At 69.7% G+C, this 86,507-nt stretch carries 68 protein-coding genes and 1 riboswitch; of the genes, 43 read left to right on the forward strand and 25 right to left on the reverse strand.

All coding sequences use genetic code 11. From position 1 onward, the window contains the following. Nucleotides 1-98: 98 nt before the first annotated feature. From glgB to ABIC63_RS22235, 9 genes are all read left to right on the forward strand, one after another. Nucleotides 99-2,033 carry a 1,4-alpha-glucan branching protein GlgB gene (gene glgB / locus ABIC63_RS22195; protein WP_354321403.1) on the forward strand — a complete coding sequence of 645 codons (1,935 nt, stop codon included), beginning with the start codon at nt 99-101 and terminating at the stop codon, nt 2,031-2,033. Next, entirely contained in the window at nt 2,030-4,099 is a 2,070-nt protein-coding gene (locus tag ABIC63_RS22200; protein ID WP_354321404.1) for an alpha-1,4-glucan--maltose-1-phosphate maltosyltransferase, read from the forward strand. The genes glgB and ABIC63_RS22200 overlap by 4 nt, the downstream gene beginning before the upstream one ends. Nucleotides 4,100-4,132: 33 nt before the next feature. Further along, on the forward strand, nt 4,133-7,486 hold the full coding sequence (gene treS, locus ABIC63_RS22205) for a maltose alpha-D-glucosyltransferase (protein WP_354321405.1): 3,354 nt from the start codon (nt 4,133-4,135) through the stop codon (nt 7,484-7,486). Beyond that, the gene (locus ABIC63_RS22210; protein ID WP_502935902.1) at nt 7,483-8,400 is read left to right on the forward strand and encodes a mechanosensitive ion channel family protein; all 918 of its coding nucleotides are present in this window, start codon (nt 7,483-7,485) and stop codon (nt 8,398-8,400) included. The genes treS and ABIC63_RS22210 overlap by 4 nt, the downstream gene beginning before the upstream one ends. A gap of 22 nt (nt 8,401-8,422) precedes the next feature. Next, nucleotides 8,423-10,333, forward strand: coding sequence for a malto-oligosyltrehalose trehalohydrolase (gene treZ / locus ABIC63_RS22215; RefSeq protein ID WP_354321406.1), 1,911 nt, complete (start codon nt 8,423-8,425; stop codon nt 10,331-10,333). A gap of 189 nt (nt 10,334-10,522) precedes the next feature. Next, a complete protein-coding gene (treY, locus tag ABIC63_RS22220) occupies nt 10,523-15,622 on the forward strand; it encodes a malto-oligosyltrehalose synthase (RefSeq protein ID WP_354321407.1) in 5,100 nt (1,699 codons plus the stop codon). Between the two features lie 95 nt (nt 15,623-15,717). Next, the gene (locus ABIC63_RS22225; RefSeq protein ID WP_234197810.1) at nt 15,718-15,957 is read left to right on the forward strand and encodes a DUF3606 domain-containing protein; all 240 of its coding nucleotides are present in this window, start codon (nt 15,718-15,720) and stop codon (nt 15,955-15,957) included. Nucleotides 15,958-16,027: 70 nt separating this feature from the next. Continuing rightward, nucleotides 16,028-17,194: a DUF3182 family protein gene (locus ABIC63_RS22230; RefSeq protein WP_354321408.1), complete on the forward strand. Its 1,167-nt coding sequence runs from the start codon at nt 16,028-16,030 to the stop codon at nt 17,192-17,194. Beyond that, nucleotides 17,178-17,954: an alpha/beta hydrolase family protein gene (locus ABIC63_RS22235; protein WP_294375160.1), complete on the forward strand. Its 777-nt coding sequence runs from the start codon at nt 17,178-17,180 to the stop codon at nt 17,952-17,954. The genes ABIC63_RS22230 and ABIC63_RS22235 overlap by 17 nt, the downstream gene beginning before the upstream one ends. A 60-nt stretch (nt 17,955-18,014) precedes the next feature. Here ABIC63_RS22235 and ABIC63_RS22240 read toward each other — a convergent pair whose 3' ends face one another. Beyond that, entirely contained in the window at nt 18,015-18,917 is a 903-nt protein-coding gene (locus ABIC63_RS22240; RefSeq protein ID WP_354321409.1) for an IclR family transcriptional regulator, read from the reverse strand. Nucleotides 18,918-19,102: 185 nt separating this feature from the next. On the opposite strand from ABIC63_RS22240, the gene ABIC63_RS22245 reads away from it, so the two are divergent. From ABIC63_RS22245 to ABIC63_RS22275, 7 genes are all read left to right on the forward strand, one after another. Continuing rightward, nucleotides 19,103-20,071, forward strand: a complete 969-nt coding sequence (locus tag ABIC63_RS22245; RefSeq protein ID WP_354321410.1) for a Bug family tripartite tricarboxylate transporter substrate binding protein — start codon at nt 19,103-19,105, stop codon at nt 20,069-20,071. Nucleotides 20,072-20,074: 3 nt separating this feature from the next. Further along, nucleotides 20,075-21,274, forward strand: coding sequence for a CaiB/BaiF CoA transferase family protein (locus ABIC63_RS22250; RefSeq protein ID WP_354321411.1), 1,200 nt, complete (start codon nt 20,075-20,077; stop codon nt 21,272-21,274). After that, complete coding sequence (locus ABIC63_RS22255) at nt 21,271-22,152, forward strand: citryl-CoA lyase (protein ID WP_502935903.1); 882 nt, start codon at nt 21,271-21,273, stop codon at nt 22,150-22,152. Before ABIC63_RS22250 ends, ABIC63_RS22255 begins: the two co-directional genes overlap by 4 nt. A gap of 155 nt (nt 22,153-22,307) precedes the next feature. Then, entirely contained in the window at nt 22,308-23,006 is a 699-nt protein-coding gene (locus tag ABIC63_RS22260; protein ID WP_294375151.1) for an HAD family hydrolase, read from the forward strand. A 60-nt stretch (nt 23,007-23,066) separates the two neighbouring features. Next, nucleotides 23,067-23,399 (forward strand): hypothetical protein, encoded by a 333-nt coding sequence (locus ABIC63_RS22265; protein ID WP_294375149.1) that lies wholly within the window; start codon nt 23,067-23,069, stop codon nt 23,397-23,399. A gap of 106 nt (nt 23,400-23,505) precedes the next feature. Beyond that, a complete protein-coding gene (locus ABIC63_RS22270) occupies nt 23,506-24,126 on the forward strand; it encodes a hypothetical protein (RefSeq protein WP_294375147.1) in 621 nt (206 codons plus the stop codon). Continuing rightward, the gene (locus ABIC63_RS22275; RefSeq protein ID WP_354321412.1) at nt 24,123-25,361 is read left to right on the forward strand and encodes a PrsW family intramembrane metalloprotease; all 1,239 of its coding nucleotides are present in this window, start codon (nt 24,123-24,125) and stop codon (nt 25,359-25,361) included. The genes ABIC63_RS22270 and ABIC63_RS22275 overlap by 4 nt, the downstream gene beginning before the upstream one ends. Nucleotides 25,362-25,413: 52 nt before the next feature. On the opposite strand, the gene ABIC63_RS22280 is transcribed toward ABIC63_RS22275, so the two are convergent. Both ABIC63_RS22280 and ABIC63_RS22285 read right to left on the reverse strand, forming a co-directional pair. After that, entirely contained in the window at nt 25,414-26,826 is a 1,413-nt protein-coding gene (locus ABIC63_RS22280; protein ID WP_354321413.1) for an MFS transporter, read from the reverse strand. Nucleotides 26,827-26,874: 48 nt separating this feature from the next. Beyond that, nucleotides 26,875-27,717, reverse strand: a complete 843-nt coding sequence (locus tag ABIC63_RS22285; RefSeq protein WP_354321414.1) for an oxidoreductase — start codon at nt 27,715-27,717, stop codon at nt 26,875-26,877. A 123-nt stretch (nt 27,718-27,840) separates the two neighbouring features. Here ABIC63_RS22285 and ABIC63_RS22290 point away from each other — a divergent pair, with 123 nt between their 5' ends. Next, nucleotides 27,841-28,701, forward strand: a complete 861-nt coding sequence (locus tag ABIC63_RS22290) for a LysR family transcriptional regulator (protein ID WP_354321415.1) — start codon at nt 27,841-27,843, stop codon at nt 28,699-28,701. A gap of 30 nt (nt 28,702-28,731) precedes the next feature. Here ABIC63_RS22290 and ABIC63_RS22295 read toward each other — a convergent pair whose 3' ends face one another. The 10 genes from ABIC63_RS22295 to ABIC63_RS22340 form a co-directional block, all read right to left on the reverse strand. Continuing rightward, nucleotides 28,732-29,250, reverse strand: a complete 519-nt coding sequence (locus tag ABIC63_RS22295) for a MarR family transcriptional regulator (RefSeq protein ID WP_354321416.1) — start codon at nt 29,248-29,250, stop codon at nt 28,732-28,734. Nucleotides 29,251-29,333: 83 nt separating this feature from the next. Next, nucleotides 29,334-31,085 carry a thiamine pyrophosphate-requiring protein gene (locus tag ABIC63_RS22300; RefSeq protein ID WP_354321417.1) on the reverse strand — a complete coding sequence of 584 codons (1,752 nt, stop codon included), beginning with the start codon at nt 31,083-31,085 and terminating at the stop codon, nt 29,334-29,336. A 10-nt stretch (nt 31,086-31,095) separates the two neighbouring features. Beyond that, nucleotides 31,096-32,073 carry a Bug family tripartite tricarboxylate transporter substrate binding protein gene (locus ABIC63_RS22305; RefSeq protein WP_354321418.1) on the reverse strand — a complete coding sequence of 326 codons (978 nt, stop codon included), beginning with the start codon at nt 32,071-32,073 and terminating at the stop codon, nt 31,096-31,098. Nucleotides 32,074-32,396: 323 nt separating this feature from the next. After that, on the reverse strand, nt 32,397-32,660 hold the full coding sequence (locus ABIC63_RS22310; RefSeq protein WP_294375124.1) for a PAAR domain-containing protein: 264 nt from the start codon (nt 32,658-32,660) through the stop codon (nt 32,397-32,399). Between the two features lie 54 nt (nt 32,661-32,714). Continuing rightward, on the reverse strand, nt 32,715-34,547 hold the full coding sequence (locus tag ABIC63_RS22315; RefSeq protein ID WP_294375121.1) for a T6SS phospholipase effector Tle1-like catalytic domain-containing protein: 1,833 nt from the start codon (nt 34,545-34,547) through the stop codon (nt 32,715-32,717). 22 nt (nt 34,548-34,569) lie between these two features. Next, entirely contained in the window at nt 34,570-35,112 is a 543-nt protein-coding gene (locus ABIC63_RS22320; RefSeq protein WP_294375119.1) for a DUF3304 domain-containing protein, read from the reverse strand. Next, entirely contained in the window at nt 35,109-35,327 is a 219-nt protein-coding gene (locus ABIC63_RS22325) for a hypothetical protein (protein ID WP_294375116.1), read from the reverse strand. Before ABIC63_RS22325 ends, ABIC63_RS22320 begins: the two co-directional genes overlap by 4 nt. Before the next feature lie 23 nt (nt 35,328-35,350). After that, nucleotides 35,351-35,896, reverse strand: coding sequence for a DUF3304 domain-containing protein (locus ABIC63_RS22330; protein ID WP_294375114.1), 546 nt, complete (start codon nt 35,894-35,896; stop codon nt 35,351-35,353). A 49-nt stretch (nt 35,897-35,945) separates the two neighbouring features. After that, nucleotides 35,946-36,731 (reverse strand): DUF4123 domain-containing protein, encoded by a 786-nt coding sequence (locus ABIC63_RS22335; RefSeq protein WP_294375111.1) that lies wholly within the window; start codon nt 36,729-36,731, stop codon nt 35,946-35,948. After that, nucleotides 36,728-39,280, reverse strand: coding sequence for a type VI secretion system Vgr family protein (locus ABIC63_RS22340; protein WP_294375108.1), 2,553 nt, complete (start codon nt 39,278-39,280; stop codon nt 36,728-36,730). Before ABIC63_RS22340 ends, ABIC63_RS22335 begins: the two co-directional genes overlap by 4 nt. Before the next feature lie 221 nt (nt 39,281-39,501). Then, nucleotides 39,502-39,610, forward strand: a riboswitch (TPP riboswitch). 116 nt (nt 39,611-39,726) lie between these two features. Between ABIC63_RS22340 and thiC the strand changes: the two genes are divergently transcribed. Further along, nucleotides 39,727-41,592: a phosphomethylpyrimidine synthase ThiC gene (thiC, locus tag ABIC63_RS22345; protein ID WP_294375105.1), complete on the forward strand. Its 1,866-nt coding sequence runs from the start codon at nt 39,727-39,729 to the stop codon at nt 41,590-41,592. 30 nt (nt 41,593-41,622) lie between these two features. Here thiC and ABIC63_RS22350 read toward each other — a convergent pair whose 3' ends face one another. Together ABIC63_RS22350 and ABIC63_RS22355 are read right to left on the reverse strand one after the other, a co-directional pair. Then, a complete protein-coding gene (locus ABIC63_RS22350; RefSeq protein WP_354321419.1) occupies nt 41,623-43,350 on the reverse strand; it encodes an Aq_1262 family (lipo)protein in 1,728 nt (575 codons plus the stop codon). Continuing rightward, nucleotides 43,350-45,296 (reverse strand): alkaline phosphatase PhoX, encoded by a 1,947-nt coding sequence (locus tag ABIC63_RS22355; RefSeq protein ID WP_294375097.1) that lies wholly within the window; start codon nt 45,294-45,296, stop codon nt 43,350-43,352. Before ABIC63_RS22355 ends, ABIC63_RS22350 begins: the two co-directional genes overlap by 1 nt. 203 nt (nt 45,297-45,499) lie before the next feature. On the opposite strand from ABIC63_RS22355, the gene ABIC63_RS22360 reads away from it, so the two are divergent. The 4 genes from ABIC63_RS22360 to ABIC63_RS22375 all read left to right on the forward strand — a co-directional run bounded on the left by ABIC63_RS22360 (nt 45,500) and on the right by ABIC63_RS22375 (nt 48,832). After that, nucleotides 45,500-45,706 (forward strand): hypothetical protein, encoded by a 207-nt coding sequence (locus tag ABIC63_RS22360; RefSeq protein ID WP_294375095.1) that lies wholly within the window; start codon nt 45,500-45,502, stop codon nt 45,704-45,706. A 335-nt stretch (nt 45,707-46,041) separates the two neighbouring features. Then, a complete protein-coding gene (locus ABIC63_RS22365; protein WP_294375093.1) occupies nt 46,042-46,863 on the forward strand; it encodes a DUF3047 domain-containing protein in 822 nt (273 codons plus the stop codon). 10 nt (nt 46,864-46,873) lie between these two features. Beyond that, complete coding sequence (locus ABIC63_RS22370; protein WP_354321421.1) at nt 46,874-47,860, forward strand: VTT domain-containing protein; 987 nt, start codon at nt 46,874-46,876, stop codon at nt 47,858-47,860. A gap of 45 nt (nt 47,861-47,905) precedes the next feature. After that, nucleotides 47,906-48,832, forward strand: a complete 927-nt coding sequence (locus ABIC63_RS22375; RefSeq protein ID WP_354321422.1) for a class I SAM-dependent methyltransferase — start codon at nt 47,906-47,908, stop codon at nt 48,830-48,832. A gap of 86 nt (nt 48,833-48,918) precedes the next feature. Here ABIC63_RS22375 and ABIC63_RS22380 read toward each other — a convergent pair whose 3' ends face one another. Continuing rightward, a complete protein-coding gene (locus tag ABIC63_RS22380) occupies nt 48,919-49,962 on the reverse strand; it encodes an AraC family transcriptional regulator (protein ID WP_354321423.1) in 1,044 nt (347 codons plus the stop codon). A 117-nt stretch (nt 49,963-50,079) separates the two neighbouring features. On the opposite strand from ABIC63_RS22380, the gene ABIC63_RS22385 reads away from it, so the two are divergent. Together ABIC63_RS22385 and ABIC63_RS22390 are read left to right on the forward strand one after the other, a co-directional pair. Then, nucleotides 50,080-51,261: an isovaleryl-CoA dehydrogenase gene (locus ABIC63_RS22385; RefSeq protein ID WP_354321424.1), complete on the forward strand. Its 1,182-nt coding sequence runs from the start codon at nt 50,080-50,082 to the stop codon at nt 51,259-51,261. A gap of 140 nt (nt 51,262-51,401) precedes the next feature. Then, on the forward strand, nt 51,402-53,072 hold the full coding sequence (locus tag ABIC63_RS22390) for an AMP-binding protein (RefSeq protein WP_502935904.1): 1,671 nt from the start codon (nt 51,402-51,404) through the stop codon (nt 53,070-53,072). 32 nt (nt 53,073-53,104) lie between these two features. Here ABIC63_RS22390 and ABIC63_RS22395 read toward each other — a convergent pair whose 3' ends face one another. After that, nucleotides 53,105-54,835 carry a Na+/H+ antiporter gene (locus tag ABIC63_RS22395; protein WP_354321427.1) on the reverse strand — a complete coding sequence of 577 codons (1,731 nt, stop codon included), beginning with the start codon at nt 54,833-54,835 and terminating at the stop codon, nt 53,105-53,107. Between the two features lie 122 nt (nt 54,836-54,957). Between ABIC63_RS22395 and ABIC63_RS22400 the strand changes: the two genes are divergently transcribed. The 8 genes from ABIC63_RS22400 (at nt 54,958) to ABIC63_RS22435 (ending at nt 62,713) form a co-directional block, all read left to right on the forward strand. Continuing rightward, the gene (locus ABIC63_RS22400; protein WP_354321428.1) at nt 54,958-56,565 is read left to right on the forward strand and encodes a carboxyl transferase domain-containing protein; all 1,608 of its coding nucleotides are present in this window, start codon (nt 54,958-54,960) and stop codon (nt 56,563-56,565) included. A gap of 46 nt (nt 56,566-56,611) precedes the next feature. After that, nucleotides 56,612-56,875, forward strand: coding sequence for a type II toxin-antitoxin system VapB family antitoxin (locus ABIC63_RS22405; protein WP_354321429.1), 264 nt, complete (start codon nt 56,612-56,614; stop codon nt 56,873-56,875). After that, nucleotides 56,872-57,264, forward strand: coding sequence for a type II toxin-antitoxin system VapC family toxin (vapC, locus tag ABIC63_RS22410; RefSeq protein WP_354321430.1), 393 nt, complete (start codon nt 56,872-56,874; stop codon nt 57,262-57,264). The genes ABIC63_RS22405 and vapC overlap by 4 nt, the downstream gene beginning before the upstream one ends. A gap of 160 nt (nt 57,265-57,424) precedes the next feature. Continuing rightward, entirely contained in the window at nt 57,425-58,231 is an 807-nt protein-coding gene (locus tag ABIC63_RS22415; RefSeq protein ID WP_354321431.1) for an alpha/beta hydrolase family protein, read from the forward strand. Between the two features lie 25 nt (nt 58,232-58,256). Beyond that, a complete protein-coding gene (locus ABIC63_RS22420; protein ID WP_354321432.1) occupies nt 58,257-59,051 on the forward strand; it encodes an enoyl-CoA hydratase/isomerase family protein in 795 nt (264 codons plus the stop codon). A 10-nt stretch (nt 59,052-59,061) separates the two neighbouring features. Next, on the forward strand, nt 59,062-59,769 hold the full coding sequence (locus ABIC63_RS22425) for a DUF4126 domain-containing protein (protein WP_354321433.1): 708 nt from the start codon (nt 59,062-59,064) through the stop codon (nt 59,767-59,769). Continuing rightward, nucleotides 59,735-61,753, forward strand: coding sequence for an acetyl/propionyl/methylcrotonyl-CoA carboxylase subunit alpha (locus ABIC63_RS22430; protein ID WP_354321434.1), 2,019 nt, complete (start codon nt 59,735-59,737; stop codon nt 61,751-61,753). Before ABIC63_RS22425 ends, ABIC63_RS22430 begins: the two co-directional genes overlap by 35 nt. Before the next feature lie 39 nt (nt 61,754-61,792). Further along, nucleotides 61,793-62,713, forward strand: coding sequence for a 2-hydroxyacid dehydrogenase (locus ABIC63_RS22435; protein ID WP_354321435.1), 921 nt, complete (start codon nt 61,793-61,795; stop codon nt 62,711-62,713). A gap of 44 nt (nt 62,714-62,757) precedes the next feature. On the opposite strand, the gene ABIC63_RS22440 is transcribed toward ABIC63_RS22435, so the two are convergent. Further along, nucleotides 62,758-65,238 (reverse strand): glycerophosphodiester phosphodiesterase family protein, encoded by a 2,481-nt coding sequence (locus ABIC63_RS22440; RefSeq protein ID WP_354321436.1) that lies wholly within the window; start codon nt 65,236-65,238, stop codon nt 62,758-62,760. 158 nt (nt 65,239-65,396) lie between these two features. Here ABIC63_RS22440 and ABIC63_RS22445 point away from each other — a divergent pair, with 158 nt between their 5' ends. The 10 genes from ABIC63_RS22445 (at nt 65,397) to ABIC63_RS22490 (ending at nt 72,895) form a co-directional block, all read left to right on the forward strand. Next, nucleotides 65,397-66,317, forward strand: coding sequence for a hydroxymethylglutaryl-CoA lyase (locus ABIC63_RS22445; protein WP_354321437.1), 921 nt, complete (start codon nt 65,397-65,399; stop codon nt 66,315-66,317). Next, on the forward strand, nt 66,317-66,556 hold the full coding sequence (locus ABIC63_RS22450) for a DUF1653 domain-containing protein (protein WP_354321438.1): 240 nt from the start codon (nt 66,317-66,319) through the stop codon (nt 66,554-66,556). Before ABIC63_RS22445 ends, ABIC63_RS22450 begins: the two co-directional genes overlap by 1 nt. Before the next feature lie 34 nt (nt 66,557-66,590). Then, nucleotides 66,591-67,097, forward strand: a complete 507-nt coding sequence (locus ABIC63_RS22455; protein ID WP_354321439.1) for a YbaK/EbsC family protein — start codon at nt 66,591-66,593, stop codon at nt 67,095-67,097. A gap of 58 nt (nt 67,098-67,155) precedes the next feature. Beyond that, nucleotides 67,156-67,425 carry a DUF1289 domain-containing protein gene (locus ABIC63_RS22460; protein ID WP_354321440.1) on the forward strand — a complete coding sequence of 90 codons (270 nt, stop codon included), beginning with the start codon at nt 67,156-67,158 and terminating at the stop codon, nt 67,423-67,425. A 41-nt stretch (nt 67,426-67,466) separates the two neighbouring features. Beyond that, on the forward strand, nt 67,467-68,102 hold the full coding sequence (locus ABIC63_RS22465) for a 2-hydroxychromene-2-carboxylate isomerase (RefSeq protein WP_354321441.1): 636 nt from the start codon (nt 67,467-67,469) through the stop codon (nt 68,100-68,102). A gap of 264 nt (nt 68,103-68,366) precedes the next feature. Continuing rightward, the gene (locus ABIC63_RS22470) at nt 68,367-70,058 is read left to right on the forward strand and encodes an MFS transporter (RefSeq protein WP_294375034.1); all 1,692 of its coding nucleotides are present in this window, start codon (nt 68,367-68,369) and stop codon (nt 70,056-70,058) included. Between the two features lie 157 nt (nt 70,059-70,215). After that, on the forward strand, nt 70,216-70,347 hold the full coding sequence (locus ABIC63_RS22475; RefSeq protein WP_354321442.1) for a hypothetical protein: 132 nt from the start codon (nt 70,216-70,218) through the stop codon (nt 70,345-70,347). Nucleotides 70,348-70,887: 540 nt separating this feature from the next. Next, nucleotides 70,888-71,454: a hypothetical protein gene (locus ABIC63_RS22480; RefSeq protein WP_354321443.1), complete on the forward strand. Its 567-nt coding sequence runs from the start codon at nt 70,888-70,890 to the stop codon at nt 71,452-71,454. Nucleotides 71,455-71,550: 96 nt separating this feature from the next. Next, complete coding sequence (locus ABIC63_RS22485) at nt 71,551-72,318, forward strand: hypothetical protein (protein WP_354321444.1); 768 nt, start codon at nt 71,551-71,553, stop codon at nt 72,316-72,318. Between the two features lie 154 nt (nt 72,319-72,472). Next, nucleotides 72,473-72,895 (forward strand): SHOCT domain-containing protein, encoded by a 423-nt coding sequence (locus ABIC63_RS22490; RefSeq protein WP_354321445.1) that lies wholly within the window; start codon nt 72,473-72,475, stop codon nt 72,893-72,895. Between the two features lie 141 nt (nt 72,896-73,036). On the opposite strand, the gene ABIC63_RS22495 is transcribed toward ABIC63_RS22490, so the two are convergent. The 7 genes from ABIC63_RS22495 to ABIC63_RS22525 all read right to left on the reverse strand — a co-directional run bounded on the left by ABIC63_RS22495 (nt 73,037) and on the right by ABIC63_RS22525 (nt 79,789). After that, nucleotides 73,037-74,047: a 2-hydroxyacid dehydrogenase gene (locus ABIC63_RS22495; protein ID WP_354321446.1), complete on the reverse strand. Its 1,011-nt coding sequence runs from the start codon at nt 74,045-74,047 to the stop codon at nt 73,037-73,039. Next, entirely contained in the window at nt 74,044-74,385 is a 342-nt protein-coding gene (locus tag ABIC63_RS22500) for an NIPSNAP family protein (RefSeq protein WP_354321447.1), read from the reverse strand. The genes ABIC63_RS22495 and ABIC63_RS22500 overlap by 4 nt, the downstream gene beginning before the upstream one ends. 21 nt (nt 74,386-74,406) lie before the next feature. Next, nucleotides 74,407-75,363 carry an NAD-dependent epimerase/dehydratase family protein gene (locus tag ABIC63_RS22505; protein WP_354321448.1) on the reverse strand — a complete coding sequence of 319 codons (957 nt, stop codon included), beginning with the start codon at nt 75,361-75,363 and terminating at the stop codon, nt 74,407-74,409. 55 nt (nt 75,364-75,418) lie between these two features. After that, nucleotides 75,419-76,207 (reverse strand): hydroxypyruvate isomerase family protein, encoded by a 789-nt coding sequence (locus ABIC63_RS22510; protein ID WP_354321449.1) that lies wholly within the window; start codon nt 76,205-76,207, stop codon nt 75,419-75,421. A 93-nt stretch (nt 76,208-76,300) separates the two neighbouring features. Then, nucleotides 76,301-77,227, reverse strand: coding sequence for an NAD(P)-dependent oxidoreductase (locus ABIC63_RS22515; protein WP_354321450.1), 927 nt, complete (start codon nt 77,225-77,227; stop codon nt 76,301-76,303). A gap of 46 nt (nt 77,228-77,273) precedes the next feature. After that, entirely contained in the window at nt 77,274-79,046 is a 1,773-nt protein-coding gene (gene ilvD / locus ABIC63_RS22520) for a dihydroxy-acid dehydratase (RefSeq protein WP_354321451.1), read from the reverse strand. Next, nucleotides 79,043-79,789: a GntR family transcriptional regulator gene (locus tag ABIC63_RS22525; protein ID WP_354321452.1), complete on the reverse strand. Its 747-nt coding sequence runs from the start codon at nt 79,787-79,789 to the stop codon at nt 79,043-79,045. Before ABIC63_RS22525 ends, ilvD begins: the two co-directional genes overlap by 4 nt. Before the next feature lie 258 nt (nt 79,790-80,047). Here ABIC63_RS22525 and ABIC63_RS22530 point away from each other — a divergent pair, with 258 nt between their 5' ends. Then, on the forward strand, nt 80,048-85,963 hold the full coding sequence (locus tag ABIC63_RS22530) for an excinuclease ABC subunit UvrA (protein ID WP_354321453.1): 5,916 nt from the start codon (nt 80,048-80,050) through the stop codon (nt 85,961-85,963). The last annotated feature ends 544 nt before the right edge of the window (nt 85,964-86,507 follow it).

Below are 86,507 nucleotides of genomic sequence, written 5' to 3' on the forward strand. Positions count from 1 at the left end.
CGTGGGCATCCGTCCGACAAGGCACCGCGGCTTTGCCGTCCGGGCGCTGCCGGGGCAGCGGGGTACAACATACGCTGCCCATCAAGCCCGCCGGTCCCATGTCCCAACTCCCTGCTCCGTCGTCCCGATTCGGTCCCCTGGATGTGCACCTGCTGCGCGAGGGAAGCCACGCCCGCCTGTATGAACGGCTGGGCGCGCATCTCGACGACGACGGCACCTTCCACTTCGCCGTCTGGGCCCCCAATGCCAGCCGCGTCGCGGTGATCGGCGACTGGAACGGCTGGAACGACGAGGCCGACGCCCTGCAGCCCCGGTCCGACGGCAGCGGCGTGTGGGAGGGCGAGGGCATCCCGGCGCAGCCCGGGCAGGCCTACAAGTACCGCATCTGGGGCCCGGATGGCCGCTACGTGGGCGAGAAGGCCGACCCCTTCGCCTTCAGCGCCGAACTGCCGCCCGCTACGGGCTCGCGCATCTGGGCCGGCACGCACGAATGGGGCGACTCGGCATGGATGGCCAGCCGCGCCGCGCGCAACGCCCTCGACGCCCCCATGAGCACCTACGAGCTGCACATGGGCTCCTGGCGCCGCCGCGACGGGCAATTCATGGGCTACCGCGAACTGGCGCACGCCCTGGCCGAATACATCGGCTGGATGGGCTTCACGCATGTGGAGCTGATGCCGGTCACCGAGCATCCCTTCTACGGCTCCTGGGGTTACCAGACCACCGGCTACTTCGCGCCCACTTCGCGCTACGGCTCGCCGGAAGACTTCATGTACTTCGTCGACCACCTGCACCAGCAGGGCATCGGCGTCATCCTGGACTGGGTTCCCTCGCACTTCCCCACCGACGCGCACGGCCTGGCCGAGTTCGACGGCACGCACCTGTACGAGCACGCGGATGCGCGGCAGGGCTTCCATCCCGAATGGAACTCGGCCATCTTCAACTACGGCCGCAACGAGGTGCGGGCCTTCCTGATCTCGTCGGCGCTCTACTGGCTCGACCGCTTCCACATCGACGGCATCCGCGTCGACGCCGTGGCCTCGATGCTCTACCTGGACTACGCGCGCCAGCCCGGCGAGTGGGTGCCCAACGTGCACGGCGGCCGCGAGAACCTGGAGGCGGTCTCCTTCCTGCAGGACCTCAACCGCGCCGTCTACCGCGAGCATCCCGACACCTTCACGGTGGCCGAGGAATCGACCGCCTGGCCGCGCGTGTCCCGCCCCATCGAGATGGGCGGGCTGGGCTTCGGCATGAAGTGGAACATGGGCTGGATGCACGACACGCTCGACTACGTGCACGACGACCCGATCCACCGCCGCTACCACCACCACCGGCTGACCTTCTCGCTGGTCTATGCCTTCACCGAGAACTTCGTGCTGCCGTTCTCGCACGACGAAGTGGTCTACGGCAAGGGCTCGCTGATCGGCAAGATGCCCGGCGACGAGTGGCAGCAGTTCGCCAATCTGCGCGCGCTGTTCGGCTACATGTGGGCCCATCCGGGCAAGAAGCTGCTCTTCATGGGCGGCGAGTTCGGCCAGCGCCGCGAATGGACGCACGAAGGCGAGCTGGAATGGTGGGTCAGCGACCAGTGGGGCCACCGCGGCGTGCAGCGCTTCGTGCGCCAGCTCAACCGGCTGCTGCGCGAGGAGCCGGCGCTGCACCAGATCGACTTCGACCCGGCCGGCTTCCAGTGGCTGGACGCCGACGATGCCGAGCGCAGTCTCTACATCTTCCTGCGCAAGCCCAAGGAAGGCGGCGCGCCTGTGCTGGTCGTGTGCAACATGACACCGGTGCCGCGCCCCGGCCTGCGCGTGGGCGTTCCGGTGGCCGGCACCTGGACGGAGCTGCTCAACAGCGATGCGCAGGAGTTCGACGGCAGCGGCTGGGGCAACCTGGGCGGCGTGGACACCGTGCCGGTGCCGGCCCACCGCCAGGCGCAGTCGCTGGTGCTGGCGGTGCCGCCGCTGTCCACGCTCTACCTGCGCGCACCGCTTTCGCCCGACACCGAATCCGAGAAAGGTCTCCTCCGATGAGCGCTCCGGCCTCCCTGCTCAGTGCCCAGCCGCTGGTGCGCCCGATCGGCCTGGCCGATGGGCGGCAGCGTGCCGTCATCGATGCCGTGCTGCCCTGCGTGGACAACGGCCGCTTCGCCGCCAAGTGCGTGGCCGGCGAGTCCTTCGCGGTCGAGGCCCATTGCTTCGCCGAGGGCCATGACATGCTGCGCGTCATGCTGCACTGGCAGCACGAGGGCGAGGCCACCTGGACCGAGGTCGAGATGGCGCTGAAGTGGAACGACGAATGGCATGCCCAGTTCGTGCCGCCGGTGCCCGGGCGCTATCGCTACACCGTCGAGGCCTGGGTGGACGCCTTCGAGTCCTGGCACCACGAGCTGGAGCGCCGCGTGGATGCGGCCGACATCCGCATCGCCGCACGTGTGGGCGCGGCCGAGATCCTGGCCGCCGCCGGCCGCGCACGCGATGCCGGCCAGGCCCAGGACGCGACCCGCCTGCAGGGCTGGGCCATTGCGCTGGAGGCCCGCGCCGCCGATGCCGGCGAGGACGCCGCCCTGCTCAAGGCCCAGGCGCTGGACGAGGGCCTGTCGGCCATCGTGCGCCGCTATCCCGACCGGCGCCATGCCACGGCGCTCAAGCCCGGCTTTCCGCTGGTGGTCGACCGGCCGCTGGCGCGCTACTCGACCTGGTACGAACTCTTTCCGCGCTCCGCCTCGCCCGAGCCGGGCCGGCACGGCACCTTCGCCGATGTGCAGGCCCTGCTGCCCGGCATTGCGAAGATGGGCTTCGACGTGCTGTACTTCCCGCCCATCCATCCGGTGGGGCGGATGCAGCGCAAGGGCCGCAACAACGCGCTGGTGACGGAAGACGGTGACGTCGGAAGCCCCTGGGCCATCGGCGCGGAGGAGGGCGGCCATGACGCGATCCTGCCCGCGCTGGGCACGCACGAGGACTTCCGCGCGCTGGTCAAGGCCGCGCGTGGGCATGGTCTGGAGATCGCGCTGGACATCGCCTTCCAGTGCGCCCCGGACCATCCCTGGGTCAAGGAACACCCGGCCTGGTTCAAGTGGCGCCCCGACGGCACCGTGCAGTACGCCGAGAACCCGCCCAAGAAGTACCAGGACATCTATCCCTTCAACTTCGAGAGCGACGACTGGGAAGGCATGTGGTTCGCGCTCAAGGGTGTGCTCGACCACTGGATCGCGCAGGGTGTGACGGTGTTCCGCGTCGACAACCCGCACACCAAGGCCTTCCCGTTCTGGGAGTGGGCCATCAACGAGGTCAAGCGCAGCCATCCGCAGGTGATCTTCCTGGCCGAGGCCTTCACCCGGCCGAAGGTGATGCACCGGCTGGCCAAGCTGGGCTTCTCGCAGTCGTACACCTACTTCACCTGGCGCAACACCAAGGAAGAGCTGGTGGCGTACTTCACCGAGCTGTCCAGCCGGCCGGGGCTGGACTACTTCCGCCCCAATGTCTGGCCCAACACGCCCGACATCCTGCACGCGCAGCTGCAGACCGGCTCGGACGCCATGTTCCGCCTGCGCCTGGTGCTGGCGGCGATGCTCAGCGCCAGCTACGGCATCTATGGCCCGACCTACGAGCTCAAGGAGCACCTGCCGCGGCACGAGGGCAGCGAGGAATACCTCGACTCCGAGAAATACCAGCTGCGCCACTGGGACCGCGACCGCGCCGACAGCCTGGCGCCCTACATCGCGCACCTCAATGCCATCCGCCGCGCCCACCCCGCGCTGCAGCGCAACGATGGCCTGGTCTTCCTGCCCATCGACAACGACCAGCTCATCGCCTGGGCCAAGCAGTCGCCCGATGGTCAGGACGTGATCGTCACCGTGGTCAACCTGGACCCGCACCATGCCCAGTGGGGCTGGCTGCAGTTCGACCCGGCGGCCATGGGCTTCGGTGTGGAGCCCGGCCAGACCTTCCAGATGCACGACCTGCTCGGCGGCGAGCGCTTCATGTGCCAGGGCGCGCGCCACTTCATCCGGCTCGACCCGGCCGTCAGCGTGGCCCATGTCATGCATCTGCTGCGCAAGACGCGCAGCGAGCGCGACTTCGACTACTACCAATAACAGCAACAAGTCACTTCTGAGGAGGCGCGCCGCATGACGCAGACCGCACCCCGCCTGGCCCTGGAGAACGTCGAGATCGACAGCTCCGAGGATCCCACCTGGTACCGCGACGCGGTCATCTACCAGCTCAACGTCAAGGCCTTCAACGACACCAACGGTGACGGCATCGGCGACTTCAAGGGCGTGACCGAACGCCTGGACTATGTGAAGGAGCTGGGCGTCAACACCATCTGGCTGATGCCCTTCTACCCGTCGCCGCTGCGCGACGACGGCTACGACATCAGCGAGTACTGCGCCGTGAATCCGCAGTACGGCACGCTGGAGGACTTCAAGGAAATGCTGGACGCGGCCCATGCCCGCGGCCTGCGCGTGATCACCGAGCTGGTCATCAACCACACCTCCAGCGACCATCCCTGGTTCCAGCGTGCGCGCCAGGCCCCGGCCGGCTCGCCCGAGCGCAACTTCTATGTCTGGAGCGACACCGACCAGATCTACCAGGGCACGCGGATCATCTTCACCGACACCGAGACCAGCAACTGGGCCTGGGACCCGGTGGCCAAGCAGTACTACTGGCACCGCTTCTTCAGCCACCAGCCCGACCTCAATTTCGACAACCCCGACGTGCTGGAGGCGGTGTTCGGCATCATGCGCTTCTGGCTCGACATGGGCGTGGACGGTTTTCGCCTGGACGCCATCCCCTACCTGATCGAGCGCGACGGCACCAGCAACGAGAACCTGCCCGAGACGCACGACGTCATCAAGAAGCTGCGCGCCGCCATCGACGCCAACTACACCAACCGCTTCCTGCTGGCCGAGGCCAACATGTGGCCCGAGGACGTGCGCGAGTACTTCGGCACCGGCGACGAATGCCACATGTGCTATCACTTCCCGCTGATGCCGCGCATGTACATGGCCATCGCGCAGGAAGACCGCGACCCCATCGTCGAGATCCTGCAGCAGACGCCCGACATCCCCGAGGGCTGCCAGTGGGCCATCTTCCTGCGCAACCACGACGAGCTGACGCTGGAGATGGTCACCAACCGCGAACGCGACTACATGTACAGCACATACGCGGCGGACAAGCAGGCGCGCATCAACCTCGGCATCCGCCGCCGGCTGGCGCCGCTGATGGGCAACGACAAGGACCGCATCAAGCTCATGAACGGCATGCTGCTGTCCATGCCCGGCTCGCCCATCATCTACTACGGTGACGAGATCGGCATGGGCGACAACGTGTTCGTCGGCGATCGCAATGGCGTGCGCACCCCCATGCAGTGGAGCAACGAGCGCAACGCCGGCTTCTCGCGCGCCGACCCGCAGCGGCTGTACCTGCAGCCCATCATGGACCCGATCTACGGCTACGAGGCCGTGAACGTCGAGTCGCAGCTGCGCGACCAGAGCTCGCTGCTGCACTGGACGCGCCGCATGCTGGCCGTGCGCAAGACCAGCCGCGCGTTCGGGCGCGGCCGCAAGACCTTCCTCAAGCCCGGCAACCGCAAGGTGCTCGCCTACCTGAGCGAGTACGAGGGCGAGGTCATCCTCACCGTCTTCAACCTCTCGCGCGCGGCCCAGCCGGTGGAGCTGGACCTGGGCGCCTTCAAGGGCCGCGTGCCGGTGGAGATGCTGGGCCGCACCACCTTCCCGCCCATCGGCGAGCTGCCGTACATGCTGACGATGCCCTCGTACGGCTTCTTCTGGTTCCGCCTGGCCACCGACGTGGACGTGCCCAGCTGGCACCAGGAAGGCCTGCAACTGCGCGACCGGCCGGTGCTGGTGCTGTTCGACGGCTGGTCCAGCCTGTTCCGCGAGCGCGTCATGCCCTGGCGCATCGGCATGGCCGACCGGCTGCGCGAGCAGTTCGAGGTCGACGTCATGCCGCGCCACCTGGAGGTGCAGCGCTGGTATGGCGCCAAGGGCGAGCCGATCCAGCGCGTGGGCATCGCCGACCATGCGACCTGGGACCGCGGCGAGCGCGCCTATGTGCTGCCGCTGCTGGATGTGCAGGCGGGCAGCGGCAGCGGCCGCTACTTCATGCCGCTGGGCATCGCCTGGGAAGACCTGGACGAAGAGACCATCAAGCAGTACGCCCCCGCCGTCGTCGCCAAGGTGCGCCAGCAGGCGCAGGTGGGCGTGATGGGTGACGCCATGTACGACCCCGCCTTCGCGCATGCCGTGGCGGTGGCCATGGCGCAGGGCCTGGTGCTGCCCGCCACCGGGGGTGAGATCCGCTTCACCGGCAGCCGCGACCTGACGGGCGTCGATGCCGCCGCCATCCAGGCGCTGCCCGTCAGCCGGCCCAGCGTGGCCAGCAGCAACACGGCGCTGACCTTCGGCGACCAGCTTTTCTTCAAGTGCTACCGCCGCGTGCAGCCGGGCATCAACCCCGAGCTGGAGATCGGCCGCTTCCTCACGGAGACGGTGCGCTTTGCCAACTGCGTGCCGGTGGCCGGTGCCATCGAGTACCACGGCAACGACGGCACCGTCATGACGCTGGGCCTGCTGCAGGCCTTCGTGCCCAACCAGGGCGACGCCTGGGACTACACCCTGGCCTACCTGGAGCGGGCCCTGGCCGAGCACCAGGCCGCGCCCGAGGCCGCGCAGGTGGACCACGGCGCCTTTCTCACACTGATGCGCCTGCTGGGCCAGCGCACGGCCGAGATGCACCTGGCCTTCGCGTCGGCACCGGCCGACGACCCGGCCTTCGCGCCCGAGCCGCTCACGTCGGAAGACCGCGAGGCCCTGCGCCTTCGCGCCCACGACGATGCGCGTGCCACGATGAGCCTGCTGGCCGAGCGCCTGCCCACGCTGGGCGAGGGCGCGCAGGGCGATGCGCGGCAGCTCATTGAACGCCAGGCGCAGCTGCTGGAGCGCATTGCCGCCTTCGACGGCGTGGGCACCGGCGGCATCAAGACGCGCCTGCATGGCGACTACCACCTGGGCCAGGTGCTGGTCTCGCGCAACGACTTCATCCTCATCGACTTCGAGGGCGAGCCGGCGCGCAGCATCGACGAGCGCCGCGCCAAGGGCCCGGCCCTGCGCGACGTGGCGGGCATGCTGCGCTCCTTCAACTACGCGCGCTGGTCGGCCCTCAAGCGGGTGGCGCAGAACGTGGACGAGCTGGCCCGCCTGAACGCCGTGGCCGCCGATTGGGAGGCGGCCGTGCGCGCCGCCTACCTGGGTGGCTACCGCGACACGCTGGCCCATGCCGGCGCCGGGGCACCGGACGAGGCGCTGATGTCGCTCTTCGAGATCGACAAGGCCTTGTACGAGCTGCGCTACGAACTCAACAACCGCATCGACTGGGCCCAGGTGCCGCTTCAGGGGCTGCTGGCCCTGGCACGCGCGCCGGGGGTGTCCGAGGCATCACGAGGAGGTGAGCATCCATGAACGACTTCAGCATGCAGCTGTTGCCCCTGCGGGCCTTCCTGTACCAGATCGCGGCCTTCCTGCCGCGGCTGCTGTTCGCGGCACTGGTGCTGGTGGGCGGCTGGCTCGTCGCCAAAGTGGTGCGCTTCGCCGTCACCAAGGCGCTGCGGGCCGTCAACTTCCCGGTGCTGACCGAAAGGGCGGGGCTGGACGGCTTTTTGCGCCAGGGCGGGGTGCGGGTGGACACCACGGGGCTCGTGGGCCTGCTGGCCTACTGGGCCGTCATCCTGGCGGCGCTGATCATCGCCTTCAACGGCCTGGGGCTGACCTACATCACCGACCTGCTGGGCCGGGTGATCTGGTTCGTGCCCAACGTGTTCGTCGCACTGCTGGTGCTGGCCTTCGGCGCCTACTTCGCCCGCTTCGTGGGCGATGCCGTGCGCACCTACGGCCGCAACGTGGGCATGCCCGACGCGACCTTCTTCTCGCGCATCGCGCAGTACGCCATCCTGGTGTTCGTCATCCTCATCGCGCTGGACCACCTGCGCATCGGCGGCGACATCGTGCGCGAGAGCTTCCTGGTGATCCTGGCCGGCTTCGTCTTTGCGCTGGCACTGGCTTTCGGGCTGGCCGGCAAGGATTGGGCGTCGCGCCACATCCAGCAATGGCTGCCGCCGGAGACCGAGGGTGTGCCCCGCACGGGCAGCGCTGCGGGGCCTGCCGTGGCCTCGCCAGCGGCCGCGGCGGTCCAGGCGACTGCGGCCGATGCCGCTGCACCCACCACGGTGCTCGACCCGCTGCCCGAGGTGCCGGCCACGGCCACGCCGCCCGCGCCCCAGGTCGATGGCGAGACGCTGCCTCGCCCGGCCTCGGCCCGCGGCGCGGACGATCCGCTGATCCCGCGCCGGCCGGTCGATCCGCCGCCCCCTCTTTGACATGGAAAGCTGAAAGCGAACGATGAGACGTGAGCACAAGATGCCCTTCGGCGCCACGGTGCTGGAGGGCGGGGGCGTTCGTTTTCGCCTGTGGGCGCCCGGCGTGGCGGACGTGGTGCTGGAGCGGCGTGCGCGGGGCACCGGCTGGGCCACGCACCCCATGAAGGCGGTCGGCGACGAGGGCTGGTTCGGCTGCGACGTGCCCATGGCCGCCGCCGGCGACGACTACCGGTTCGTGCTGCCCGACGGCCTGAAGGTGCCCGACCCGGCTTCGCGCCACAACCCCGACGATGTGCACGGCCCGAGCCGCGTGGTGGCCCCGGCCGCCTACGAATGGCACGACGATGACTGGCAGGGCCGCCCCTGGCGCGAAGCGGTGGTCTATGAGCTGCACATCGGCAGCTTCACGCCCGAGGGCACCTTCGACGCCGCCCGCAAGAAGCTGCCCGAACTGGCGGCGCTGGGCATCACGGCCATCGAGATGATGCCGGTGGCCGATTTCCCCGGCACCCGCGGCTGGGGCTACGACGGCGTGCTGCAGTTCGCGCCCGAGGCCAGCTACGGCCGGCCCGAGGCGCTCAAGGCCTTCGTCGACACGGCCCACGGCCTGGGCCTGATGGTGCTGCTGGACGTGGTCTACAACCACTTCGGCCCCGAAGGCAACTACCTGCACGCCTACTGCCCGCAGTTCTTCAACCCTGCGCATCAGACGCCCTGGGGCGCGGCCATCAACTACGACGGCGACCACTCGCGGCCGGTGCGCGACTTCTTCGTGCACAACGCGCTCTACTGGATCGAGGAATTCCGCTTCGACGGCCTGCGCATGGACGCGGTGCATGCCATCCGCGATGACTCCGAGCTGCACATCGTGCGCGAGATCACCGAGGCGCTGCGCAAGGGCCCCGGCCGCGAGCGTGCCATCCACGTGGTGCTGGAGAACGAGCACAACCACGTCCACCTGCTCACCCGCGACGCCGAGGGCCGCCCACACGACGCCACGGCGCAGTGGAACGACGACTTCCACCATGCCGCGCATGTGCAGGCCACGGGCGAGATCGACGGCTACTACCTCGATTACGCGAGCGAGCCCAAGGCCCTGGTCGGCCGGGCGCTGGCGGGCGGCTTCATCTACACCGGCCAGCCCTCGGTAATGCGCGACGGCGACCCGCGCGGCGAGCCCACCGACACGCTGCCGCCCACGGCCTTCGTCTCCTTCCTGCAGAACCACGATCAGGTCGGCAACCGCGCCTTCGGCGAGCGCATCGAGGCACTGGCGCCGGCCCACCGGCTGCGGGCGCTGCGCGCGGCGCTGCTGCTGTCGCCCCATGTGCCGCTGATGTTCATGGGGGAGGAATGGGCGGCCACCGCGCCCTTCCTGTACTTCTGCGACTTCGGGCCTGAGCTGGCCCAGGCGGTGACCGATGGCCGCCGGCGCGAGTTCGGCCGTTTCGAAGGCTTCACCAGTGCCGAGGCGCGGGCCCGCATCCCCGACCCGAATGCCGAAAGCACCTTCACCGCCAGCCGGCTCGACTGGGCCGAGCGCGAGCAGCCCGGCCATCGCGAGCGCGTGCACGAGGTGCGCACGCTGCTGGCGGTGCGCAAGCGCCGCGTGGTGCCGCACCTGCCGGCCAGGCCGGGCAGCGGCCGCTGGCAACTGTCTGGCGACCTGCTCTTCCTGCAGTGGGAAATGACGCCGTCGCTGCCGGACGGTCTATGCTGGCTGCAGATGGTCATCAACCTGGGCGATACCGAGCAATTGGGCGCCGCACCCACCGGCCGCGTGTTCCACAGCTGGGGCTGCCACCTGGCAGCCGGGCCGAGCCCGCGCCTGCCCCTGCTGGCGCTGTCGCCGGGCGGCGGATGTGCGGCCCTGCTGCAGTTGCCGGTCTTCGACGAGGACGACGACACCCTGTCCGTGTTCGAGGCGCCCTGACGAGGTGTGACCACCGCCGCCGTGCCCGCCCTGCCGTGCCCCGGCCCATTCCCCGGTACTGCGTGGGCGTGCCCGGCCCCGGGTTGCGCGTTGCGCCGGTGCCGCCCATGCCCAGGCAATCCACCCAGCCACGGCGGATTGGTCCACACTGGGTGAGCCGTTTCCTTTTTCTCCTGCGACTGTCCCGCCATGTCCGAAGCCCTCTATCGCGCCTGCGCCCGCTGCGGCCTGTCCCCCCGTTACCACGATGTCTGGGGCCGCGAGGTGGCGGTGGAGCCGCGGCACCTGGCCAGCCTGTTGCACGAGCTGGGCCTGGGGCGCCATGACCCGCAGGACGAGGCCGCGTGGCAGGCCGAGATCGAACGCATGGACCAGGCCGAATGGCGCACGGCATTGCCGCCGGTGCTGCTGGCCCAGGCCGACAGCCTGCGCGTGCCCCTCAGCCTGCGCTGGCCCGAGGGCGAGTCCGCGCCGCCCTGGACCCTCCAACTGGAGCAGGGCGGCGCCCACGAGGGCCTGATCGACTTCGGCCAGGGCGAGGGCGCGCGCCGGCAGGTCGACGGGCGCATGGTCGTCGAGCGCCATGCCGTGCTGGAGCTGCCCGACGCCCTGCCCATGGGCTACCACCGCCTGCGCGTCGGCACGGCCGAGTTGCTGGTGATCGCCGCGCCGGCCTCGTGCCAGCCGCCACCCGGCGATGCCGAGGGCGTGCGGCACTGGGGTGTGGCCGCGCAGCTCTATGGCCTGCGCTCGGACACGCAATGGGGCATCGGCGACTTCGCCGACCTGGGCCGCCTGGTCGAACAGGCCGCCGGCCTGGGGGCGCAGGCCGTGGGCCTCAATCCCTTGCATGCGCTGTTCCCGGACGATCCCGGCCAGTGCAGCCCGTACAGCCCGTCCTCGCGGCTCTTCCTCAATCCGCTGTACATCGCCGTCGAGGCCCTGCCCGAATATGCCGACTGCCTGGAGGCGCGGCGTCTGGTGGCGTCCGACGAGTTCCAGGCCCGGCTGGGCCACCTGCGCGCCCAGTCGCTGGTGGACCACGAAGGCGTGGCCGCCGCCAAGCTGGAAGTGCTGGCGTTGCTGCACGCGCATGTGCAGGCCCGGCGCCAGGTGCCCGAGCCCGGCCTGGTCGCGCGCCAGCGCGATGACGCCTTCCGGGCCTTCTGCCAGCAGCGTGGCGAGGCGCTGCAGCGCCATGCCACTTTCGAGGCCCTGCGCCGTCACCTGCGTGCCCGCGATCCCGACTGCTGGGGCCCGCCCTGCTGGCCTGCGGCCTACCGCGATCCGGGCTCGGCCGAGGTGAAGGCCTTCGCGCAGCAGCATGCGGCGCAGGTCGAGTTCCAGGCCTGGCTGCAGTGGCTGGCCGCCAGCCAGCTCGAGGCCGCCGCACGCCAGTGCCGCAGCCGCGGCATGGCCATCGGCCTGTACCTGGACCTGGCCGTCTCGGTGGACCGTCACGGCGCCGACGCCTGGGCCGGCGGCGACGTCTTCGCGCCCGGCGCCAGCGTGGGTGCGCCGCCCGATGCACTCAACCTGCTGGGCCAGGACTGGGGCCTGCCGCCCATGCGGCCCGCGGCCCTGCGCGCCAGCGGCTACGGCCTGTTCATCGAGGCGCTGCGCGCCAGCATGCGCAACGCCGGCGCGGTGCGCATCGACCATGTGATGGGACTGACCCGCCTGTTCTGGATTCCGCCCGGCGAGAAGGCCGCCAGCGGCGCCTACGTGGCCTATCCGGCCGAGGAGATGATGGCCATCGTCGCCCTCGAAAGCCGGCGCCAGCGCTGCGTCGTCATCGGCGAGGACCTGGGCACCGTCACCGACGCTACGCGGGCGCTCATGCAGCGCTACGGCCTGCTGTCGTACCGGCTGATGGTGTTCGAGCGCGAAGGCGCCGCCTTCAAGCGCCCCGCGGCCTACCCGGCCCAGGCGCTGGCGGCGGTGAGCACGCACGACCTGGCCACGCTCGAAGGCTGGTGGTCGGGGGCCGACCTGGGCGAGCGCATCCGCCTGCAGCTCTACCCCAGCGACGAGATGGCGCGCCAGCAACTGGCGGAACGCGCGGCCGACCGCGTGCAACTGGCCTTCGCGCTGGAGGATGCCGGCCGGCTCGATGCCGAGGCGGGTGCGCGCCTGCTGGGCAGTGGCGACTTCGGCACCGAGGCCGCGGCCGCCGTGCACGGCTGGCTGGCCCAGGCGCCGTCGCGGCTGCTGATGGTGCAGGCCGAGGATCTGCTGGGCGAGCGCGGCCAGGCCAACCTGCCGGGCACGGTGAACGAGCATCCCAACTGGCGCCGGCGGCTGGCGTTGCCGGTGGAGCAGTGGGCGCAGGCGCCGCGCGTGGCCGCCATCGCCGCCGCCGTGGCCGCCGAACGGCCGGCCGTGGGCGGTGCGGCTGCGGCCGAGGGCCCGGTGCGCCATCCGCTGCGCCTGCCGCGGGCCACCTACCGGCTGCAGTTCCATGCCGGCTTCACCTTCGACGATGCCATCGCCATCCTGCCCTACCTGCAGCGGCTGGGCATCAGCCATGTCTATTGCTCGCCGCTGCAGCGTGCGCGCCCGGGCAGCACCCACGGCTACGACGTGGTGGCGCATGACCAGATCAACCCCGAGCTGGGCGGCGAGGCCGGCTTCATGCGCTTCTGCGCCGCGCTGCAGCGCCACGGCATGGGCCAGATCCTGGACCTGGTGCCCAACCACATGGGCGTGCTCGGCGGCGACAACCCCTGGTGGGAAGACGTGCTGGAAAACGGCCCCGCCTCCCTCTACGCCAGCCACTTCGACATCGAATGGCAGCCCGCCGACCCGGAGCTGGCCGGCAAGGTGCTGCTGGCCGTCCTGGGCGGCGCCTACGGACAGGTGCTGGACGACGGCGAGCTGAAGCTGGGCCTGGACGCCACGGGCGGCCGGCTGGCCATCCACTACCACGACCATTGCTTCCCGGTCGCGCCCGAAAGCTATGCGCCCGTGCTTCGCTCGGCCGAGCCGCTGATGGCCGGTCCCGAGGACGCGGCCGCCCTGGCCGGCGTGGCGCAGGCCTTCGAGTCGCTGCCCGCCGGCGCGGACGACGCCGCGCGGCGCGCCCGCGACAAGACCGCCGCCCAGGCCCGCCTGGCCGCGCTGATCGGCGAATCGGTTGCCTTCGGCAGCGCCGTGCAGGCGGCCGTGGCGCGCTGGAACCATCCGCGCCACCGCGAGGCGCTGCACCAGCTGCTGGAGGCGCAGCACTACCGCCTGGCCTTCTGGCGCGTGGCCTCGGACGAGATCAACTACCGCCGCTTCTTCGACGTCAACGAGCTGGCCGCGCTGCGCATGGAGCGGCCCGAGGTCTTCGAGGCCACGCATGCCCTGCCGCTGGACCTGGCTGCGCGCGGCCTGGTGGACGGCCTGCGCATCGACCATCCCGACGGCCTGCACGACCCGGCCGCGTACTTCGACCGGCTGCAGCAGGGCTTTGCGCGGCGCACCGGCCGGCGCCTGGCGGCCGATGACGGCAGCGGGCGGCCCGAGCGGCCGCTCTACGTGGTCGCCGAGAAGATCGCCGCCGGCCACGAGGAGGTGCCCGAGGCCTGGGCCATCCACGGCACCACCGGCTACCGCTTCGCCAATGTGGCCGCGGGCGTGCTGGTGCAGACCGAATCGGACGCCGCCTTCGACCGCATCTGGCGTGGCTTCACGGGCGAGGACGCGCCCTTCCACGAGGTCGAGTACCTGGGCAAGCGGGCCGTCACCCGCAATGCGCTGGCCTCGGACCTGACCATGATCGCCACGGCCGCGCTGCGCATCGCCCGCGCCGACCGCCGCACGCGCGACTACACGCTCAACAACCTGCGCCGCGCGCTGGCCGAGGTGGCCACCTGCATGCGCGTCTACCGCAGCTACGTGACCGACCGCGGCCTTTCCGCGCAGGACCAGCGCTACATCGACGATGCCATCGCCGCCGCGCGCGAGCGGGGCGAGCTGGCCGACGACAGCATCTACGACTTCGTCGGCCAGGCGCTGCGCGGCGAGCTGCATGCGGGCGACCCGGTGCTGCATCCGCAGGTGCTGCGGCTGGCGGCGCGCTTCCAGCAGTTCAGTGCGCCGGTGGCCGCCAAGGGCGTGGAGGACACGGCCTTCTACCGCTGGTATCCGCTCGCCTCGCTCAACGAGGTGGGGGGCGATCCGGCCACCTTCGGCTTCACGCTGGAGCAGTTCCACGAGGCCAGCGCCGACCGCGCCCGCCGCTGGCCGCACACGCTGCTGGCCAGCTCCACCCACGACAACAAGCGCGCCGAGGACGTGCGCATGCGCCTGCATGTGCTCTCGGAGATGCCGGCCACCTGGCGCCTGGCGTTGCGCCGCTGGCATGCGCTGGCCGAGCCGGAGGCGCAGGTCGCGCTGCTCGACCACGGCGTGACGCCGTCGCGCGCCGACGAATACCTGCTCTACCAGACCATGCTGGGCATCTGGCCCGCCGGAGGCGCCGACGAAGAGGCCCGCGAGGAGCTGGCCGAGCGGCTGGTGCGCTACATGCACAAGGCCGCGCGCGAGGGCAAGCGCCACACCAGCTGGGTGATGCCCGACGAGGCCTACGAAGGCGCGCTGGCGCAGTTCGTGCGCGGCGTGGTGGACAGCGAGGAGTTCCGCGCCGACTTCGAGCCGCTGGCCGCGCGGCTGGCCTGGTGGGGCGGCCTCAATTCGCTGGTGTTCACGGCGCTCAAGTTCTGCTCGGCTGGCGTGCCCGACACCTACCAGGGCACCGAGTGCCTGGACTTCAGCCTGGTCGATCCCGACAACCGCCGCCCGGTCGACTACGCGGCGCGCAGCGAGCTGCTGGCCGGCCTGGAGGCCCTGGCCGCCCGTCCGGAGCGCATGGCCGAGGGCCTGGCCGAGCGCATGACGCCCGCGCGCCTGGGCGAAGCCAAGCTGTGGACGGCCTGGCGCCTGCTGCAAATGCGCCGCGAGCATGCCGCCCTGGTGCGCGACGGCGACCACCAGCCCCTGTACGCCCATGGGCCGGCCGACGAGGCCGTCGTCGCCTTCACCCGGCAGGCCGGGGACGATGCGCTCGTCTTCGTCGCGGGCCGGTTTTTTGCCGAACAGGATGACGACCGGCGCGACGCGCCGCCGCCTGAGGGCTGGGACGCGCAGGCCTGGGCGGCGACCACGCTGGCGCTGCCGCAGCGCCCGGGCGGCTGGCGCGACGTGCTCAGCGGGCGCCATGTCGAGGGCGGTTGGGTGGCCGTCGACGCGCTGCTGCAGACGCTGCCCTGCGCGGTGCTGGTGCCCGCGGAACACGCGGTGTAGGCGGCGTCCTTCATGGCGGCCGGCCGATGCCTGCTGCTTTTGGAGGCGTCGCGCCTCATCATGGTGCTCCACATCCAGGTCCGACGGAGACAGCCATGACTACCCTGCAAAGCGCCGTGTTCCCCGGCAGCGTGCTCCAGCACCCCGAGCGCATCCACCTCGACTGCCGGGACGACGTGAGCTATTGGATGGGCGAATTCGGCGTCACCGAATCGCTGCTGCGCCTGGCCGTGGAGCGCGTGGGCGATTCGCCCGGCGCCGTGCGCCGCCTCATGCGCGACGGCTGGGGCGCCCGGCCGCCCGCCGCCGCGCCGTGGCCGACGCTCACTGCCTGAAAGCACCTACGCGGCCGCCCGGCCGCCTTCGCAGCATCGCTCCATGGCCACCGGACACTGGAGAGCACCGATGCCCCCACTGGATTTCGAGGAGGGCCTGGCCCCTCCGCTGATGCCCGCGCCGGGCACCCCGCCGGGTGAAACCTGGCTCTGGCATGTGGCCGGCCGAGGCTACGACAGCGCCCACGAGCGTGCCGCCCGTACCGACTTCGCCCAGCGGCTGGCGGCCCTCAAGGGCCACCGCTTTGCCGGCGACTTCAATCCGCAGCGGCCCGCCGGTGCACCCCAGTACGTGGTGCCCAACGACACCCTCACCGCTGCTGACGCGCGCGTCGCCGGCATCCAAGGCCCGCACGACCTGTTCGGCGGCGTCGTTCCCCATTCCTTCGTCGCCACCAAGGCCATCACCCATCCGCTGGTCGATGCGGATGCGGCGCGGCCCGAAGGCTGGTCGGCCGACTTTGCCGCGCAATCGGCCGATGCGGTGCTGCACGGCTACACCGCCTTCAGCCTGGCGGAGGCGCAGCGAGCTGGCCGGATGCTGCTGGCCCGCGGACCCGTGCGCGTGAAGGCCGTGCGCGGCACCGCCGGCCGGGGGCAGAGCGTGGCCCACGACACTGAATCGCTGGACCGCCAGCTGGAGGCGCTGGGCGAGCCCGCCATCGCCGCCGATGGCGTGGTGCTGGAAGAGAACCTGCGCCATCCCGACACCGTGAGCGTGGGCCAGGTGATCGTCGGCAGCCTGGTGCTCAGCTACCACGGCCATCAGCGGCTGACCTACGACAACCAGGGCGAGGCGGTGTATGGCGGCTCGCAGCTCACGCTGGTGCGCGGCGGCCTGGACGTGCTGATGGCCGAGCCCTTCCTGCCCGACGCGCTGCGCCTGGCCGTGGCCCAGGCGCGCAGCTACCACGCGGCGGTGGAGCGCAGCTATGCCGGCTTCTTCGCTTCGCGCATCAACTACGACGTGGCGCAGGGCATGGACGTGCACGGCCAGTGGCGATCGGGCGTGCTGGAGCAGTCCTGGCGCCTGGGCGGCGCTACCAGCGCCGAGATCGCCGCGCTGGAGCGCTTCCATGCCGACCCCACCCTGCAGCGGCTGCGCGCCGCCAGCGGCGAGTGCTATGGCGAGGAGCAACCGCCCGAGGGCGCGCAGATCTACTACCGCGATGTGGACCCGAGCGTGGGCCTCATCACCCGCTATGCGCTGATCCTTCCCGATGCAGACCCAGCTTGAGACCCTGCAGATCGCCGTCGACGACCAGAAGATCGACGGCACCCTGGTGGCCGCGGCCAAGGTGCCCGGCGTGCTCCTGGTGCATGGCTGGGACGGCAGCCAGGCGCAGTACCTGGCCCGGGCCCGCGAGATCGCCGCACTCGGCTGCGTGTGCCTGACCTTCGACCTGCGCGGCCACGCGCGCCATGCGGCGCAGCGGCTGGACGTGACGCGCGAGGACAACCTGCGCGACGTGCTGGCCGCCTACGACACGCTGGCCGGCCACCCCGCCGTCGACCCCACCGCCATCGCCATCGTCGGCAGCAGCTACGGCGGCTACCTGGCGGCGCTGGTCACGGGCCTGCGGCCGGTGCGCTGGCTGGCCATGCGCGCGCCCGCGCTCTACCGCGACGAGGACTGGGAAGTGCCCAAGGGCCAACTCAGCCGCAGCGATCTGGCCGCCTATCGCCTGACCTCCATCGCGCCGGAGGCCAACCGCGCGCTGGGCGCCTGCGAGGCCTTCCGTGGCGACGTGCTGGTGGTGGAGTCGGAGCACGACAGCACCGTGCCGCATCCGGTCATCGCCAACTACCTGGGCTCCTTCCGCGCCGTGCGCTCGGTCACCTACCGGGTGCTGTCGGGCGCGGACCATGCGCTGTCGAAGGAAGCCTGGCGCAAGGCCTACGGCGCGCTGCTGGTGACGTGGATGACCGAGATGATGCGCGGGCTGCATGTGGCGCCCGACATGGCGGCCTCGCGGGCGCCGGTCAGCCCGCCCTGAGGCAGGCGCCCGTGCGGCGTTCCGTTCAGTGCCGGACGGCCGTATGGGTCCGGACCCACCTCACTCTTTCGGTGAGAGACGCTTGGCACGTTCGCCGTCGAATTGTTCGATAGCGCCGAGAAGGTGTTGTGCATTGGTTGGGTTGCGCGAAAGGTGGGCGGTGTCTCCAGTCACGGCCAGCGCAGCCAGGCTGGCGGTAAAGCCGCTCACGTTGCCGCCCAGCGCCGCGGTGGCGTTGCGCGCGGCCTCCAGCACCTGGCGGCAGGCGGTGCGCATGGTGTCGCCCTGTTCGAGCCGCTGGCGCGGGCCGGAGATGGCCAGCACGCCCTGCAGCGCGCCGCCCACGCCGAACACCGGCGCGGCGGCGGAGGCCGTCTCGGGGTCGCGCTCGCCCCAGGAGGTGGCCCAGAACTGGGCGCGGATGGCGTCGGCTTCCGGCAGCTCGGGAAGGTCGGGCTCGCCTTGCAGGCCGAAGGCCATCAGCACCTTGCCCGAGGCGCCCTGGCCGATGGCATAGCCCTGGCCGACCTGCACCGAGGCGCGCACCGAGCGCGCGGGCTCCACGCGGAACAGCGCCACCCGCTGCAGGCCATGCCGCACGTAGAAGGAGGCCGTCTCGCCGCTGGCGGCGCTCAGCTGCTCCAGCAGCGGCTCGATCACATGCCCTACCTGGAAGGAGCGCTGGTACACCGCCGCCAGCCGCAGCGGCTGCGGCCCGATGGCGTACTGCCCGTCGGGCAGTCGCCGCACGAAGCCGCCGTGCTCCAGCGCGCCCAGCAGCCGCAGCACCGTGCTCTTGTACAGGCCCGTGCGGCGCGACAGCTCCGACAGCGTGAGCCGCGCGCTGTCGGCGTCGAAGGCGGCCAGCAGCGCGAAGGCCCGGTCGAGCACGGCCACGCCACTGGAGTCGGAGGCAGCGGCGTCGGCGGCGGGATCGGCAGGCGAGGGGGCGGCGTCGGTCATGGCGGCGGCGGGAGGAAGGTCGGTTCGCGGGAGCGGCCGCAGTGTGACATGGCCGAACTGCGCGCCCGACGCGCCGGGAATGCCAGGGTTAACCCGGTGCGCCTTGGCGCTCCGACCGGTCTAAAGTTCTATCCAACAGATTGACGTTCTGTCTAATAGAACTGCATGAAGCAAAGGAGACCCCTGTGAAGACCTTCCACCGTCTGGCGCTGTGCGCCACGCTCGCCCTGCACGGCGCCCTGGCCGCCGCGCAGGCCGGCTTTCCCACCCAGCCCATCAAGATCGTGGTGCCCTTCCCGCCGGCCGGCGGCACGGACGTGCTCACGCGGCTCGTGGTCAACGAGATCACGGCCAAGGACACGCGCTGGAACTTCGTCATCGACAACAAGCCGGGCGCCGGCGGCAACATCGGCCTCGACGCCGTGGCCAAGGCCCGCAAGGACGGCTACACCTTCGGCGCCGGCCAGACGGCCAACCTGGCCATCAACCCCGCGCTCTACAGCCGCATGCCTTTCGATGCGGCCAAGGACTTCGCGCCGGTGGTGCTGTTGGCCTCGCAGCCGGTGGTGCTGGTGGTGCGGGCCGATTCGGCCATCCACACGCTGGCCGACCTCAAGATCCAATCCAAGACCCGCCAGCTGACCATGGCCTCCGCCGGCACCGGCACGGTGGGCCATGTGGCCGGCGAAATGTTCGCGCGCCGCGCCGGCATCCAGGTGATGCATGTGCCGTACAAGGGCGCCGGCCCGGCCATCACCGACATGCTGGGCGGCCAGACCGACATCTACTTCGCCACGCCGCCCAGCGTCATCTCGATGGTCAAGGCCGGCAAGCTGCGCGCCGTGGCCGTGACCTCGGGCCAGCGCATCGAGGTGCTGCCCGACGTGCCGACGGTGGCCGAGTCCGGCTACCCCGGCTTCGTCGCCGAGGACTGGAAGGCCCTGGTGGCGCCCGCCGGCACGCCGGCCGAGGCGGTGGATGCGCTCAATGCCGTGGCCAATGCCGCGCTCAAGCGCCCCGACGTGATCGCCCGCCTGCGCGACGAGGGCAGCGCGGCCCGCGGCGGCACGGCGGCCGAGCTGGGCGCCTTCATGAAGAGCGAGCAGACGCGCTGGGGCACGGCCGTGCGCGAGTCCGGCGCGCGGGTGGATTGAAGGATGGGTGCTTCGTTGCAGGGCATCCGCGTCCTCGATCTCACCAATGTGCTGGCCGGGCCCTTCGCCTGCCACCAGCTGGCCCACATGGGCGCCGACGTCGTCAAGGTGGAGAGCCGCCAGGGCGGCGACCTGGCCCGGCAACTGGGTGCCGATGCCGAGCTCAACCGCCGCCACATGGGCGTGTCCTTCCTGGCGCAGAACGCGGGCAAGCGCTCCATCACCGTCGACCTCAAGAAGCCCGAGGGCAAGGAGGTGCTGCGCCGCCTGGTGCGCACGGCCGACGTGCTGGTGGAGAACTTCCGCCCCGGCGTGATGCAGCGCCTGGGCCTGGGCTACGACGAACTGCTGGCCGAGAACCCGCGGCTCGTCTACTGCGCCATCTCCGGCTTCGGCCAGGACGGGCCGCTGCGCGACCTGCCGGCCTATGACCAGATCATCCAGGGCATGTCTGGCACCATGAGCATCACCGGTGCGCCCGACAACGCGCCCTACCGCGTGGGCTACCCCATGGCCGACACCATCGGCGGCATGACGGCGGCCTTCGCCATCGCCGCGGCACTGGCCGACCGGCAGCGCACCGGCGGCACCTTCATCGACGTCTCCATGCTCGAGGCGGTGATGGCGACCATGGGCTGGGTGGTCTCCAACCACCTGATCGCCGGCCGCGCGCCGCAGCCCATGGGCAACGACAACTTCACGGCCAGCCCCTCGGGCACCTTCCGCACGGCGGACGGGCTGCTCAACATTGCCGCCAACAAGCAGGAGCAGTTCGAGGCCCTGTGCCGCGTGGTGGGGCGGCCCGACCTGCCGCAGGACCCGCGCTTCCGCGAGCGCCAGGGCCGCCTGCAGCACCGCGCCGAACTCAAGGCCCAGCTCGAAGCGGCGCTGGCTGCGCGCACCACCGAGGCCTGGTGGCCGCTGCTCAACCAGGCCGGCGTGCCGGCCGGGCCGGTCTACACCGTGGGCGAGGCGCTGGCGCATCCGCAGGTGGCCGGCCGCGGCATGATCGGCCGCTTCGACGACGTGCCGGGCGTGGGCCGCGACATCCGCGTGGTGCGCACCGGCTTCAAGATCGACGGCCAGGCGCCGCGCGTCGACACGCCGCCGCCCACGCTGGGCCAGCATTCCACGGAGATCCTGGCCAGCCTCGGCTACTCGGCTGAGGAGATCGCACAACTGCAAGACGAACAAGCCATATGACCGATCCCGCATCCCTGCCGGCTGGTGCTTCCGCCGGCGGCGCCAAGCCTGCCCCCGATGCCCGCCGCACCACCGAGGACTGGTGGCGCACCTCGATCATCGACATGTCGCCGGGCGTGATCCGCTACCGCGGCTACCCGATCCAGGACCTGATCCGCGAGCGGGTGAGCCTGGCCCAGATGATCTGGCTGATGACCCGCGGCGACCTGCCCACGCCCGGCCAGGCCGCGCTGCTGGAGGCCGCGCTGATGGCCGCCGTGGACCACGGCCCGCAGGCGCCCAGCATCGCCATCGCGCGCATGGCCGCCACCTGCGGCGTGGGCCTGAACAGCGCCATGGCCTCGGCCGTGAACGTGCTGGGCGACGTGCACGGCGGCGCGGGCGAGCAGGCGGTGGAGCTGTACGAGGACATCGCCGCCCGCATCGACGCCGGTGCCGACGAGGACCGCGCCGTGCAGGAAGGCCTGGACGCCTTCATCGCCGCGCGCGGCAAGGTGGTGGCGGGCTTCGGCCACCGCTTCCATCCGGTGGATCCGCGCTCGGCGCCGCTGCTGGCGCTGGTGGACGAGGCCGCGGCGGCCGGCGAGGTTGATGGGCGTTTCGCCCGCATCGGCCGCGCGGTCGAGGCGCGCCTGGCGGCCGCCAAGGGCAGGCCCATTCCCATGAACATCGACGGCGCCACGGCCGTCATCTATGCCGAGCTGGGCTTTGCGGCGCCGCTGGCGCGCGGGCTGTTCTGCCTGTCGCGCTCGGTGGGCGTGCTGGCGCATGCGTGGGAGCAGACCGCGCAGGACGTGCGCATCAAGGGCCCCATCCCGCGGCAGTACCAGCCCACCTACGACGGGCCGCCGCCGCGCGAGGTGCCGGCGCAGCGCTGAGGCTGGCGCGTCGACGGGCCGGCATGTGCGGCAGTCGGTCCGTCGACGCGCCGTGGTCGCGCCAGCGCCGGGGTCGGCGGCGCGGGGCAGGGCGGTGACGGAGGCCGGCGGCTATGCTCGTCGGCTTTCCGTCGTCTTCCTTTCCCCCAGCCCGCATGTCCTCTGCCGCCTCCCCGTTCCCCTTCGACGCCGTGCTCTTCGACTGCGACGGCGTTCTGGTCGATTCCGAGCCGATCACCCACCGCGTGCTGGTGACGATGCTCCACGAGCTGGGCTGGGCCATCACCGAGGAAGAGGCGATGCAGGTCTTCATCGGCAAGGCCGTGAAGGACGAGGCCGAGCGCATCTTCCAGGAGACCGGCGTGCGCATCGATCGCGCCTGGCTCGACCGCTTCTGGGCCCGTCGCAACGAGGCGCTGGAGCGCGAGCTGGTCGCCATTCCCGGTGCGGTGGAGGCCGTGCGTGACCTGCACCAGCGGCTGGACGGCCGCATCGCCTGCGCCTCGGGCGCCGATCGGCGCAAGGTCGAGCTGCAGCTGGCCAAGGTGGGACTGCTGGAGCTGTTCGAAGGCCGCATCTTCAGCGGCCATGAGACGCCGCGCAGCAAGCCGCATCCCGACGTGTACCTGGCCGCCGCCGCCGCCCTGGGCGTGCCGGCCGGGCGCTGCGCCGTGGTGGAAGACACCGTCACCGGCGCCACGGCCGGCGTGGCCGCGGGCGCGACTGTCTTCGGCTACAGCCCGGGCGGGCCGGGCCACAGCGGCAGCCAGGCCTTGCTGTCGGTCGGCGCGGCGACCACGTTCGAGGACATGGCTCGGCTGCCCGCTCTGCTGGCCGCGTGGACCGGGCGCTGAGCCCGGCCTCTGCCCTGCGTCCGTCGCGCCGCCGCCCTCGCCGCCTTGCCCCCTGCCACCATGGGCGACCCCCGATCCCACCGCGTCATCCACCTGCAGCCCGAGGCGCCGGAGAAGCCGCCCTACGGCGCCCCGTGCAACGGCTGCGGCGTGTGCTGTGCGCATGCGCCCTGTCCGCTGGGCATCGTGGCCAGCCGTCGCACGCAGGGCGCCTGCGCCGCGCTGGTCTGGCAGGCCGAGGCGCAGGTCTACCGCTGCGGGCTGATCGTGCAACCCGAGCGCTGGCTGCCGCGCCCACTGCGGCGCGCCGCCCCGCTGCTGGCGCGCCTGGCCCGGCGCTACATCGCCGCGGGCCAGGGCTGCGACGCGCACCTGGAGACCGAGAAGGAATGAGCGCCCGCACGGCCACTCCGAAGGGCGCTCGCACCGCGGGCGAAGCCGAAGGCGTCCGAATGCTCGCCCGCCCGGCCGCTGGCATGCGCGTTGCACGCTTGCCCCCATGACCTCGCCATCCCGTGTCAGCGCCGTGCAGTCCGGCCATGGCAGCATCGCCGGCATGCCTGCCGCTCCTCGTCCTGGCCAGTCCACCTGGCCCGCCACGCTCGCCCTGGCGGCCGCCATGGTGCTGTACGTGGGCGGGCTGCAGCTGTGGGACCAGCTCACGCCGAGCGCGCGGGCCGTGGCCCAGGGACAGCCGCTCACCATCGGCCCGGCCCGCTTCGTGCCGGCGCCCGGCTGGCAGATGGACGTGGCCCGCTCGCGGCCCGGCCAGTCGCTGGTGCTGGTCAAGAGCGGCCACAGCTTTTCGGTGCAGACCGCTGCCTGGCATGGCGACGCCGACGGCCTGCTGCGGCGCGAACAGCGGCTGCTGGAGCGCGGCTACCGCCTGCGCGTGGAAGGCGAGCCCTCGGACTTCTTCACCGACTGGGGCCTGCAGGGCACCACCTTCGCCTACTACGGGGCGCGCACGAGCGGTCGGCTCTGGCTGGTGATGGACGAGGCGCGCGCCACCGTCGTCACCGTCGACTTCTACGGCCCCAACCAGGACACCGACGCCGGCGCGCAGGCGCTGACCGAGGCGCAGGACATGCTGGCCTCGATGGACCTGGGCGCCGCATGAGACCGCTGGTCGTGCCGGCCGCGCCTTCACCCCCATCCGCCCACGAGCCCAAGGCCCTGGCGCGCCTGCACGCCTTCGAGGCCGAGGAGCCCTTCTTCCAGCCGCGGCGGGCCGCCTTCTGGCTGATGGTGGCGCTGCTGCTGCTCGGGCTCTGGTCCATGGGTCAGCTCTACCTGTCGGGCCTGCGCGTGGTGCCGGTGGCGGCGCTGCTGGCCACGCTGGCGTGGGCGCTGTACGCGCGCCTGTTCATGGCCGCCTTCGGCGCCATGGACCTGCTGGCGCAGCACCGGCCCGCGGCCTACGGCCTCGCCTTTGCCTGGGGCGGCCTGGCCGCGCCCACGCTGGCGGGGCCTGCCAACCGCGCCATCCAGAGCCTGGCGGCCAAGCAGGTCTCGCCCGAATTCGCCGCCACCTGGGGCCCGGCCCTGGCCGGCCCCATCACCGAGGAATTCCTCAAGCTCGCGGGCGTGCTGCTGCTGGTGCAGATGGCGCGCCGGCAGTTCCGCACCGAGCTGTCGGTGCTCATCGTCGGCGCCATGGCCGGGCTGGGTTTCCAGGTGGTGGAGAACCTGGCGTACACCGTGCGCGCGGCCATCAACTTCCCGCTGGAGAACCAGGTCTACCCGGTGCTGTGGAACCTGCTCAGCCGCGGGGTGCTGTCGGGCCCGTGGACCCATGCCGCCTTCAGCGCGGTGGCCGCCTATGGCGTGGCCTGGTACCTGCGGCACACCGAGCGCAGCCGGCCGGTGCGCGTGGGCGTGGCCGTGGCCTGCTTCGGGCTGGCCTGGGCCATGCACTTCGTCTGGAATTCGCCCTGGCTCGAAAGCTGGTTTCCCAACAGCAACCTGGGCGTCAGCTTGCTGATGGTGACCAAGGGCCTGCCCCTGCTGCTGGCCGCGGTCCTGATCTGGCGCGCCGCCACCCGCGAGACCGGTGCCTACCTGCATGCCCAGGCCGAGGCGCTGGTGCCCGAGCGCGACCTGCTGGCCGACGACGAGCGCGAGCGCCTGGGTGATCCGCTGGAACGCCTGCGCGCCCGGCGTGCCATCGGCCGCGACTACGGCCGCCGCGCGCGGCGGCTCAAGCGCCGGTTGCAGCGCGAGCAGCTGCGGCTGGTGCTCAAGGCCTCCATCTATGGGCGGGGGCGCAGGACGCTGAAGAACGAGCGGCGAATCCGGCGCCTGCGCGAGACGCTCGGCGTGCTGATGGAGCCGCGGGTGGGGCGCCTGCCGTGATCCGGGCGACGCCCGGGCCTGTGCCGTTGATGAGCGGGCGCCCGGCCTGACCTCAAGGCATCGCCCGGGTCTTCCGGCTCAAGACCACCGCCAGCGCCAGTCCCGCAGCGATCACCAGCAGCGCCACCGGAAAGGCCGCCTTCACCGCCGCCGGCCCGGCGCCGTGCGAGGACAGCGCAAAGAACAGGCCGCCGATGACGGCGGTCGACACCGCCGCGCTGATCTGCAGCGTGGCATTGACCATGCCGGCCGCCAGCCCGGCCCAGCGTGCATCCACCTGGTCCACGTTCAGCCGCACCAGCGCAGGCAGCGCGATGCCCTGGCCGAGTCCGATAAGGAACAGCGGCCCCGGCAGCCATCCTGGCGCATCGACCCAGGCCAGGCCCGCGGCAGCCAGCACGCCCACCACCTCCAGGCCCATGCCGAATGCCGCGGTGTCAGCGCCCAGCCGTCGCGCCAGGGTCGCGCCGCTGAGTGGTCCGAGCAGGAAGCCGACGCCCAACGGCAGCACGGCCAGCCCCGCGGTCAACGGGTCGTGGCCCAGCCCTCTCTGTTCGTAGACGGCGAACACCAGAAAGAAGGGCGCCAGCGTGTAGAAGAAGAACGCGGCGGCCAGGCTGCGCCGCAGGCCCGGCGAGGCCAGCGCAGCGGGCGGCACCAGCGGCGTGCCGCGGCCCCGCTCCTGCCGCTGTTCCCAACGCCAGAACGCAAGCAGGAGCGGCGGCGCGAGCGCGAGAACGCCGACGCACCACGTGGGCCAGCCTTGCTCGCGCCCTTCGATGAGCGGCACCACCAGCGCCAGCAGGCCGGCAGCCAGCAGCAGCGCGCCCACGATGTCCAGGCGCGCCGCCTGCTCGGAGCGGCTATCGCGCACCCAGGCGATGGCTGCCGGAATGGCCAGCGCGATGATCGGCAGGTTGATCAGGAAGACCGTGCGCCACCCCTGCCCGAAGAGGTCGGCCGACACCAGCAGGCCGCCCAGCAACTGGCCGGCCACCGAGGCCGCGCCGAAGGTGGCGCCGTACATGCCGAGGGCACGCGACTTCTCCCCGGCCGGAAAGATGGCATGGATGGACGCCAGCGACTGCGGCGCCATCACCGCCGCACTGATGCCCTGCAGCAGCCGGCCCCCGACCAGCACGCCCGGCGAGGGCGCGCAGCCGCACAGCGCCGACGCCACGCCGAAGCCCAGCATCCCGGCGATGAACATGCGCTTGCGCCCATACAGGTCGCCCAGCCGCCCGCCGAGGATCAGCGTCACGGCATAGGCCGCCGCATACACCGACACGACCAGCTGGGCCAGCGAAGGCGTCGCCTGCAGGTCGGCCTGGATGGCGGGCAGCGCCACGTTGACGATGAAGAAGTCCAGCGGCGGCAGCAGCGTGCCGGCCAGCAGCACGCACAGGGCCAGCCATCGGCGGGCATCGGCGCCGCTGCCTTGCTGCCCGGATGTCGAAAGGTTCATGGCCACCTTCATGTGGACCGAGCCTTTGTGACTGTCATGACCCGGCCCTCAGTCTTGCGGCGGGAAGTCGGTCGCGATGGACAGGTCGCGCCAGGCAGCGATGTCCGCGCGGAAGGCCTCCAGCTTGCGCGCGGCCGTCCGGTGCGCCGCCGGCCCCAGGGGCAGGTGCAGCGGCGGGTTGTCGGCGTCGACGGCCTGCAGCATGACGGCGACGGCCTTGGCCGGATCGCCGGCCTGCCTGCCATCGTTGCGTTCGCGGTAGTCGCGCCGGGCATGGGCCGTCTGCGCGTAGGCGTCGATCCGGCGGGCCGCCGTGGCCATCGAGCGCCCCAGGAACTCGGTGCGGAAGGGCCCGGGCTCCACGATGATCACCTTCACGCCCAGGGGCGCGAGTTCCTCGGCCAGCGCTTCGGAGAGCCCTTCCACCGCGAACTTGGTCGCGTTGTAGAAGCCCGAGCCGGCCGAGCCCGCGATGCCGGCGCCGGACGACAGGTTGACGATGCGCGCCCCGGGGCGCTGGCGCAGCGCCGGCAGCGCGGCGCGGGTGGTCTCGATCAGGCCGAACACATTGATCTCGAAGACCGGCCGGTACTCGTGCGGCTCGCCTTCCTCGATGGCCCCGATGAAGCCGACGCCCGCGTTGTTGACCAGAACGTCCAGGCCGCCGAAGGTGCGCTCGGCCAGCGCCACGGCCTGCGCGGCATCGCCAGGACGGGTGACGTCGAGCGCGACCACCTGCACGGTCTGCGGGTAGCGCTGGCGCAGGTCTTCCAGCGAAGCGACGGACCGCGCGGTGGCCACCAGCCGGTCGCCGCGTGCGGCCACCGCCTCGGCCAGGGCGCGGCCCAGGCCCGCCGAGCAGCCGGTGATCAACCAGGTCTTCTTCTGCATGCTTTTCCTTTCGATGCGGTGAGCCGGCCGAGGCGCCGGCATGGAAGGAATCTAGCGATCTGAATCTGTTCGACAACTGACAATGCTGTACGCTGCCCGTTCATTTCTGAAAGGGGTCGTGCCGTGGAGTGGAGCGATGTGCGCATCTTCCTGGCCGTGGTGCGCGCGGGCACCCTGGGCGGTGCCGCACGCGCCTTGCAGCTGAGCCATCCGACCATCGGGCGCCGGCTGCGGGCCCTGGAGCAGGCCGTGGGCCACACGCTGTTCCAGCGCACCGCGGACGGCTTCGTGCCCACGGACGAGGGCGCGGGCATCGTGGCGCTGGCCGAGCAGATGGAGGAGGGCGCGCTCGCCATGCAGCGGCGCCTGGCGGGCGGGGAAGAGAAGCTGCAGGGCAGCCTGCGGATCTCGTCGGCCGACTGGTTCGGCGCCTTCGTCCTGCCGCCGATCATTGCGGACTACGCCCGGTCGTACCCGCGCGTCGATCTCGAAGTGCTGACCGGCACGCGCCTGTTCAACCTGGCGCAGCGGGAGGCCGACATCGCGTTCCGGATCGCCCCCTTCAACGCGCCCGACGTGGTGCAACGCAAGCTGGTGCGCCTGCCCTACGGCGTCTACATCGCGACGGCCTCACCCGACCCGGTGTTCGGCGACGGCGCGGGCTTTCGGCTCATCACGCACGACACCTCGACCGGCCAGTTCCCGGACATCGCGTGGCTGAAGACCCGATTTCCCAACGCCCGGCCGCTGCTGGCATCGAACAACCGCAACGTGCAGGCCCGCATGAGCAGCCACGGCATCGGCATCGCCGTGCTGCCCCAGGTGGTGGGCAACCAGGTGGGCGGCCTGCGCCGGCTGCAACTGCCGGAAGAGCCGCCCGCCCGGGAGATCTGGATGGGCTATCACCGCGACCTGCGGCGGCTGAATCGGCTGCGGGCGTTCATTGCGATCGTGAATGAGCATGTGGCCGGGCTGCAGGGCTGAGGCGCAGGGCAGATCGAGCCGACTGCGTCTTCAGGCGTCGTCCTCGGCCGGAGCCTCGCCCTCTGGCGCCTTCAGGACCTCGAGCACCGTGTCGCACATGGCGTACATCTGGTCCACGAAGGCCGGGCCCAGGGCCGCTTCGAGTTCCTGGTAGACGGCCTCCATGTCCTCGCTCACGTCCGCGAACATCTGCTGCGCCCGGCGCGAGAGCGACACATGCTGCCGGCGCTGGTCGTCCGGGTGCCGCTCGCGCTGCACCAGTCCCAGGCCTTCCATGCGCGCGAGCACGCCGCTCAGGCTGGGGCTGGAGATATGGCAGATGGCACAGAGCTCCCGCGGCTCCAGCGTGCCGCGCACATGGAGCGCGCGAAGGATGCGGAACTGCTGCTCCGTCAGGCCCGTCTTCTTGAGCACATGGCGGAAGCGGCCCACGATGGCGGCGCGCACCTGCAGCAGCAGCAAGGGAAGGTTGCGCCGCGGCTGCGCACGGGCTGAAGGGGCGGGGGAGGGTCGACGCTGGCGGCTGCGCGCGGCGGGCTTGTTCGTCAAGATGCGGCTTCGGTCGGGCGGCCTCCCGATGGGGCGGCCTGCGGGTCGCCCGGATGGTAATGGACCCCCTCTTTCCGCGCTCCTCAGAGCGGCGCGATGCGCGCGTGCAGCAAGGCGCTACGCCCTTCGTCCAGCGCGCGGATGCAGCGGGCGACGGCCGCCTCGACATCGGCCGGATCGACCAGCCGCTCGCCATGCGCACCGGCGGCCTCGGCCACGCCGGCGAAGTCCATGCCGGTGGGCAGCACCGATGCGTACTCGTCCGTCGCGAAGGCCCGGCCCTTGGGGTACATGCGCAGGGTGGCTTCCTTCACCGCGGACCAGCCGCCGTTGTCGAGCACGACGGTCAAGATCGGCAGGCCGTACTCCTGCGCCACGGCCAGCGTGGAGGTGGCATTGCTGAAGTAGAAGGTGCCGTCGCCCACGAAATGCACCACGCGGGCGTCGGGCCGCGCCAGCTTCACGCCCAGCGCCGTGCCGGCCGAAAAGCCCAGCCCCCCGCCCGGCAGCCCCAGCAGCGTGCCGGGCTCGTTGCGCGGCACCTGGTCGAACACCGTGAGCGTGTTGCGGATGCCTTCGTTGAGCACGGTGTCGCGGCTGTCCAGCGCCCGGTGGATGGCGGCGCACAGGTAGGCCGGGTTGATGGCACCGCGCTCGCCGGGCGCTTGCGCCGCGGCGTCGATCCTGCGCTGGCGCTCGGCATGTTCGCGTTCGAGCTTCCTCATCCGCTCGGCCGCCCTTGCCTCGAAGGCCGGCGTGGCGAGCGACTTCACGGCGTCGATGAGCTGGGCCAGCAGCAGTTCGCTGTCGCCCTCGATGCGTGCGTGGGTCGCAAAGCCCCACATCGGCATGTCGCGCTTGATGGCGTCGAGGTCCATCTGCGCCCACCAGGCGTTCGGGTTGACGCGGGTGGTCTTCGGCACCCAGGGCACGTCGACGTCCAGCATCAGGCCGACGTCGGCCTTCTCGGCGAAGGGGCCGGGCAGGTAGCCGGCAAAGCAGGGGCTGTCGCGGCGGATGTTCAGGTGCACGCTGTTGAACTCGCACACGCGCATGCCGACGAGTCGCGCCAGCGCGTCCACCAGGGCGGGCGTGCGCGGATGGCGGCCGGCATAGGCGGTGACCAGCAGCGGGTCTTCGCTGGCCACGAGCTTTTCCGCGATCTGCTGGATCGGCGCCGGATGCGCGCCGCCGGCCTTGACGGGCCGGTGGCTGGCCGCCGGAAAGGGATGCAGCTCCTGCGGCGGGCAGGGCGCGGCCAGCATCTCGCGCGGCAGCATCAGGTACACGGGGCCCGGTGGATCGCTCTGCATCACCGAGTGCGCGCGGGCGATGACTTCGGCCGCCATCGACGGCCAGGGCAGCGTGTATTCCCACTTGACGTAGGGACGCACCACGCTGCCTTGGTCGAAGGGCTCCTGCACGAAGTGCACATAGGTGTCGCGCCCGCCCTCCACCTGGTTGAAGGTGGTGGCCGGCGCGCGGCCGGCCATCAGCAGCACCGGCACGCGGGCGCGGAACAGGTTGTGCATGGCCATGGCCGAGTTGGCCGTGCCGGCATCGACATGCACCAGCACCGCCTGGCCGCGGCCGGTGGCGATGGCGTAGCCGCCGGCCATGTGCAGGGCCGTGTTCTCGTGCGGGCAGAGCACCACCTGGGGCAACGCCCGCCCTTGCTCGCGCCACCGCGCCATCTCTTCGATGAGCGGCGCGTGGTCCGTCCCCAGGTTGCAGAACAGGTAGTCGACGCCGTGGTCCAGCAGCGCCTGCAGCAGATGGTGCGAGGCGGTGTGGGGGGTGGTGTCGTCGTCGTCGGGGGAGCGTTGGAGGTCCATGGGGGCGTGGTCAGTTGGTCTGCGCGGCCAGTCCGGCGGCCCGAACGGCCGGCGCGAAGGCGCTCTGCTCGGCCTGGATGCGCTTGCGCACGGCATCGGGTGCGGCGTAGTCGGCCTCGTGGCCCAGGCGCACGAAGGCCTCGCGCGTGGCGGGGTTGGCGAGCGCCTTGTTCAGCTCGGCGGACAGCTTGTCGACCACGGCGCGCGGCGTCTTCGCCGGCGCGTAGAGCGCGAGCCACACCTCGAACTCGGTGCCGGGGAAGCCGGCTTCGGCCAAGGTCGGCACGTCCGGCAGGAAGGGCGAGCGCTTCTCGGACGCGACGGCCAGCGGGCGCAGCTTGCCGTCCTGGATCTGCGCGTTGAGCGGCGCCAGGTCGGCCATCACCATCACGGTCCGCCCGGTCACCAGATCGGCGATGGCGGGCGTGAAGCCGTTGTAGGGCACGTGGATCATCTTGGCGCCGGCACGCTGGATCAGCATCTCGGTGCCGATGTGCGCCATCGAGCCGATGCCGTTGCTCGCATAGGCCAGCGCGCCGTCGCGCGCCTTCGGGTCGGCGAGCAGGTCCTTCGCGCTCCTGTAGGGCTGCGTGGCCGACACCGCGAGGAAGTAGGGCAGGCGCGACACCTGGCCCACCGGCACGAAGTCGTTGAGCGGCACGAAGGGCAGCTTGGCCTGCGTGAGCGGCAGCAGCGTCATGGTGGAGCCGCCCGTCAGCAGCAGCGTGTAGCCATCCGGCGCCGCGCGAGCCACCGCCTCGGCCGCGATCACGGTGTTGCCGCCGGGCTTGGACTCGACGACGAAGCTCTGGCCCATCGCCGTCCCCAGGGACTGGGCCACCAGGCGGGCGGCGGCATCCACGCCGCCGCCGGGGGCGTAGGGAATGAGGATGCGCACGGGCTTGGACGGATAGGCCTCCTGGGCCAGGCTGGCCCCCGCGACCACGGACAGCGCGACCGCGAGGACGCAACGAACTAGCTTCACCATGTCTGTCTCCTGAGTCGTGACTGCCTGGGGCGTCGCTCGGGGGGGCAGATCACTAATATGTGAGCGATTTGGGGATGCTAGGGGGGAAGGGGGGAGACAGGTTCAGCAGTTACCCGCAGAGCGTTCTTTGCTCGGGGCTGAATGGGCGGGGGATGCTCCACAACGAGCGGCGGATCCGCCGCTTGCGGCAGACGCTCCGGGTGGTGGTGGAGCCGAGGGTGGGCGGCCGCCATGAGGCGGGCCGAAACCATGTCGAGGCCGCAGGTGCTATTCGATGGTTGCGACAGCGTCGCAACCATCTGCCTGTCGGTCAGCCCTTCTGGCTAGCTCCCCGGCAAGGTCGACAGCAGCCGGGCCCCGCATTCGGTCAGGTCGCCCTCGAAGGCAACGACGCGCCCGCGGTGGCGCCGCTCGGTGTGCGCCGGCACGATCCGGAAGATGCCACCGCAGCTGGGGCAGCGCGCCACACATCCTTCGCCGGTCACCGGCTTGCCCAGCACCATCATGTCCAGCGCGGTCAGCACTTCCCCGCCGTGGTCGGTGGGGTCGCCCAGGCGGACCACGGGCCGGTTTCGCGAATCACGCATTGGCGCCCCCCGTCTTGACGATCACGACGCTCTCGGAATCTTCCGGTCCGCGCCTCATGCAACCGCCCCCTCCTCGACGCTCATCTGGCGCTGGGCATTGAGCCCCTGGTTGCTGCCCTGGTAGATCTGGCGCCAGCGGATGTAGCGCTGGCCCTCGGCGACGAGGTGAATCATGTTGCTGCCGGTGGCCTGAACCCAGTTGACACCGGGGCTGCGGAACTTGCCGATGAAGCCGGCGTAGGAGTCGTGCACCCATTCGTCGAAGAAGCGCCCCAGGTCGTAGGAGACGGTGCCCGTCTTGATCTCCTTGTAGATCTGCAAGGCCTTGGCGTGGAAGCCGCGGATCACCTCGCGGTTGCCCATGAAGTCGATGGGTCCGGGCGGGCGCTCCAGCAGGTCGACCTGCTGCTCGAAGATCTGCTGGCCGCGCAGGTAGTAGTCCAGGCCCTCGGCGTCGAACCGGCGGGCCTGCTTGACGCTGGCCAGCTCGGCAAAGCCGTTCTTGCGGCGGGTGACGGCATAGCGCCAGGCCAGGTAGCACTGGCCGTGGCGGCGCAGGGCCTCGCGGGTGTCCAGGCCGGTGGGGACGCCGCAGGTGGAGAAGTAGGTTTCTACGGCCTTGCGGATCTGGGGTTGGGAGTCGAGGCCGAACTGCGACGGCAGCATAAGGCGTGCAGCCGCAGAACTGTCGAGCGCGATCCAAGGCACGAAGACATGCCCATCGCAGGCTTGCACGGCCGCGTCGTACATGTGCTTGAGCGTCAGGTTTGACAGGCGCAGGTCGTCGGCCAGCTCCGGCTGCTCGAAGAACTGGCCCAACTGGTCGCGCTGGCGCTTGAAACGAATGCCCTTGCCCTGCTCGCCCGCGGCGTAGCCGCCCCCCACGTCGCTGTGCGCGCCGGGGCAGTGGTGCTCCTGGCAGTTGAGCGGAAGGCCGCCGGCCTGCGCCACGCTGTCCGAAGGGAAGTTGGTCCGCAGCTCATGCAGCGCGACGTGATGCAGGCAATTGCGCACCTCGGGGTGGATGCGCAGGTCCTCGGCGGTGGCCCATGCGTTGTGGCCGTCGGAGCCGATGGCATCGGTCAGGCCGACGGAGGCGACGGTGTCGAAGATGCCGAGCATGCGCACATAGGCGGGCACGCCGAAGAGCTGGCCCTGGAGCATGAGGTACTGGTGCAGCCAGGAGACGAAGACGCGGGCCTGGGCGGCGCCGCGGGAGAAGCCGAAGACGTCCAGGTAGATGGCCTTGGGCCGAGGCCGGGTGGCGCGCTGGGCGATCTGCTGGCGCAACTCGCCGCAGATGCGAGAGAGGAACTTGCGGCGCTCGCCGGCGATGGAGGCGCCCAGGAAGCTGCGGTCGCTGGCGCCGACGAGGCCGCAGGGCAGGCCGAGTTGCTCGAGGATCTTCTGCTCGGGCGTCAGGCGAGGGGGTGCGGTGCTGGCATCGCCGGCGTTGGTATCGGGGAGTCGGGTTTCCGAGCAGAGGGCGGCGAGGGCCTTTCCGTCGAACCTTGGGGCGTCGGCATTGATGACTCGATGAAGCGCGTTGCACACCTGCAGCAGCCCATAGACGATCCGCGCCTCACCTCCTGCGCCAAAGGGACCACCCATTGCGTCGGCCGCCTCCTGTGCGATCTCGGTGAACGGGGTGCCCACGCCGGATACGTAGTAACGGAAGCAACCGTCCTCTGGGGCGTTGCGATAGGCCAGGGAAAGTTTCCAGACGTTCGTGTCGAACTTGGAGGGGTGAAAGCTGTGGTTGTTGTCGGTGCCGTCGAAGAACAGGCCGATGTTGATGATCTGCTCGCAGAAGGCGGCCTGTGGGAACGCCAATGGCTTGGCGTACTGCATCGTGGCGGGTTCGAGGATGGTTTTGTAAGCGCTCATGTTGTTCTCCCTGTGGGTGCTGTCAGTTAGCTTTGATGGGCTGGGGTGAGGGCTTTTCTCCAGGTAGTGGGCTGTAAGAAGGGGCAGGCCCTCTTGGAAAGGCAGGTCCCGGATAGATCGAGCTGTTGGGATATGGGCGGCTAACCCACACCTGGACTTGATGCCCTGGCAGGAAGTGCACGTACATGCCGGAGCTATCGCCAGGCTCAACGGCGAAGTGGATGGGGACGGTGGCTTCGTGTTCGAGGAGTTCGTCGACGTCGTCCCGGTAGGTCTGCCAGCGGACGGTGGCGAGGATGGGCTTGGTGATATGGAGAGGAAGCAGGACGCAGCAATCGCCTGCGCCGCCGCCGCCCCAGCCCAAGATGCCGGGGCCGCGAAATTGGTTGTTGATGGAGAACCGTGGTATGCCGATGCCGTCCCCGTAGTGCCCCACGGCGCCCACGGGCACGCCGATGGTCCGCTTGTCGGGAAAGAGGTCTTCGGAGGAGCCTGCACAGCCGGCGGCGAGCAGGGCCAGGGCAAGGGCTGCCAGTGCGCGGGTCAGGCAGCGTGCGAGGTTCATGCGGCCTCCTGGCAGGGTGTCGAGTGCGGCTGACCTGAGGCGGGTTGCGCAGGCACGCTGTGATGCCGGGCGGCGCGCAGGCGGAGCTTGTTGTCGGTGCCGTCGAAGAACAGGCCGATGTTGATGATCTGCTCGCAGAAGGCGGCCTGTGGGAACGCCAATGGCTTGGCGTACTGCATCGTGGCGGGTTCGAGGATGGTCTTGTAGGTGCTCATGTTGTTCTCCCTGTGGATGCTGATCAGTTGGCTTTGGTGGGCTGGGGTGAGGGCTTTTCTCCGGGTAGTGGGCGGTAGGGCGGGGCGGGGCCGCGAGGGAACGCTGGGCCGGGGTACTCAGAGCTGAGTGGGGTTGGCTCGGCATACCAGACCGCCACCGTGTGCCCCGGCAGAAAGTGGACATAGAGTCCGGAGCCGCCTTCGCCTGGGTCAACGGCGAAGTGGATGGGGACGGTGGCTTCGTGTTCGAGGAGTTCGTCGACGCTGCTGCGGTAGGTCTGCCAGCGGATGGTGACCATCACAGGTCCGGTGATCTTGCGTGGGAGAAGCACGCAGCAATTGCCCGCGCCGCCGCCGCCCCAGGTCGAGACGCCGCCATCCTTGAACCTGTCGTTGATGGTGTAGAGAGGGACGCCGATGCCCTTGCCGTAGTGCCCCACGGCGCCCACGGGCACGCCGATGGTCCGCTTGTCGGGAAAGAGGTCTTCGGAGGAGCCTGCACAGCCGGCGGCGAGCAGGGCCAGGGCAAGGGCGGCCAGTACGTGCGCAAGACGTCGTGCGAGCTTCATGCGGTCTCCTGGCTGGGCGTCGAGCGCGGCGAAGACGCGACACAGGCGCTCATCGCCTGCGCGCCACGACGTTCTGCCATGCCTGTTTCATCCACGCCGCGTTCCTGATGCTCCCCGCGCCGGCCGCGAATGCCAGACGCGCCAGTTCCAGGAGCAGCGCGCGGTCGGTGCTGCCGGATTCGCGCCAATGGCGCACACAGGCCTCGGCGATGGCGAAATCCTCGTGGTGCCGCGGGTCGGCGACTTGGCCGGCCGCGCGGCCCATGCGCAGCAGCAGCGCGTCCGGCTCTCCTGCGTCGATCAACTGGTCGATCTGCGTGGCTGTCAGTCGAAGGCCCTCGAAGGCGTCCGTGTGCTCAGCGTCCAGAGCCAGCGGGCGGCGCTTGCCCTGCCGGTCCCCAATGGACCAACTGGCTATTGGCGCTGTCACGGCACGCCACTGTTCGGGGGTCAGGATGCCGGGCAGGTAGGCCATCACCCGGCAGTCCGCAATGCGCAGGCCGTAGCTTTCGCCGCTGTCGTCGGTGAACCAGACGGCGCGGCGCAGGTGGCTGGCCAGCTCGGGCAGTGCCAAGTGGGACGTGAGCACCGCAACGTGAAGGCCATGCCCGAATCCGCCGAACACGGCACGCACCTGCTTGCCGACGCCCTCGTCGGCGCGGGCTTGGTCCAGCGAGATGAGCAAAGGGCCGGCCAGGTGTTGTTCCGGATGAGGCATCAGCGGCTCGAACAGCGCGCCTGGCTTGGCGAACGCGGCCAATGCCTTGAGCTGCTCGTGCACGAGTGCACCGTCCAGCAGGACGTATCTGTACATGGAGGTCGTCGTCGCGTTCATAGCGTGGAGATGGCGCTGCCGGCGCGCGCCGCGGCCATGAGGCAAGGGATGCATACCCGCTCTGGAAGCTGCGGCAGGAGGGTCTTGGCCGTCTTGGGGCCGAAGTTCTGCACGTCCGCTGCCCACACATGGTGGGCACCGGGGGTGTTGAAGAAGAAGCCGCCGGCCGTGACGTCCAGGCGCGTGCCGCCTACGTCCAGGGAGATGCCCTTGGCGGCCTTGATGCGCACCCAGTCGCTTTCGCTGATCAGTTCCAGGACGCGCTTGGCGATGATTTCGATGCGGTCATCCTGCGCCTGAAGCTCGACAGCACCCTCGCCGGCGATGACGCGCACGCCCTGCTCCTTGGCGAACAGGCGCACCGCCTGCTGTGCGCTCGCCAGCAGGCTGCCGCTGGCCGCCACGCTGGCATGGCCGCCTGCCGTGATGGCCGTATGGCCTTCGGCGGCCAGGTGCAGCGCGCCGTGCGTGGTCGCTTCGATGCCCGCAGGGCTGGAGAGCACCAGATGGGGACTGCTCAGCTCGGGAAACTGCGTGGCGGAGCCTGCACCCGCCAGTGCCTGATGCTGCTGGCCCAGGACCTGTGACACGGTGTGCTGGTCTTCGCCATTGGCCTGCACCCGATGATGGGTGGCAACGCCCGCCAAGGCCTCGTGCCGTCGCTGCGCCGTGGCGAGCCGGGACAGCGCCTCCGCCATGTCCTTGATGTGGCCCTCTGCCCGCTCCCGTCCTTCGGTGCTGATGAGCAGGCCTTGCTGGGCACGGATGGCGCCCGGGCCATCGGTGCGCAGTTCGAAGCCTTCGCCGCGAGGATCCTTGCGCCCTGCGTTGTCTTCGATGCGGGTGATCTTGCCCAGGCTCAGCTGGCTGTGCTGGTGGTCGCTCTTGAGCTGGGCCTGGATGGCACCGTGGGTGTCATCGAGCACCAGATGATTGGAGCGGCCGCTGGCGCTGTTGCCGCCTTCCGGTGCCAGTTCGCGCGAGCGCACGCCGGAAAGCGCTGCCTGATTCGGCAGATGCCAGGGTGGCAGGTTCAGCTGGTTATGCACCCGCCCGGTACAGATGGGCAGGTCCGGATCGCCGCCCAGGAAGTCCACGATCACTTCCTGGCCCACGCGCGGAATGTGGATGGCGCCGAGCTGATTGCCCGCCCAGGGCGAGCTCACTCGCAGCCAGCAACTGCTGTGCTGATTCCTGCGGCCGATGCGGTCCCATGGGAACTGGACCTTGATGCGTCCGAGCTCGTCGGTCCAGATGTTTTCGTTGGCGGGCCCCACCACCAGGGCCGTCGCCGGGCCACGCGTATAAGGCTTTGATCGGGTCAGGGTGGGGCGCAGCGGCTCCTGGATGGGATGGACCGTCAGGTCCACTCGCACGGCCCACTGCTGGCGGCGATGTGCTGCCGCTGGGTGGGGCTGGCTGTCCTGTGCGATCTCTTCGATGCACAGATCGGTATGCAGGATGAGGTACTCCGCGTTTGCGGCAGGCCGGGGATGTTTGGCGAGGATGAAGGTGTGTCCCGGCTGCATTCCCCGCAGATTGCCACTGGCGCGCGCACGTGCACCGTGTGTGCGCAGAGCCTGCATCCTCAGCAGCGACAGCAGTCGCCCTTCCTCGAATGGGTCGGCGTCTGGGGCGGTGCCTGCGCGGGGCTGGGCGAAATGTGTACCCGCCGTGCCCTCATGCCACTGGTAGATCTCACTGTCGGCGTGCCCGGTGGGCCGTGGTTCGCGGCGAGATGCGGTGAGATCGGCCTTGGGGCGCGTGTAGTCGTAGTCGCTGGTGACGTAGCGGCCACTGGTGAGCTGGTGCGAGGGGACGAAGCTGTGGATGTATTCGGCGTCGACCTTCCAGCCCGGTGCGTGGTACTCGACGGTGTGGTACGCCTCGCTGTCGTTGCGGCTGAATGCGGCATTGCCGTCGCTGAGCACCAGGCGGTGCTTGCCTTCGATGTGCTCGAAGTGGAAGTTGATGCCCCATTCCTGGCACAGCCGATCGAAGAAGGCGAAGTCGGTCTCGTTGTACTGGACCTGGAAGTCGCGCAGCGGATAGCGCTCGCAGAGCCGCTTGTGCACGGAATACGGGTAGTCCGCCAGCAGCTCATCCAGGATGTCGACCACGGTCTTGTTCTGGAATACCTTGCAGTCGGTGGTCAACGTGGCCAGATGAAGCCAGGGGCGCAGCGTGAGCCGGTACTGAAGGTGGCGTCCTTCCTCGCCCCAGAAGTCCGCGCCGGTGACCAGCGCGCTGATCTCCCGGTGACCCGCACCGATGGCGTGGCTCGGCGCACCGACCGAACCGGGAATGAATTCGCCGGCGCCGTCCAGGTCGATGAAGCATGTGATCTCCCGGCCGATGAACGCGTCCAGGTCGAAATCGGCCCCGAGGCTGGGGCTGAAGTTGAGGGCGTCGGGTGTCTTGAGAAGGAGTTCGTATTCGAACAGTGTGTTGACGCCTTCGTGGCCGGAAAGCCGCACGGGATGAAGGGCAGGCTCGCCGTTGTGCATGGGCATGGCGGGCCCTTGCACCGCGAGGGTGGTGTGTGGCATGGATCGTTCTCCCTGAATCTGCTTGAGCAATGGCGGCGCGCTGGGGGCGCTGCAACCAGGCGCAAAGAGCTTAGGTGCATCTCCTGGGCCCAACCTCCGGCTTGCGGCATTGCGGCGGAGCTTTGGTTAACTAGTTCTCACCGGCAGCCGCTTCGGCAGGGCGCGGTGCGCATCGGGCTCTGGTGTCTGGGTTGGCTTTGCCGCCAGGCCTGCCTAGAATCGCCCCCGCTCCGGGGTGCACGTATGGCGTGCTGAGACGGCGGACCTGACCGCCGGAACCGCGAACTTGATCTGGTTAGTACCAGCGTAAGAAGAGCTGCAGCGCCAAGGCGCGTGTGTCCGTCCATCCGTCCGTCTATGCATCGGCGGGGCCGGGCTCACCCGCATCCCCCTTGGCGCCGATGGCGGGGCATCCATCCACCCATGTGCTTTGGAGAGTCCGCCCCATGAACGCCCCCGACAAGTTCGCCCATCTGCTCGCGCTGACGCGTGAGCCCTTTCCCGCTTCCACCAAAGGCCGCATCGCCGGCAGCCGGCCCGATCTGCAGGTGCCGGTGCGCGACGTGCGCCTGACCAATGGCGAGACGGTGTCGCTCTACGACACCTCCGGCCCCTACACCGACCCCAACGCCGAGATCGACGTCCGCCGCGGCCTGGCCGGCCTGCGCGCCGCCTGGATCGACGAGCGCGGCGACACCGAAAGCTACGAAGGCCGCATCCGCCAGGCGCTGGATGACGGCGCCAAGCATGCGGAGCAGCAGGCCCCGCAGGAGCACGAGCGCATCACCCAGCTGCGCGCCGAGGCAGCAGCCCTGCAGCGTCAGCCGCGCCGCGCCAAAAGCGGCATGAACGTCACGCAGATGCACTACGCCCGCCGCGGCATCGTCACGCCCGAGATGGAGTACGTGGCCCTGCGCGAGAACGGCCGCCGCGAATGGATGGCCGAGTACCTGGCCGACGAGGAGCGCGCGCGCCGCGTGGCGGGCAATCCGCTGGGTGCGGCCATCCCCAAGATCATCACGCCCGAGTTCGTGCGCGACGAGGTGGCACGCGGGCGCGCCATCATCCCGGCCAACATCAACCACCCCGAGGTCGAGCCGATGGCCATCGGCCGCAACTTCAAGGTCAAGATCAACGCCAACATCGGCAACTCGGCCGTCACCTCCAGCATCGAGGAAGAGGTCGAGAAGCTGGTGTGGGCCATCCGCTGGGGCGCGGACAACGTGATGGACCTGAGCACCGGCAAGAACATCCACACCACGCGCGACTGGATCGTGCGCAACTCGCCGGTGCCCATCGGCACGGTGCCGATCTACCAGGCGCTCGAAAAGGTGGGCGGCGTGGCCGAAGACCTGACCTGGGCCATCTTCCGCGACACGCTGATCGAGCAGGCGGAGCAGGGGGTGGACTACTTCACCATCCACGCCGGGCTGCGGCTGCCCTTCATCCCGATGACGGCCAAGCGCATGACGGGCATCGTCTCGCGCGGCGGCTCGATCATGGCCAAGTGGTGCATCGCGCACCACCGCGAGAGCTTCCTCTACGAGCACTTCGAGGAGATCTGCGAAATCATGAAGGCCTACGACGTGAGCTTCTCGCTCGGCGACGGCCTGCGCCCCGGCTGCGGTGCCGACGCCAACGACGAGGCGCAGTTTGCAGAACTGCGCACGCTGGGCGAGCTGACGCAGATCGCCTGGAAGCACGACGTGCAGACCATGATCGAAGGCCCGGGCCATGTGCCGCTGCACATGATCCAGGCCAACATGGACGAGCAACTCAAGCACTGCCACGAGGCGCCGTTCTACACGCTGGGCCCGCTGACCATCGACATCGCCCCGGGCTACGACCACATCGCCAGTGCCATCGGCGCGGCCATGATCGGCTGGATGGGCACCGCCATGCTGTGCTACGTGACGCCCAAGGAGCACCTGGGCCTGCCCGACCGGGACGACGTCAAGCAGGGAATCATTGCGTACAAGATCGCGGCCCACGCCGCGGACGTGGCCAAGGGCCACCCGGGCGCGCGTGCACGCGACGACGCGCTCTCCAAGGCGCGCTTCGAGTTCCGCTGGGAAGACCAGTTCAACCTGGGCCTGGACCCGGACACGGCCCGCGACTTCCACGACGAGACGCTGCCCAAGGATTCGAGCAAGGTGGCGCACTTCTGCTCGATGTGCGGCCCCAAGTTCTGCTCGATGAAGATCACGCAGGAAGTGCGCGAGTACGCGGCGCAGGGCATGGACCAGAAGTCGCGCGAGTTCCGCGAGGGCGGCGGCGAGTTCTACGTGCCGATCCAGCCGGCCAAGGGCTGAGAAGGCGCACCTGGCCTGCGGGCGGCCCGTTCAGTGCGCCGGGTACGCCACGTCGCGCGCGGCCGCCAGCCGTGGCGCGGGCAGCGGCTCTTCCACGCCGGTGGTCGCATCCTGCGGCACCTCCTGGTAGACATTCGTCGCCGGGGCCACCACCGGGCTGCGGCCGGCCTTGAAGGACTGCTCGCGCACCAGCAGCCAGTAGGCCTTGTTCAGCGCCATGGCGCGCTGCGGGCTGGGCAGCGTCATCGACGAGACGTCGGTGGCGAGCCGCGCGAAGGCCTCGGGCTTCTCGCGGCCGTCGGGGCCGAAGTATTTGGTCAGCAGCTCCAGGTTCTCCCGGAACTCGTCGCCCGCATGGTTGGCGCGCAGGTAGCTCGCGTACTCGGGCTGTCCATCGGTGCGTAGCGGGTCGGGCACGGGCGGCTGGTGCACCATGTCGCTCCAGGCCAGCCAGCCATGCGCCGCGCCGGTGCGCAGCTTGCGCGCGAAGGCGAAGCTGCCGTCCTCGGTGGCCGAGATGCCGCTGTGGCAGCCCATGCAGTAGACGGTTTCCTCGAAGCTCTGCGGCCGTAGCTGGCCTCGGCGGTCCTCGATGAAGCCCTGGTAGACCCAGCCCTGCCGGTTGGACAGCCCCCGCTCCGCATTGCCCGGGAAGACCTCCGGGTTCTCGGGCTTGAGCGCCTGCTCCTTGCCTTCGATGGAGGCGGTGTGGCGCAGCTGCGAATAGGTGCGCCAGCCGTCCTTGCGGGCGTAGCGCAGCTCCTTCATGCGCGGCGATGCGGACACGGTGCCGTCGTTGCCCACCGCCAGGTAGCGCACGCTGTGCAGGAACTCCGTGCCTTCGGGGTACAGCCCCGCCGCCAGGTGCACCTGTCCGGCCGCCTGCTGCGCGCCGGCCTGGCCGGCATAGCGCATGCGCCGCTGCGGCTCGGCGGGCCAGATGTAGGCGATGTGGTCGGCCATGCCCAGGTGGCCGTCGCCGTCCAGGTCCGTGCCCAGGGCGCGCTCGTCCACCGGGTCGATGGGCACGTCCTGCCGTGTGATGAGCGACTCGACGATGGCCAGGTTGACGGTGTAGACCGCCAGGCTTTCGCGGCCCTGCGCGTCGCGGCGGAAGGCCGCAGGCAGGCGGATCGCCACGTCGTCGAAGGAGCCGTTGGTGGGCATGAAGGCGCCGGGGAAGGGGTGGTAGACGAAGCTGCGCCAGCCGGTGGGCGTGCCGTCGGGCGCATGGTCCCAGCCCTGGGCGTCGAAGTTCAGCCAGGCATCTGGGCGGTAGCCGTCCCAGCGGCCGTTGCCGTCGGCGTCCCAGCGGGCGGGCAGCTGCGCCAGGCGCTCGGTCAGCCGCAGCGTGCCGTTGGCGCCGTGGTAGTTGTCCTCGGCCACATAGCGGGCCATGTCGGCGTCGGCGATGGCTGCGACCTCGGCCCGCCGGTCCTTGAACAGATTGGTCCAGGGGTTGCGCGGCACCCGGCCCGCCTGCAATTGCGGGAAGGCGTATTCCTGCTGCAGCTCGGGCTGCCCGTTGGGATTGGGCTCGGGCGCCTCCGCATGGCAGACGTAGCAGGGGTTGTGGCGCAACGCCGCCACCTTGGCGATCGTGTAGCACTGCGGCGGGATGTAGGCGAGCCGGTTCTCCAGCGTGCGGCCCTCCAGGCTCACGCCGCCATCGTCCGGGTCGGCGCAGCCCGCGAGCAGCAATGCCGCGCCGACCAGCAGGGGCGTCAGCGCCGCGCTTGCCCGCCCCTGGCGGCCCATCACTTCTTCAGCACCGGCAGCGGGCCGATGTAGCCGAGGTACGAGCGGCGCTCCGCGCTGGTGGGGCTGACCATGCTCTGGTCGCTCTCGCCATACGGGTGCTGCACCACGTTCAGGATGTAGCTGAAGTTGTTGATGTTGGGGTGGTAGTAGAGGCTGGTAACTTCCGAGCCGTAGGGCGTGGTCATGATGCGGGTGAGCTTCTTCGTCTCGATGTTGTAGGCCCAGGTCATGTCGTTCTGGTGGCCGTCGTCGGAGTCCTCGCCGATCAGCAGGGTCTTCTGGCCCGGCATGAAGGTGATGTTGTCCGGGTTGGCGATGCCGTCGAGCGAGCAGACGTTGCCGGCGCTCGGGCCGCTCGGGTAGGCGTCGACGGTGCGCGGGTTGAGTCGGTTGGGGTCGGCCTTGGTGGTCATGATGCCGGCCAGCACGCCGTGCATGGACTTGGCCACGTAGTCGCTGCCGATGGTGGTATCGCTGCCCATGTCGTAGGCGTAGACGGCGCCGCAGTGGTTGAAGATGGCCTTGATGTCGTTGTTGCCGCCGCGGTCGTACTGGGTGTTGGCCACGCCCAGCTTGCGGTTGTCTTCCATGCCGCGCTCCAGGAAGCTGTACGACACGTACATGCGCTTGCCGTCCGGGTCGAAGGTCATGCCTTCTTCCTTGCGGAACTCCATGGTGGCGCCCAGGTAGGCGGCGTAGCGGCGCGTCTCCAGGAAGGCGGCGGCCTTCTCCTTGCCCGACTTGAGGGCCAGGCACTCCAGGCCGTAGGTCGTGTTCACGGACTTGAAGCCGGTGGCGCATTGCGCATTCGAATCCGGCGTGGCCGTGTCGAAGATGTCCGAGAACTTGGTGCCGGCGTCGATCAGCGTCTTGATCTCGCTGTCGCTGGCGTGGCCCAGCTTGATCCACGACACGTTGGCGTCCACCAGGTCGGTGGTGCCGGCCGGGGTGGTCTGGTTGACCTTGATGGCGTAGAGCGTGCCGGCCGTCAGATCGCCCGCCTTGTCGGCGGTGTACATGTAGTAGCTGGTGTTGGTCTCGTCGTCCGACTGGTAGACGGTGCGGTTGTCGGGCATCACGTACGACAGCTCGTGCGACATGCGGCCCATGCTGTAGTGCTTGGTCACCGTGGCGTTGGCCGATTCGTCCACCGCCACTTCGACCGGGTAGCCCCAGAAGTACAGGTTGCTCTTGGAGGCATCGCCGCCGATGGTGGTGCCGCCGCCGAAGTAGGTCGCCATGTATCCGGCGCGGCCGGTGCGGGCGTCGGGCGCGTCCTCTTCGCTGCCCAGGTGGGTCTGCCAGGGCGTGACGCTGCCGGCACAGGGGCTGACGATGCCGTTGATGCCCGACAGGTCCAGCGCGCGGGTGCTCACGGCGGTGAGGGCGCCGCTTTGCTTGTCCTGCGACAGCTCGGTCAGGTACAGCGCGCCGGGAATGTCTTCCATGTGCGCGACGGAGAACAGCTTGCTGCCGACCTTGAGGATCGAGGTGAAGTCGTTGGCGTCGGAGATGGTGGTCGAGCCGTCCGAGGCCAGGATGGGCTTCATCTGGTTGTCCAGGATGAGGCCGTAGGTGTTGAGGCTGGCGTCGCTGCCGCGGCGGTCGCCCGAGCGCAGGATGGTGTTGAAGCCGGTGGGCACGGTCTGCCCGTTGATGGTGGCCGAGCTGGTGGCGCGCACCTGGCGCTTCTCGCTGTCGGTGAAGGCGGCCGTGATGCTGCCGAAGGCGGCGTCGAAGGCCTGGGCGATGGCGGTGAGCACCGACCCGCCAGTGTTGCTGCTCGAAGACGAGGTGGTCGTACTGCTGGTGCTGCCGCTCTGCGTTGGAGTGGCGACGGGCGTGAAGACGGACGACGAGCCGCCGCCGCAGGCGGCGAGTTGGATGGTCACACCAGCCAGCGCGACCGCGCCGAGGCGGGTGGAAAGTTTCTGGAGGGACATGGTTGGGGTTCTGGTTTTCATGTGGGGTGATTCCTGAGCTCCTCGCTCGCGGCGGAGTCTGGTTCCCGGCCATGAAAGCGGAGTGACCGGAAGCTGACTCGCATGGTCAGCTTGGCGGCAGCCATCGCACCGTTCCCTCTGGATGGCAGCCCGTAGGCCTGCGACTACAGCCGGGGCACAGCAACAGGTCCACCATCGCGGACATGAACCATCCACCTCTTCAACTCATCGTGGAGGAGCCGCAACCCGGCGCCTTCGTGTGGAAGCTCCAGCAGACGGATGCGCAGGGGCAGCCCCGGCGCACCGTGCGCGAGTGCGAGTCGCCCGCGGACAGCTACGAGGCCGCGCTGGCCAGCGGAACGCGGGCGCTGAAGACGGCTCTGCGCGAGGGCGAGCCGTCGCATGCCTGATAGGCATGTCTGAGCCTTCGGCGCGTCGTACGCGCCGCTGAAGGGGGCCTGCCAGTTCCGACACGCCGGGTCCAGCGAGGCGAGTCGGAGGATCGGGCCAGTGTCCAAGCCGCATGGCGCTGGCGAGGACGTCACCTTCGGGTGCGTGCATGTGCCGCGCGCCCCGGCGGTGTGCGCGCCGGCGTTGGATTGTCCCCATGCGGGAGACAAAGTAATTCCTTTTGCGGGATTTATCTGTGGGTGGCCCTGCGGCACACTTTCGGCTGCCCGCGCGCGACCGGTTCCATGCCGTCTCGTTGCCATCCGAGCGCGAGGCGTCACCCCGGGGCCCGTCCATGCACATCGCTTCCGTTTTCGTCTCTGCTCGCCGTGGCGCTGGCCCGCTGGCCGGTGCCGGGCTGGCCCTGGCGCTTGCTGCGCCGCTCGTGCAGGCACAGGAGCCGAATGCGCTGACGCCTTTCTCGGCCGCGGCCGGTGCGGTCCCGCCCGCACCCTGGCACTTCAGCACGCTGCCCAACAAGACGCCCACCCACTTCGACGTCGTCTCGGAAGACGGGCGCCGCGTGCTCAAGGTCGAGGCCAACGATTCCTATGGCCTGCTGTCGCACCGCGTGCAGTTACCGCTGAACGAGTCGACGGTGCTCAGCTGGCGCTGGCGCGTCGACCAGTTCGTCGATGGCGCCGACCTGCGCACCCGCACGGGTGACGATGGCGCGGCCAAGCTCTGCGTCTTCTTCGACTTTCCGACCGACCGGCTGCCGCTGCTGGAGCGCACGCGCCTGGGTGTGGCGCGCAGCGTCTCGGGCGAGGACGTGCCCAGCGAGGCCTTGTGCTACGTCTGGGACGGCAAGGAGGCCAAGGGCCAGATGCTGGTCAACGCCTTCACCAACCGTATGCACATGGTGGTGCTCGAATCCGGCCCCGCCGCGCAGCCCGGCACCTGGGTGAGCGAGCGCCGCAACCTGCTGGCCGACTACCGCCGCGCCTTCGGCACCGAGGCACAGGGCGCCACGCCCGGCGTGGCGGCGGTGGTCGTCTCGGCCGATGCCGACAACACGCACGGCCACGGCCTGGCCTACTTCTCCGACCTGAGCCTCGTGGGCCCCGCCGGCGTGCGCGCCGAAGCGCGGCCCACGGCCAGTGGCATGGCCGAATAGGGGGGCTGCCATGAACGACCTCATCTCGCTGCTCGCCACCCAGGGCCCCGCCGTGGTTCTGGTGGTGACGCTGGCCGCCCGGCTCGGCGCGCCGGTCCCGGCCGTGCCGTTTCTGGTGGTGGCGGGTGGCCTGGCGATGGGCGGCTCGGCGCTGAATGCCGTGGCCATCGTCCTCGCCTCGCTGCTGGGCAACATCCTGGGCGACGGCGCCTGGTTCCTGGCCGGACGGCGCTGGGGCTATGCCGTGATGCGGCTGCTGTGTCGCGTCTCGCTCTCGGCCGACACCTGCGTGTCGCGCAGCGAAGCGATCCTCGGCCGGTGGGGTGGGCTGTCGCTGATCGCGGCCAAGTACGTGCCCGGCGTCTCGGTGGTGGCGCCGCCCATGGCTGGCGCGCTGGGCATGTCGAATGCGCGCTTCCTGGCCTTCGAGACGGCCGGCGCCCTGGTCTGGACGCTGGGCTACCTGTTGCTGGGTGCCGTGTTCCACGCCGCCATCCGCGATGTGCTGGCCGTGCTGGCCAACATCGGGCTGGCCGCCACCGTGGTGGGCGGTGTGCTGCTGGTGGCCTTCGTGCTCTGGCGCTACCACCAGCGCCGGATGGCACGCCGCGCCGACGACATCGTGACGATCAGCGTCGACGCCCTGCGCACGGCGCTGGCGCAGGGGCGCGCGCCGACGGTGCTCGACGTGCGTGGCGATCAGGTGCGGGCGATCGACCCGCGGGCCATCCCGGGCGCGGTGGGCTTTGCGCTGGCCGAGCTTCCGCATGCGCTCGGCCCCTTGGCCGATGGCCGCGACCTGGTGGTGTTCTGCGACTGCCCGGCCGATGCATCGGCCATCGCGGCGGCACGGGTACTGATGGCGGCAGGGCTGCCGCGGGTGCGCGTGCTGGAAGGTGGCCTGTCGGCCTGGGCGGCCGCCGACGTGGGCGATGGCGGGGCGGTCGAGGCGGCGCCGCCCGTTCCCGCATCGCTGGGCGCGACCGGCGGCGCCTGAGGCCTGGGCAAGGCGGCGAGGTTTTCGTGGCAACCTCGCCGGCTCATGCAAGCCCTTCTCGACGCCATCCATTCCCTAGCGCCCGCCCCTGACGCGCGGCGGATCTTCCACGGCCGTGGTGGCCTTCACGCCGGCTGCGAGCACCTGGTGCTCGACGCCTATCCCCCGGTCTTCGTGCTCACCAGCTTCAAGCCGCTGGCCGATGAGGACCTGGCCCGCATCGGTGAGGCCCTGCAGGCGCGATGGGCCGAGGTGGCGCCCGGCGAGCCGCTGAACTGGGTCTACCAGTGCCGGCACGAGGGGCGCAGCGAAACGCGCCTGATGGCCGGCGCAGTGCCCGACCCGCATGTGGTGACCGAGGACGGCGCCCGCTACCGCGTGCATGTGCTGCGCGGCCAGAACCACGGCCTCTTCCTCGACATGGCCGGGGGCCGGCGCTGGGTGCGCGCGCACGTGGCCGCGCGGCCGGGCTCGGCGGTGCTCAACCTCTTCGCCTACACCTGCGCCTTCTCGGTGGTGGCGCTGCAGGCCGGCGCGGGCCGCGTGGTCAATGTGGACATGAGCGCCGGCGCCATCGCCATCGGCCAGCAGAACCACCGGCTCAACGGCGTGGAAGGCGGTGCCAGCTTTCTGCCGCACGACCTGTTCAAGACCTGGGGCAAGGTCACGCGCGGCGGGCCCTACGAGCTGGTGGTGGTCGATCCGCCCAGCTACCAGAAGGGCAGCTTCGTGGCGACCAAGGACTATGCGCGGCTGATGCGCCGTCTGCCCGAGTTGCTGGCGCCGGGCGGCCATGCGCTGCTGTGCCTCAACGCGCCGGAGCTGGGCGTGGCCTTCCTGCATGACCAGATGCGCGAACTGGCGCCTTCGCTGCGCTTCGTCGAGCGGGTGGCCAACCCGGCGGCCTTCGCGGATGTGTCGGCCGACCGGGCGCTGAAGGTGCTGGTGTACGCGGCGCCAGCCGGCGAATAGGGCGCGGGCGTCATTCAGCAATGGGTGGCCCGGTCATGCGCGGGGTGGTCAGGCCAGGGCAGTGATGACAGAGAAGGGGCTGCCCATCAGCCCTGCGGGTTCTGCTGCGCCGCCGCGGCCCGAAAGGCGCCGGGGCTCTGCCCCGTCCATTCGCGGAAGGCGCGCGAAAAGCTCTTCTCGTTGCGAAAGCCCACCGCCAGCGCCACCTGCTTGACCGGCCGCGCGGTGCGCTGCAGCAGCTCGATGGCCTGCTGCTGGCGCACCTCGTCCTTCAGGCCCTGCAGGCTCAGCCCTTCGGCCAGCAGCTGCCGGTGCAGGGTGCGGCTGGAGATGTGCAGCAGCGCCGCCAGCCCCTCCGCGGTCGAGGCCTGGGCGCCATGGGTGCGCAGCGCCTCACGCACGCGCTGGCCCAGCAACCGGTCGCGCCGGTACTGCAGCACCGTCAGCGGCAGGGCGCGGCGCAGCATGGTGCGCAGGGCGGCCTCGTCGCGCAGCAGCGGCAGCGCCAGGTAGCGCGCGTCGAAGCGAAAGCCCGCCTGCGCGGCGCCGAAGTGCAGGCGCCCGCTGAACATCAGCCCGTAGGCATCGGCATGCGGTGGGGCGTCGAAGGGAAAGTGCGCCTCCTGCAGCCACAGCCGCGAGTCGATGGCCCAGCTGGCAAAGCCATGCAGAAAGCGCAGGCTGGAGACCAGGCAGAACTCGCGGAAGCTGCCGAGCGGGCGGCGCTCCTCGATCCACACCGAGGCGACCTCGCCCTCTACCTCCAGCCGCAGCGCGATGTCGTCCACCAGCAGCCGGTGGTGGCGGCACCAGCGCTTGATGGCCACGCCCAGGTCCGGCGCCGTGATCGAGGCGCGGCACAGCATGCCGTGGCTGCCCCAGGGCAGGCGACGGCTGAACCAGCCCAGGGCCTCGTCGTCCAGCTCCTGCATGGCGTGCTCGTTGAGCGCCTCGAACTGCGCCGCGGTGACGCGGGCCTCGGGCCGCCACAGCTCGCGCGGCGTGATCTGTGCCGCGCGCAGGGCCGCGCCGGGGTCTACGCCGTAGCGGGCATAGCCCTGCACGATGGCTCGCACGAAGGCCATGGGCGTGGCCGCACGCTGGGGTTTGAGGAAGCGGGGAGAGGGCATCTAGTGGATAACCCGAGGCGCCGGGCGATGGCGGGATTTGCAACCATTGTGTCGCCAAATGGGAATCCCTCCGGCGTAAGCTGAACCGGCTTTCGCACACTTCCACGGAGACGACGCATGTCCGCACAACGCCTGCCCGGCCTGGACTTCGGCCTGGGCGACACCATCGACGCCCTGCGCGAGGCCATCGCCGATTTCTGCGCCCACGAGATCACGCCGCGTGCCGCGGACATCGACCGCGAGAACCTCTTCCCCCGCGACCTGTGGGCCAAGCTCGGCAGCCTGGGACTGCACGGCATGACGGTGAAGGAGGAGTTCGGCGGCACCGAACTGGGCTACCTGGCCCACATCGTCGCCATGGAAGAGGTGTCGCGCGCCTCCGCCTCGGTAGGCCTGTCGTACGGCGCGCATTCCAACCTGTGCGTCAACCAGATCCACCGCAACGGCAACGAGGCGCAGAAGAAGAAGTACCTGCCCAAGCTCGTCAGTGGCGAGCACGTGGGCGCGCTGGCCATGAGCGAGCCCAACGCCGGCTCGGACGTGGTGAGCATGAAGCTGCGCGCCGACAAGAAGGACGGCTACTACGTCCTCAACGGCAGCAAGATGTGGATCACCAACGGCGGCGATGCCGACACGCTGGTCATCTACGCCAAGACCGAGCCCGAGATGGGCGCACGCGGAATGACCGCCTTCCTGGTCGAGAAGGGCTTCAAGGGCTTTTCTGCCGGCACCAAGCTCGACAAGCTGGGCATGCGCGGCAGCAACACCTACCCGCTGTTCTTCGACAACTGCGAGGTGCCCGAGGAGAACATCCTGGGCGGCGAGGGCAACGGCGCCAAGGTGCTGATGAGCGGCCTGGACTACGAGCGCGCCGTGCTCTCCGGCGGGCCGCTGGGCATCATGGCGGCGTGCATGGATGCGGTGATTCCGTACGTCCACGAGCGCCAGCAATTCGGCCAGGCCATCGGCGAGTTCCAGCTGATGCAGGGCAAGATCGCCGACATGTACAGCACCTGGCAGGCCTGCCGTGCCTACGTGTATGCCGTGGGCCGGGCCTGCGACACGGCCGACCATGCGCGCACCTTCCGCAAGGACGCGGCCGGCGCCATCCTGTACTCCGCCGAGAAGGCCACCTGGATGGCCGGCGAGGCGATCCAGGCCCTGGGCGGCGTGGGCTACACCAAGGACTTCCCGGTCGAGCGCCTGTGGCGCGACGCCAAGCTCTACGAGATCGGCGCCGGCACCAGCGAGGTCCGCCGCATGCTCATCGGCCGCGAGCTGTTCGCAGAGACAGCATGACCACACCCCCAGGCTTCGCGCTGCGCGCTACGCCAACCCCCTGAAGGGGACGCACCCGGCGGCCTGGCAAAGCCAGTTCCGCGGGTGCCACTGGCATGGCCTGCTCCGCGGCCTCCGGATCGATCAACAAGGAGACGCACATGACCGACAGCTACGCCCGCGGCGCCACCGAGCCCGCCCTGATCGAGCAGACCATCGGCGACTTCTTCGACGCCATGGCCGCGCGCCAGCCCGACGCGCTGGCGCTGGTGAGCCGCCACGAGGGCGTGCGCCTGTCGTACGGCGAGCTGCAGACGCAGGCGTCGCGCCTGGCCAGCGCCCTGCTGCGCGCCGGCCTGCAGCCGGGCGAGCGCATCGGCATCTGGTCGCACAACAACCTGGCCTGGGTGTTGATGCAGCTCGCCACGGCGAAGGCGGGCCTGGTGCTGGTCAACATCAACCCGGCCTACCGCACGTCGGAAGTCGAGTACGCGCTGAACAAGGTGGGCTGCAAGGCGCTGGTGACCATGCCGCGCTTCAAGACCAGCGAGTACCTGGCCATGCTGCGCGAGCTGGGCTCGGCGCGCCTGCCGGACCTGAAGAACATCTGGTGGATCGACGCCCCCGGCGCTGCCGACGAAGCCGGGCCGGACATTGCCACCGCACGCTTTTCGCAGCTGCTGGCCAGCGGCGATGCGGCCGACCCGCGCGTGGCCCAGGTGCAGGCCACGCTGAAAGCCACCGACCCCATCAACATCCAGTTCACCAGCGGCACCACCGGCTTTCCCAAGGGCGCCACGCTCACGCACCGCAACATCCTCAACAACGGCTACTTCATCGGCGAATGCATGAAGCTGGGCCCCGAGGACCGGCTGTGCATCCCGGTGCCGATGTACCACTGCTTCGGCATGGTGCTGGGCAACCTGGCGTGCCTGACGCACGGCAGCGCCATCGTGTATCCCAACGACGGCTTCGACCCGCTGCTCACGCTCGAAGCGGTGCAGGCCGAGCGATGCACCGGTCTGCATGGCGTGCCCACCATGTTCATCGCCGAGCTGGACCATCCGCGTTTCGACGAGTTCGACCTGTCGAGCCTGCGCACCGGCATCATGGCCGGCACCGCCTGCCCCATCGAGGTGATGAAGCGCGTGGTGGACCGCATGCACCTGGGCGAAATCACCATTGCCTACGGCATGACCGAGACCAGCCCGGTGAGCTGCCAGAGCAGCACCGACACGCCGCTGGAGCGGCGCGTTTCCACCGTCGGCACGGTGCAGCCGCACCTGGAAGTGAAGATCGTCGACCCCGAATCGGGCGCCACCGTGCCGCGCGGCCAGCCCGGCGAGCTGTGCACCCGCGGCTATTCGGTGATGCACGGCTACTGGGGCGACGAGGCCAAGACCCGCGAGGCCATCGACGCCGAAGGCTGGATGCACACCGGCGACCTGGCCACCATGGACGACGAGGGCTACGTCAACATCGTCGGCCGCATCAAGGACATGGTGATCCGCGGCGGCGAGAACATCTACCCGCGCGAGATCGAGGAGTTCCTGTACCGCCATCCGCAGGTGCAGGACGTGCAGGTGGTGGGCCTGCCCGACCGCAAGTACGGCGAGGAGCTGTGCGCCTGGATCATTCCCAAGCCCGGCCAGCAGCCGACCGAGGCCGACATCCGCGCCTTCTGCCAGGGCCAGATCGCGCACTACAAAGTGCCCAAGTACATCCGCTTCGTCGAGGCCTTCCCGATGACGGTGACGGGCAAGATCCAGAAGTACCGCATCCGCGACCAGATGGCCGACGAGCTGGGCCTTCAGGCCGAGAAGACGGCATGAGGCTGTTGGCGAGCGGGATGTTCAAGGGTGCGTCAGTCGCGCGAGGCCGGGCCATGCGGCGCCAGCCCCGCGGCCTGGCGTGCGGCGCGCAGGCGCTTGCGCAGCGCCACCTCGGCCATGTCCAGCTCGCCCACCAGTTCGCGCAGCGAGGCGTCGTTGATGCGATGCGACTGGCGCTCGCCATACAGCGCATGCCGCTCGGCCTGCAGGCAGGCCAGGCGCAGCTCCAGCTCGTGCACGAAGCCCTGCTTGCGGGCGCGCACGGCTTCGGCTTCCTCGGCCCGCGTCTCGGGCGTGGAGGCGGCGGCGCTGTCGTCGTCCAGCAGTTCCAGGCGCACCCGGTACTGCTGGGTGATGCGGCCGACCATCTCCTGCCGCTGGGCGGCGGTGTCGGCATCGACGTCGTTCACCTCCTTCTGGCTGCGCACCAGGCTGGAAATGGCCGCATGGCAGGCGGCGATGCGGGCCTCGCGCTCCTCGCGCACCTCGGCCGCTTCGGCCGGTTGGGGAAGGCGGCGCAGCACCAGTGGCAGGCCGATGCTGCCGACCAGCAGCGTGACGAGGATGGTGCCGGTGGCCAAAAAGACCAGCAGGTCGCGCGAGGGAAAGGGCGTGTCGGCATCGACCATCAGCGGAATCGACAGGGCGCCGGCCAGCGTCACCGCGCCGCGGATGCCCGCCAGCGTGGTGGCGAGCGTCAGGCGCCAGGACGGCTGCTCGGCCATGCGCCCGTCCCGGTGCGCCCGCCGCAGGCTGCCGCGCACGGCCAGCTGCAGCCACACCCAGCGCAGCAGCAGCAGCGCGGCCGAAATGACCAGCACATAGCCCACCAGCGTCCAGGCGCCGTGGTGCTTGCTTTCGTCCACGGTGCGCAGGATGGAGGGCAGCTGCAGCCCCAGCAGCAGGAAGATGGCGCCGTTGAAGGCCGACTCGATCATGGTCCAGGTGCCTTCGGCCTGCATGCGCTCGGCGATGAACTCGCTGCGCTCCAGGTCGGCGAAGTTGGTGGCGATGCCGGCCGCCACCGCGGCCAGGATGCCCGAGACGCCGATGCGTTCGCCCACGATGTAGGCGGCAAAGGGCAGCAGCACGAGCAGCAGCACCATCTGCGTGGCCGCCACGTCGCCCAGCCGGCGGGTGACGGCGGCGCGGGCATGGGCGAAGCCCCAGCCCATCAGCGTGCCGGTGCCCACGCCGCCCAGGGCGATCCACAGGAACTCGCGCGTCACCTGCGCCCACGAGAACAGGCCGGTGAGCGTGGCCGCGACGGCGAACTTGAGCGCCACCAGGCCCGAGGCATCGTTCAGCAGCGATTCGCCCTCCAGCACATGCATGGTCTTGGCCGGCATGCCCAGGCGCCGTGTGATGGCCGAGACGGCCACCGCGTCGGTGGGCGAGACCACCGCGGCCAGCGCGAAGGCCACCGGCAGCGGCATCTCCGGAATCATCCAGTGCACCAGCCAGCCCAGGCCGAACACGGTGAAGGCCACCAGGCCGAAGGCCAGCTTGAGGATCGGCCGATGCAGCGCGAAGAACTCCCGCTTCGGAATGCGCCAGCCGTCCGCGAACAGCAGCGGCGGAATGAACAGCAGCAGGAACAGCTCCGGATCGAAGGCGATGTGCAACCCCTGCTGCGGCCAGGACAGGGCAGCGCCCAGGGCGATCTGGATCAATGGCAGCGGAATGGCCCGCAGGTAGCGGGCGGCGATGCCGGTGAGTGCGCCGAGCATCAGCACCAGCAGGACGGTTTCGACGGTGTGCACGGGTTCTTCTTGTTGGATTTCGTGAAGGGGCGGGCAGGACGGGCTTGGAGTGCCCGGCGCCGCCGAGGGTTCGCATCATCTTCGCGCGGCACGCGGCTGCGCGTCAGGCTCCAAGGACATTCATGAGCAAACTGGTCTCCCAACTCAATCCCAGATCCGAGGCCTTCCAGGCCAACGCCGCGGCCATGCGCGCGCTGGTGGACGACCTGCGCGCCCAGTTCGCGCGGGTGGAGCAGGGCGGCGGCGAGGCCGCGCGCGCCAAGCACACGGCCCGCGGCAAGCTGCTGCCGCGCGACCGGGTGCAGCAATTGCTGGACCCGGGCTCGCCCTTCCTGGAGATCGCGCCGCTGGCCGCCCACGCCATGTACAACGGCGATGCGCCGGGCGCGGGCCTGATCGCCGGCATCGGTCGCGTGAGCGGCGTGGAATGCATGGTGGTGTGCAACGACGCCACGGTGAAGGGCGGCACCTACTACCCGATGACGGTCAAGAAGCACCTGCGCGCGCAGGAGATCGCGGCGCAGAACCGGCTGCCCTGCATCTACCTGGTCGACTCGGGCGGCGCCAACCTGCCGAACCAGGACGAGGTCTTTCCGGACCGCGACCACTTCGGCCGCATCTTCTTCAACCAGGCCAACATGAGCGCGGACGGCATCGCGCAGATCGCGGTGGTCATGGGCTCGTGCACCGCGGGCGGCGCATACGTGCCGGCCATGAGCGACGAATCGATCATCGTCAAGGAGCAGGGCACCATCTTCCTGGGCGGCCCGCCGCTGGTGAAGGCCGCCACCGGCGAGGTGGTGTCGGCCGAGGACCTGGGCGGCGGCGACGTGCACACCCGGCTGTCGGGCGTGGCCGACCACCTGGCGCAGAACGACCTGCATGCGCTGGCGCTGGCGCGGGAGGCGGTCGCCAACCTCAATGCCCAAGCGCCGGCTTCCGAGGAGGCGGACAGGGCGCTGCCGCCGGCCTACTCGGCGGATGAACTCTACGGCGTCATCCCCACCGACACCCGCAAGCCCTTCGACGTGCGCGAGATCATTGCCCGCATCGTCGACGGCAGCGAGTTCCACGAATTCAAGGCCCGTTTCGGCACCACCCTGGTCTGTGGCTTCGCGGCCATCGAGGGCATGCCGGTCGGCATCGTGGCCAACAACGGCATCCTGTTCTCGGAGTCGGCGCAGAAGGGCGCGCACTTCATCGAGCTGTGCGGCCAGCGCAAGATCCCGCTCGTCTTCCTGCAGAACATCACCGGCTTCATGGTGGGCCGCAAGTACGAGAACGAGGGCATCGCCCGCCATGGTGCCAAGATGGTGACGGCGGTGGCCACCGTCAACGTGCCCAAGTTCACCATCATCATCGGCGGCAGCTTCGGCGCCGGCAATTACGGCATGTGCGGCCGGGCGTACTCGCCGCGCTTCCTCTGGATGTGGCCCAACGCCCGCATCAGCGTGATGGGCGGCGAGCAGGCCGCCAGCGTGCTGGCCACCGTCAAGCGCGACGGCATCGAGGCCCGCGGCGGCCAGTGGACCAAGGACGAGGAAGAGGCCTTCAAGGCGCCCATCCGCCAGCAGTACGAGGACCAGGGCCATCCCTACTACGCCACGGCGCGCCTGTGGGACGACGGGATCATCGACCCCGCCGACACCCGCCGCGTGCTGGCGCTCGGCCTGGCCGCCGCGCGGCATGCGCCCATTCCGGAGCCCAAGTTCGGTGTGTTCCGCATGTGATGAGTGATGTGTATGATTTTCCGTTTTCATACACATAGGGGGTGCCATGCGGACCAACATCGTGATCGACGACGCGCTCATGGAGGCCGCCATGCGCGCAGGTGGCTTCAAGACCAAGAAGGAAGCGGTCGAAGAGGGCCTTCGGTTGCTGGCCCGGCGCGAGGCCTACCAGAAGCTGCTGGCATTGCGAGGCAAGCTGCAATGGATGGGCGACGAGAGCATCGACTGGACGCGCCTGCCGGCCGAGCCGCAGGCCGTCCAGGAGCCGGCGCCTGCGCCGTACGTGTCGAAGAGGCACTCGCGGCCATGATGACGGTCGATTCCAGTGTCTGGATTGACTTCTTCCGCAATCGGGAGACGTCTCAGACCTCGGCCCTGCGGCAGTTGATGGAGGGCAACGAAGACCAATTGGTCTTGCTGGATCTGGTTCTCATGGAGGTGCTGCGCGGCTTTGCGCACGACCGGGAGTGGCGCCTTGCACGCGAAGCCTTGGCGGCCTTGCCTGTCGCCACGGCCGGCGGCGAAGCCGTCGCCCTGCGCGCCGCCGACATCTACCGCCAGCAGCGTCGGCGCGGCGTCACCGTCCGCAGCCCCATCGACCTGATGGTCGCCGCCTGGTGCGTGGAGCATGGCTGTGCGCTCCTGCACGGCGACCGCGATTTCGACGGCATCAACGGCCTGAACGGCTGGAAGGACTGAGGTCATGCATCCACGTCACCGCCATCCGTCTCGCACCAGCCGCCCGCCGGTTGGGCGCGGCCCTGTATGGCGGGCGTTGTTGCGGACGATTGCCAGTGCTCTCCGGCGCGCATGGCTGGCCCTGCCGCTGGCGGCTTTCCTCATTCCTGCGCATGCGACGTTGCGCGAGACCCAGCTCGATGTGCCTGTCTCGGTGCAGGACATGCAGGGCCGACGCGTCGCCCAGACCATCCGCGTCACCGTGTTCGACGACGACGCCAATCCGCATCCCGCCCCGGTGCTGGTGCTCAACCACGGCCGGGCGGTCGACGCGGCCGGCCGCGCGGCGCTGGGCCGCGCGCGCTACCACGAGGCCTCCCGCTTCTTCGTGCGCCACGGCTTCATCGTGACCGTGCCCACGCGGGTGGGCTACGGCGTGAGCGGCGGGCCGGACGTGGAGGACAGCGGTGCCTGCCAGCGGCGCGACTATCCCGCCGGCTACGGCGCTGCGGCCGACCAGGCGCTCGCGGCCTTGGCCGCCGTGCGCGCCATGCGGGGCGCGGACCCGGTGCGCGCCGTCATCGTGGGCCAGTCCTATGGCGGGGCCACGGCCATCGCCGCCGCGGCACGTGCCACGCCCGGCGTGGTGGCCGCCATCAACTTTGCTGGCGGGGGCGGCGGCAATCCGCGTACCCATGCTGGCCAGCCCTGTTCGCCGCAGCAGATGGGCGAACTCTTCGCCAGCTACGGCCGCAGCGTGCGCATCCCCACGCTGTGGCTGTATGCCGAGAACGACCAGTACTTCGGCGCCGACTGGCCGCGCCAGTGGTTCTCGGCCTTCCGCGCCGCGGGCGGCAATGGCGAGCTCGTGCAGTTCCCGCCGCAGGGCGAGGACGGTCACAGCACCTTCACCCGAGCACCGCAGGCCTGGCAGCCGGTGGTGTCCGGCTTTCTGCAGCGGTTGGGTTTTCCGGCACTGCGCGACTGAACCCTTCGACCAACCGAGACACGCCATGACCGACTTCACCACGCTCGAACTGCACATCGACGGCCCGGTGGCCCGCATCTGGCTCAACCGGCCCGAGATGCGCAACGCCATCGACGACGTGTTCATCCGCGAGCTGGCCGAGGCCTTCACGCAGGCCCAGGCCGCCGATGGCGTGCGGGCCGTGGTGCTGGGCGGGCGCGGCCCGGCCTTCTGCGCCGGCGCCAACCTCAACTGGATGAAGCGCGCCGCCAGCTTCACGCCCGAGCAGAACCTGCAGGACGCCGCCGGCCTGCCGCGCATGCTGCGCACGCTGGCCGACAGCCGCCTGCCGGTGATCGCGCGCATCCAGGGCGACGTGTACGCGGGCGGCATGGGCCTGGTGTCGGTGTGCGACGTGGCCATCAGCGCCGACAGCGCCAATTACTGCCTCAGCGAGGTCAAGATCGGCCTCATCCCCGCCACCATCAGTCCGTACGTGATCCGGGCGATGGGCGCGCGCGCGGCGCAGCGCTACTTCCTCACGGCCGAGCGCTTCACCGCGGCCGAGGCCCATCGCGTCGGCCTCGTGCACGAGGTGGTGCCCGCCGATGCGCTGGACGCCAAGGTGGACGAGGTGCTGAAGAACATCCTGGCCGCTGCACCCGGCGCGGTGGCCGAATCCAAGCGCCTGCTGCGCGACGTGACCGGCCAGCCCATCGACGACGAACTGGCCGCCGAGACGGTGCGCCGCATCGCCGCCCTGCGTGCCAGCGAAGAAGGCCAGGAAGGCCTGCGCGCCTTCCTGGAGAAGCGCAAGCCGGCCTGGGCGCAGGCACGCTGATCGGCCGCCGATGGACGGTCTGGACTTTCCCCAACTGCTCGCCCTGGCCGCCGCCCTCGGCTGGGCCAGCGGCGTGCGCCTGTACCTGGCGGTGCTGCTGGTGGGCCTGGCCGGCTGGCTGGGCTGGGTGCCGTTGCCCACGGGGCTGCAGGCGCTGTCGCATCCAGTGGTGCTGATCGTCAGTGGCTTTCTGGTCTTCGTCGAATTCTTCGCCGACAAGATTCCGGGCCTGGATTCGCTCTGGGACATGGTTCACACGGTGATCCGAATCCCGGCCGGCGCGGCGCTCGCGGCCTCGGTGTTCGGTGCCGACCATGCGGCCATGGCCGTGGTGGCGGCGCTGGTGGGCGGCGGCTTCGCGGCCACGGCCCATGCGGCCAAGGCCACCACGCGCGCGGCCATCAATACCTCGCCCGAGCCCTTCACCAACGTGGGCGCCTCGCTGGCCGAGGACTCGCTGGTGCCGGCCGGCCTGTGGCTGGCGCTGGCGCATCCGCTGGTCTTCCTGGTGGCGCTGGTGTTGGTGCTCGTCCTCAGCGTGTGGCTGATCCGCAAGAGCTGGCGCTTCCTGCGGGCGCTCGTCGGCCGCCTCACGCGCATCTTCAGCGGCCGACCCGACCCGGGTGTCGCGCCTGCCTTTTCCCGCGCTGGCCGCGGCAACAAATCGTCCGGAGACCTGCCTCATGTTCAAGAAGATCCTGATCGCCAACCGCGGTGAGATCGCCTGCCGGGTGGCCGCCACTGCCCGCCGCCTGGGCGTGCGCACCGTGGCCGTTTTTTCCGACGCCGACGCGCAGGCCAACCATGTGCGCGCCTGCGACGAGGCCGTGGCCCTGGGTGGCAACGCCCCCAAGGAAAGCTACCTGCGCTGGGAGCGCATCCTGGAGGCCGCCCGCGCCACGGGCGCCGAGGCCATCCATCCCGGCTACGGTTTCCTGTCCGAGAACGAGGACTTCGCCCGCGCCTGCGCCGAGGCGGGCCTGGTCTTCATCGGCCCGCCGCCCTCGGCCATCCAGGCCATGGGCCTGAAGGCCGAGTCCAAGCGGCTGATGGAGAAGGCCGGCGTGCCGTTGGTGCCCGGCTACCACGGCGCCGACCAGGACCCGGCCCTGCTGCAGCGCGAGGCCGACCGCATCGGCTACCCGGTGCTCATCAAGGCCAGCGCCGGTGGCGGCGGCAAGGGCATGCGCATCGTCGAGAAGAGCGAGGACTTCGCCGCCGCGCTGGCCAGCTGCCAGCGCGAGGCGATCAACAGCTTCGGCGACGACGCGGTGCTGATCGAGAAGTACGTGCAGCGCCCGCGGCACATCGAGATCCAGGTCTTCGGCGACACGCAGGGCCACTATGTGCACCTGTTCGAACGCGACTGCTCGGTGCAGCGCCGCCACCAGAAGGTGCTGGAAGAAGCGCCCGCGCCCGGCATGCCGCCCGCGCTGCGCCAGCGCATGGGCCAGGCCGCCGTCGATGCCGCGCGCGCCGTGGACTACGTGGGCGCCGGCACCGTCGAGTTCATCGTCGAGCAGACCGGCGGCTACGACGCGCCCGAGACCATGACCTTCTACTTCATGGAGATGAACACGCGGCTGCAGGTGGAGCATCCCGTCACCGAGGCCATCACCGGCCTGGACCTCGTGGAATGGCAACTGCGCGTGGCCAGTGGCGAGCCGCTGCCCCTGGCCCAGGGCGACCTGCGCATCCACGGCCACGCCATCGAGGCGCGTATCTGCGCCGAGAACCCGGACAAGGGCTTCCTGCCCGCGACCGGCCCGCTGACGGTCTACCGCAAGCCCGCCGCCGCGGCCTTCGCGCGGGCCGATGTGCGCATCGACGACGGCGTGCGCGAGGGCGGCGAAATCTCGCCGTACTACGACTCGATGATCGCCAAGCTGATCGTGCATGGCGACACGCGCGAGCAGGCCCTGGCCCGGCTCGACGCCGCGTTGGCGCAGGTGCAGATCGTGGGTGTGGCGACCAATGTGCAGTTCCTGCGCGGCGTGCTGGCCACCGAATCCTTCTCGAAGGCGCGGTTGGACACGGCGCTGATCGAGCGCGAGCGGGCGCAGCTCTTCGACCGCGATCCCCTGGGCCTGCCGCTGCTGGCGGCGGGCGTCGTGGCCCGCCAGCTCGCCGACGAGGCGGCGCCGGCTGCAGGCGGCCCCTTCGGCCGTGCCGACGGCTGGCGCGGCCTGGGGCTCGCCACGCGCACCTTCGCCTTCGACTTCAACGGCCAGGGTGCCACGGCGCTGCTGCGCTACGGCCCGGGCGCCACGCGGCACCTGAGCGTGAGCGAGGGCGAATCACAGGTCGCGGGCGACCTGGCCTGGACGCTGCTGCCCGACGGCCGCCTGTCGCTGGACTTCGCCGGCCGCCGCGAGGTGCTGGCCGTGCACCGCCACCAGGACCAGTGGCATGTGTTCGGCCAGGCCGGCGCTGGCCGCATCGATGCCGTCGACCGTCTCGCCCATGCCGGCGACACCCAGGCCGAAGGCGGGCGCCTGACGGCGCCGATGCCCGGCAAGGTGGTGTCCTTCGCCGTCAAGGCGGGCGACACGGTGAGCAAGGGCCAGCCGCTGGCGGTGATGGAGGCCATGAAGATGGAGCACACCATCGCCGCGCCGGCCGACGGCACCGTGGCCGAGCTGCTGTTCGCGCCCGGCGACCAGGTCACCGAGGGGGCAGAGCTTCTGCGTCTGGCCGCGTAGCATCGCGGGCTGTCTTCCACAGCCTTCCTGCACGCCCTCATGCGCATCGCCCTCTGCCTGACCGACACCAAATCCGCCCCATGGATCGAGGGCCTGCACGCCGCCCTGCCGGACGCCGAGATCGTCGACTGGACGCCCGGCAGCCCGCAGGCCGACTACGCGGTGGTGTGGGCACCGCCGCAGCAGATGGTGGACGAGCAGCCGGGCCTGAAGGCCATGTTCAACATCGGCGCGGGTGTGGACGCGATCACGAAGCTCAGCCTGCCACCCCACCTGAAGATCGTGCGGCTGGACGATGCCGGCATGTCGGTGCAGATGGCCGAGTACGTGTGCCATGCGCTGATCCGTCACTTCCGCGAGTTCGACGTCTACGAGGCCGAGGCGCGGCAGGGCCGCTGGGTCTACCGCAAGCCGCTGGCCCGTGCCGACTTTCCGGTCGGCATCATGGGCCTGGGTGTGCTGGGCGAACGCGTGGCGCGAGCGGTGCAGCAGTTCGAGTTTCCGGTACTGGGCTGGAGCCGCACGCCCAAGTCCATCGAGGGTGTGCGCACCTTCGCGGGCGAGGCGCGGCTGGGCGACTTTCTGGTCAATACGCGGGTGCTGGTCAACCTGCTGCCGCTGACCGATGCCACCCGCGGCATCCTCAACCGCACCACGCTGTCGGCGCTCAAGCCCGGGGGCTACCTGATCCACATTGCGCGCGGCGGCCATCTGGTGGAAGAGGACCTGATCCCGCTGATCGACAGCGGCAAGCTGGCCGGTGCCACGCTGGATGTGTTCCAGCAGGAGCCGCTGCCCGCCGACCATGCCTTCTGGCGGCATCCCAAGATCACCGTCACGCCGCACGGTTCGGCGCGCACGCTGCGCAGCGAGTCCATCGCACAGATCGCCGGCAAGATCCGCGCGCTGCAGGCCGGCCGGCCCATCGCGGGCGTGGTCGATCCGCAGCGCGGCTACTGAGCACTGGCGCGCGCGGGCCGCAGACGGCCCGCGGCGGCGCGTGCTCAGCGCACCGTCAGGCTCACCGGCTTGGCGACGATCACATAGCTGTAGGTTCCGTCGCCCATCTTGTAGCGGTAGCCGGGCAGCACGACGGCGGTGCCGGCCGCGGTGAAGCGCAGGTCGCCTTCCGCGCTCTGCACGAAGGGCGCCGTGCCGTCGATCACGGCCATCACGTTGCTCTGCGCGGCGATGCTGCCGCCCACCTGCGTGGTCAGCGTCACGGGCAGGGTCACCGGCGTGTTCAGGCCCACGGTGGCCGTGGCGGCCGTGCCGATCTCCACCGGGAAGTCCTTCGCCCAGAAGGCGTAGTCGGTGGTGATGCCGTGCGTGCCATAGCTGTAGAAGCGATGGAACGCCGCCTGGTCGTTGATGGTCCAGGGCCAGAAGGTGATGCCGCGGTGCTTGCCGGCTTCCATCGTCGCCTGGCTCAGCCCGCCGTAGGCCGGGTTGTAGGTGGACGAATAGGGCTGCACGGCCGCCAGGATGTTGCGCACCGCCAGCTGCGGATCGCTGGCGTCGGCATTGCTGTTGAGGAAGCCCGTCGAGAGTTCGGGCAGCGTCTGGCCCGCACGGTTGAGCTGGTCGCCCAGGAAGGAGATGGCCACCGCCTGATCGCGCGTGCCGGCCGCGTCCAGCTCGTTCTTGAGTTGTGCCACCAGGCCGGTGTTGCTGCTCTTGAGCTCGATGAAGTGCGTGACCGGCCGGCCCTTGAAGGCGCTGAAGTATTCCTGCAGCGTCGGCACCTCGCGGTTGCCCACCTTCGTGCGCAGCTGCTTGACCTGGGCCAGCGTCATCGACTCGATGCGGCCGGTGCCGTTGGTGGTCCGGTCCACCGTGTCGTCATGCATGATGACCAGGTGCTTGTCGCTGGTGAGGTAGATGTCGTTCTCCACCACGTCGGCACCGGCCGCCACGGCGGCCTGCGCGCTGGCCAGCGTGTTCTCGTCGCCCGTGCCCTGCGGCATGCCGCGGTGGCCGATCACCAGCGGCTTGCGCAGCAGCGTGTTGGCGGGCAGCTTGCGCATCACGCGGGCGAAGACGGCGCCGTCGCTGGCGAGCACGCCGTTCACGCCGGTGGTCAGCACCTGGGCGGCCTCGGTGGGCGTGCTGGCGCTGCTGGCGGCCCAGGCCGTGATCAGCAGGCGCTGCAGCTGGGCCACGGTGGCGCGCTGCGTCATCGCGGGCGGCAGCACGGCGATCTTGGCGCGGGCCTTGTTGGTGGCGCTCACCACCTGCATCACGCTCTGGGTGCTGGCGTCGAGCAGGCCGGAACCCGAGAAGTCCACCGCCGCGCGCACCATCGGCATCAGCGTGCGTGCGCGGGCGAGCAGGCTCACCTGGTCGGACAGCAGGGTCACGTCGCTCAGGTCGTTCTCCTGCGCGTAGCGGGCCAGCGCGTCCACCGTGGCGTCGTCGGCCACGCGCAGCACCGGGGCCGTGGCACGGTTGCGGTCGGCCAGGTACTGGGCCAGGCTGCCCAGGCTTTCGCCGCTGGCGCTGCGCAGGCTCAGCGTGCTGTCGATGCGGAACAGTGCGTTGCTGGCACCGCTGGCGGCCAGGTTGGTGCTGGCGGCCATGGGCTGCACCAGGGTCGGCGCCATGGCGGCTGCAGTGCCCGTGTCCTGCAGCGCGGCAGGCGTGGCGATCTCGGGCAGCGGCTTGAGCTGCTCGCTCACCTTGATGCTGTCCACCCGCATCAGCAGGCCGGCCGTCTGCAGTCCGATGCCGCCCTTGGCGGGCGCGGCGGCGTCCAGCGTGACGTCGTGCATCAGCACGTTGTCCAGGTACTGGCGTGCGCGGTTGCCGTGAACGATCACGGTGGCGGTGTAGGTCTTTGCGCTGTCGATGGCCGAGCCGAAGGCCTTGGTGGACTGCACCGTCCACGCGCCCGCCTTGCGCAGCGCGAACTCGGTGCCGTTGCTGGCGGTGGCGTTCTGGCGGATCGCGAACTGGTGGTAGGGCTCGTAGGCCGGCGTGGCCGTGGCGGCCGAGCTTCGGTACATCACGCTGCCCCAGCGCGCATTGTTGTTGGCGGCCTCGAAGGTGAAGACCACGTCGATGCGGTAGTCGGACATCTCGGCCAGTGCCGCGGGCAGGGCCACGCCCGTCATGGCGAAGCTGTCGGCCCGGCCGTCGATGTAGAGGCTGCCGTCGCGCACGCTCACCGTGCCCTTGTTGGCCGCCGGCCGTGCCCAGCTGGCGGGCAGGTCGCTCAGCCCGGTGAAGCTTTCCTCCAGCAGCACCTTGGCGGTGGGTTCGGGTTCCGGGGCGGGACTGGGCGCAGGGGCCGTGCCGGGCGCGGGCGCTGGGGATGTGCCCGGTACCGGGCTGGGCGCTGGCGCAGGAGCGGGCGACGGGGCGGGTGCGGTGCCCGTGCCGAGGCCCGTTCCGGGCACGAAGGTGGCGCCGCCACCTCCACCCCCGCCGCAGGCGGCCAAGGCCAGGCTCATGGCGATCGCGGCTGCGATGCGTGTCTGTTGCATGAAGAAACTCCGACTCTGTTTTTTAATGGAGGCCGCAATCTAGGCAGCCCCCGTGACGTCGGTATGTCGTGTGCGATCCGCGCGTCGCGCGCGGGACCTGGATGCGTGCACTTGCACGCGCTCCCTCTGCCTCTCGCTTTCCTTTTTTCGGAGACCCCATGAACCTTCCTTCCCGCGTCCGCATCGTCGACGTCGGCCCGCGCGACGGGCTTCAGAACGAAAAGCAGCCCGTGCCTGCCGAGGTCAAGGTCGAGCTGGTCCATCGTCTGCAGGCCGCCGGCCTGGCAGAGATCGAGGTCACCAGCTTCGTCAGTCCCAAGTGGGTGCCGCAGATGGCCGACAACGCGCAGGTGATGCATGGCATCCGTCGCCAGCCGGGCGTGCGCTATTCGGTGCTCACGCCCAACATGAAGGGACTGGAAGCCGCGCTGGCCGCGCCGCGCGAGGAATGGCCCGACGAGATCGTCGTCTTCGGTGCCGCCAGCGAGGCCTTCAGCCAGAAGAACATCAACTGCTCCATCGCCGAGAGCATCGAGCGCTTCGCGCCGGTGGTCGCGGCCGCCAAGGCCCAGGGCATCGCGGTGCGCGGCGCCATGAGCTGCACCGTGGGCTGCCCCTACGAAGGCGACATCGCCCCCGAGAAGGTGGGCTACCTGGCCGGGCTGATGAAGGGCATCGGTGTCGCGCGCGTGGACGTGGCCGACACCATCGGCGTCGGCACGCCGCGCAAGGTGCAGGCGGCGCTGGAGGCCACGCTGGCGCACTTTGCCGTCGATGCCGTGTCGGGCCACTTCCACGACACCTACGGCCAGGCTTTGTCGAACACGCTGGCGGCGCTGGAGCTGGGCGTGTGGAACCACCAGTCCTCCATCGCCGGCCTGGGCGGCTGTCCCTATGCCAAGGGCGCGACGGGCAATGTGGCGACGGAGGACGTCGTTTACATGCTGCACGGCATGGGCATCGACACCGGCATCGACCTCGATGCGCTGATCGACGCCGGCGTGTTCATCAGCCAGGCCCTGGGCCGTGAGCCGAACTCGCGCGTCTCCAAGGCCATCCGCGCCAAGAGGGCCGGCTGATGGCGCTCGGCGACGACCTGCCTGCGCTGCCGGCCATCCGCCTCGGGCGTTACCGGCACTACAAGGGTCTGGAGTACGAGGTGCTTGGCGTGGTGCGCCACAGCGAGACGCTGGCGCCGATGGTGCTCTACAAGCCGCTCTACGACGACCGCGGGCTCTGGGTGCGGCCCTTCGGCATGTTCGAGGAAAGCATCGTGCATGAGGGGCGCGCGCAGCCGCGCTTCGCCTTCATCGGCTGAGGCCTTGCTCCCGCGCCGACAATCGCTGCCATCTATGTGCGGTTCCGAACTCCATTCCCTCCCCGACGGCGTGCAGCGTGTGGCACGCCACCTTCTCGACGCGGGCCACCCGCATGTCCCGCGCATGCTCGATGACGCCTGCCGCACGGCCCAGGAAGCGGCCGACGTGCTCGGCGTGGCCGTGGGCCAGATCGCCAAGAGCATCATCTTCCGCCGCAAGGCCGACGACGTGGCGGTGCTGGTCGTGACCTCGGGCGACCGGCGCGTGGACGAGAAGAAGGTCGATGCGCTGGTCGGCAAGACCGGCCGTGCCGATGCCGACTTCGTCAAGTCGCGCACGGGCTTTTCCATCGGCGGCGTGTCGCCGGTCGGCCATGTGACGAAGCCGGTGGTGCTGATCGATGCGGAGCTGTTCCGCTTCGAGACCGTGTGGGCGGCGGCCGGCCATCCGCATGCGGTGTTTCCGCTGCGTCCCCAGGACTTGTCGGCGCTCACCGGCGGCGCGCCGGTGGCGGACGTGGTGCAGGCGGTGGTGGCATGAGTGCGCCGGGTCGCCCCCAAGCGCGAATCCCGGAGCGCCTTGCGCGGAGGGTAGTCCAGTGAGCGCGCCCGACGTCGACACGGCACGCAGCCCGCTGGCCGCCCGCGCCGCGCTGATGCGCGAGGCCGTGCGCCAGGGCCTGGAGCCGGTGCCTTCGCCCTGCGTCAATGTCTGTCGCATGTCCACGGCTACCGGCCTGTGCGAAGGGTGCTTTCGCACCATCGAGGAGATCCGGCACTGGAGCCGCACGCCCGATGCAGGTCGCCTGGCCCTGTGGGACCAGGTGCTTGCCCGCAGCGCCATGGCACCCGCGCCGCAGCCCGGCTGAGCGCGCGGGGCACCGGGACGAACAACAAGGAGACCTCTGCCATGAAGCACATCGACTTCTACCTGGACTTCATCTCGCCCTATGCCTACCTGGCCTTCGAGCACCTGCCCGAGGCCCTGGCCGGCCTGAGCTACAGCGTGGCCTACAAGCCGGTGCTGCTGGGCGCCATCGTGCGCCACCATGGGCACAAGGCGCCGGCCGAGGTGCCGAGCAAGCGGCAGTGGACCTACCGGCACATCCTGTGGCTGGGCCATTCGCTGGGCGTGCCCATCGACATGCCGGCCACCCATCCCTACAACCCGCTGCCGCATCTGCGTCTGGCGGTGGCGACCTCGCAGGGCGGCGAGATCAACCGGTATCAGGCCGAGCAGCTGTTCCGCGAGGTGTGGCGTGGCGGGCAGGACGCCAGCGATCCGGCGCGATTCGATGCGCTCAGGGCCCGCCTGCAGCCTGCGCGCGATGTGGCCGATGCCGCGGTGAAGGCCGAACTCAAGGCCAACACCGACGCCGCCATCGCGCAGGGCGCCTTCGGGGTACCCGCCTTCGTGGTGGACGGCCGGCTGTTCTGGGGCTTCGACAGCCTGCCCATGCTGCGCGCCTACCTGCAGGGCGACGCGTGGTTCGCTGGCCCCCAGTGGGACGGTGCGGACCAGCGGCCCTCCGCGCTGGTGGGCTGATCGCGTTCGGGCCGCTGAAGAGTGGGTTCTTCGTGGAACCCGGTGGTTCGGTCATGAATCCGACCTCCCGTCGCGGCTCAGGGTCTTCCCGATGCAGGCCCGCGCCAAGCCTTCATTCCTGCCTGATGAAAACGGCAGCGCGGGTTAGTCCCTAAATCGTCAGAATCGGTTCAGTTTCACGCAAGCCAACGGTCAGTCGCTCCCCAAAGAATCCGCCCACGGTCCCGATCCGGCGGCCGATTCAACGATTCAGGAGACAGACACATGGCAGCCACACTGGATTCCCGCGGGGTGCACGCGGCACCCCGGCCGATGTCGCAGGAGGAGAAGAAGGTCATCTTCGCCTCGTCCCTCGGCACCGTGTTCGAGTGGTACGACTTCTACCTGTACGGCTCGCTCGCCGCGATCATCGCCAAGCAGTTCTTCAGCGGCCTGGATGCGGGCGCGGCCTTCATCTTCGCGCTGCTGGCCTTCGCGGCCGGCTTCCTGGTGCGGCCCTTCGGCGCCATCGTGTTCGGCCGCCTGGGCGACATGATCGGCCGCAAGTACACCTTCCTGGTCACCATCCTGATCATGGGCCTGTCGACCTTCATCGTCGGCCTGCTGCCCAGCTACGCCACCATCGGCGTCGCGGCGCCGGTGATCCTGATCGCGCTGCGCATGCTGCAGGGCCTGGCCCTGGGCGGCGAGTACGGCGGCGCGGCTACGTATGTGGCCGAGCATGCGCCGCACGGCAAGCGCGGTGCCTACACGGCCTGGATCCAGACCACGGCCACGCTGGGCCTGTTCCTGTCGCTGCTCATCATCCTGGGCGTGCGTACGGCGGTGGGCGAAGAAGCCTTCCAGACCTGGGCCTGGCGCATTCCCTTCCTGGTGTCCATCCTGCTGCTGGGCATCTCGGTGTGGATCCGCCTGTCGCTGAACGAGTCGCCCGCCTTCCAGAAGATGAAGGCCGAGGGCAAGACCTCGAAGGCGCCGCTCGCCGAGTCCTTCGGCCAGTGGAAGAACCTGAAGATCGTGATCCTGGCGCTGGTGGGCCTGACGGCCGGCCAGGCGGTGGTCTGGTACACGGGCCAGTTCTATGCGCTGTTCTTCCTGACGGCGCAGCTGAAGGTGGATGCCACCACGGCCAACCTGATGATCGCGGCCGCCCTGCTGATCGGCACGCCCTTCTTCATCGTGTTCGGCTCGCTCTCCGACCGCATCGGCCGCAAGCCCATCATCATGGCCGGCTGCCTGCTGGCGGTGGTGACGTACTTTCCGGTCTTCAAGATGCTGACCGAAGCCGCCAACCCCGACCTGGCCCGCGCCCAGGCGAGCTCGGCCGTCACCGTCACGGCCGATCCGGCGACCTGCTCCTTCCAGGGCAACCCCGTGGCGCGCGAGATCGACTTCAGGAGCTCCTGCGACATCGCCAAGCGCTACCTGGTGCAGAACTCGGTGAGCTACGAGAACGTGGCTGCGCCCGCCGGCTCGCCCGCGGTGGTGAAGATCGGCGACAAGACCATCACGGCACCGGCCGGCAACGTGGTCAATTCCAAGTTCGACGAGGACTCGGCCAAGTCCATCGCCGCCTTCAAGAAGGAAGTGGGCGACGACCTGAAGTCGGCCGGCTACCCCGCCAAGGCCGACCCGGCCAAGATGAACAAGATCATGATGGTGGTGCTGCTGACCTACCTGGTGATCCTGGTGACCATGGTCTACGGCCCCATCGCCGCCATGCTGGTGGAACTGTTCCCGACGCGCATCCGCTACACGTCCATGAGCCTGCCGTACCACATCGGCAACGGCTGGTTCGGCGGCCTGCTGCCCACCACGGCCTTCGCCATCGTGGCCTCGACGGGCAACATGTACAACGGCCTGTGGTACCCGATCGTCATCGCGGGCATGACGCTGGTGATCGGCACGCTGTTCATTCGCGAGACGAAGGACGTGGATATCTACGCTGGGGATTAAGGGCCACACCCCCCATGCCGCTTACGCGGCTCCCCCCTCTCTTGCGCCTTCGGCTTGGAGGGGGGCGCACCCCCCGGCCCGGCAAAGCCGGTTCCGCGGGTGCACTGGCGTGGCCTGCTCCGCGGCCATCTGACTCATCTTTTAGGAGACCCTTTTCATGTGGAAGATCGCCATCGGCTTCGTCGTGTTTGCCGCCCTCTCGCTGTTCGTCATCCTGCAGGCCGGCGACAAGGTCGACATGAGTGGCGAGAAGCACGGTGCGGATGCGCAGCACGAGCCTGCCAAGTAAGCGCAGAAGAGGCGCAGCCGGGCCCTTTGGCAGGCACGAACGACAAGGCCCGGCATCGCCGGGCCTTCTTCATGGGCGGGGGGCGCTGCACGGTGTGCGGAGGACCTCCGGCCCACCCATCTCGGCAGGGTGCCGCAGCCGATGGAAGAGGATGATGCCTTCACCCCGCAGACGTAGGTTCCCGAGGTACGCATGCTGTAGGCATTAACCGCAGGCGTTCTCGCAACTGGTCCAGCACCCGCAGGGCGCGCCGTGGCAGCAGATCCAGATGGGCCGCGGGCGCAGGTATTTCTGAGGCTCCGCAACGGCCGCCACAACTGGCATCAAGATGCTGGCCAGGCGGCTAGATAATGTCGGTGGGGTCGTTGTCGGTGTGCCGCTTTTTTCGGAATTCGAACACGGTAAACGCCTGGTCAAATGGGGGAATCTGATGGCGCGTCAACGGCTTATAGTGAGCCAAGCGTGCCGATCTAGGACGCAGTGCTCCTGACTAGGCGGCGTTAGCTGTCTCTCGAGCACACGTTAGAAACGGAAGCAGCCATGCTATCGCGCGAACTAAAAATCGGAATTATTGGCGGCGTCATATCGTCGGTTCTCGTAATCATCTTTATCCAGCCTTTGCTTGGATTCATATGGAGCGCCGTACTTGCTTTCGGTGAGTCTGTTCAAGCAGGGTATGTCGATGGAATCTATCGAAATGCTGCTGTCGGTGAGCGCAACATGGTGGGGCACCTCTCCCTCCTAGGGGTCACGTTTCTTCTCACCTTTGTTCCCTTGCTTCTCCTTTTGCCTGGCATGGAGAAGCGCGGCGCTGGGACCCGTTTGCCGTTTCCGTTAATTCGCATCCTGCTCGCTGCCGTGTCAGTACTCATACCTCCATTGTTTCTCGTTGCAGCGTCTCTGTTGATAGGCGTTTCCGAGATCAACGCATCCTTCTCGCAGCGACTTACGGTTCTAACTCCGACTATGAATGACCAAGAAGTGAAGGAGTGGCGAGCACGTTGGGCAAAGATGCAAAGTCAGAAGGACTACCGAGAACTGGTAGAAGCAATGGAAAGGCGCGCCAACGAACTTCGTATTGAATTGCCAAAAATAAGAACTCCGTAGCCGTCAATCCGTGCCAGCCGTTTCTAACCCTTCTATCAAGAGGATATGCCCGCAAGCCGGGTCATGCCTCTCATGTTAAACGTTAGGTTCCCGAAAATGATCGAATCAACTTATGAAGCGGCGTTGAAGAACATGTCGGCGACCGTGCACGCCCTGGCAAAAAGTGTTCCGCCGCCGCAGCGCGTTCCGTTTGCTGACTCGTTTGCCTATCGCTACGTAGAGAGGACAGTGCACCAGGCACTGGTGCAGAAGCTGGCTCGGTATGTGACAACTCTTCGTGGCGCCTGCCTCTTGTTCGAGTACGGCTTTGTGCAAGAGCAGGCTGCGCTGCAGCGTGTACTCGACGAGATTCAAGAGGACATCACGTTCTTGGCCTTTGGCGTCATCTTTGACAAGATGACGCCTCTGCATCAAACGTATCTTGAGGCGTTTTACCGAGAGGAATTTGATCCGCGAACCGGTGAGCCCGGAAATCAGGACCGACCCATGATCCCGCGAAAAAAGATCAGGGCCTACATCGCGCGGTTGGAAGGTTCCAACGCCAATCCAAGTCGGGGTGTTGAGGTCGCTCGCCAAGTTAGCAAAACGTACTCCGGCTACGTCCACGCGGCTTCGCCTCAGATCATGGACATGTTCGGCGGGTCGCCTCCTCGGTTTCACTTGGGAGGCATGAAAGGCACGGAGAGGCACGACGAGCATCGCGAGGACCTCTGGAACTACTTTTACAGGGGCATCTTGGCCTTCGCGTTCGCGGCAAAGGCATTCGGGGCCGACAAGATGTTTGAAGACATCTCCTACTTCTCGGCCAATTTCGCGAAATCTGCTGGACATGACTACGGTGTCAAGACGCGTGGGGAAACCTAACCCTTCGCTCGAGCCGAATCGCGCCGACGTGGCACTTGGCTCGCTTCCCGGAATAGTTCATCATCCGTGCAGCGGGCCAAGCGCAACACCTGCGCTCGCGGCTCAGCTCAAACGTTAGGCCGCACAAAGAATCTGCAACACAAAGAGGGACCGTATGGGAACTGCAATTGTCATCGCTCTGATTACCTTTGTGGGGTTTGCTATCTACTCCGGCATGGCACAAGCCAAAGCATTGGAAGCAGCCAAGCAAGCCTACCTGGAGGCGCTATCAGTCTTGAAATCAAATCCACACGACGCGGATCACAAGCAGAAAACGCTGGCTCTGGGGCGAGCCTACTCAAATCTCACGCGAGACAAAAAGGGCAACACCTTATTTGACGAGGTCGCATTGATGAATGACATCAACGCCGCTTGCGCCGCAGCCGGTACAAGCCAAAAAACTCAGCTCCCGACATCTGTCTCGTCGGAAAGAACGATTGAAGAACGTCTCAGCACGCTCAGCCAGCTAAAGGACAAAGGCGTGATTGAGCAATCGGAGTATGAGAAGCGACGTGCGGAAATTCTGGGAAGCATATGAGGTGTGCTATGCGCGCTGATCATTCCATCGAGGCAACGTGTAACCGCTGGCTTCGCCATCCGCAGCCATAGTTCATGTCAAACGTTGCACCCGCAATAGGGGTCTGAGCCCACGCTGACGTACCGCCCACGCGTCGGCCGCTCAATACGCAGGGGTGCGCAGTCGGCCAGTGGCCAGAAACTCTTCCACATTCGCCAGCACCAGGTCGCCCATCGCGCGGCGGGTCTGGGCGGTGGCGCTGCCGATGTGCGGCAGCAGCACGACGTTGTCCATCTCCATCAGCGCGGCCGGCACCTGCGGCTCCTGGTCGAACACGTCCAGCGCCGCCCCGCCGAGGCGTCCTTGCTGCAGGGCCAGCACCAGCGCGGCTTCGTCGATGACCGAGCCGCGCGCGATGTTGACCACGATGCCCTGGGGGCCGAGCGCATCGAGCACCCGCGCATCGACCAGATGGCGCGTGGCCTCGCCGCCGGCGCAGGCCACGATCAGGAAGTCGGCCCAGCGGGCCAGCTCCACCAGCGAGGGCTCGTGCGTCCAGGCCACGCCCTCGCGCGGCGTGCGCGTGTGGTAGCGGATGTCCATGTCGAAGCCGGCGAAGCGGCGGGCGATGGTCTGGCCGATGCGGCCCAGGCCCAGGATGCCGAGTCGCCGGCCGCTGACGCGCGTGCCCAGGGCGCCGGGCCCGATGCGCGGCCAGTCGCCGCGGCGCACCAGGCGCTCGGCCCGGCCCATGCCGCGGGCGGCGTCGATCAGCAGGCCCACGGCCAGATCGGCCACGCAGTCGTTCAGCACGTCGGGCGTGTAGCTCACGGCCACGGCGCGGGCCTTGGCGGCCTCCAGGTCGAGCGCGTCCAGGCCCACGCCCAGGCTGCAGATGGCGCGCAGCTTGGGCAGGGCCTCGATGAGCGCGGCATCGGCGCCGTCGGTGGCCGTGGTGACGACCATCTCGATGCGGTCGGCATGCGCACGGGCGGTGGCCAGCATCTGGTCGCGCGTCGGTGCTGCCACGCAGGCATGGCGGTCCTGCAGCACGGCCTTGAGCGGTGGGGGCAATTGGGCCGACAGCAGCAGCAGGGGCGCGTCCGGCGATGGGGCGCCGTTGCGTTGCGCTTCCGTGCGGGCGACATCCGCCGTGGAGGGGCCGCCGCTCATGCCTTGGCTCCGCTCGCCGCGGTCAGGGCCGCGAAGTCCACTTCGCGCAGGATGGCCGTGCTCTGCTGCTGCACGTGGTCGTCGGCCAGGCTGCGGCGCTTGTAGGCCAGCCAGCGCGGATCGGCTTCCAGCGCGGCGCGGCGCGCATCGCGGTCGGCAAAGTCGCGGTAGCGCCAGGCGTGGATCACCTGGTTCTGCTCGCCGATGTCGCTGACGGCATAGAGCGCGGGCTCGCCGAGGTGCTCGACCTGGACGTCGCGGCCTTCGGCGGCATAGCGCGCGACGAAGTCGCGCGTGGTGGCGATGCGCAGGGTGTAGGTACGCAGTTCGATGATCATGGGGCGAGAGAGAAGAAGGGGTCAGGCGGCGCCGGGCAGGCAGCGTTCGATGAGTTCGTCCAGCGAGGCATCGGCGCGGAAGCCGAGCGAGCGGGCGAGGGCGGTGTCCACGGTCGGCCAGCGGGCGAACTGCGGAATGATGGCCGGGTCGGGCGCGTAGCTGAGGCGCTGCGACACCTCGACGCCGAAGCGCCGCATCAGCGCGGCCACCACCTCGGCCACCGACACGTGCAGCGAGGGCAGCGTCCAGGCACGGGTGGCCGGCAGGCGCTCGGCATCGACGGTGGCGGCATGGATCAGCGCGTCCACGCAGGCGGGCAGCGAGAGCAGCCACAGCGTGCCTTCGGCATCGACGGGCGATTCGTAGCTGCGGCCCGCGGCCAGTTCGCGGATGAGGTCGCTGGCGAAGGCCGACAGTGCGCCGTTGGGCAGGCCGGGCCGCGCCACCACGCTGGGCAGGCGCGGCGAGCGGCCGTCGATCCAGCCGCGGCGGCTGTAGTCGGCCAGCAGGATCTCCAGCATGCGCTTGTGGGCGCCGTAGGACATCGTGGGCACGATGGGCGTGGCGTCGTCGATGTGCGGCGGCAGCGGCAGACCGAAGACGCCGATGGAGCTGGTCTGCACCAGGCGCGCGGCCTTGCCGGTGGCGTCGTGCTGGCGGCGCAGGTCTTCGAAGAGTTCCAGCGTGCCGCGCAGGTTGACGGTGAGGCCCAGCTCGAATTCCCGCTCGGCCTGACCACTGGTGATGGCCGCGAGATGGAAGACCACGTCGGGCGGCTCGGCCAGGGCCTGGGCGCGCACGTCCGCATCGGCGACGGAGCCGCGCAGTTGTGTGAGCTTGGGATGCGCGGGCAGGTCGAGTGCGAGGTCGACGGCGACGAGCTGCGTGAGCGGCAGCGCATCGACGCCGGCCAGCAGCCGTCGCACGAGGGCCTGGCCGACGAAGCCGCCGGCGCCGGTGATGAGGATACGGGTCATGGGGTGGTCCTTGTCCTGGGCGCTCCGATGGCGCGGCTGAAAGGCGAGGCAGGGTTCATCGGATCATTCCCTGTTGCCGCAGCGGGTCTGCCCATGTGAGGCCATCGGCGGCCGTGCTGCGGGGCTTGTATTCGCAGCCCAGCCAGCTGTCGTAGCCGGCGGCGGGCAGGGCGGCGACGGTGGCGAGCAGCCCGTCGCGCGACAGGTCGGGCTCGTGGCGGTCGGGCGCGCCGGCCAACTGCACATGGCCGATGAAGCCGCGGCAACGCTCCAGCTCCTGCGCCAGGTCCAGCCCTTCCTTCACGCAGTGGTAGAGGTCGAACTGCAGCCGAAGCCGCGGCGAGTCGAAGGCGCGGATGACGTCCAGCGCCTGCTCGGGCAGCCAGTAGAAGTAGCCGGGCATGTCGGCGCGGTTGAGCGGTTCCAGCATCAGCACCAGGTCGTCCGACTCCGCATGCCGCAGGGCCCAGGCCAGGTTCTGGTCCAGCGCCTGGCGGCAGGCCCGCGCCTCATGCCCGCGGCAGTCGCCGGCCATGACGTGGATGCGGCGCGAGCCGGTGGCCTCGGCCACGGCGCGGGCCCGGTCGAAGCACTCGCGGAACTCGGCCTGGCCGCCCGGGATGGCGGCCCAGCCCAGCCGGCCCGGGCTGTCCGGCCGGATCGGCGTGTTGTGCAGCACGGCGGTGAGGCCCTGCGCCTTCAGCGCATCGGCATACCAGGCCGGCGGCTGCTCGTAGGGCTGCAGCATCTCCGCGCCGGCAAAGCCATCGGCCGCGGCGGCGGCGAAGCGCTGGTCGAGCGGAAGGTGGCCGTAGAGCCACTCCAGGTTGGCGTTCAGTTGCATGAGGCGTGGGTCAGGCAGGAAGCGTGAGAGTTCGAATGGCCCAGGAGCAGGCCCCTGCGGCGCACTCGCGGAACCGTCTTTGCCGGGGATGCTTCATTGCTTCCCGGCCTGCGCGAGGAAAGCGTCGAGGCGCTGCGGCGTCATCAGCGCGACCACCGCTGACAGCTCGGCCTCGCCCAGCCCCATGGCATCCGCCATGCGCAGCACCTGCTGCACGGCGCCGGTCACGGGCATGGGCGCGCCGCTGTCGCGTGCGACGGCGGCCACGGTGTCGATGTCCTTCAGCATGGTGGCGAGCGCGCCGATGATCTGCGGCTGGGCCTGCGCCATGCGTGGCGCGAAGACCTGCAGCGGCTTGGAGTCGGCCCAGCCACCCGCCAGCGCCGGTGCCAGCCTTTCGATGGCGATGCCGTTGCGCTCTGCGAAGCCGATGGCTTCGGCCAGCGCGACGACGGCGGTGGCGACCAGCGTCTGGTTGCACAGCTTGGTGGCCTGGCCGGCGCCACTGCTGCCCACGTGCGTGATGTTGCCGGCATAGGCGCGCAGGGCACTGAAGGCTTCGTCCAGGTGGTCGGCCTCGCCGCCGACCATGATGGCCAGCGTGCCGGCCTCCACGCCGCCGATGCCACCGGAAACCGGCGCGTCCAGCCAGTGCGCGCCGCTGGCGGCCTGCAGCCGGGCGGCGAAGTCGCGGGTGCGCTGCGGATGGATGCTGGAATGGTCGGCCAGCCAACGCAGGCCCCGCACCTGCGCCAGGCCGTCGGCGCCGAAAACCACGGCCTCGACCGCGTCGGCGTCGAACAGGCACATCAGCGCGCCATCGGCACCTTCAGCGGCCTCGGCCGGCGTGGCGGCCACCTGCGCGCCCAGGGCGGCCAGTGGCGCGGCCTTGGCGGGCGAGCGGTTCCACACGCGCACGGTGTGGCCGGCGGCCAGCAGGCGGCGGACCATGGGCGCGCCCATCAGGCCCAGGCCGCAGAAGGCCAGGGTCAGCGGGCGCTGGGTTGCGGGGGCGCTCATCGATCAGCCTTTCGGGGCGTGCGGTTCATCGTCAGGTGGCCGGTGCTCATCGCTGTGCGTCCTTGTCGCCCAGGCCCTCGCCGAGCGACGGCACCTGGTCCTCTTCCGGATAGGGCCAATCCACGCAGCCCGAGTGCGTGACAGCGCCCAGGTGGGTGGGGCCGACCAGCTTGGCGTACTTCTCCAGCGCGCCGGCCAGGCGTTCGCGCTGGAAGGGTTTGGCTGCGGCGCGCCGGCGCTCGAGTTCGGCCTCCTCCACGTCCAGCACGATGCTGCCGGCCGCCGCGTCGATGCGGATGCGGTCGCCGTCCTGCACCAGGGCAATGGGCCCGCCGGCCGCCGACTCGGGGCTGGCGTAGCCGATGCACATGCCGCGCGTGGCGCCGGAGAAGCGGCCATCGGTCAGCAGCGCGACCTGCTCGCCACGACCCTGGCCGTAGATGGCGGCCGTGACGGCCAGCATCTCGCGCATGCCGGGGCCGCCGCGCGGGCCTTCGTTGCGGATCACCAGCACGTCGCCCGGTTCGTAGGCCTGGGCGGCGACGGTCTTCATGCAGTCTTCCTCTGTTTCGAAGACGCGGGCGCGGCCGTCGAACTGCAGCGACTTGAGGCCGGCGATCTTGATGAGCGCACCGTCCGGGCAGAGGTTGCCCTTGAGCACCACCAGCCCGCCAGAGGCATGGATGGGCTTGGCCGATTCGCGCACGATGCGCCCGTCCGGTCCCGGGAAGGCGGCCAGCTCTTCGGCCAGGGTGCGGCCGGTGACGGTCATGGTGTGGCCGTGCAGATGGCCGCTCTGGAGCAGCGCATTGAGCACCACCGGCACGCCGCCGATGACGTTCAGGTCCTTGGCCAGGTAGCGGCCGCCGGGCGACAGGTCGGCCACCAGCGGCGTGCGCTGGAACACGCGGGCCACGTCGTCGAAGGTGAAGGCGATGCCGGCCTCGTGTGCGATGGCCGGGATGTGCAGCGCCGCATTGGTGCTGCCGCCGGTGGCGGCGACGGCGGCGCAGGCGTTCTCCAGGCTTTCTCGGGTGATGAGCTCGCGCGGCAGCGGGCCGCCGTTCTCGATGATCTGCATCACGCGCAGGCCGGCGCGGCGCGCCAGCGCCAGGCGCTCGCTGTACACGGCCGGAATGGTGGCCGTGCCCAGCAGCGACAGGCCCAGCGCCTCACCCACCATCGCCATGGTGTTGGCCGTGAACTGGCCGGGGCAGGCGCCCACGGTCATGGCGCAGGTGCGCTCGATCTGGTCCAGCTGCTTGAGCGTGATGGCGCCGGTCTGGTGGCGGCCGGTGCCCTCGATGGCGGTGAGCACCGTGCGCTCCTCGCCCTCGGGCGAGTAGCCCGGCAGCATCGAGCCGCCATAGACGAAGACCGAGGGCACGTTCAGCCGCACCATGGCCATCATCATCCCGGGCAGCGTCTTGTCGCAGCCGCCGAAGGTGACCAGGCCGTCGTAGGCATGGCCGCGCACGGCCAGCTCCACGCTGTCGGCGATCAGCTCGCGCGACAGCAGGCTCATGCGCATGCCGTCGTGGCCCATCGAGGTGCCGTCGGAGACCGAGATGGTGGTGAAGCTCACCGGGTGCCCGCCGCCCTCGGCCACGCCCAGGCGGGCGTAGTCGGCCTGAGGCCCGAGCGACTTGGAGCAGGGCGTGTTGTCGCCGGCCGTGCTGACGATGCCGACCATCGACTTGGCGAGCGTCTCGTCGTCCATGCCGGTGGCGCGCAGGAAGCCGCGGTGGGCGGCGCGGCCCGGGCCTTCGGTGACGGCGCGGGAACGGTGCTTGTGCAGGGAGCGGGGTTGGTCGGTCATGGTGTGGGGCGGATCTTCAAGGGCGTGGAAGGGGGGTGATCGGGCAGTTCGGGGTCGAGGCGGTCGAAGACCCAGGCAATGTCCTGCTCCATGCAGCGGCGCGCCGCGGCGGCGTCGCCCGCGCGCAGGGCGGCCACGGTCTGCTCGTGCAGATGGTCGGAGGGCTGCTCGTCGGTGTGCAGGTACGCGCGCGTGGCGCGCAGGTAGGCGCCCGATTGCAGCCACAGGCTCTCGATCATGGCGATGAGTACCGGCGATTGCGCCGCCTGGTAGATGGTGAAGTGGAAGACCAGGTTCATCTCCAGGCTGGCGGGCAGGCTCTCGGGGGCGTGCCGTGCCCGCGTGATGCGCCGGGCCATGTCGTCCAGCTCGTCCAGCTGGGCGGGCAGCAGCCGCGGCGTGGCCCATTCGGTGGCCTGGCCTTCCACCAGCATCCGCACGCGGCGGATGTCGGCCAGCTTGTCGCGCGTGATCAGGGGCACGCGCGTGGTGCCGTTGGGCAATGGCTCCAGCCCCTGCTGCGCGACCAGCCGTCGCAGCGCCTCCCGCACGGGCATGGTGCTGGTGCCCAGCGCATCGGCCAGGTACTGGATGCCCAGCGGCTGGCCGGCGCGGAATTCGCCGTTCATGAGCTTGTTGCGCAGTGCCTGGTACACCGACTCGTTCACGGACGAGCGCGTGATCGGCTTGAGCAGGCCCAGGGTGTCGGTGGCCGACGCGTCGGACGGGGAGGCGAGAGCCATGCGGGTCGGAGTTTTGATGTTTGATCAAATCTTAGTCGCCATGCTGACGTTTGTCATCGGCGTTATCCCGCGCGGCGGTGTCCGGGCCTGGGGCACAGTGCCAGCCGCGACCGGTGCAGCATTCCTGTACCGCCCCCGCTCCGCACGGCGCGGACCCGGCTCCGGCGATCGTCGGCGGGCTGGTTTCCGGCCAAAGCCTTGCGCCGGTGCGGGTGGGTTCGCGTTCCTAGAATCTCTGCCCCCATCCCCAAGGCACGCATGACACAGGGTTCCATCCGCATCCGCGGCGCTCGCCAGCACAACCTCCGCAACATCGATCTGGACATCCGCACGGGTGAGATGACGGTGGTCACCGGGCCCAGCGGCTCGGGCAAGTCCAGCCTGGTGTTCGACACCCTGTACGCCGAGGGCCAGCGCCGTTACGTGGAGACGTTTTCGGCCTATGCGCGCCAGTTCCTGGACCGCATGGACAAGCCGGCGGTCGACAAGGTGGAGGGCGTGCCGCCCGCCATTGCCATCGACCAGACCAACCCGGTGCGCAGCTCGCGCTCCACGGTCGGCACGATGACGGAGCTGAACGACCATCTGAAGATGCTGTTCGCGCGGGCGAGCCGGCTGTTCGACCGCGAGACCGCGCTGCCGGTGCGCCACGACACGCCCGATTCCATCTACGGCGAGTTGCAGGCGCGTGCGGCGGCGGCAGGCGACCCGCGCGTGGTGGTCACCTTCCCAGTCGAGCTGCCGGGCGGCACCAGCGAGGCCGAGGTGGAACAGTGGCTGTCGGCCAGCGGCTTCACCCGCGTGCATGCGCAGCGCGAGGTGGGCACGCCCACCGGCCCGCGCAAGGTGCTGGACGTGGTGGCCGACCGCTTCCGCATCGCGAACACCGAGCGCGCGCGGGTGATCGAGGCGCTGGAGGTGGCGCTCAAGCGCGGCACCGGCCGGGTGACCGTGCATGCGCTGCCGGCGGAGGAGGGCGGCGAGGCCGAAACCTGGAAGTTTTCCACCGGCCTGCACTGCCCCGAGAGCGACATCCGCTATGCGGACCCGATCCCGTCGATGTTCAGCTTCAACTCGGCCGTGGGCGCGTGCGACACCTGCCGCGGCTTCGGCCGGGTGATCGGCGTGGACTTCAACCTGGTCATTCCCAACGACAAGCTCACGCTGCGCGCGGGCGCGATCAAGCCGATCCAGACACCCGCCTGGCAGGAAGCGCAGGATGACCTGATGCGTCATGCCGAATCGGCCGGCATTCCGCGCGACACGCCCTGGAACAAGCTCACGCCCGAGCAGAAGCACTGGGTGATCGAGGGCACGCCCAACTTCAAGGAAGGCAACTGGAACAAGCAGTGGTACGGCATCCGGCGCTTCTTCGGCTACCTGGAGAGCAAGGCGTACAAGATGCACATCCGCGTGCTGCTGTCCAAGTACCGCAGCTACACCCCGTGCCCGGCCTGCGGCGGCGCGCGGCTCAAGCTGGAAAGCCTGCTGTGGCGTGTGGGTGGCAAGGAGGATGCCGACGCCGTCCTCGCGCCGGCCAAGCGCTTCATGCCGGTCGGCGTGAAATGGTCGCGCGAGCAGTTGGAGGCGCTGCCGGGCCTGTGCCTGCACGACCTGATGCTGATGCCCATCGAACGGCTGCGGCAGTTCTTCGACCGGCTTTCTTCCCCCTCCCCCTCTGGGGGAGGGCAGGGGTGGGGGCCTGCGGCGCTCGATGCAGAGGGCAGCCCCCATCCCAGCCTTCCCCCAGAGGGGGAAGGAGAAAGACAGGCGCTCAAGCTGCTCTTCGAGGAGATCACCACCCGCCTGCGCTACCTGCACGACGTGGGCATCGGCTACCTCACGCTCGACCGGCAGAGCCGCACGCTCTCCGGCGGCGAGGTGCAGCGCATCAACCTGACCACGGCGTTGGGTACCTCGCTGGTCAACACGCTGTTCGTGCTGGACGAGCCCAGCATCGGCCTGCACCCGCGCGACATGGACCGCATCACCCAGGCCATGCAGCGCCTGCGCGATGCCGGCAACACGCTGGTGGTGGTGGAGCACGACCCGGCCGTGATGATCGCGGCCGACCGTGTGATCGACATGGGCCCGGGCCCCGGTGCGCGCGGCGGGCAGATCGTGTTCGACGGCACCGTCGACGAGCTGCGCGGCGCCGACACGCTGACCGGCGAATACATGGGTGGGCGCAAGCACATCGGCATGGGCTTCAAGCGACTCGTCTCCGAGAACACGCCGCGGCTCATCCTGGAGGGCGCGCGCGAGCACAACCTGCAGGACGTGACGGTGGACATCCCGCTGCAGCGCCTGGTGGCTATCACCGGCGTCAGCGGCTCGGGCAAGTCCACGCTGATCCAGGACGTGCTGGCGCCGGCGCTGATGCGCCACTTCGGCAAGCCCACGGAGACGGCCGGCGCACACGACCGCCTGCTCGGCGCGGACCACCTGTCGGACGTTGTCTTCGTCGACCAGTCGCCCATCGGCAAGACGGCGCGCTCCAACCCGGCGAGCTACGTGGGCGCGTGGGATGCCGTGCGCGAAATCTTTGCCACCGCGCCGCTGGCCCGGCAGCGCGGCTACACGGCGGCCAAATTCAGCTTCAACTCTGGCGACGGCCGCTGCCCGACCTGCGGCGGCTCGGGCTTCGAGCACGTGGAGATGCAGTTCCTGTCGGACGTGTACCTGCGCTGCCCCGACTGCGACGGCAAGCGCTACCGGCCCGAGATTCTGGAAGTCACCATCGAGCGCCCGAGGACCGTTCGGGCTGAGCACGCCCCCACCGTTCGGGCTGAGCCTGTCGTCGAAGCCGGGTCAACCCGCTCGACCTCGCAGCCAACCCAGGACGCACCAAGCGCCGGCCGCATGGGCATGGGCGTCTACAACGTCGCCGACGTCCTCGACCTCACCGTGGCCGAGGCCCTGGCCGTGTTCGCCAACGACAGGGAAGTGCAGCGCGTGCTGCAGCCCATCGTCGACGTGGGCCTGGACTATGTGAAGCTGGGCCAGCCCGTGCCCACGCTGTCCGGCGGCGAGGCGCAGCGCCTCAAGCTGGCTGGCTTCCTGGCCGAGGCGGCCGGTGGCGGCAGCAAGTCGCGCCAGCCGCTGGCCAAGAAGGGCACGCTCTTCCTCTTCGACGAGCCGACCACCGGCCTGCACTTCGACGACATCGCCCGCCTGATGCGCGCCCTGCGCAAGCTGCTCGACGCCGGCCATTCGCTGGTGGTGATCGAGCACAACCTGGACGTGATCCGCGCCAGCGACTGGGTGATCGACCTCGGCCCCGAAGGCGGCGACGGCGGTGGACGCATCGTGGCCCAGGGCACGCCCGAGCAGGTGCGCGAGATGCCGGGCACGCACACCGGCATGGCCCTCGCCGCCTACGAGACGGCGCTCGGGCCCGCGGCGCGCGTCGTGCGGGAATCGGCCGCGCGGTACCGCCCGGTGCCCGCGCCGGGCCGCGACGCCATCGAGATCGTCAATGCGCGCGAGCACAACCTCAAGAACCTGAGCGTGGAGATTCCGCGCGGCAAGTTCAGCGTGGTGACGGGCGTGAGCGGCTCGGGCAAGTCGACGCTGGCCTTCGACATCCTGTTCAACGAAGGGCAGCGGCGCTACCTGGAATCGCTCAATGCCTATGCCCGCAGCATCGTGCAGCCGGCTGGCCGGCCGGAGGTGGACGCCGTCTACGGCATTCCGCCCACGGTCGCCATCGAGCAGCGGCTGTCGCGCGGCGGTCGCAAGAGCACGGTGGGCACGACGACCGAGGTCTGGCACTTCCTGCGGCTGCTGTACGTCAAGCTGGGCGTGCAGCACTGCATCCGCGATGGCGCGGCCGTGCAGCCGCAGACGCCGGACAGCATCGTGGCCCAGGTCATGCGGCAGTTCCGCGGCCAGCACGTCGGCCTGCTGGCGCCCCTGGTGACGAACCGCAAGGGCGTCTACACCGAGCTGGCGGACTGGGCGCGCCCCCGCGGCTACACGCACCTGCGGGTGGATGGCCAGTTCCTGCCGACCACCGGCTTTCCGCGCCTGGACCGCTTCAAGGAACACAGCATCGAGCTGCCGGTGGCCAGCGCGGATGTGCTGCCTTCGGCCGAGTCGCTGCTGCGCCAGGCAGTGACCTCGGCGCTGGAGCACGGCAAGGGCGTGGTGCACGTACTGTCCGACATTGGCGCGCTGCGGGCTGCGATGGAGGCGGGGCAGTCCACCGCCGGCATCGGCCATGCGCATGTTTTCTCCACGCTGCGCGCCTGCCCTGTGTGCGCCACGTCGTATGCGGAGCTCGACCCGCGCCTGTTCAGCTACAACAGCAAGCACGGCTGGTGCCCCGACTGCGTCGGCACCGGCGTCAAGCTCACGCGCGAACAGCGCAAGGTCTTCGACGACTCGGTGCTGGCCGACGATCAACGTGGCCGCGAGCAGACCTTCGCCGAGCCCGAGGCGGAGGATGTGGGCGACACCGTCTGCCCCACCTGCGAAGGCACGCGGCTCAATGCCACGGCACGGGCGGTCAAGTTCGCGGGCGTGGGCATCGCCGAGATCGCGCGGCTGTCGGTGACGGACGTGCGGCGCTGGGTCGAGTCGCTGGCGCTGGAAGGCCGGCAGGCTGACATCGCGCGCGACCTGATCCCCGAGATAGGCAGCCGGCTCGAATTCCTGGAGGAAGTCGGCCTGGGCTACCTGACCCTGGACCGCGGTGCGCCCACGCTCAGCGGTGGCGAGGCGCAGCGGATCCGCCTGGCGGCGCAGCTGGGCAGCAACCTTCAGGGCGTGTGCTACGTGCTGGACGAGCCGACCATCGGCCTTCATGCGCGCGACAACCAGATCCTGCTGGACGCCCTGCACAAGCTGGGGGACAAGGGCAACACGCTGGTGGTGGTCGAGCATGACGAGGACACCATCCGCCGTGCCGACCATGTGATCGACATCGGCCCCAGCGCGGGCAAGCGCGGCGGGCGTCTGGTCGCGCAGGGCACTGTGGACGAAGTCCAGCAGTCCGAGGAGTCGTTGACCGGCCGGTATCTGCGCGATGCGATCCGGCACCCGCTGCATGCACGGCGGCTGGTTTCAGAGACCGCCGAGGAAGGCGAGGGCGCCGTGTCCTGGCTCGCTGTCGCCGGCGCAAACCTGCACAACTTGCAGTCGGTCGACGTGAGCATTCCGCTCAACCGTCTGGTGGTGGTCACCGGCGTCAGCGGTTCGGGCAAGTCCACGCTGGCGCGCGACGTGCTGCTGGCCAACGTGCAGGCCATCGTGCAGCAGCGTTCGACCAGGGCCGGTCGTGATGCCGATGCGGCGGGTAAGCGCCCCCGGTGGGTCGGCTGTACCGGCGTGGCGGGCTACGAGGAGATCGACCGCGTGCTCGAGGTCGACCAGACCCCCATCGGCAAGACGCCGCGCAGTTGCCCCGCCACCTACATCGGTTTCTGGGACACGATCCGCAAGCTCTTCGCGGACACCCTGGAAGCCAAGGCCCGCGGCTACGGCCCGGGCCGCTTCAGCTTCAACACCGGCGAAGGCCGCTGCCCGGGCTGCGAGGGCGCGGGCGTGCGCACCATCGAGATGAGCTTCCTGCCGGACGTGAAGGTGCCCTGCGAGGTCTGCCACGGCGCGCGCTTCAACCCGGAGACGCTGGCTGTCACCTGGCGCGGCAAGAGCATCGGCGACGTGCTGCAGATGGAAGTTGACGAGGCGGTCGCCTTCTTTGCCAGCATGCCGAACATCAGCCATCCGCTGCAACTGCTCAAGGACGTGGGCCTGGGCTATCTGACCCTGGGGCAGCCCTCGCCGACGCTCTCGGGTGGCGAGGCGCAGCGCATCAAGCTGGTCACCGAACTGAGCAAGGTGCGGGACGACGTCACGCGCCGCGGCAACAAGGCGCCCCACACCTTGTATGTGCTGGACGAGCCCACGGTCGGCCTGCACATGGCGGACGTCGAGAAGTTGATCCACGTCCTGCATCGCCTGGTCAACGCCAACCACAGCGTGGTCGTCATTGAGCACGACCTCGACCTCATCGCCGAAGCGGATTGGATCGTCGACCTGGGGCCGGAAGGTGGATCCGGCGGCGGACGGGTGGTGGCGTCGGCGCCCCCCGAGGATGTGGTTTCACAAGGCACCCACACGGGTGTCGCACTGCGTCCAGTCCTGGAGCGCGGGGCCGTCCGGGTGTGACGCGGCCGGGCGTGAGGCGGCAATTGCAGGCGGGTGACCGGCCAGTCGCTCTATCTCGGCTGGGGGGCGCACGGAAGATGCGAGAGAAGGTGCGTCTGGTGCGGGCCCCTGCTTTTGTGCATCTAGTTCTATAAGGTGCGTATCCCGACGGGCCGATGGCGGATGTGCTCCTGGGCCGTCGAACAGCCGTGGGACATGTCATTCCGGGGAAATTACCTGCCTCGTCGGCCGTCAGTCCCGGTTGCGTGCCCCTTGTTTGTCCGCCCCCGCTGGGCTTGGTCGCCCCGGATGCGGGCATGCTCCCCGCCGTTTGAAAATTTTTGTAGGATGCCTCTTGCGTCCCTATCGAAAACCCTCGTATACTGGCGGGCTCGCTGACTGATACGCAGCCTTTGGTTGCTGAGTTTGGCTGGTGAGGGGTTTGAGAGAGTGGCGGCGGCTTCTGAGTAAAAAAAAAGAAGTTGCGCTTTTAGAAAAAAGCGTGTCATAATCGAGGGCTCGACGCAAAGCAGCGAAGTTAGTAGTTGCTGGGTGTTGCGGGTGG

The sequence above is a fragment of the Pseudacidovorax sp. 1753 genome (assembly GCF_040544975.1).
Classification (GTDB): Bacteria; Pseudomonadota; Gammaproteobacteria; order Burkholderiales; family Burkholderiaceae_C; genus Xenophilus.

Excerpts from the sequence above, each read along its gene's own strand:
- glgB (WP_354321403.1), top strand. The coding sequence starts at position 99 with ATGTCCCAACTCCCTGCTCCGTCGTCCCGATTCGGTCCCCTGGATGTG.
- ABIC63_RS22200 (WP_354321404.1), top strand. The coding sequence starts at position 2,030 with ATGAGCGCTCCGGCCTCCCTGCTCAGTGCCCAGCCGCTGGTGCGCCCG.
- treS (WP_354321405.1), top strand. The coding sequence starts at position 4,133 with ATGACGCAGACCGCACCCCGCCTGGCCCTGGAGAACGTCGAGATCGAC.
- ABIC63_RS22210 (WP_502935902.1), top strand. The coding sequence starts at position 7,483 with ATGAACGACTTCAGCATGCAGCTGTTGCCCCTGCGGGCCTTCCTGTAC.
- treZ (WP_354321406.1), top strand. The coding sequence starts at position 8,423 with ATGAGACGTGAGCACAAGATGCCCTTCGGCGCCACGGTGCTGGAGGGC.
- treY (WP_354321407.1), top strand. The coding sequence starts at position 10,523 with ATGTCCGAAGCCCTCTATCGCGCCTGCGCCCGCTGCGGCCTGTCCCCC.
- ABIC63_RS22225 (WP_234197810.1), top strand. The coding sequence starts at position 15,718 with ATGACTACCCTGCAAAGCGCCGTGTTCCCCGGCAGCGTGCTCCAGCAC.
- ABIC63_RS22230 (WP_354321408.1), top strand. The coding sequence starts at position 16,028 with ATGCCCCCACTGGATTTCGAGGAGGGCCTGGCCCCTCCGCTGATGCCC.
- ABIC63_RS22235 (WP_294375160.1), top strand. The coding sequence starts at position 17,178 with ATGCAGACCCAGCTTGAGACCCTGCAGATCGCCGTCGACGACCAGAAG.
- ABIC63_RS22240 (WP_354321409.1), bottom strand. The coding sequence starts at position 18,917 with ATGACCGACGCCGCCCCCTCGCCTGCCGATCCCGCCGCCGACGCCGCT.
- ABIC63_RS22250 (WP_354321411.1), top strand. The coding sequence starts at position 20,075 with ATGGGTGCTTCGTTGCAGGGCATCCGCGTCCTCGATCTCACCAATGTG.
- ABIC63_RS22255 (WP_502935903.1), top strand. The coding sequence starts at position 21,271 with ATGACCGATCCCGCATCCCTGCCGGCTGGTGCTTCCGCCGGCGGCGCC.
- ABIC63_RS22260 (WP_294375151.1), top strand. The coding sequence starts at position 22,308 with ATGTCCTCTGCCGCCTCCCCGTTCCCCTTCGACGCCGTGCTCTTCGAC.
- ABIC63_RS22265 (WP_294375149.1), top strand. The coding sequence starts at position 23,067 with ATGGGCGACCCCCGATCCCACCGCGTCATCCACCTGCAGCCCGAGGCG.
- ABIC63_RS22270 (WP_294375147.1), top strand. The coding sequence starts at position 23,506 with ATGACCTCGCCATCCCGTGTCAGCGCCGTGCAGTCCGGCCATGGCAGC.
- ABIC63_RS22275 (WP_354321412.1), top strand. The coding sequence starts at position 24,123 with ATGAGACCGCTGGTCGTGCCGGCCGCGCCTTCACCCCCATCCGCCCAC.
- ABIC63_RS22280 (WP_354321413.1), bottom strand. The coding sequence starts at position 26,826 with ATGAACCTTTCGACATCCGGGCAGCAAGGCAGCGGCGCCGATGCCCGC.
- ABIC63_RS22285 (WP_354321414.1), bottom strand. The coding sequence starts at position 27,717 with ATGCAGAAGAAGACCTGGTTGATCACCGGCTGCTCGGCGGGCCTGGGC.
- ABIC63_RS22300 (WP_354321417.1), bottom strand. The coding sequence starts at position 31,085 with ATGGACCTCCAACGCTCCCCCGACGACGACGACACCACCCCCCACACC.
- ABIC63_RS22305 (WP_354321418.1), bottom strand. The coding sequence starts at position 32,073 with ATGGTGAAGCTAGTTCGTTGCGTCCTCGCGGTCGCGCTGTCCGTGGTC.
- ABIC63_RS22310 (WP_294375124.1), bottom strand. The coding sequence starts at position 32,660 with ATGCGTGATTCGCGAAACCGGCCCGTGGTCCGCCTGGGCGACCCCACC.
- ABIC63_RS22315 (WP_294375121.1), bottom strand. The coding sequence starts at position 34,547 with ATGAGCGCTTACAAAACCATCCTCGAACCCGCCACGATGCAGTACGCC.
- ABIC63_RS22320 (WP_294375119.1), bottom strand. The coding sequence starts at position 35,112 with ATGAACCTCGCACGCTGCCTGACCCGCGCACTGGCAGCCCTTGCCCTG.
- ABIC63_RS22325 (WP_294375116.1), bottom strand. The coding sequence starts at position 35,327 with ATGAGCACCTACAAGACCATCCTCGAACCCGCCACGATGCAGTACGCC.
- ABIC63_RS22330 (WP_294375114.1), bottom strand. The coding sequence starts at position 35,896 with ATGAAGCTCGCACGACGTCTTGCGCACGTACTGGCCGCCCTTGCCCTG.
- ABIC63_RS22335 (WP_294375111.1), bottom strand. The coding sequence starts at position 36,731 with ATGAACGCGACGACGACCTCCATGTACAGATACGTCCTGCTGGACGGT.
- ABIC63_RS22340 (WP_294375108.1), bottom strand. The coding sequence starts at position 39,280 with ATGCCACACACCACCCTCGCGGTGCAAGGGCCCGCCATGCCCATGCAC.
- thiC (WP_294375105.1), top strand. The coding sequence starts at position 39,727 with ATGAACGCCCCCGACAAGTTCGCCCATCTGCTCGCGCTGACGCGTGAG.
- ABIC63_RS22350 (WP_354321419.1), bottom strand. The coding sequence starts at position 43,350 with ATGGGCCGCCAGGGGCGGGCAAGCGCGGCGCTGACGCCCCTGCTGGTC.
- ABIC63_RS22355 (WP_294375097.1), bottom strand. The coding sequence starts at position 45,296 with ATGTCCCTCCAGAAACTTTCCACCCGCCTCGGCGCGGTCGCGCTGGCT.
- ABIC63_RS22360 (WP_294375095.1), top strand. The coding sequence starts at position 45,500 with ATGAACCATCCACCTCTTCAACTCATCGTGGAGGAGCCGCAACCCGGC.
- ABIC63_RS22365 (WP_294375093.1), top strand. The coding sequence starts at position 46,042 with ATGCACATCGCTTCCGTTTTCGTCTCTGCTCGCCGTGGCGCTGGCCCG.
- ABIC63_RS22370 (WP_354321421.1), top strand. The coding sequence starts at position 46,874 with ATGAACGACCTCATCTCGCTGCTCGCCACCCAGGGCCCCGCCGTGGTT.
- ABIC63_RS22375 (WP_354321422.1), top strand. The coding sequence starts at position 47,906 with ATGCAAGCCCTTCTCGACGCCATCCATTCCCTAGCGCCCGCCCCTGAC.
- ABIC63_RS22380 (WP_354321423.1), bottom strand. The coding sequence starts at position 49,962 with ATGCCCTCTCCCCGCTTCCTCAAACCCCAGCGTGCGGCCACGCCCATG.
- ABIC63_RS22385 (WP_354321424.1), top strand. The coding sequence starts at position 50,080 with ATGTCCGCACAACGCCTGCCCGGCCTGGACTTCGGCCTGGGCGACACC.
- ABIC63_RS22390 (WP_502935904.1), top strand. The coding sequence starts at position 51,402 with ATGACCGACAGCTACGCCCGCGGCGCCACCGAGCCCGCCCTGATCGAG.
- ABIC63_RS22400 (WP_354321428.1), top strand. The coding sequence starts at position 54,958 with ATGAGCAAACTGGTCTCCCAACTCAATCCCAGATCCGAGGCCTTCCAG.
- ABIC63_RS22405 (WP_354321429.1), top strand. The coding sequence starts at position 56,612 with ATGCGGACCAACATCGTGATCGACGACGCGCTCATGGAGGCCGCCATG.
- vapC (WP_354321430.1), top strand. The coding sequence starts at position 56,872 with ATGATGACGGTCGATTCCAGTGTCTGGATTGACTTCTTCCGCAATCGG.
- ABIC63_RS22420 (WP_354321432.1), top strand. The coding sequence starts at position 58,257 with ATGACCGACTTCACCACGCTCGAACTGCACATCGACGGCCCGGTGGCC.
- ABIC63_RS22425 (WP_354321433.1), top strand. The coding sequence starts at position 59,062 with ATGGACGGTCTGGACTTTCCCCAACTGCTCGCCCTGGCCGCCGCCCTC.
- ABIC63_RS22430 (WP_354321434.1), top strand. The coding sequence starts at position 59,735 with ATGTTCAAGAAGATCCTGATCGCCAACCGCGGTGAGATCGCCTGCCGG.
- ABIC63_RS22435 (WP_354321435.1), top strand. The coding sequence starts at position 61,793 with ATGCGCATCGCCCTCTGCCTGACCGACACCAAATCCGCCCCATGGATC.
- ABIC63_RS22440 (WP_354321436.1), bottom strand. The coding sequence starts at position 65,238 with ATGCAACAGACACGCATCGCAGCCGCGATCGCCATGAGCCTGGCCTTG.
- ABIC63_RS22445 (WP_354321437.1), top strand. The coding sequence starts at position 65,397 with ATGAACCTTCCTTCCCGCGTCCGCATCGTCGACGTCGGCCCGCGCGAC.
- ABIC63_RS22450 (WP_354321438.1), top strand. The coding sequence starts at position 66,317 with ATGGCGCTCGGCGACGACCTGCCTGCGCTGCCGGCCATCCGCCTCGGG.
- ABIC63_RS22455 (WP_354321439.1), top strand. The coding sequence starts at position 66,591 with ATGTGCGGTTCCGAACTCCATTCCCTCCCCGACGGCGTGCAGCGTGTG.
- ABIC63_RS22465 (WP_354321441.1), top strand. The coding sequence starts at position 67,467 with ATGAAGCACATCGACTTCTACCTGGACTTCATCTCGCCCTATGCCTAC.
- ABIC63_RS22470 (WP_294375034.1), top strand. The coding sequence starts at position 68,367 with ATGGCAGCCACACTGGATTCCCGCGGGGTGCACGCGGCACCCCGGCCG.
- ABIC63_RS22475 (WP_354321442.1), top strand. The coding sequence starts at position 70,216 with ATGTGGAAGATCGCCATCGGCTTCGTCGTGTTTGCCGCCCTCTCGCTG.
- ABIC63_RS22480 (WP_354321443.1), top strand. The coding sequence starts at position 70,888 with ATGCTATCGCGCGAACTAAAAATCGGAATTATTGGCGGCGTCATATCG.
- ABIC63_RS22485 (WP_354321444.1), top strand. The coding sequence starts at position 71,551 with ATGATCGAATCAACTTATGAAGCGGCGTTGAAGAACATGTCGGCGACC.
- ABIC63_RS22490 (WP_354321445.1), top strand. The coding sequence starts at position 72,473 with ATGGGAACTGCAATTGTCATCGCTCTGATTACCTTTGTGGGGTTTGCT.
- ABIC63_RS22495 (WP_354321446.1), bottom strand. The coding sequence starts at position 74,047 with ATGAGCGGCGGCCCCTCCACGGCGGATGTCGCCCGCACGGAAGCGCAA.
- ABIC63_RS22500 (WP_354321447.1), bottom strand. The coding sequence starts at position 74,385 with ATGATCATCGAACTGCGTACCTACACCCTGCGCATCGCCACCACGCGC.
- ABIC63_RS22505 (WP_354321448.1), bottom strand. The coding sequence starts at position 75,363 with ATGACCCGTATCCTCATCACCGGCGCCGGCGGCTTCGTCGGCCAGGCC.
- ABIC63_RS22510 (WP_354321449.1), bottom strand. The coding sequence starts at position 76,207 with ATGCAACTGAACGCCAACCTGGAGTGGCTCTACGGCCACCTTCCGCTC.
- ABIC63_RS22515 (WP_354321450.1), bottom strand. The coding sequence starts at position 77,227 with ATGAGCGCCCCCGCAACCCAGCGCCCGCTGACCCTGGCCTTCTGCGGC.
- ilvD (WP_354321451.1), bottom strand. The coding sequence starts at position 79,046 with ATGACCGACCAACCCCGCTCCCTGCACAAGCACCGTTCCCGCGCCGTC.
- ABIC63_RS22525 (WP_354321452.1), bottom strand. The coding sequence starts at position 79,789 with ATGGCTCTCGCCTCCCCGTCCGACGCGTCGGCCACCGACACCCTGGGC.
- ABIC63_RS22530 (WP_354321453.1), top strand. The coding sequence starts at position 80,048 with ATGACACAGGGTTCCATCCGCATCCGCGGCGCTCGCCAGCACAACCTC.